The sequence below is a fragment of the Sphingobium sp. V4 genome, assembly GCF_029590555.1.
Classification (GTDB): Bacteria; Pseudomonadota; Alphaproteobacteria; order Sphingomonadales; family Sphingomonadaceae; genus Sphingobium.
Genome location: NZ_CP081001.1, coordinates 1165604 through 1280946 on the forward strand (window position 1 = coordinate 1165604; position 115343 = coordinate 1280946).

Sequence of the window (115343 nt, forward strand, 5' to 3'; positions counted from 1 at the left end):
CATCAACCGAAGCGCGAAAGCAGCAGGGGATCACGTTCCTGCTTGTGGATCGCGACACCCCGGGCATCACCGTCAGGCCAATTTTGAACCTGGCGGGAGAGCATGATTTCAATCAGGTGTTCTTCGATGATGTCAGGGTTCCCAAGTCGCGCCGGCTTGGGGAGGAGGGAGAAGGCTGGACTGTCGCGAGGCACCTTCTTAAATTTGAACATGGCGGCAATATGAACGTCGTGTTCGAGTTGGAGAGCCGGGTGGCGCGTCTTGAGGCCGTCGGACGCGCTGAAAGCGATGGACGTGGCGCTTCGCTGCTGGACGACTCGGATTTCGAACTTCGCTTTGCAGAAGTGGCCGTGGACGCAGAAGCTGTGCTTGCGGCCGCCAAGCGGACGATCGATACGGCTCGAAGCGGCGGCGCGCCCGGCGCTCTACCCGAACTGCGCAATATTCGCCTGCGAGAGGTAAGCATGCGTCTCACTGAAATGATACTGGATGCTGTCGGTCCCTATGGCTTGGCCGAGCAGGGCGAGGCCAGGAATGCGTTGTCATCGACTCCCGCGATCGGGGCCGAACACCACCGTATGCCGACCGGCTTCTACATGGCGCAGCGGGCGGCGACGATCGCGGGCGGAACGCCGGAAATTCATCGCAATAATCTGGCCAAGCATTTGCTCGGACTCTAGACGAGCCGCATGGTCGACGGATTGACATATCTGGTTGGCATCGTTTATCAAACAACCAGTTGGCTGATACATCCTCTGGGGAGAAGCAAGAATGAAACTGGTCTCAACATTTCCGAAAGATCCATACCCCACCGGGTGGTTCATTATTGGCCGTTCGCATGAACTTGTGGCCGGCAACGTTCAGGCCGTCGAGTATTTCGGCGAGAAACTGGTGATCTGGCGCGGCAAGAAGTCGGGAAAGGTCTATTGCCAGGATGCGTTCTGCCTCCATATGGGAGCCCATCGCGGCGTCCGCGGATGGGTCACGGGGGACGATCTGGCATGCCCATGGCATGGATGGGAATGGGACGGTGAGGGCCGGAACAGCTGCATTCCTTACGGCTCGAAGCAGGCCAAGAAGGGCGTCAAGATCCGCACCTATCCGGTGGTGGAATGGTGCGGCAATATCATGGTCTGGTATGCGCCCGAAGAGGGCGAACCGGCCTGGCAACTGCCCGAGGTTTCCGAATATGGCCGCGAAGGGTGGTATTCGCCCGAGATGCGGACATGGGATGTCAAGTGCCATCCGCAGCATCCTGTTGAGAATGCTTGTGATTTTGCGCACATTCATTATATCCATGGCTCCTCGGAACCGGCCCGCCAGGATTACTTCCGTACATTCAAGCACCTGTTCTTCTCCAAGATTGATGTACTTTACGGTGGGGGTAAGGACGCTAACTTCCTCACTCCGGCTGGAGGGAAGATCGCGAGTTTCCGGACAGTCCATGCCGGCCTTCCGATCGCTATCATCCGGTGGGACGACGGGCTGTGGCCGACCGCTCTGATCACTTGCTTCACGCCGATCGACGACAAGCGCATCCGCTATTTCTTCCAGCTCATGTCCAAGCGTGGCGAGGGCGAGGTTGGCGATGCATGGCAGGGACGTGCCGCGCGTATGTTGCAGCTTCAGCTGAAGGTGGCTGAGGAGGATTTCTTCATCTGGGAAAATATGAAGACCATGGATGCGCCGGCCTACGAGATGACGGAGACCGGGCCATATACCGATCTGCGGCATTGGGCGTCGCAATTCTATCCGTCGACCGCGGCGAGTTATGTGCCGGATCCGAACAACGCTCTCCAGGAAGGAGAGGGTGATGAGAATACCGGCAGGATCGCGCTCCGGGAAAAAAATGCAGCATAATAAAATTGCATGAACTTTTGAAGATCCCCATCGTCGCGCCCAGCGGCGATGCGGACTGCTAGCTCGCAATTTTCACATGCCGCCAGCCTGGCGGCATGTTGCTTGGACATGTTGCTTGGATAAGATGAGGATGCCCTATGACTACGGCCGCCGAATGGAAACCGGAAACCTATACCACGTTCGATTTGAAGATTGACGGCCACGTTGCGGAGATCGTCCTCAACCGGCCTGAACTGCTTAATCGTGCCGACGATCCGCAACTCAAAGAACTCTCCGGCGTATTCCGCTCGCTTGCCACCAACCGTGAGATCCGCGCGGTGGTCCTTGCCTCGACGGGGAAGGTTTTTTCGGCGGGCGGCGATTTCGAGTTGATGAAGAAATCTCACGAGGACTTCATTGCGCGCATGGACTCTTTCGCGCGCGGGAAGGAGCTCGTCAACAGCATCCTCGATCTGCCGGCGCCGATCGTCGTTGCCCTGCATGCGGATGTTATCGGAGTCGGTTCGACGATTGTCCTGTGCTGCGATCTTGTTGTTGCTTCGAAGAACGCGCGTATTTCCGATCCGCATGTGAAGATCGGCCATGTGGCGGGAGATGGCGGCTGTGTGGCTTGGCCGGCGGCCGCGGGTATTCTCAAGGCGAGGCGCTATCTTCTGACGGGTGATCCTGTACCCGCGGAAGATGCCTACACGTTCGGGCTGGTGACGGATCTGGTCGAGGCGCCAGAAGATACGCTGCCGGCGGCAAGGGCTCTTGCCCAAAAGATTGCGAAACTCGCGCCTCTTGCCGTGCAAGGCACGAAGCGATCCCTCAGCCGCCTGATGCGGGCGCGGGTTTATGAGGTACTAGATTATTCATTTGAGATGGAAGGCATTACGTCACAAAGCGAAGATCTTATCGAGGCGATTAATGCGTTTAAAGAAAAGCGGGAGCCTGTGTTCAAGGGGCGCTGAAAGCGACGGTCATATCATCGATTATGGCAAACATCACCTTTGTGGACGCCGCTGGCGAAAGTAGGACCGTCTCGATTGCCGAAGAGACGACCCTCATGGAGGGGGCCGTCCTTGCCGGGATAAACGGCATTGATGCCGATTGCGGTGGCGCAGGAATTTGCGCCACATGCCAGGTTGTGGTCGATAATCGCTGTGCGTCGCTCTTGCCGCCTCCAACAGCGGCGGAAGTGGACTTGCTGGATATGGCCAAGGACCCTCAGGTCAACTCGCGTCTAGCCTGCTTTATAAAGGTTGCGCCGAGTTACGATGGGCTTGTGGTGCATATTCCTTCTTCGCAACGATAGGCGTCCATCGAATTGCGTAATAGATGAGGATTTTACGATGAGAATTATGGTGCCCGTCAAGCGGGTGATCGACTATAATGTCAAGCCGCGGGTGAAGTCGGACGGCACGGGCGTGGACTTGGCCAACGTCAAGATGAGCATGAACCCTTTCGACGAAATTGCCGTCGAAGAAGCGATCCGGCTCAAGGAAAAGGGCGTCGCGACTGAAATCGTCGCGGTCTCCGTTGGTCCTGCCAAGGCCCAGGAAACACTGCGCACCGCGCTCGCCATGGGCGCCGACCGCGCGATCCTTGTCACCGTTGAGGAAGACATCGAGCCGCTGGCCGTCGCCAAGATTCTTAAGGCCATCATGGCCGAAGAGACCCCCGGTCTCGTCATTCTCGGTAAGCAGGCGATCGACGACGACTGCAACCAGACTGGCCAGATGCTCGCCGCGCTGACGGGACGTCCGCAGGGCACTTTCGCTTCGGAAGTCGCCCTCGACGGCGCGACGGTCACGGTCAAGCGCGAAGTCGACGGCGGTCTCGAAACCGTGAAGTTGGCCCTGCCTGCGATCATCACCACCGACCTCAGACTCAACGAGCCGCGCTATGCTTCGCTGCCCAACATCATGAAGGCGAAGTCCAAGCCGCTCGCGTCCAAGACGCCGACCGACTACGGCGTCGATACAGCCCCGCGCCTCAAGACGCTCAAGGTTTCCGAACCGCCCGTGCGAAGTGCCGGCATCAAGGTAGCCGATGTCGACGCGCTGGTCGGCAAACTCAAGGAAATGGGAATCGCCGCATGACCGTTCTCGTCTACGCAGAGCATGACAACGCTTCACTGAAGGACGCCACGCTTGCCGTCGTCACCGCCGCCGCCCAGCTGGGCGACGTGCATGTCCTCGTCGCGGGCAGCGGCGCTGCCGCCGTGGCCGACCCGGCGGCCAAGATCGCCGGCGTCGCCAAGGTGCTGCTGGCCGATGACGCCGCCTATGCCAACCAGCTGGCCGAGAACGTCGCGCCGCTGGTGGCCGGGCTGATGGTCGGCTACGACGCCTTCCTCGCGCCCGCCACGGCGCACGGCAAGAACATTGCCCCACGCGTCGCCGCGACGCTCGACGTGATGCAGATCAGCGACATCCTCTCGGTCGAGAGCGCCGATACCTTTACGCGCCCGATCTATGCGGGCAATGCCATCGCCACAGTCCAGTCGGTCGATGCCAAGAAAGTCATCACCGTGCGCGGCACGGCCTTCGCCAAGGCAGACGCCAATGGCGGTTCGGCCACCGTCGAGACGGTTTCGGGTGTGGGTGACGCCGGCATCTCGAGCTTCGCCGGCGCCGAGATCGCCAAGCTGGATCGCCCCGAGCTGACCAGCGCGAAGATCATCATCTCAGGCGGTCGCGCGCTCAAGGATGGCTCGACTTTCGAGCAGGTCATCTTCCCGCTCGCCGACAAACTTGGCGCTGCCGTAGGTGCCAGCCGCGCCGCGGTCGACGCCGGCTATGTGCCCAACGACTATCAGGTCGGCCAGACCGGCAAGATCGTCGCTCCCGAAGTCTACATCGCGGTCGGCATCTCGGGCGCGATCCAGCATCTCGCCGGCATGAAGGATTCGAAGACCATCATCGCCATCAACAAGGACGAGGACGCGCCGATCTTTCAGGTTGCGGACATCGGCCTCGTCGCCGACCTGTTCACGGCGGTCCCCGAGCTGACTGGCAAACTCTGATGAACATTCATGAATACCAGGCGAAGGAACTGCTTGCCAAATTCGGCGTCGCTGTGCCGGCGGGGTATCCCGCTCTGTCCGTCGAGCAGGCGATTGCTGCCGCCGGCAAGCTCCCTGGACCGCTCTATGTCGTGAAGGCCCAGATTCACGCGGGCGGCCGCGGCAAGGGCAAATTCAAGGAACTCGGGCCCGACGCCAAGGGCGGCGTCCGCCTGTCGAAGACGCTCAACGAAGTCCGCGCGAACGCCAGCGACATGCTCGGCAACATCTTGGTGACGGTCCAGACCGGCGAAGCCGGCAAGCAGGTCAACCGCCTCTACATCACCGATGGCGCCGACATCGCCAAGGAATACTATCTATCGATGCTGGTCGATCGTGCCACGGGCCGTATCGCCATGATTGTCTCGACCGAAGGCGGCATGGACATCGAGGAGGTTGCCCACTCGACCCCCGAGAAGATCCAGACCATCGTCATCGATCCTGCCGAAGGCTTCCAGCCGCACCATGGGCGCGCGGTTGCCTATGCTCTGAAGCTGTCGGGCGACACCAACAAGCAGGCGCAGAAAGTCGCGGCCCAACTCTACCAAGCCTTTGTGGCCACCGATATGGCGATGCTTGAAATTAACCCGCTGATCGAAACCACCGCCGGTGACATTCAGGTGCTCGACGCCAAGGTGAGCTTCGATTCGAATGCGCTGTTCCGCCACCCGGATATCGCCGCGCTGCGTGACGAGAGCGAGGAAGATTCGGCCGAGGTCGAGGCGAGCAAGTACGACCTCGCGTACATCAAGCTGGACGGCGACATCGGCTGCATGGTCAACGGCGCCGGCCTCGCCATGGCGACGATGGACATCATCAACCTCAATGGCATGTTCCCCGCCAACTTCCTCGATGTGGGCGGCGGCGCCTCGAAGGAGAAGGTGACAGCGGCGTTCAAGATCATCCTCGCCGATCCCGGGGTGAAGGGCATCCTCGTCAATATCTTCGGCGGCATCATGAAGTGCGACACGATTGCTGAGGGGGTGGTCGCGGCCGCGAGGGAAGTGAACCAGCAGGTGCCGCTGGTCGTCCGCCTGGAAGGCACTAACGTTGATCAGGGAAAGGCGATCCTCGCCGGCTCGGGGCTCGCCATCGTTCCCGCCGATGATCTCGGCGACGCCGCTCAGAAAATTGTCGCCGAAGTCCAGAAGGTCGCGTGACTGGGGCTATTCCCCACTGGATATAAATTCAGCAAGGCTAATCTAATGTCCATTCTCGTCGATAAAAGCACCAAGGTCATCACCCAGGGGATGACTGGCGCGACCGGCAGCTTTCATACGCAGGCCGCGCTCGATTATGGCACGCAGATGGTTGCAGGTGTCACTCCCGGCAAGGGCGGCAGCGACCATCTGGGCCTGCCCCAGTTCAACACTGTGCATGAAGCCAAGGCTACAACAGGCGCGACGGCTTCCTGTATCTATGTCCCGCCGGCGGGTGCCGCAGATGCTATCCTCGAGGCGATCGACGCCGAGATCCAGCTTATCATCTGCATCACCGAAGGGATCCCGGTGCTCGACATGGTTCGCGTGAAACGCGCTCTGCAAGGCTCGAAGTCGCGTCTGATCGGACCGAACTGCCCCGGCGTGCTGACGCCCGGCGAATGCAAGATCGGCATCATGCCCGGCAACATCTTCTCCAACGGTTCCGTCGGCGTCGTCAGCCGTTCGGGCACGCTCACTTATGAGGCGGTGTTCCAGACGACCAACGCCGGCCTCGGTCAGACCACTGCGGTCGGCATCGGTGGCGATCCAGTGAACGGCACCAATTTCATCGATGTGCTGGAACTGTTCCTGGCGGACGATGCCACCAAGTCGATCATCATGATCGGCGAAATCGGCGGCTCCGCCGAGGAAGAAGCCGCCCAGTTCCTGAAGGACGAGGCCAAGCGCGGGCGCAAGAAGCCGATGGCCGGCTTCATTGCCGGGCGCACGGCCCCGCCGGGACGTCGTATGGGGCACGCCGGTGCGATCGTCTCGGGCGGCCAGGGAGGTGCCGAGGGCAAGATCGCGGCGATGGAAGAAGCCGGCATCCGTGTCTCGCCTTCCCCCTCGCTGCTCGGCGAAACGCTCGTCGAGTTGCTGAAATAAGTCGCAACACCGAATCCATCTTTGTGGCACTGCCAGCGAGGGGAGGGTATCCGTACCGCTCGCTGATCACTGTTGCAGATATCGATCCCGCAGCAGACGTTTGTGCAGCTTACCCGTCGGTTGGCGAGGCATTTCGGTTACAAAATCAACGGATCGCGGTGCCTTGATGGGGCTGATACGTTCGCGCGTCCACGCGATCAACTCTTCGGCAAACTCCGATGTTGCTATCGCAGGATCGACCGGCAGCACAACTGCCTTGACCTCCTCGCCCAGATCAGTGTTCGGCACCCCTATGACCGCCACGTCCGCCACGCTAGGGTGGGTGGCCAGAACGTTTTCCGTCTCCTGCGGATAGACATTCACGCCACCCGTGACGATCATGAAGCTGCGGCGATCGGTCAGGTAAAGAAAGCCCTCTTCATCGGTCCAACCGACGTCACCGTAGGTCCGCCAGCCGTGGGTGTTGGTAACTTCCGCGTCCTTTTCGGGCGCATTGTGATACACCGTGGCTGGTCCGCCTTCGAAATAAACGACGCCCTCGGATCCCGACGGCAGGGGATTGTCATTTTCATCGCAAATCCGAATCTCCCCGAGGATGCTCCTGCCGACGCTCCCCGGTTTCGCCAGCCACTCTTCCGGGCTGATCGCTGTCATGCCGAACGCCTCCGTGCCCGAATAATATTCGTGTATGATGGGTCCCCACCAGTCGAGCATTTGCCGCTTTATCTCGACCGGGCAGGGAGCTGCCGCATGAAATACCGCACGCAGGGAATCGTGCGCGTAGCGCGACCTCGTCGCTTCTGGCAGACGCAATAGCCGGACGAAATGGGTCGGAACCCATTGTGCATGGGTGACGCGATGCCGATCGATCAAGCCAAGCGCCAATTCGGCGTCGAAATGCTCCATCGCAATGCAGGTTCCACCAATTCGCATAACCCCCATGCACCAACGCAGTGGCGCTGCATGGTAAAGTGGCGCGGGACTGAGGAAAACGGTGGCTTCGTTCATTCCATACAAACTGCCGCCGAGTTCGCTATGACGTGTCGGTGCAAATATCGAGGCATAATCAAGAGGGGGCTTGACCCCCTTTGGCCTGCCCGTCGTACCTGACGAATAGAGTAGGTCCGAGCCCGCGCATTCGTTCGCAGGCCGGCCTTCAGGCATGTCATCAAGTTTGGGCATGTAAGGAGGAACGCCATGAGCATTCGGCCCCGTCGACCATAATGCTAAGGAGGGAAGGGGGGTGATGGCGGATACCGCCACTTCGCAAAGGGACGAAGATGCGAACAGCAGGACGGCGCCGCTGTCCGCGAGCATATAGGTGATCTCTGACGATGTGAGGCGTGTTGGTACGCAGACATAATAAACGCCGATGCGTTGCGCTGCCCATGTCAGTTCGAAAAGAGCGGGTTCATTTTCAAGCAGCAATGCAACGACATCCCCTTTTCCCAGCCCGAGGCTACGAAAAAAATGCGCAAGCTGGGCCGACCTGCTGTCCAGGTCGCGATAGGTCAGCGATCTGCCAGAAGGTTCAAACCTGACGGCAATCGCATCAGGTCGAGTCTCGGCATGGCAACTGGGATGCATTGAAAACAACTCCGGTGAATTTGGCTGTTGCCGGCAAAATCCGACAGTATCGGATTAGATGCCTGATCCTGAAGTGGAATAATGTGGTTGACGTCAATATTGATGCTTCCCATGTTCATCCTAAGAGTTGAACCTTTAAAGTGTTCGCGATCACAGGTCTTGACATGTCCCACAGCAAGTTCGAAAAGATTCGCCGGCAGGTGCGAAACCGTCGGCGAGGAAGTCCCTGATCGCCGGATCAACCGGCTATATCTCTCTATCTACTGCCGAATCGAAAGCGTCAGGCCATAGGTTGCGGGCAGACCGGTCCAGGCGACAACAGTGTCATTTGCCGCTTGGATGGACTGCCGGTAATATTTATTGGTGACATTTCGTCCCCAAATGTCAACGCGCCACTGCCCCGATGGCGCTTGAATGCCTAGGCGCAGATCCAAAGTCGCGTAGCCATCAATCCGGTATATTCTGTTTGGATCGTTGGTTCCCAGTGCTGGCCGGGAGCCCAATTGCGATGGCGTAGAGGAGCGTGCGTTGACGGTACCGCCCCAAAAGACCTCCAGCCGGTCCGATAGAGGAAGTGTGTAGAGAGCGTCGACGACCCCTGACCATTGAGGGGCATTGGGAAACACGTCTCCCGTCAGTCGCACAACCTGCCCAAAGCTGTCGAAATTATAGAATCCGTCCGGCAAACAGCCTACAGTGGCTCCCTGGAGAGGGTTGGAACACTCATCGATTCTCGTTTTGAGATAGGTGACTCCGCCGTTGATCACCATACGCTCGGTCGGGCGCCAATTCATTTGTAGTTCAGCTCCAAGAACGTGCGATTTCGGAATATTTAGCGTCTTCTGAAGCGCTCCGTAAATGGGATCTTGGAAATAACCAGTAATCTGCTTGTCCTTATAATCATAATAAAACACAGCACCGTTCAGCTGCAATGATCGGTTGAACAACCCGGTCTTGAAGCCACCTTCATAAGCAAGCAATTCTTCCTGTTTTGCCGCCTCGGTCTGGAGCATCGTCGATGAATTTATGACAGGGAAGCTGCCGCCCTTGAAGCCTCGGCTGATATTTGCGTATAGCAACGTATTGGGTGTTACCTCCCAGTCGAGACCGACGCGGAATGGCACTCCCTTCTCCTTGAAACTATTTCGGGCAATCCCGGGTTCGAACAGCGCATTGACGTTGATGCAGCCGCCCGGCGGGATCGTGACCGGACCGAGGCCCAGGACCAGGCCGCGCAGGTAGGAATTGAGCGCTCCGAAACCTGCGGCGCCGTTGCCTCCTGGAATGTCATAGCTGCAGCCTTCGTCATGCGCTTTCGTCCGGGAATAGCGGATGCCGGCATGCGCCGTCAGGGTGTCGGTCAGCTCATAGTCAATATTCGCGAATGCGGAGATCGTCCGATACCGGGCATTATAGAAAAGGCCGTTTCCTTCATAGCCAGCCCCTATGAACGGCAGAGTGATGCTGGCAGCGGTGCCGTAGGGAAACGTGCTAATCTGCCTTTCATCGGCGCGATACCATGCGTAAGATCCGCCAAGGATATAAGATAGGCGATTTGCCAATTTGCCGCTAAGGCGCATCTCCTGAGATATATTTTCCTGGAAAACCATCACGTCCGCGTCGGTGTTGCGAAGAACGGTGCCGTCGGGATCGATCGTGGAGCTCCCCCGCAGCCTGGTATACGCCGTGAGAGATGTAAGGGTAGTGTTGGCCCCTACATCGAAATCCAGCCGAAGAGACGCTTGGCGGAATCGCAGATCGGCTCGGTAGTCGTGACGCGGCGAAGCGGGTGCGCTTGGGGTGGTAGAAAACTGGGACGGGATCGGTGTCCAATCCGCTAAGCGGTTGTTCCTCGATGTCGGCGTCAATGCGCTCAGAAGGGGGAACAGGGGCGCCCCGTCGGGAATCCGGGGCACAACAGCTACGATCTGCGCCATTTGCGCTTCGGACCTGTCGTTCCAGCCGTTAAGATTGAGTTCTACCTTAAATCCTGGCGCCGGATTCCAGTCCGTAATCAAACGCAGACTTGTCCGGTTCGTCTCCCCAATCTCATCGTCCCGCGAGGTGCTCTTCTGCCAGTCCCCGCCGAACTGATGGCGCCCCGCCAGGCGAATGCGCAGCGTATCGGATAACGGACCGCCGACATAGGCTTCGGCCTCGCCCTGCGCGAAACGTCCGAAGGTCATATGACCGCCCCATTGCAGTTGATCGGTCGGCTTGGCGGCAATGTAGTTGACAAGGCCTCCAGTGGCGTTTTGGCCAAACAGTGTCCCCTGCGGCCCTTTCAACACCTCCACTCGTTCAAGATCGAATGCGATGCCGCGCGCCATGATCGCGAACGGCAATTCGACCTGGTCCTGGTAAATTCCAATTGTTGGCCGTGCGCCCATCGCACCATCGAAGAATCCGATGCCCCGAAGAGTGTAGACCGGCGCGCCGGTGAAATTCTGCGACACCGAGAAACTGGGAACGATCTTTCCGAGCTCAGCCGTGCTCGATATTCCGGCTGCTTGAAGTTGATCGCCGGTCGCGGCCGTAATCGACATCGGAACCTTATTGATATTTTCCGATCGCTTCTGGGCGGTGACGATGATTTCGTCGACCGCTTGGCTCGCGGCGTTCGGTGCCTGTTCGGCTGCAAGGGCCGGTGAGATACCGGTCGTGACGGAGAGAACAGCTGCGCATGACAATGTATATCTTATTCTTTTATCCATTTCAGACCTCCACTCTCCAAATCAAGTGATATTTTATCTATAGATTGCAGGCAATTAATGTTGATATGCTAGGAATAGGTACTCTGTAGTAAATGTGTTCTAGAAATTCGTTATTACGGATCGCGCAATGGCACCGCTTTCTATCAATTCATAAGCGTCGTTGATCTCATCCAGGGAGATGGTCTGGGACACAAGGTCATCCAGGTTGAACCGGCCTTGCAGGTAGAGATCGGCGTAGGCGGGTATATCGCGCTTGATGTTCGCCCCTCCCATGAATACGCCTTTGATCGTGCGTTGGGGACCGATGATGTCGGTTAAGACATCGATGTTCACGGTGCTGCCGGGCCTATGCGCGCCGATCAGGTAGACCGAACCGCCAACCCGGGAAATGCGGACCGCCTGGAGCGTGGTGTCCGCTTGTCCGACCATCTCGAAGGCATGGTCTACGCCGCCGGGAACGATGTCGGATATTGAGTCCATTAAATCCGGCGTGGCGCCATCGATGAAATGCGTGGCGCCGAACTTGCGCGAAAGCGCTTCCTTGGAGGGGTGGATGTCGATCGCGATGATCACCCGTGCGCCCGACAGACGCGCGCCTGTGATGGCATTGAGTCCCACGCCGCCAACCCCTATGATTGCGACCGTGTCACCTGGACGAACGCGGGCGCTGTTAATGACAGCGCCCGCGCCGGTTATGCATCCGCAGCCGAGGATAGCGGCCTGGGGGAAGGGGAGTTCACTGGGAATTGCGGCCAGTTGATGCTCATGGATGAGCACCTTTTCGGCGAACCCGCCCATCCCGAAAGCTTGCGTCAAGGGAGAGCCATTTCGGCTGAGGCGCGGCGCGTCGGCCGGGTCGCGCAAAGTCGCTTCGGGATGACCGCAGCGAAATGTCTGCCCGCTCCGGCAGGTATCGCAAACCCCGCAGAACTGGACCAACGATCCCACAACATGATCGCCGACCCCGAACTCTGTCACCAACGGTCCTACGGCTCGCACAACGCCGGCCACTTCGTGTCCCAACACAGCGGGAAGTGGGACACCGAAGTCATGATTGGCGAGATGTAGGTCCGAGTGGCACAGTCCGGAGGCTCTGACGTCCACGAGCACTTCATGACCGATCGGCTCGTCTATCTCGACTTCCTCGATGGCGAAACGGCCGGTAAGGGCGTTGACAACCGCTGCTTTCATTGACTTTTAACCTCTTGAGTTATGGCCTTCTTTTAGATTGCGAAGTCGATCTCGATGGTATCGAGGAGCAGATCGACATTGCGTGGAGCGGGAGTACGCAGCCAGGCTTCGATGGCGGCGGCCACGCCATGGCCGCGGAAGGCGGCATAGATCGGGATGATCGCTTCGTTCTCGAACTGCAGGTTCAGGACACCCATGCGGATCAACCAGAGAGTCGACTGCTCGATATGTTCGGCAACGATGCGCAGGGCTAGACGCGAGGATGCTTGCCCATTTTTGTATACCCGCTCGTAGCGAAGAACATGCTCGATCACCTCGCTCATGCCCGCACGGCGTACATCGTGGAATCGGTCAGGGTTCTTCTCGATTTCCCGCAATTTGTTGATGCGGGCGGTATCGAGTTCGACGCACAATATCCTGGTCAGCAAATCGACGGGCGACTGGGCATATTGGTAGAAAGTGGAGCGGCTGATCCCTGCACGCCGCGCGATCTCCGCTACCGATGCCTTGCCGATGTCATGTTCGGCGGCGAACGCCAGAACACTTTGCTTCAGGTTGGCAAGTGTCCGCTTCACGCGGACGTCTTGATCATCCGCATCGGCGAACAAGGTGTCAGAAATCTTCATGGTAATCCTTTGGCGATTTGGCCTTCGGTGATTTGGAAGCCGCTTGCATTGCAGTCGCAGGACGCCTCAGTCGGGCAAAGGCCGCAGCCTTTCGCCGGCGAGAGGCAGGATCCAGTGCTGTCATATCGGTCACGCCACCGCGTCGAAGGCAATTTCGAGCTTTTGCAATCGGTAGATAAAATAATGTTCCGCCCGCGATGCGGAGGACGGTCCGTTCGCCAGGCGAAAATTGCAATATTTGCGCAGAAGTTGCTCGAAGGCGATCCGCAACTCGGCACGTCCAAGCTGGTTGCCGATGCAAAAGTGGATGCCGGTGCCGAAAGCCAGATGGTTTCTGATATTGGGACGATGGAGATCAACCTCGGCGGGGAAGGCGAAGCGCTTTGCGTCCCGATTGCCCGCCCCCCAGCGCAGGACAACCACGGAACGCGCGGGAATGGGCACACCACTCAGCGTCACGTCCTTGGTCGTCATCCGGAACATGCCCTGAAGGGGCGAATCGAGCCGCAATACCTCCTCGATATAAGAACTGATCAGGCCGGGCTCCTCCCGGAGTTGGCCTTCAAGGCCCGGCGTCTGAATCAGGCGGAGCATTGCGTGCGCCATCGTGTTCGTTGTCGTCTCATGCCCGGCAACGAATATCTGCTCCATCAGGGAGACAAGTTCGGGGTCGCTGAGCCTCAAGCCGTTGACCTCGGCATTTGCCACATCGCTCAGCAAATTGTCGGCCGGCTCGATCCGGAAGCGCCGGGCTTGCTCGAGAATGAACTGCTGGAGCTGGCAAGCCTCCGTCACAGCATCGAGGATTGTATTCTGGTCCAGACTGGGGTCGACGCCGGCCGCCGAAGCATCGGACCAGCGCTTGATATCCTGCACCATGTCCCTGCTAGCGCCGATTAAGTCGGCGACAACGAATACTGGAACCATGACAGCGAATTGGGATACGAACTCCACGCTGGGCTGGTCCGCCAGGCTCGTCGCAAGATCGGCGACCACCTCCGTCAGATAGCCTTCGAGCTTTCGTACACGCGAGGGGGAGAAGGCTTTCTCCACGAACCTGCGATGAAATGTATGCCGGGGAGGGTCGGTGACGAGCAGAGCTGGCTCCAGATGGATGCCGTGATCGGCTTGAATGCGCCTGATCTCTTCCCCAATTTCTCCGGATCTGACCTGAAGCACGCCGGTATCGCTGGAATAGGTCAACGAATCACCAGCGACTTCGCGCAAGAGATCGTAATCAAGCACCACGTAGAAGCCGGTGGTTGGGTCTTTGTATACGGGATGCGCGTCGCGCAGTTTTTCATAAGCTTCGAACGGATTCGCCTGAACAGCGGGATCAGCAAAATCGGGCAGAACGCTTTGGTTCATTTATCTCTCTCCCCGGATATGGCCGTTCTGACAGGCCTGTTTACACGAATCCGACACCTGTTCGATAACCTCATCCCGTTCGCCATGCAAGTCAGTCAAACATATGGTTGAAATGGAAGTCCTTAAGCCGCTCGATAGGCCCCGCCGGCTATCGTTCAAGCTCCACCATATGGTCGGGTCAGGCTTGACAGCTCAACTTTCATGCAGGATTTATCGTACACCTGTCGTCAAACGGCGAAAGACAGAGTTGATAGCAGGGGAAGAGATGTCACCAGGACCGAGTCCGCGGAACTGATGGAGCCGGGTCATGACGTCTGTGGAACAATGAGAACAATCGTCAGGAGCGAATGGATGGGCTATGATTTGCTGATCGACGGCATGAGAGTGAATGGCTCGGCGACCCTCGATGTCATCAATCCCGCGACAGGCAAGGTTTTCGCGACTTGCGCGCGGGCCGACGCGCATCAAGTCGACCAAGCTGTCGCGGCCGCCAAGCGCGCCGGCTCTGCCTGGGCTGGGCTGCATAGCATTGAACGAGGCGCCTATCTCATTCGACTCGCCGAGGGGATCGAGCGCCATGCAAGCGACATGGCGCATCTGCTGACGAGAGAGCAGGGCAAGCCGCTCGCCGAGGCGACGATGGAGGTCCAGGGCGCGGCCATGCTGCTGCGCTATTACGCCTCGCTCGATCTTCCCATGACATGCATAAGGGAAACCGAGAGTGACAGGGTCTATGAGCAGCGCCGTCCGCTCGGCGTCGTCGCCGCAATTGCCCCCTGGAACTATCCGTTGATGATCACCATGTCCAAGATCGCATCGGCTTTGTGCGTGGGCAATACCGTGGTCGCCAAGCCTGCCCCCTCAACTCCTTTGACAGTCCTGTTCTTCGGCGGCATTGCGGCGGACGTGCTGCCGCCCGGCGTCCTCAACATCATTGTCGATGCGAACGACCTGGGCCAGCGGCTGAGTTCCCATCCTGACGTCGCAAAAATCAGCTTCACCGGCTCCACAGGCACCGGCAAGCGCGTGATGGAGAGCGCCGCGCCAACGCTCAAGCGTCTTACCCTTGAGTTGGGAGGCAACGACGCGGCGATCATTCTGGACGACATGGATGTCGAAGACGCGGCTGCGAAGGTCTTTGCTGCGGCGATGGTCAATGCCGGTCAGGTGTGCGTTGCCACCAAGCGCATTTATGCACCCCGCGCCATGTATGATTCCCTTTGCGAGGCCCTGGGGCACCTTGCAGTCGGCGTGATCGTCGACGACGGGCTCAAGCAGGGCACGCAGATGGGGCCGCTTCAGAATACGCAGCAATATTCGCGTGTCCTTGGCCTGATCGACGACGCGGCGCGAGAGGGGACAGTCGTAGCCGGGGGGAGAGCCTTGGATAGGGAAGGCTATTTCGTCGCGCCGACGATCATCCGTAATCTTCCTGATCATGCCCGACTGGTTCGGGAAGAGCAGTTCGGACCTGTGGTTCCGGTGCTTGCCTATGACAGCATCGACGAAGTGCTGGAGCGGGTCAACGACAGCGAATTCGGGCTTGCCGGCACCGTGTGGACGGCCGATCCCGAACGGGGCATCGATGTCGCGCGCCGTGTCGACAGTGGCGTGGTCTGGGTCAATAAGCATCTGGACCTTTCCTTCGACCTCCCGTTCGGCGGAACCAAGCAGTCGGGCATTGGCCGCGAGAACGGGATAGAGGGCCTGAAGGAACTCACGCAGGGCAAGATCATCAACGTCGCCCTCTGAGATCCTGGGGCGTGCGGCCCGGTATTCGTTCCAGGAGACCGTACTTTCTAACAGATCTGCCCGGACAAGGGACGACAGCGAAGGAGAATGAATCGTGCCTCATCCCCTCCTGCCAGGCGAGGATGGTAATCATCCGACATTCTGTAGATTGTGCGAGGCATTCTGCGGCCTCATCGGCCAAGTGAAGGATGGGCGAGTGGTTTCCGTCAAGCCCGATCCCGAAAATCCCTCGTCGCAGGGTCATATGTGCGTCAAAGCGCCCGCGATCATGGACATCACCTATAGTGAATCCCGGGTTACCAAGCCACTCAAGCGGACGGGAAAGCCGGGAGAGTTTAGCCCGGTGAGCTGGGACGAGGCGCTGGATGATATAGCCCGGCGTCTTCGCGCGATCATCACCGAAGGGGGCGGCGATGCGTTTGCGTCCTACGTGGGCAATCCCGCTGTCTTTTCGGCCAGGGGATGGCTCGCTGCGGAAAATTTCACAGGCGCGCTGGGAAGCGGCAAGCGTTACTCGCCCTGCTCTCAGGACACGGCACCGCGCCATGTCGCGAGCCGATGGGTTTTCGGGTCCGATTTCCTGTCGCCGATCCCAGACCTTGAAGCAACGGACTTCCTCATCATCCTTGGGTCCAATCCGCTGATTTCCCATGGCGGTCTGCTGACGGCCCCTAGAATGCGGCATCACCTTAACGAAATCTCCAGCCGCGGAAAGGTCGTCGTCATCGATCCGCGGCGCACCGAGACCGCCCGCGTTTTCGAGCATGTGCCCGTCAAAGCCGGTACTGACGCCTGGCTCCTGGCCGCGATGCTCCGCCTGATCCTTGAGGCGGGGCTGGCCGACACAGATTTTTTGGCCCACTATGTCAAAGGCTGGGATTCCCTGACTGAAGCGCTGGGCGATTTCAATGTCGAGCGGGCGGCGGCGATATGCGGCATTGACGCGTTGAAGATCACCGAAATGGCGCTCGCCTTCGGCCGGACGGAACGGGCGGCGATCTACAGCCGCGTCGGCATCTGCCGCACGACCTTCGGTACGATCACCAATCTCTTGATTGACGCGCTCAACATCGCGTGCGGCAAGCTCGGGCGCCGGGGTGGGGTGATGTTCGGCTTCAATCCGCTCTCCGGGGGGAGGGCGCCGACGACCGGCATTCCCCGATCGCGTATCGGCGACCTCCCGGGCGCGGCGGGTTTCCTTCCCTGCATCGCGCTGCCAGACGACATTCTGGAAAAGGGCAGGGGGCGCGTACGGGCCTTGATGGTCACGGCCGGCAACCCCGTGCTTTCAGCGCCGGCTGCCCCTCGGCTGGTTGAGGCCGTGCGTGACCTCGAACTGTTTTTCTCGCTCGACCTGTTTGTCAACGAAACCAATCGCTTTGCTCATTATATTCTCCCGACGACGACCTTCATCGAACGCGAAGATATTCCCATGCTGGGCTTCAGTCACATGGTACGCGCATATGCGCAATATACGCCGGCTCTTGTCCGCCCTCAGGGCGAGGCCAGGGAAGAACATGAGATCTACCGCGACATAGCAGCCCGGATGGGCATAAGCGCCCCTTATCCCAGTCGCATTTTGAGGATGATGGGCTGGCTAGGCGTCAACGTCGATCCCATGGCCTTGTTCGATCTGGCGCTTCGCACCGGTCCGGCCGGTGACCGTTTCGGGCTGACGAAGCGAGGCCTCTCCATCTCGGCGCTCAAGAAGCATCCCCACGGAATCCTTCTGGACGACACCGCGGTCCAGGAGAATTGGCGGAAAAAAATCGCACATCGCGATGGCTTCATCCGGTTGTGGAACGCGGAGATCGCGCAAGAGATGGAGCGGCTGCGCAACCATAAATACGACGCTGGCCTGAAGCTCATCGGAAGGCGGCACCTGAAGTCTCTGAACAGTTGGATGCACCGCGTCGATAAGCTTGTTCGATCCCAGACGCCGACCCTGCTCGTTCATCCGGAAGACGCGGCGGAACGCGGTCTCTCCACCGGAGACCGCGTCCGTCTATCATCGCGAACTGGATCGGTGGAGGTTCTCGTCGAATGTTCCGACGAGATGATCCGCGGTACGCTCTCCTACCCCCATGGATGGGGGCACCTGGACGATGAAACCATGGTCAACATCAATCTCCTGGTGCCCGACCGGCCCGAGCAAATCGAGCAGGTTTCGGGCGCCAGTATCCTTGACGCCATTCCCGTTACACTGGAGCGAATGGCATAGGAATGCTTCCGTCGCTCAGAGCGTTACCCAACAAACGCCCGTTCAATAACGAAATCGGCTGGCCTGGCGTTCGATCCCTCCTCAAAACCTTGCGATAGTAGCATCTGAGAGAGGTCCCGGATCATTGCCATGCTCCCGCAAAGCATGATGCGATCCAGAGCGGGATCAAGTGATCTTGCTCCGGGGATCAAATCAAACAGCACGCCTTTTTCGACAAGGGTACCGATTCGTCCCATGGTGTGGAATGCCTCCCTCGTAACGGTCGGGACATAATGGAGTTGGACGTTCGCTTGCCCGTGCACCAAGGGGTCGTCGAGCAGGCGATTTTCCAAGTCTGCCCGGTAGGCGAGGTCGCTAATATTCCGTACGCAATGAACCAGGACTATCTGTTCAAACCGATCATAGATGTCAGGATCGCGGACTAGCGACATGAACGGCGCCAGCCCGGTTCCCGAGCCGAACAGAAATAGCCGCTTTCCCGGACGCAGCGCATCCGCTACGAGAGTTCCCGTCGGCTTTCGACCCAAGTAGAGGGAATCGCCGGGCCCAATATTTTGAAGCCTCGATGTCAATGGGCCATCATCGATCTTAATCGACAGGAACTCCAGTTCTTCGGCCCATGCGGGACTCGCGATCGAGTAAGCACGCAGCAAGGGGCGATCCTCTTCTGAAAGACCGACCATGACGAACTCGCCAGATCTGAAACGGAAGCTTGGCGGGCGTGTGATGGTGAAGCTGAAAAGGCGATCGTTCCAATGCCGAACTGCCCTAACCTCCTCGACAGAGAGGCTAGAAGTCGGCGCATAGTTCGTGATAATTTCGGCAGATTGATACATGGGCGAGTCTCGTTTGCTCTAGATTTTACTCTGACTCGTTCGGTTCGAACTTGTCCTTTTCCGCGCCGCATTGTGGACAACGCCAATCGTCGGGAACATCGACCCATCTGGTGTGCGGGGGTATGTCGGAATCGGCCCATCCCTCGCTTTCCTGATATTCGAACCCGCAAACACCGCACATCCAGGATTCCGTCGGATCAGACATGATCGAATTCCATGACCAGTCTGCTCATCCCGCTGGCAAAGGCATGAACAATCCAACGCTCGCTGTCAGGCTCTGCTGCGACGCGGAAATTTTTAAGGCGTGACAAGAGGTTGGTAAAGACGATCTTGAGTTCGCTGCGCGCAAGTGCGTTCCCGAGACAATAGTGAATCCCGCTGCCAAATGTCAGGTGCTGATTGGCGTTTTTCCTGTCGAGACGCAGGACATCGGGGTCGGCAAATTTTCGTTCGTCACGGTTCGCCGCTGCCCAACGCAGCATCACAGTTGCACCCTCAGGAATAGTGACCCCGCGTATTGCCACCTCTCGAGTGGCCTTGCGATAAAGGCCCTGTAGAACCGAAGTGAGCCGAAGAACCTCCTCGACAAAAACAGGGATTTTCGAGAAATCCTCACGAAGTTCCTGTTCAAGGCCCTGATCACACATCAAACGCAAGCCCAAGGCTATCGTATTTGTCGTGGTTTCATTACCTGCCACTATAAGTTGCGTGGCGATACCGAGCATTTCCTCATCGTTCAGTAAGCGCCCGTCGATTTCACTGTTAACGATATCAGTGAGAATATTATCGCCGGGATTCTGTCGATATTGCGCAGCCACATTCTTGAGATAAGCCTGCATTTCCAGGGTGGCCTTGGCGCAATCGACGCGGACGTCGATGGGTAGCCGCAGGTCGCTGAGCAGCACCCGTGAATCCGACCATCTTTTAAACATCTTATAATCTTGGCGGGGCACGCCAAGTTGGTCACTAATAATGTACATCGGAAGAGGAATTGCCAGATCAGCTAATATCTCACACTTTCCGTTATTTTCAAACTTCTCGATCAATTCCGCGCAAATCGCATTCATGTACTCGCTCATTTTGTTGATCCGGCGAGGATGAAATGCACCTTGAACGATGGACCGGTACTTGGTGTGCGCCGGCGGATCCGCAGATTGCAGTGTGTCAACATGAGGGGCGGCATGCTCACGCAAAATCCGTCCAGCTTCGTCATCCGCCAGGAAAGCCCCGTCGACCTGCATCTGGGCGCTGCTTGAAAAGGTTTCAGGGTCGCCCGCGATCGCCTCAATGTCATCATAACGGGTGATCACGTAGACCCCGGAAACAGGATCCTTGTAAACGGGAGCCTCGTCGCGAAGCCATTTATATGCAGGAAACGGGTTCCGCAAAACGGCGTCGGCGGTAAGCGTCAAATCCTCTGCCATCACAAACTTCCTTTTTTGCTTGTCAAGGCGAGAGGCTAGGGGATGGCTTGGCGGGCATCCATAACGAACATTGGACATCATATATGAATTTCCTTATAGGTTGACGAACGGGAGAGGCCGCGAAAAATGCACATCACCGATAGCAAGGTTCTCAGACAATGTTTGAAGATCGGTGAGCTACAGTCGGTTAGCCGGGCTGCTGAGGCTCTCAATGTCGCGCAGCCTTGGCTGTCGACCCGGCTGCGCGACTACGAACGTGAACTTGGGTTCGACCTGTTCGATCGTTCGCGACGACGGATTTCGTTGACTGCAGAGGGCACCCAATTCGTGGAAGCCGCGAGGGTATTCCTGAACGCGGCCGACCGCCTCACCGCGGCCGTCCATGCGATTCGAGCCACGTCCCATCAAACGACGATCGAAATCGGCTGCTTGCCTTCGGCTTCGGGCGTAGTCGAACGCGACCAGCTAATAGAAGCATTCCAGCGACGATTCCCTGACGTAACCGCGCGAATTCATTTGCTTACGGCGCCGGAGATTCTGGAAAGTCTTGCGACAGGAAGACTGGACATTGCGTTCATGCATTCGCCATTCCCCAAGGCAATGCATGTGTCTGCTTCAGTCCCCGTCAAGACCCAATATGCGGCACTTTTCATGCCGAAAGAGTGGGGATATCGCGAAGGAACTCTAGTCGGTTTGCCGGAACTGAGCGGACGCGAATTTGCAGCGATGCCCGCTGGGCTTCATCCTGAATTATGCGGCCCGGTCTATGAAAAGCTGCGTCAATCCGGGATCGTGTTACATGAAATGCCGGACAATAGTCCCCTGGCCCTGCAGAATTTTGCGATGAGCCAGGGCATCGGAGCAATCACGTCGAACAGCTTTGCAGATTATCTAAATAAAATTTCCGGCTATGGGATCTGGAGAATCAAAAACGATCCTTTCCGTTCGGACTTGTGCGTGATCGAACCACTTCCAGCGAGCAAGCGCGTGGCCGGTGAGTTTTGGGAGTTTGCTCAGCAAAAGCTCGGTGAGGCGATACCGGGAAATCCGGCTTGAAAGAGAGACGGCTACCGGTGGCATCGAAAGGCGACAACACTGGTACCGGATAAGTCTTCCCTCTGGCAGGTGACAGGTGGGGAACCCTGTATGGACACCCTACCTCCGCTTTATTGATCGATGAGATCATATGCCAGATGAAGCTCCTTCACGCCGTGAATAAAGTAATGCTGGACCCGTTTGACAGGCTCTTCGACATCGGCAAATCTAAAGTTTTTCAGGCGGCTAAGGAGGTGAGTGAAAGCGATGCGGAGTTCCGCCCGCGCCAGCTGGTTGCCGATACAGAAGTGAGGGCCCGCACCAAAAGCCAAGTGGGTCCGCAGATTACCCCGCTTTAAATCCAGCTCGCGAGGATTCGGGAACTGCTCAGGGTCGCAGTTGCCCGCGCCAAACCGCACGTCCAACACCGCTCCCTTGGGGATGGGAACCCCGCCCAGAACAACATCATCCATGGTCTTGCGGAATTGGGCTTGCAAGGGTGACTCAAGTCGCAAGAGCTCTTCAATGAATGTCGTCATAAGCGACGGATCAGCGCGCAATTGGTCCTGGAGTTCAGGGCGCTCGATCAGCCACAGCATTCCGGAAGCCATCGTGTTCGTGGTGGTTTCATGACCTGCGGTCATGATCTGACGTGACAGGGCGACAAGCTCGTTCCGGGTAAGCTGCCGGCCATTGACATCTGCGTTCGTGATGGCGCTCAACAGGCTGTCGTTTGGCTCGCTCCGGTACCGGTCAGTCTGCTCTGCAATGAACCGCTGATAGTCGCAAGCAATGCGGGTCAACTCAAGAATTCTCTCTTCCGGGAGGGTCGGATCGCCGGTGGCCGCGGCGGTGTCCGACCATGTCTTGATCTGTTGAGCGTAGGAGCGATCTACCCCCAGCAGCTCGAGGAGGACAAAAACGGGGATCATGACGCAAATTTCGCTGACGAATTCGATCGGACTACGAACGGTCACGCTATCGATATGCTCTGAAACTGTCTTCGTCAGGAACTCCTCGAGCTTCTTGACGCGGTTCGGGGAAAACGCCTGCCCGACCAGCGAACGATAGAATGTATGTTCCGGCGGATCGGTGGTGAGCAGAACCGGAACCGCCGGAACGCCGAACTCCTTTTGTATCGCCTGCATTTTCCTGCCGAGCTCGCCAGGGCGAACCTGTATGATCCCCACATTGCTCGAAAAACGATCCGTGTCCATCAGGACTTCTCGAAGAAGATCGTAGCCGAGAACGACATAATATCCCGTCTTGGGATCTTTATAGACTGGTCCTGTTTCACGCAATTGGGCATATGCGTCAAAGGGGCAGCGCTGGACGGTAGGATCGGCAAACGTCACCGAACTCTGGGTTATTACTTCTTCAGGCACCGATACTCTCCACCGACAAATCTCGATCTGACTGGTTGGTTATTTTCGGTGCGGACGGTGACCGAGTCAACCCTGAAGGCAATCTTATTTTGGCTATGTGAAGGCGTAAAAAGCGCTGGAAATAGCTAGGGTCGAAACCCAATCAGCCTCTTGAAAATGCGCGCGTAGCTTGATTCAAAGGGTCTCCAAGGTGGATGGAGGCTCTGCTCGATGTCGCGCTCGTTGTTCTGGTTATCGGATGCTGCGTGGCAGGCGATCGAACCCCACCTGCCGAAGAACCAGCCTGGAGCGCGGCGGGTCGACGATCGCCGGGTGATCTCGGGCATCCTGCATGTGCTCAAGTCCGGCTGCCGCTGGTGCGACTGCCCGGCGGATTACGGGCCCTCCACGACGATCTACAACCGCTTCAATCGCTGGTCGCGGCGGGGGGTGTGGACGAAGATGCTCGATGCCTTGGCGGAAGCAGGCGCAGTCACGAAGAGCACCGCGATCGACAGCACCTACATCAAAGCCCAGCGCTCGGCGTTTGGCGGAAAAGGGGGCGCCAGACGCAGGCGATCGGCCGTTCTCGCGGCGGCTGGACAACCAAGGTCCATGCCCTGACCGATGTGCTGGGTCGCCCCTACGCGCTGATGCTGACCGCCGGTAATGTCAGCGACGTGAGGGCTGCACCGGCGCTGCTCGAACGTGCGGGCCACATGCGCTACCTGCTTGGCGACAAAGGCTACGATGCCAACAGCTTGCGCAAAACCCTGCGCGAGAACGGCACCAGCCCCGTCATACCCGGCAGGCGCAACCGAAAGCGGGCCATCCGCTATGATCAGCAGCGTTACCGAGGGCGCCACCTCATCGAGAACGTCTTCTGCCGCATCAAGGACTTCCGCCGCGTCGCCACCCGTTACGACAAGCTGGCTGCCAACTTCCTGTCAGGCGTGGCGCTCGTCACAGCCCTCGCGTTCTGGCTGTGATTGAGTCTCGGCCCTAGTGCTCGACATTCTCGCGAGGATGATAGGTTGCAGCGCGAAGCGTGTTCAACCGACTAGATGGTTGCCCTTTTTGGCCGGCTGACTTAAACGCTGCCTTAGTAAAGACAGAACCGGAACGAAAGCTATGCCTGAAGCCCTCATCATTGACGCCGTTCGTACGCCTCGCGGAATTGGAAAACCCGGTAAGGGGGCACTTTCGCACCTCCACCCTCAGGTGTTGGGTGCAACTGTCCTCAAGGAATTGGTCGCGCGCAACCCTGTCGATCCAGCAAAGATCGACGACGTCATCTTCGGGACTGCAATCCAGAAGTGGAAGCAGGGCAGTGACATCGCCCGAATGTCGGCACTTTTCGCCGGCTTGCCCGATACGGTGAGCGGAGTCACGCTTGACCGGTTCTGCGGAGCCGGGATTACGTCTACCGCGCTCGCCTCAGCGTCGATCATGTCGGGGATGGAAGATTGCCTGATCGCGGGTGGCGTGGAGATGATGTCCTACCACCTTGAAATCGGGGCGATCGAGGCGGAGAAGGGGATTCCGCGACTGGGTATGAGCGCGGGCAACGCGGCACTACAGGCCCTGCGGCCCCAGGCTCAGCAGGGCGTTTGCGCCGATGCGATCGCCGCGATCGAAGGCATTACGCGCGAGGATGCCGACGCCGTTGGTCTGGAAAGCCAAAAGCGCGCGGACATTGCCATCCGTGAAGGCCGTTTCGACAAGAGTTTGGTCACGGTTTACAATGAAGATGGCTCTGTTGCGCTGGCGCGCGATGAGTTTCCACGGCCGCAAACGACCGCCGAAGGGCTCGCCGCGCTCAAGCCGAGCTTCCAAGAATGGGCCGACCGCGTCGCAGGACCGGACGGACAGACTTATCGTCAGATCATCCAAAGTAAATATCCCGGGCTCGCGTTCGAGGCTATCCATCACGCCGGCAATTCGTCCGGTGTGGTCGATGGCGCCGCTGCTATCCTCCTTGCTTCGCCCGAGTTCGCGCAAAGCAATGGCCTCAAGCCCCGAGCCAAGATCGTTGCCTATGCGAATATCGGTGATTGTCCCACGCTCATGCTCAACGCACCCGTTCCCGCAGCAAGAAAAGTGCTCGCCAAGGCGGGGCTTACGGTCGATGATATTGACCTGTTCGAGATCAATGAGGCTTTCGCCGTCGTGGCCGAGAAGTTCGTTCGCGATCTCAAGCTGGATCGTGACAAGGTCAACGTGAACGGCGGCGCGTGCGCCCTGGGGCACCCTATTGGTGCGACTGGAGCGATCCTGATCGGCACCGTTCTCGATGAACTGGAACGTCGTGATCTGCGCCGCGGACTCGTCACGATGTGCGCTGCCGGTGGGATGGCTCCTGCGATCATCATCGAACGGGTCTGATAGGTACAAATCGAGCGGAAAGCCGGGGCCGGTCTTGTCTGGAATGGCGGCCCACGCCCTGGCGCCGCATTTCCGCCGATGATTGCGTGGTGCTATCAGCTCTCGCAATGAAGGCTTTGTTCCATACCGCTTCTGCGGCCTAATTGGGTGCCATTTGCGATCTGTGACGCCAAAGAGCGGTGCTGAATGTTTCGCTCCGGCAAGGGCAGATCGCTCGCCCATTGGCGCGCCAGCCAGCGTGCATTCTCTTTAAAATGGCGCGTAGCTGACATACGTCGCCTACGCGCCATCCAATGCAAATCAATGGCCTCCCAAAAGCCTAGCTGGCCGTGCGTAAACAGGACTATTTGTAAGACCACTGCAAAGTGATTCCAAACGTTCGCGGTGCAGCTGGGGCCGCCCGATCACCATAGCTGCTCGCGGTCACATAGCTATAATATTTCGTGCTCCCAAGGTTCCTGCCCCACAGGCGGAAGGAAACTCCATTCTCGAAGTCGTATCCGATGTCCCCATTTAAGATGCCATAGGACTCCTGACGCAGACGATTGGCAACCTCCCAAAAGAAACCGCTATTGTGATAATAGCTTATATTGGCTCGGACCGTGCCTGGGCCGGCGGGCACTGACAGATTGGCTGCAATGTTCCCAGTGAATTTAGGCGCCCGGATCAGCCGGTTGCCTTTTGCATTGGGGATGATCAGCGTCGCCCCTCCGTAAGGCGAAGTAGTTCGCGGGGTGGAGGTCGAGGCGTTGATAAAGTCGCCATATTCTGCGTGTAGCCATTCGAAGCCGCCACTCAAAGTCAGGAATGGAATTGGGCGGGCTTCGAAATCGACATCAACACCGTACATCCTCGCTTGGGCGGCATTTTGGAGGAGGGATACTGGTGGTGTCCCCGTGATTGTCTGGACCTGAAGATTAGAATAGTCATAGTAAAAACCAGATGCATTCAACCGAAGTTTCCGGTCAAAGAGGTCAGACTTAAAGCCAGCCTCGTAAGCCTTCAGTATTTCAGGTTCTACCGGCGGTGCAATGTTCGCGGCGGGGCACAAGCCGACAACCGTGGCGGTACATAGGGAGCCGCCATTGTAGGTGCCGCTCTTATACCCACGGTTGAAACTTGCATAGATCATCACGTCATCATTGAAATGATGATCTATGGCGATCCGATAAGAGGGACTGCGGAAATGTGCGCGCTGTTCCGGCACGACATTGGACTGCACACCATAGACGTTTACGGCAGCCGGGGACGGCAGGGTCGTCAGCGACTGGCCGGTGAACACCTGACTTGCGATCGATTCATCGAAATTATAGCGCAAGCCGGCGGTGATGCGCGTTTTGGCTCCAAGATTCACGGTTCCTTGGCCATATACGGAATAGGAGATGGCCCTTATCGGGGCTTGCCGCTGCACGCCGTAATCTATCTCGTTGCCTCGTACAAAAAGCAAAGGAAGGTACCCCGTCTTCCAGTTCAGATAATATGCACCCACAATCCAGTCGAACGGGCTCCCAGCCTTGGACAGGAGCTGTAATTCCTGCGTGAAGCTCTCATTGGGGACAGATGAAACCGCATTTTGAGGTGTGGGCTCGACCATAGGCTGGGCCGCGGATTGAAAGCGACTGTTATTCTTACTGTCGGTATAGGCGCTGATGGATCGTAAAGTAGCGAAGTTCGTCTCGTACGCTACCTCCGCGCTAAATGAGAGTTGACGACTGCGAACGACCGATTGAAAATTCTGATTGACGTCGTAAAAGCCAGTGGTCTTTGTGTATGGTTCCGTGATTCCTGGCTGGGTGATCAAGGCCTTGTCGCCATATAAATGGTCAAGGTAGAATCCCTGGTCGCTATTGACGTATGAGTAGTTACCTACCAGCTTTATCGTCAGATTGTCGTCAGGTCGAACGATGATCTTGGACCGGATTGCGAATTCCTTTGCCGTGCCGACATCGCTCGGTACGGGCGCCGTCGCGACAGGACGGCCGTTCACGAGCACGCTCCCGGCTTGATCCGGTGTAAAATAGTTTCGGCCCCAGCCCTCGGTCTGTCGGCTGTACAGAACCGCGACATCAGCTGCGACGATCCCCGCACCGCCGGCAATGTAGCCGGTCGTGCGAAGGGTATCGAAGTTTGCATAGCTCACGGAAAAGTCGGCGCGCGGGTGATTTGTGGGGTCGCGCGTGATGATTTGGATCGCCCCGCCGGTCGCATTTCTTCCAAAGAGCGTGCCCTGCGGGCCCTTTAGCACTTCGATCCGCTCGATGTTGTTCAGGCCGAAAATGAGTCCCGTCGGAACCTGCTGCAGAACGCCATCGACATAAGTGGAAATTGCCGGATCGCTGCCAGGGGAGACGTTGGAGTTACCAATTCCGCGCATAAACGGCGTGACCGAGACATTCGACTTTGCAAGGAGCAATCCAGGGACCGCTTGACCGAGATCCGCGGTTGCCAGGATTCCCTTCTTTTCGAGTGCGCCCGCGGATAATGCGGTCACCGCGACGGGAACATCCTGCAAGCGTTCCTCGCGGCGCTGGGCAGTAACGACAATATCTTCAACGCCAGTATCGACAGCTTGGCCGTCACCGCCGGTGGATTGCGCCCAAGCGGTTGTGCTCAGGCAAGTTCCGGCGAGTGTTATGCAGATCGTTGAAAGTTTCATATGCCCCTCCTGTGTCGTTGATCTCATCCCAGTTGATCCCCATCGCGTCGTCTTTTCATTTCACCGTAATATCTGTCCTCGGCCTGTGGGGTCCCGCTCCGGCGGCCCTTCCAAGGAAAGGCGGCTTTGATCATTTACTTGGTGGGATGGATGACCGCCGGTCGCCCCTCGCGGATCAGATTCACAACGAAAATCGAGGGCGCGACCTGCACACGTGGTCGTTCAATCGGCCCATCTCCTCGACACCCCCCAAGTTGCGGTTCCCCACCACCGCCGACGATTCAGTCAACTGGTCAGTAAATAGGTAGGGCGGTGGGCCTGGTCGGTCAAGCGGGGCAATCACCCCAACGGGTGAGCCGATACGGCCTCTCGCTGTCGGCCGGCACCTGGTTCCAATCGTTCCTCGCTGACGGCGTACAGGTTTTGCGCGTTGAGCGGTTGACGAACTCGCGCGTCGATCTGACACGCGAGCAAACCGGTTGCTCGTATTCCCTCGATTCAGGCCGCACATGCCGATCAGCGCTGGCACCACGTTGCAAAGGCCTGGCGATCTCCAAACAGCCGATCATTGAAAAGCTGGCGCCCCGGTACTTCCTCGCGTCACTACAGGAAGGATAACAAAAGGCGACCAGGTCGATAACGCGAATGCTGCCCCTATGAGCCACCCCGTCTTTGGGCCACCAGCTGCGGGAATCGCGACTTGCCCTTAGTCATCACTTTCGAGCGGACGTAGCTCCTTGATGAGATCAATGAGGAGACGCAAGGCCGTCGGAACCTGCCGACGGCCCGAATAATAGGCGTGGAACCCGCCTCCCATCGAGGCCCAGTCGCTCAGAACAATTTGCAGGCTGCCACGATCCAGATGAGGCCGAAGCAACGGTTCGGCGCCATATATTATGCCTACGCCGCTAAGCCCGAAGCCGACGGCCGCATGGCTTTCATCCACGGTTAGCGGTCCTGGCGTGGCGATAGCGATAGACTCGTCACCTTGCTCAAACTCCCACTCGTACATCTGATCATTACCGAGTCGGATGCGCACGCAGCGATGGTCCCGCAAATCATGCGGAGTTGCAGGCATGCCATAGCGTGCGAGATAGACGGGCGACGCGGCTGCGACCCACCGCACATCCGGCGAGAGTCGCTGCGCGATCATGTCTTCAGGGACTGTGCCGCCATAGCGGATACCGGCGTCGAATCCGCCGGCGATGACATCAATCAGGCGATTGCTGACGCTGATATCGACCTCGACGTCGGGATAGCGTTCGACAAAAGTCGGCATGACAGGGTCGAGCAAAAGGGGAACCGCATCCTCGAGCACGTTGATCCTGACTCGCCCCGTCGGTGCATCGCGATATCTGTTGAGGTTCTCTGCCGCCTCGGCGACGGTCTGTAAGGGGCCCTCGATCGACGTCCGAAGCTCTTCTCCTGCGGCGGTAAGCGTGACGCTTCTCGTGGTTCTGTTCAATAATCGGACCCCGCGTCGTGCTTCCAGCGCGGTGATGGCATGGCTGAGGGCCGAGGTCGTAACGCCCATCTCCAGCGCCGCGCGCCGAAAGTTGGAGTGCCTGGCGATAGCGAGGAAATAAAGAAAATCGGCGATGTCGCTTCGACTCAATTGCATAGAGTCACCCTAGCATGGTGTTGAGCTATGCTCATCAGTTCATTGCGTGCGAGAGCGCTAATCCAGATCGCTCGAAGCGAGTAAATGAATGTTGCCCCCATCGCTCGATCGGGCAATCTCGAATTGGAACCCACTCATCATGATCAAGGTCGCAATCGCAGCTGCCGCTCTCATTTCGACCCCAGGCGGCGCCGCCGCGCAGAAAGGAACAACGACCATGGATATCACCCGCAAGGCGGATCTGGCGACCGTCGACGGACCCGCCGAATATTTCACCGGCAAGGTCACCATTACTGGCCAGTTTCAGCGCCCCAAACCATCACGCGTGGGCGGCGCGATCGTTCATTTCGAGCCGGGCGCGCGTACCGCTTGGCACACACATCCCGCTGGCCAGACACTGATCGTGACGGAGGGGGTTGGCTGGACCCAGATCGAGGGCGGACCCAAGCTGGAGTTCCACGCGGGCGACATCTTGTGGTGCCCGGCTGATCACAAGCACTGGCATGGAGCCACGCCGCATGATGGTATGACTCACATCGCTATCCAGGATTCGGTCGACGGAAAAAATGTCGTCTGGATGGAGAAGGTTACCGACGAGCAATATCATGCACCACTGGGCGAAGACTGAGACATGCCGCATGTCATCGTAAAACTCTGGCCTGGTAATTCCGAAGCGCGGAAAGGCGAGCTGACCGACGTCATCGTTCGCGAAATGAGCCGCATCCTGAACTGTGGCGATGAGGCGGTGTCGGTCGGTTTCGAGGAAGTGCAGCCCGAAGACTGGAGCGCCCAGGTCTATGAGCCCGATATCCAGGCAAAATGGAGCATGCTCACCAAGTCACCGGGCTACGGCCCGGGCCCGAAACCAGCAATTTGAAGGTCGATGCCATGATGGTGGAAGAGAAGTTCACACTCGCTAACGGCGTGCAAATCCCAAAGTTGGGGTTAGGCACGTGGCGGATTCCCGATGCCGATACGGCAAGCGTGGTGCGCGACGCCATCAGGGTCGGATATCGCCACATCGATACGGCGCAGGCTTATGAGAATGAGCATGGCGTCGGTGAAGGCGTTCGCGCAAGCGGCGTATCCCGGGACGAGATTTTTATAACGACCAAGCTTGCGGCCGAGTGCAAGACGTTTGCCGCGGCGGGAGATAGCATTGAGTGGTCACTTAGGGCGCTCGGTATGGATCATATCGACCTGATGCTGATCCACAGCCCACAGCCGTGGGCGGAGTTCCGGGAGGGCAAGCATTTCTTTGAAGGCAACCTCGAAGCTTGGCGCGCGCTTGAAGAAGCCCTCGCAACCGGCAAGGTTCGAGCGATCGGCGTCTCGAATTTCGAGCGAGCGGATATAGAGAACCTGTTCGACAATGGCAGCGTCGCGCCGATGGTCAACCAGGTCCTGGCTCATGTCGGCAACACGCCATTCGATCTCATCGACTATTCACGATCGATTGGCATGCTGGTCGAAGCGTACTCCCCCGTAGCCCATGGCGCTGCATTAAAGGATGCTCGACTCGGCGCGATGGCCGAAAGCTATGGGGTCAGCATCGCACAGCTCTGCATCCGTTACTGTCTCCAACTGGGTGTGCTCCCGCTGCCAAAAACGGCCAATGCGACACATATGCGTGACAATGCCTCAGTCGATTTCGTCATCTCCGATGCCGACATGAGCACCCTCAAGCGTGCGGAAAGCAGCACGGATTATGGAGAAGCTAACGCCTTCCCGGTTTTCGGCAAGAAGCGTCAGGTGACCGATCCGGAGCCGGGGGGATAAGGCATAAGTCGGTCTTCGGCTCCAGTGGGATGAGTAGAGCTAAGGGCATGTGACTGCGACTGCGCAGCCGGTCGTGGGGAGGGGGAGCGCACCGCAGCTGTGCTATGCCGGTATGTCCGACGGCACACCTCGTGGTCGGCGTAGTCATACCTGCCGATGATGTCACTACTGCACGTTGACGCCCTTCGGGCTGTTCTTCCATCCGAAGCCCAATCCAATTACCTTGGCGGCCACCGCATCGTGGCCCGCCAACGCAACAATATTGGCAACGGGTATCTGACCGACCAACGCCTTGGCGATATCATCGCAAGGCGTTGGCGGTGACTGATAGCAAAAGCTCACGCTCCGATAACAAACCGTTGCGATGACCGGCGCCTACCTATCTTCGTAGATCATCTCGCGGGCCTATGGCCGAGGATCACCTCGGCCACACGCCCTTCTCGGCGGCCTCCTTCAGGAGCAGCGAAGGCCGCCAGGAGCCATTGAAGCGAGCGTCGAAGGCAGAGATACGGTCATAAACGGACTGGAGGCCTTCGCTTTGCGCCCAATGTAGCGGGCCGCCCCGCCAGGCAGGGAAACCGTATCCGTAGACATAGGCGAGGTCGACGTCTCCAGCCCTCAGGGCTATGCCTTCCTCAAGGATTTTTGCAGCTTCGTTGACCAGTGCGCACATCAAACGGTCGCGGATTTCGTCATCGCTGACCGGCTTGCGGGCGACGCCCATGTCCAACGCGATGTCGGCAATCATTTTTTCCACGGCCGGATCGGAAAGAGCCTTTCGTCCCTCATAACGATAGTATCCCTCTCCTGTTTTCTGACCCATGCGCCCAGCGGCATAGATGCGATCGAGGAGGGGCGTCGGCGGCTGCGATCCGGGACGCAGTTGCCGTCGCTGGTCGCGGATGCGCCAGCTGGTGTCGATCCCCACGAGATCCCTGACCGCCACAGGTCCCATGGCGAAACCAAAGGAGGTCATCACGCGATCTATCTGCTCGAGCGAAGCTCCCTCTTCGATCAGCCTGTCGGTCTCGTTGCCATAAGGAGCCTGCATACGGTTGGCGATGAAGCCATCGCAGTTGCCCGCCAGTACCGTGACCTTCCCCAGTCGTCTGCCTAAATCCATAGCCGTAGCCAACGTCTCGGGAGAAGACTTGGCGCCGCGGACGTTTTCGAGCAGCCGCATGACGTTGGCCGGACTGAAGAAATGTGTCCCACACACCGCTTCCGGTCTGCTCGTGGCGGCCGCAATCTCGTCAATGTCGAGCGTCGATGTGTTGGTCGCCAAAATGGCGCCGGACTTCATTGTGGCATCGAGCTTTGCGAAGAGGTTGCGCTTGATATCCAGATCTTCGAAGACGGCTTCAATCACGATGTCGCAGTCGGCAATATCCGCATATTCGGTTGAGTAGCTTATGCGCGAGAGCGAAGAAGCCGCAGCTTCTTCGCTGAAGCTGCCGCGTTTGACCGATACCGCATAGTTTTTCTCGATTACGCTGCGCCCGCGATCGAGGGCATCCATGCTGACATCAAGAACCGTGACTGGAATTCCGGCATTGGCAAAACACATGGCGATGCCGCCGCCCATGGTTCCTGCGCCGACGATCGCACCTGACCGAATGTCCCGCGGCTTCGCCATGCCCAGCTCCGGAATCTTCCTGGCTGCCCGCTCGGCGAAAAACAGATGCACGAGGGCCGCGCGCTGGGGACTCTCCATGCATTCTTGCAACGCGGCAGCTTCAGCCTTCATGCCTTCATCGAACGGCAAGCTGCATGCCGCTTCGACGCATTCGATGATCTTCACTGGAGCGAGAACCCCGCGGGCCGACTTCGCCACCTTGGCGCGCGCGTCGGCGAAAAGCTGGGGATCGGCCTGTGCGATTTTGTCGCCACGGTCCTTTACCCGGGAAATCGGCTGGCCAACGGCGCGGCGCGCAAAGGCAATGGCCGCGTCCTGCAGATCGCCCGAAACGATTTCATCGACTAGGCCCACATCCTGAGCGGTTTTCGCATCGATCGGATCGCCGGAGAGGATCATGTCGAGCGCACGTTCGGGGCCTACCACGCGGGGCAGGCGCTGCGTACCGCCAGCGCCCGGGAGAATTCCGAGCTTGACTTCGGGAAGCGCAAATTTGGTACCGGGAAGGGCGACGCGTCCGGTGCAGGCGAGGGCTGTTTCGAGTCCCCCGCCATATACGGTGCCGTGCATCGCCGCGATGATCGGCTTTGTTGAAGCGTCCATCGCTTGATGTACTTCTGCCAATCTCGGCGATTTCGCCGGCTTGCCAAATTCGCTGATATCGGCCCCCGCGATGAAGGTGTCGCCGGCGCAGATCAGGACGAGGGCGGCAATGGACGGATCAGCCACCGCCTCTTCAATGGCATTCAAAATACCCCCACGAACCTCGCCACTCAGAGCGTTGACCGGCGGATTGTCGACGGTGATGATTGCGATATCATCGATAGCATGACGGCTTACGGCTGGCACGTCTGGACCCTTCCCTGTTCAACCAAATGGATGGTTGCGGGTAATCTATCCCTATCCACTCCGTCAACCAGTTCGCGCTATAGCCGCATCGTAGTGCTCATTTAACCTCGCATGCCATGAAGTTTACGAGCGAACACTTGACTTGCGCATGCTCCGTAATCTACCGGCCATTTAGTTGATGATTGAACCGGGCCTGGAGAGGGAAGTGACGGACGAAACCGGAATTCTGGCATTTGGAGGCTATGTGCCGCGCCTTCGGCTGCAGCGATCCAGCGTTTTCGCCAGCGTCGGCTGGTTCAACCCTGGTCTCAAGGGGCTCGCACGGGGAGAGCGCGCGGCCAGTAGCTGGGATGAAGATCCGATCACTATGGCGGTTGAGGCGGCACGGGATTGCCTCGGTGATCGCGATCGGTCGGAGATCGCCCGCCTTTCCCTGGCATCGACCACTCTGCCCAATGCCGATCGCTTGAATGCCGGTATCGTGAAGGAAGCGCTGAACCTGGGCGATGATGTTGCAGCCTCGGATGCGGCAGGCAGTCTGCGCGCAGGGACCTCTGCTCTGATGTTGGCGCTCGATGCTGTCGGGGGCAGTGCCGGCAACGTCCTTTGTCTATCGGCTGAGCGGCGCAAGGCAGCGCCCGGAAGCGAAAGTGAATTGCTGCATGGTGACGCTTCGGCGGCAATTCTGGTTGGGCGGGGTGAACCGGTCGCCCGCTACCTTGGCGGAACGAGCCTAACTGCCGATTTCGTAGATCATTTCCGCGAGAACGGCCGGGACTTCGACTATTTCTGGGAAGCGCGCTGGATCCGCGATGAGGGATATTCCAAGCTCGTCGTCGCGGCGATAGGGGCTGCGCTCGACAAGCTTTCACTCAAAGCGGACCGGATTGACAGGGCCATCTTGCCCTTCGTGGAAAAGGGAGTCGCCGACCAGCTGGCCAAGCGCGCGGGTATTCGCCCCGAGGCGCTGGTCGACCCGATGCAGGCCACTGTTGGTAGCGCCGGCGCAGCGCATCCCATGTTGCTGCTCGCCTACGCGTTGGAGCAAGCACAGCCTGGTGAGATTCTTCTTGTCGCGGGCTTCGGACAAGGCTGCGATGTGTTGTTGTTCGAAGTGACCGACGCCATTCTCGCCCGACGGAAGGAGGGGGGCGTCTCGGCATGGCTCGCCCGACGGAAGGAAGAGAGCAATTATATCAAGTTCCTCTTCTTCCGTGATCTGATCGGGCTCGATACCGGCGCGCGCGCCGAGTTCGACCAGAAGGTCCCGCTTACGGCGCTGTATCGCAGCCGCAAAGCGGTATTGGGACTGGTTGGCGGGCGTTGCACCAAGACGGGCACCGTTCAATATCCCAAATCTGACATCTCGGTGAATCCCAATGATCATTCCGTCGGAACGCAGGAAGACTATCCCTTCGCCGAGCGACGCGCCAAGGTGTTGACCTACACCGCGGACAGCCTGACATTTTCTCCCGATCCGCCGCAATATTACGGCATGATCGAATTCGAGGGAGGCGGCCGTATGATGGCCGAGATCGTCGACTGTGACGAGGGGGACGTCGCGGTCGGCGCACCGCTGCGCATGATGTTCCGGATCAAGGCGCGCGACGAAATGCGGGGTTTCACCAAATATTTCTGGAAAGCGGTTCCGGCCGCCTGACGGATCGAAAGGTTGCATCATGCCAAGTGGTATCAAGGATAAAGTCGCCATCCTCGGAATGGGCTGCGCCAAATTCGGCGAGCGCTGGAACGACAGTGCCGACACGCTGATGGTCGAGGCTTATCAAGAGGCTCTGGCCGATGCTGGCATCGACACAAGCCAGATCGATTCGGCATGGCTCGCGGTCGCTTATGACGCGGTCAACGTCGGACCTTCCGGTATTCCCCTGTCGATGGCTCTGCGGCTCAACGATGTGGGCGTTACCAAGGTGGAAAATTACTGTGCTAGTGGGACGGACGCCCTGCGTGGCGCGGTTTATGCCGTCGCTTCGGGTGCCGCCGACATTGCGCTGGCGCTCGGGTGCGAAAAGCTCAAGGATACGGGCTATGGTGGCCTGCCCGTCCGCACCCGCGGAACCACCTTCGACATGATCGGGATCGTGGGCTCCGCGCCGGGAAACTTCGCGCAGCTGGCATCGGCCTATAGCGCTACGCACGGTGTTGATCCCCAGGATCTGAAACGAGCCATGGCGCATGTTTCGGTGAAGAGTCATGCCAATGGGGTGAAAAACCCTAAGGCGCACCTGCGCAAGGCGATCGACATGGACACCGTGCTCAACGCCCCGATGATCGCTGAACCGCTTGGCCTGTTCGATTGCTGCGGGGTTTCCGACGGTGCCGCCTGTGCAATCGTCACCACACCGGAGATCGCTCGCGCACTCGGCAAGAAGGACCTGGTGACGGTCAAGGCCCTGCAGATCTCATCCTCAAATGGGTGGGAGCTTCAGGGAGCGGGATGGGATGGAAGCTATTTTCACACCACGCGGGTCGCCGCGACCAAGGCCTATGACGAGGCCGGAATCACCAATCCGCGCGACCAGATCAGCCTGATGGAAGTTCATGATTGCTTCTCGATCACGGAACTGGTCACGATGGAGGATCTGCACATCAGCAAGCCTGGCACTGCCGTCAGGGACGTGATGGAAGGTTTCTTCGACGCCGACGGGAAAATCCCGTGCCAGATCGACGGTGGCTTGAAGTGCTTCGGGCATCCGATCGGCGCGTCGGGATTGCGGATGGTATACGAGAACTATCTTCAACTCCTGGGTCGCGCCGGCGAGCGCCAGCGGCAAGACAATCCCGTGTTCGGCCTTTCGCACAACCTAGGCGGAATGCCGAATCAGAATGTCAGCGCGATTGCGATTGTCGGGCTGCACGACGCTTGATTGAGGCTACCTGCACGGGCGCGCCAAGAATCGACAAGGCTAAAGTCTGGAGGGATTGACGTTCAAGGACGCTCGAGGCCGGGCCACGTGGCAAGCACGCTCGCCAGATGGTGCAAAGCAGATCATCGGGAGCGAATATTCGGATGTTTGCGAGGACGGCCGCCAGAAACGCACACTGTTATGTGGCGGCACCGAACGAATCCGACAAGCACTGCGGTTGCAGCACGATCGGTTCGCGATAGAAGTGGACCAGGATATCGGGGCGCCGTGCCATGCCCCGCGATACCAATGCGCGGGTCTGGTGCCAATTATTCCTGCTCGGGGAAGTGATGGCCGCCTCAATAGCCGTCGCTGCCCATTGTCACGCGCCTTGAGGTTCATCAGCGGCCGGTTCCAGTTTCGAACGCTCGATGGAATTCCGATCAGGGGACCGGGCAACTGAGACTATCATCTAAATGGGAGGGTCAACATACCAGGATGGGCTTCCGCGAGCCCTCCGACGGCGCCTCGCATGATGGTACGGACGGCAATGCGTCCCATTGAGCTTGCTGGTCTACGCCGTAAAAAGGATCGGCATCGTCGAGCTGGATCCAGTTTGCAATTGCCCCGGTCGGACAAGTGCGAAGGCACTGTTGAGAATTGTTGCACAGGTCCGGATCGATCGTAAAGCGATCATGCAAGTAAACCACTGCTGAGGCGGGGCAGACCTGGTAACAAATCTCACAGCGGATGCAGGCGTCCGGATCTATAAGGTGCTGGATTTTCATTGCTGCCAATCTGAAAACGAGGGTGCCGCGGGCAGGCATTTTATGCCTGCCCGCGTTGGTCCATTAAGCGGTTACCGGCTCAGGATCGTCCAGGCTGAGAAGTGTGCTCATATCGTCGCTCGGGTCGACATAAGCATCAGCGGTTTCCGGATAGAATTGCGAAGCCCAATGCCGCAGCTTTCCATACAGTGGCGCTTCAGACGCTGCGTAAAGCGCGTTGGGTAGAAATTCCATGTGATCCCAAATGAAGAAGTCCTGTTCGATGACATGCGTCTGCATCTTGAAGATACGGGCCGCTTTGCCCTGGAGTTCTTCGCCGACCTCTCCAGGACCCCGTTTCGAAACGAAATGGTAGCTCACTTCGTAGTTGTTTTCATCGATAGGCGTAAATCCCGTCACCAGGCAGGTGGGCCACATTTGGGTACCCCAACGGTGAACGGAAATGCCAATGCCATAGTGATCGAGCCGCACGATGGCCTTTTTCCCACCCTTCGGGGTGATGGACGTCGCCTTATCAGGCCGCCCGTAGAGAACCTCGACTTGCGCGACCATCCTGTGCTTTTCGCACGTCATGGCCAAGGGTTCGGCCATGCCGCCCGAGCCATGCACGAAATGGATATGGGAAAAATCGGCCGAATTTTCCATAGGCTGCTGGCAATGACCCGGGCGCGTCCAGCGGCAGATGCCCGACGAAGTGAGCGGGTAGAAGCTGGGATCATTGAATTCGTCGAATTCTGGTACTTCCCATTCGGGCTCGCTCTCGTCCCACGCATACCAGAGGAGAATCATTCCATGCCATTCGCGCGTCGGATATGTGCGGATGCGCGCAGCGGCCTTGGGTTTCTCATTCTTGTATGGGATGCACGTGTTGCGACCTTCGCTGTTCCAGCGCCAACCATGCCAGGGACAGGCAATATCTTCACCGACCACTGCGGGGACCAATTTGCGCTGTTCCTCGTCGCCCCGGTACCCCATGTGTGCTCCAAGGTGGCGGCAATGGGCGTCCATCACATAGGCCGCGCCTGACTCACCACGCCATGCCACCAGATTCCTCCCGAAATACTTCAATGGCTTAACATCTCCCGAGTCGATGTCAGCCGAATCAGCGACTATGAACCACCCCTTGGGATAAGGGGATTGAGGGAACGCAGCCGTAATGAGATTAGCCATCTTCACTTTATCCTTTCCTTCAACCGACCAGTCAGTTGAACGGTGCCTTTAGCGCTATCTGCGCAAATTTTCTTTGATGCAAATCAAATTTCGCTCGCTGCCCAGTTATCGGCCGTCGGCTGGAGACATGGATCCGAATGCCTGCTCCTCGCCCCCGCAGGCATGGTAGCAAGCCGCTACGTCATAGGTGATACCGACTGGTTGATTGACACCGTCGGACGACACAGCGTAGGAGGCAGTTATCGAGCCACGATGGCATACTGCAAGCATTGCGCCGCATTGCCACGGGATCTCAGAGGTAATCGCCTACGGTCGGGCGGGAATTTCGTTGTTTGAGTTGGGAGTAGGCAATTTGAAAATTAGCAAGGATACGGCTGCGGTCGTGACAGGCGGCGCATCTGGTCTTGGGCAGGCCACGGCCGAGGCGCTCGCGGAGGCTGGCGCGCGCGTTGCTATTTTCGATCTTAACAGAGACGCTGGCGAGCAAGTTGCCAAAGCGATCGGCGGCACGTTCTGCCACGTGGACATAACAAGCGAGGAATCCGTCGTTGCCGGATTCGAGCAGGCCCGAGCCGCGAACGGGCAGGAGCGCATTCTCGTCCATTGTGCGATGGCCAACCGCAAGGGCAAAACGGTCTCGATTGACCGCGAAACCGGCGAGCCAACGCGTTTCTCGACCGACGATTTCGCTTTCGCCATACAGGGCATCCTGATCGCCAGCTATCGGGTCGCGTCGCTGTCCGCTCAGGGAATGGCGGGCCTGGAGCCGGTCGAGGATAACGAACGCGGCACAATCGTACTGACCGCGTCGGTCGCGGCTCAGGATGCGCAGATAGGGCAAGTTGCCTATGGGGCCGGGAAGGCAGGCGTGAACGGCCTCGTCCTGCCGATGGCGCGGGATATGATGAACCTGGGCATCCGCGTCAACGCGATCATGCCGGGCATCTTCAATACGCCGCTCCTCGCGCGCAATTCGCAACAGGTGCTCGACGGGCTCAACGCTTCCGTGCCCTTCCCGAAGCGACTGGGAAAGCCTGAGGAGTTTGCGTCGCTGGCGATGGAGCTTGTGCGCAACACCTACTTCAACGGGCAATCCATTCGTCTCGACGGAGCGATCCGTATGCCCCCTCGTTAAACTATCGCCTTGTCAGGAGAAGTGCCGGTGAGCAATGCCTGGATCGTGGATGCTGTGCGCACACCACGCGGAATTGGAAAAATGGGAAAGGGCGCGCTTGCACATCTGCATCCGCAACATCTGGGCGCGACGGTCCTGAATGCGCTGAGAGATCGCAATGCCATCGAGACGAGCAGGGTGGACGACATCATTTGGTCGACCAGCCAGCAGCGCGGCAAGCAGGGCGGTGATTTGGGGCGACTTTCCGCGCTTTATGCCGGCTGGGACGTCAAGGCGTCAGGTGTGACGATGGACCGCTATTGCGGAGGCGGCATTTCAAGCGTTGCCTTCGCGGCGGGCCAGATTATCGCCGGGTTTGAAGACGTCCTTGTCGCCGGCGGGACCGAGATGATGAGTCATCACGCCGAGGCGGATGCCTGGGAAATCGGTACGCCCTATCAGCCGCTGGGCCGCGCCAAGGGGAATTACAAGCTCTATGACGCCAACCCGATCGGACATGTCGGTGTGGCCGCCGACGCGATAGCCGCGCTGGAGGGTATTTCTCGTGCAGAACTCGAAGCGTTCGGCGTCGAGAGTCAGCGCAAGGCGCAGGCTGCGATCGCAGCAGGCCGTTTCGACAAGAGTCTGATTCCGGTGCTCAACGACGATGGAAGCGTGGCGCTCAACCATGAGGAATATCCGCGTCCGGAGACGACGCTGGAGGGTCTTGCCGCGCTCAAGCCGGCCTTTACCGCGATCGAGAATGTCACGGCCGCGCCCGATGGGACGACGATGCGGCAAATGGTCGAACGCAAATATCCTGCTCTTGTCTGGGAAGCGGTCCACCATGCCGGCACATCTTCAGGCGTGGTCGACGGCTCAGCGGCATTGTTGCTGGCATCCGACGCGGGCCTCAAGGCCAATGGCTGGAAACCGCGCGCTCGGGTCGTGACTGCGGTCAACATGGGCGATTGCCCCACGCTGATCCTCAATGCGCCGGCTCCAGCGGCAAGGAAAGCACTCGACCGCGCAGGATTGTCGGTCGCCGACATAGATGTGTGGGAGATTAACGAGGCTTTCGCCGTGGTGACGGAAAAAGTCATTCGGGACCTCGGTATCGAGCGGAGCAAAGTCAACATCAATGGCGGGTCGATAGCATTGGGCCACCCGATTGGCGCGACGGGGTCGATTCTCATCGGCACGGCCCTCGATGAACTGGAGCGCTCGGGCGGCCGGTACGCGCTGATCACGATGTGCGCATTCGGCGGGATGGCGCCGGCGATCATCATCGAACGCGTCAGCAACCCCTCTTGAATATCGAGGCCCCCGTCATCGGAGACGTATTGTGAATGAGCCTATTGATAGCTGTGTTCTAACCGAAGTGCGGGGCAAGGTTCTCGTCATTACGATCAATCGCCCGGAATCGCGCAACGCCGTCACGCAGGCTGTCGCTCAAGATGTCGCAAAAGCTCTGGATCGCCTGGACAGCGATTCGTCCCTCTTCGTCGGGATCATCACCGGTGCGGGCGGATCGTTTTGCGCCGGCATGGATCTTAAGGGTTTTCTGCGTGGTGAATCTCCGTCGATTCCCGGACGAGGGTTTGCCGGCCTGACAATGGCCCCTCCAAACAAGCCGCTCATCGCGGCGGTTGAAGGCTATGCCCTGGCAGGAGGAATGGAAATCGCTCTTTCATGCGACCTGATCGTGGCCGCGAAGAACGCCCAGTTTGGAATCCCGGAGGTAAAACGAGGACTCGCTGCGCGCGCTGGCGGTTTGATGCGGCTGCCGCGCCAACTCCCGCAACGAGTCGCGATGGAGTTGGCACTGACTGGCAATTTCCTTTCCGCCGGACGGGCTTATGACCTTGGTCTGATCAATGTGCTTGCCGATGGGCCAGCGATCGATTCCGCCTTGACGCTGGCCGAAGCGATCGCCGCCAATGGCCCGCTTGCTGTGATGGCTTCAAAGCGTGTCGTCCTGGAATCACGCTTGTGGAATAATTCGGACATGTGGGAACGCCAGGCAGAGATTGTCGATCCGGTGTTCGCCTCGGAAGACGCCAGGGAAGGAGCCACTGCCTTCGCTGAAAAGCGTCCGCCAAACTGGGCTGGACGCTGAGCAGGTCATCTGTGCAGCCGCCCGAGCAGTCTGCATTATTGCCAATGGGCTTGAACGACTGAAACAACCAAGGAAACAAATCATGGGTGATATTGTGGCGCATGGCGATGGGCTCGTTACCTCCGAGCGCCGCGATGGCATCAACATCATAACGTTAAATCGGCCAGAGAGCCGCAATACGATCAACCACGCCTTGCGTGTGGCGATGGTCGAAGCCTTCTCCGCCGCAAATGCCGATCGCGACAGCCGGGCGGTCGTCGTCACCGGCGCAGAAGGCCACTTTAGCGGTGGTGGCGACCTGAAAGGCATGACTGACCGGGATATCCGCTCGGTCCATGAGCGGATGAACATGGCCGCACAAGTCACACGCCTTATCCGGCGATCTCCCAAACCGTATATCGCGGCAATCGAGGGCAGTGCGTTCGGGGCAGGTCTGTCTATCCCCTTGGCATGCGATCAGATCGTTGCATCGCAGTCTGCCAAGTTCTGCTCCGTCTTTGTCCGCGCGGGCCTGGTTCCGGATTACGGTATGATGCACACTCTTCCCAGGCGGGTCGGCGACGGTATTGCCCGCCGAATGATGATGACTGCGTGTGTTGTTAGCGCTGAGGAGGCATTACAAGCTGGTCTGATCGACCAGTTGGTTCCGGTAACCGAAGCGCTTGAAACTGCTTTGCAGACTGCGGCTGAGTTTAGCGCCCATGCTCCTCTTGCCGTCCATTTGATTAAAGCTGCGATGGCGGATGGCCGGAGCGACCGTCTGGATTCGTGCCTGGATGCCGAGGCTGACTTGCAAGGGCAGTTGTTTCAAACGGATGATTTCACCGAAGCTCTTAATGCTTTTGGAGAAAAGCGCACACCACTGTTTCGTGGGACATGATGGAAATATGACTTGTATCTAAGCCACCAGTATAAATCGCGATAGCACAGCCGAAAGAAAGAACTCAGATTTTTTCGGAAAATTTGTTGATAATTGAATTTAATTAATTTGGTGGCGATAAGACCGTTCGGTCCTTTTATTAGAAGGACTTATATTTATGATCGCTTACCAGAACTTGGAAATTCTCCTGCAAGGCTTTCGAGCGGCAGATACAGAGAGTAAACTTCACGAAGCATTGGCGAGAGCTACTGCCATGCTAGGATTTAAGCAATTCGCGCTAGGGCATCATGTCGATCTGAGCTGCCCGCCGCAAGGTGCGATACGGCTAGACACCTACGATCGCAGTTGGGTCAGCTATGGTCTGGAGCGCGGCTATTTTGCTGAAGATCCGATCCATCTCGCGAGCATGAAGACAGTCCGGGGATTTGCTTGGCACGAGCTCGGCGAAATCATCCAGCTGACTTCTCGCCACAAGCAGATTCTCGCCGAAGCCGGTGCCTTTGGCTTAGGGGCGGGTTTTACGGTCCCTGTGCACCTGCCGGGTGAGTACCACGGGACATGCTCATTTGCCGCCCGATCGATGGATGACCTCCGCACGAATGCACTTCCAATCGCTCAACTATGCGGGACGTTCGCTTTCGAAGCGGCTCGCCGGATCATGCGTCGTACCCTCAAACTTGGAGAAATGGACATGCCCAATCTACGGCCGCGCGAATTGGAGGCTCTGATCCTTGTCGGCCGGGGGAAGACCGATAGCGAGATCGGTCAAATACTTCGCATATCGCGAGCAACAGCGCATGAACATGTCGAAGGAGCGAGACGGGCCTATGGTAATGCGCAGCGTGCCTTTATGATAGTGCGCGCGCTGTTCGATGGACAGATCACATTTGCCGATCTCTTGAGACGGTAAAGCAGGGTGATGCCAAGCGATCCTGATTTTTTCGTCGAACTCCAAACCAATCCGAAAAAACGATTCGTGCAGCTGCAATCCCCGCAGCAATCCTGTCACCTTTGATGAGGCAGAACGGCATTGAGCCTGCCCGGGAACTAAAGGTGTCGATATTCGAGAGCCGCTTGGCCAAGCGCATCGAGAATCGGCTCTCCCAAAATGGAAATCATCGCGGATTCCCTTTTTTGAGCGCCAATGATATGATTGCCGCTGGAAAGGAGCCGGCGATGGATCCGGAAAGCACTACACCTGAGACGGACGATTGGTCCACCGACGAACAGCCCGAGGCGCCGCGCCTGTCGCATTGGCTGTGGCGCCCTTGGTACGCCAAGCTGTGGTGGAAGGCTGCGGCTCTCTTTTGGGTGGCTTTCATCCTTGAAGAGGTTTTCGTGCCACGTTCCTTGTCTCAGGCACTTTTCGAGCAATTTGAAGGCTGGCTTGTCACGGTACTGATCCTTTTCCACCCGTTCCTGATCCTGCCGGTCCTCAGCATCGGCTGGCTCTGGGCAATGTCCGGGCAACCGCGTGGTGAGTCGGGAGGCCATATTTATGATCGGACGACCGAATTTGGGTTTAATGGGCGAAATACGGATCCCACGAATCCAGCTGATCCTCGGTATATCTGGCACCCTGCAAATCCCCAGAGCCAAGCTTGGCGTGACACGCATGTGTTTGGCCGTCACTAACGTTTCTTGAACGCCGGATCACCGTCCTCCCAACCCTGTTCACGATCGCCAGTGAACCGACCGCTCCGGAGGATTTTGCTTTGCTCGATTGACGTGAAGGGTGCGCTGGCGTCCCAGGGACCACGACCTGCATCAGCTTGTTCAAGGTAGCGGTTACGCAACCCGGCAGGGCCGAGCACCTCATTTCTCAATGCGTCGGTAAACGATCGTTCGGGCGATGACGACTTAGACGCAGCGCGCTCGGCGTTGGCAAGTGCGTTGCGCACATCGTAATTGACGATGTCGATCGTCGATTGCGCGGTTGAGTTAACGGTTCCGACATCTGACGTCTGCAAGCCGATACTGCCAGTAGCGCCGCTTCCTCCTGAGGCGGAAGTATTCTTTCCTCCCTTCTTGCCGACGCCGCCTCCGCCGACGTCTCCGCTGATCCCCAGCGTTTCGACATCACCATTCGACACTTGGTGAGCTGCGCTGCGACCAAGTGTTCGCTGCCACCCTGTTTGAACCATGATAGCCGTTACGTCGCGTTCCAACGTGTCCGCGACCTGTGGCTTGAGGCGCCAGTTGCCGCTGCGATCCATTTCGAATCCGCCCTTGAGCCAACTAGCCATTGCCGCCTGGCCCTCCGCGCCACTGCCCAGAAAATGCTCGATAGTGTCTGGGCCGGCTTGCTTGCCGGCCTCGAACCGTGTGCTGGTGTCGCTCCGCGCCGACCGCTGGAACCCCGTGCTGCTCGATACCAGCAGATCATTATGCGCAAAGTTGAACCGCGCGGTGCCGCCATTGGCTACCGCGCCGAGCTGGTCCTGGTTGATGAGCCCGGCCCGCCACATCTGTGCGGCTGTTTCGGGCGTTAGGTTGAGGCTGAAGTCTCCGTTCTGATCCATGGCGATCTGCCGCTTCGTCAGATCGATACCATGGCTTCGCAGCAGTCCTTGAGCCCTTGTTAGGCGTTCGTTGTCAACGATACGCGTGAGCCGCTCGTTGCGTGCCCGATCTGCTACCCCGGCAGATCCGCCCTCGGCCATATCGACCTGATTGCCCGCAGTTCTCGATAGCGCCTGGATGAAGCTATCGAGGCGGGCGGCTTCTCTTGTGGAAACACCGGCGGCTTCAGCACCTTCCGCGAAACCGAAATTCTCCGACTGGCGACGTTGCTCGCCAATGCGTGCAGCGCCGCGCGTTCCATCATGACCAACCTCACGTTGAGCATCGAGTTTGCCGGCGCGCTCCGCAAAATCATAGCCCGCGGCTTCTCGGGTCCGACCATAAACACTCGTCCCTTCACGCGCCGCTTCAGCCGTGGAGCCGTCAGCTGTGCCGACCTGGACCGCAGCATTGTAGCTTTCCAATGCATGCATGACCTGGGCCTCGTTCCGGCCTGTAGCGCGGGAGAGTTGGCTGATGGCAGAGGAGCGCGCTTCACCCGACAGCGCATTGATGAAGGAGATGCGACGGCTGGTTTCGTCGACCGAGAGCCCGAGCATAGCGGCAGCGTTGCGCTGGCCCTCATTGCTGCCGGTCCGGTGCGCTTGCTCGGTCGCCACATTGCCGCGCTCGACTTGCGCAACCCGGTCGCCCGCATAGTCCCGACGACCCTCCATTGCTCCAACCTGCACTTGCGCAGAGGTGAGATCATTTTGCAGCATCGCCTCTTGATCGAAGGTGTTGGCGATGAGCTTGGCGAAGGTTGGGTCCGCAGATGCCTCGCCGATGACGCTCGCCGCCTTCAACTGCGCATCATCAGGGCCGTAGCCGCTGCGCGCAAAGTGCCGCGTCGCGCCTTGCAGCATCATGTCATACGCGCGTTGGTCGCCGAAAGCCCGCCATTGCACCATGTTCTGCGCGAATGATGCAAAGGCGCGCTCCCCTGTTTGACCCTGCCCAAAATAGCGATTTCCAAGCGATCTGAGCGCATCCTTTTCGGCGAACTGATGGATTGCCGCAGTCGTCGCGTTTGCGCGCACCGCGCGTTGAACCGCTGGATTCGACAGGTTGCCATTGACGAGGGCAGGGGCCAAGCCACCCAGTTCCCGCGCAGCGTCGATACCGCCCATGCCGAACGCCGGAACGCCAGGTACACCTGATGCCCGCTCTCCGAGGAAACCACCGGCAGCGCCGAAGCTCCGGTTCGCGCCGAACGTCGAGCGTTCGCCGAAATCACCAAAGTTCGAAGAGGCGTTTCGGCGCGCCATCGTGCCCGCAGCTGACGCTTGCGCCTCGAGCGCCGAGGCATAGCCTTCGCCGGTGGCCAGAGGTGCAGCTGCGGCGCTTGCCTGGCCGTGAACGCCGAGCGTCCCACTGGTAAATGACGTGAACACGTTGCCTGAGAAGCGGAATACCGTGAAGACAAATGCGCCAGCGAGGCCGGCCGCAGCCGTTCGGAAGCTGCCGAAGATGGCGAGCGCCTTCTGAGCCGAGGATGGCGCCAAGAGCCAGGCATTGGTGGCTACGGCATTAGATCGCATCTCGGCGAGCGCATCCATGGCGCGTCCCAATGTCAGCTGATAGATGCCAGCGTCGATCACGCCCCAGAGCGCCACGAACACGAAGAGACCGAGCGCAAAGCTCGCCACGCGAAGGTTGATCGGCGTCAGGATGAACAGGAGCGCGATCGGGATCATGAACAGCATGATGCCGAACACGACGGCGCGGATGGTCGGCATCCATTCGTTAGCCACCGACATGGTCGCGAGGCCGTTCGATATCACGGCACGATTGGCCATGACTCTCGCGGCCGAAGCCGGACTGTCTTCGAAAAGCACGTCTCCGACACTGTTTCCCAGTAGAATATTGGTCATGAACGCCTGCAGTGACAGAGGCGTCCCCATCATCATGTCGCCCATCTCGCCCAGCTGGCTGCGGCATCGGTTGAGCTGGTCGGGCTTTGTCACATCGAAGCCGGTCCGTGTGCAGACTTGCTTGCTATAATCCTCGAACAGTGCCGGATCAGAGAGAGCGGTCGAAATATGCTGCCAGGCCTCGTCGCAACTCACGGTCGTGCCGCCTTTGTCGGCGGCGGTGTAGACGGTAGAGAATGTCGCCGGACCTGCCATCGCCGCGAACGCCGCGGGCAGATCGGTCGCGGTTCGGAACAGCCGATCATCGTCGATACCATAGGCGGCAGAGACCCGCGCGACGGGATAACATTGGCGGACATAATCTTTGATCGTCGCGTCGAGGAAGGTGTCGGTCATTGGGCCACGCGGCGATACAGCATTGAAGAAGAGGTCGAATGTGTGCCCGCCGGCGCCGAACTCGATCTTGCTGTTGGGATCGAGTGTATTGTCGTCGATCGTCTCGACCAGCGCGCGTTCGATGAGATTGGTGGTGCCCGCAACGAGGACCAGGAGATTGGGCACGTCGCCGACGGGCTGATAGGCGTTGCGTACCTTGTCATAGATGTGGACCGTCCCGGTAGTGGCGATCATGCCCACAAACAGACCGATGCCGATCAGCATCTGGAAGCCAAAGGCTACGAGACTCATCCCTTGTCCGCGAACGCTTGCCAGCAGCGCGCCAAGCGAAATGCCGACGGTTGCGATCACGATCACAAGCGTTTCGTATCGCGGATCAGCGAAAATCATTGCGACTAGGCGGAAGGCATCCACCGTCTCGGCAAAGCCGTCATAGGTGTAGAAGCTGGCGTCAATCGCGAACGCAGGTGTCGCGGCGCCAAGCGTTGCGAGGGCAAGTGTCAGGCGGATCAGGTGGCGGAACGTCATTTTACTGCTCCCGAGCGGCGGCGGCGCCCGCAGCGTCGCGCGCATCGCGATCGCGCTGTCGCATCAATCCGGCATAGTTGGCCGACAGGTTCGCGGCGCCCAACGCGGCCAGATAGGATTGCCGCATTTGCGCGCGCTGCCGCAGGACCTCTTCCCGAAGATCGCGCAACTGCTCGATCCCCTTGGTAAGGATGCGCGTCTGGCAAATACTGGTATTGGCCGCGTCGGCCGCACCTGCAGCCGTCGTGCCGCGTTCAGCATTGCTGAGAGCAAAGTCGATCGAACGGGTGAGATCGTTCAGCATCTGGTAGGCGAGCGTCAGGGCGACCAGTTCGTCGGTGTCGCCGATCACGGAACCTGCCACTCCTTGACGCACACCCCATTCGAGCATGCGGTAAACCGGCAGAGTGCTGACATTGGCGACGAACTGCCTTTCCTCGGCCGTCAGCGCCGCGCGCGTGCGGATTTTGGTGGCGATGGAATCCATGCGGGTGCGCGCCAGTTCCAACGCACCCTTGCCACCATCATTCGAGCAGTCGGCGGCCGTCGCGGGGATGTTGAGCGCGCGGCGCTGGACGCGGCCGCTCAGGAAATCATCCGGGGACTCGGTATCCTGACGCGGACAGGCGGGGATCGCTGAGAACAGCGGAACCTTGTCGTTCGGATCCCAGCGCATGTAGACATCGCCCACACGTGCCCGCATCACCTCCGCCCAGTCGCCGGCGCCAACGCGCGAGGCCGCATGGGCGAGCAGCGATCCGGTTCGGAAGATGTCGGTGACCTCTGCCGGGCAGTTTTCCAGCGCATCCTTCAGATCTTCGGTCGGATTGTTGTTGTTCGCCTGGATCTTCTCGCGGCTCTGCTGGTAGCTTTTGGCAAAGCCCTGCTTGACGGAGCGATAGCCGGTCATCTCCTCGATGATGCCGCTCATGTTATCGTCGCCCTTGGCGATCTGGACCATGCGATTGGCGAGGCGGCAATCATTGACCTGGATGGAGTTTAGGAAGTTGGTGGCAGCTTCCATCTTCGAAATGATGTTCCCCATCTTCTCGTCGAGGGTCTCGAGCAGATACTGGAACGCGACCGCAGGCGCGGCCTGGAGGATGCTTTCGAGCTTCTGGACAAGGTAGTCCGGGTCCAGAAAGCTCATGCCGCCAAGGAACATGTCGATGCCGCCACAGCCGGCCTTCACCTTGGGCAGACTCAGCGACATGAGATAATCATTGTGCACGTCGACGCGGCCCGACATTCCGCCGGCGGTCAGATATCCCCGCGTCTGATCCTCGAAGCTCCCCGGGCTGGTATAGGTCACATTATCGAACCAGCTCTCGGCCCAACTCTGGGCATGCGCGGGAGCGGTTGCGCCGCAGGCGGTCACAACGGCGATCAGGGAAACACTCAGACGCGACAAGAAGCGAGACATGGCGGATGTCCTCGGATTGGAGCTGTGACCGGGAGGAATGAGCCCGCCATGCTCAGTTCCTCTTCGAATGGAGCGGCGGTGATGCTGCGACACCGACGATGCCGGTGAACTTGGCCATCGCCCGCACGCCGACGTCCGGCCTCACACCGGTCATCATCTTGAAAGCCAGGTAGATGTTTCGGGCGAGGTTCACGCTATGATCGGTCCCAATCGCGATCGGGATAACGCGATTGGGATCGTTCGTGGCCCGCGCCCACGCCACTGGATGTCCGACCCAAGGCAGCCCCAGCCTGCCCGATCGTACCATCGCCTCCTCACGCGAGAGGACATCGACATTCACGTCATACTGACGGCGCAAGGTCTGGAGCTTGGTCCACAGATCCGCGCACGGCGCACATCCCGGCGCTGTCGTCATCTCCACGACGAAGGCGGGCGCATCGCCTTTCAGCGTCGCACCGAAATCCGGAGGGAAATCGCGGGTGAGGGGGACGCGCGACAGCCAGGCTTGCATAGTGGATGGATCGGCTACCGGATGGATCGCGGCACGCCGGGCCGCATCCTGGGAAATAGGTTGAGCGGTCGCCATTTCGGCAGTCATCCCGCCAATCACGATGCCCGGTATGCCGAGAAGAAAAATGAGCGGTGCTCTCATGGCCGTGGCCCCCGAGGATCGACGAGATTGCCACCGACCATGTCTCCCGCGGCGGCACGCGGATCACTGGCCGAGACTGGCCCCAGACCCAGTGCGTCGAAGAAGCCGCCTTCCTCTCCTGCGCCGGTCATGAACTGCTCCGGCCGGATGTCACCAGTCAAAAGGCGCACGGCCTGATAGGCCATCTGCGCAAGGTTCGGATAAGCTTCCACCCCGCTCGCGATGATCATGCGCTGTTGGCTGTTACGGCGAATGATCATCGTGGTTGGGGTCACCTCAACCCCAAAGCGCTGCCCGAGCTCCGGGCGGCGATCGATGTCCATGAGCGTCACCTGCCAGCCCATTTCATCCTGGAAACGTTGAACAATGGGCCACTGAACACGGCAATAGCCACACGAGGTTCGGCTGAACATGACCAGCGCGAACTCTCCAGCATGTGCACGCAGATATTGGCGACGCGTGTCATCTTTGTAGGCGAGCAGCTCATCGCGTGCATCACCGACCATCGGATTGGCGGACTTGGAGTTCAATTCGGGATGCTGGAGCATCGCAAGCTGCGTCACGCCGGCGAACGCGCGAGCCTTGCGCCGCGCGAAATCCTCGAGCCGCCAGAAGTCGGCTACGGCATCCACTGTGAGCACGGTTGCGGCATAGTCGCGCTGCTGCTCGATGAGCTTTCGGATTTTGGGCGGCGTCCAAGTCGCGAGCTCCGCCATCGGGGGGATGGCGGGCTTGACCAGAGCATCCTCGTCGGCAGGCTTCGGCTTGGCCGGCTCGGGTTTTGGAGCGTACCACCAGTAGCCCTGCCGCGCCGGTTCGGTCCGCATTTGCGCGGATGCCGATAGTGGCGCAAGTCCGACCGCTGCGGCGGAGATGAAGGTGATCCCCTTCATAGCACGCGCTCCATCCTGGTCAGCCGTCCGATCGAGACCGGGCCATAATAGCGGCTGTCGAAGCCATTCGGATGCCGTGAGCCGACGAATATGAACCCGGCCGGGATCAGCCGCTCAGTGGGTCGATAATGCTCGATGCGCTGTCCGTTGCGGCCTATAGGCTTGCTCACGCCCAGCAGGCGATCGTTGCAGTAATACCAGCCATCCCATTGCCCATGCGTCATCGAAGGCTTCTCGATCATGTCGAGCCGATCGCCGGGCATGCAGAGCGCATACTTAGTGACGGCAACGGGCTTCGGACCGGCGAGCGGATGCGAGAGGACGAAAGAGACGAGGTCGCCTTTGTGGATCGAGCCCGGCTCGGCGCGCACAGCCCAGGCATCGATGGAAGGGCTCATCACCCAGGTGACCTGGGGAATGGCCCACCAAGTGAGCAGTCCGATGGGCAGGACGATGCAATAGACCTTGAACAGCTGCTCGGGGCGTGGCGGCTGTCCAAGACCGGAGGCTCCCAGCGTCACTGCTGCACGCAGCGGCAGGAGCTTGATCTCCTGCCAGGCCCTCTTACCGAGATTCCAGGCGAGCCTGAGCATCGCGCACCTCCTCTTTGCCGCCAAGGCGGCCATATTCTTCCAGCAGTCCCGAGAGCGCGGCATCGCCGTAGACGATGTGCGCGGCGCGCGGGCTATCGTCTTCGCGTTCGCAATATGGCTGTGTGGGATCGCCCGGGATCATCGCCAGCGCCGGGACGCGCACGATGCCATGTTGCCGAAATACTATCGGATCCACGATCAGCTGGACGTTGCGCATCGCACAGGCAGGGCCTTGGCATCCGGGATCGAGCCGCAGGATCTCGGCGGACAGCTTCGCCATCGGCGCGACCTTGGTTAGGCCGCCGGGCATGCCCCGAAACGCTAGCACGCCGTGGGCTTTCTCAAGCTGCCCTGCGTAGGTCCGCAAGGTCGCTACCGGCATCGAAGACGACACGAATAGGACCGGAACCCAGCTTGCTTTAGCAGGTGGCGCCGTCGCTTTCGCTAGTGCGGCCGTGTCCGGGGCGTCGAGTCCCAGCGCCTGGTCGAGGCGTTTCGCCATCGCCTCGCGTTCACGCGCGATGTCCGCGCGGCCGGCTTCCAGCGCCGCGCGAGCGCGCGCGTCCATTGCCGGCGCCGGGGCAGGGCGTCGCATCGCTTCAAAGGCTCGCCTGCGGATTTCCGGGCTGGCCTCGCTGGGAGTACCTGGCGTAGGGGCGCCGACATGGGGCTTCTGTTTCGCGATCGCACCCTTCAACCGATCGACAGCTGCGTCCCCCTGTTCTTCGATCTTCGCTTTTGCGCCATCAGGCCGCGTTTGGGCCTGAACCATTACGGGAACCGCCAGACCCCAAAAGGTCATGATGACCATGGGTCTGAGGCGCACGTCAGTGCCCGACCGTCTGCATATAGGCATCGATCTTGTCCTTCATGTCGACTTGGATTTCGCCCTGAGTCCGGGCCTCGATGTCGGAATAATATTCGGAGAGGTCCATCTTGCTGAAATCCAGCGCCTGGAACTCCTCCGGCGTGAAGCCGCGGCACATCGGGTTCTTCGGCGTGCCCCAGCCAATGCCGTTGAAGCTCTTGAGCTGTGGCCGGCCCTGTTCCTGGATGATGCGGCCCAGCTTCGTGTTGAAGCAGCAGTGACCACGCGACTTCTGGATGCAAATGCCGAGGATCTTGGAGCTGCAATAGCTGCCGACTTCGTGGCACATACCCGACCCGCGCAGCATGCCCACTTCCATGTCCTGCTGATCGCAACCCGAAAGCAGGAAATCCACCATGAAGTTTATAGCAAGACTGATCGCGATGGACGTCGGATCGATGCCGACGATGATGGCGTTGGCCCCGGCGCTCGCGGCTTGGCTTGCCGTCGCGCCAGCCTTGAACGCTGTGTAGGCAGCCTTCATCCCGGTGAACACGCCCTTCGCGACAGCGATCTTGGTCCCGATCGAAGAAATCGACCCGCCCATGCCATCCTTGACGATCTTTCCCTTATCCTTGCAGCAATTGGAAAAGGTCGTCTTGAGCCCGGGCGGCCGACAGCGCATCGCGCGCCCAGAGAAGATTTCGATATTGCCGAGGCACGCGCCCGTGGCATCTAGCTCGCCATCAGCGGGTACCCCGGGATCATCCGTGACCGGTTCATCGGCGATGGGCGCCGACACAGGATCGGTGCACGCATTGGGGGAGCAGGTCGGCGTACCGCCGATCGCCGGAGCCTTGCAGGCATAGGATGGCCCGAGCGGACATGCATAGCCCGCGGTCGCGTCGCCGGTGCAGGTGACGGATTGCAGCGGGCATTGCCAGGTCGCGTCGACCGCCAGCGTGCAACTCGCAACCTCGCCGGGATCCGAGGCATCGCCATTGCCATTGAGATCGGCCGCACACATCGACTGCGCATGGACGGGCGCATTGAACGCAGCCCAGGCGAACGCGGCGATCGCAAAGTTGCGGACTCCGCGCGGCAGAATGGAATTGGCGGACATCAGCGCGCCTCCGAGGTGCAGATCATGTCGGCGCCACCGAGTCGCACGGTCTGCATCATCACCACCGCCTCGGGAAAATCGTCGAGGCAGCCGCAATCCGAGACCATTTCCTCACCGGCACCCAGTGGACATTGGCTGACGCCCGCGCTGGTGGTGCAGCTATGATAGAAGGTGTCGTAACCGACGGGGGCGTTCTGCTTGGCGCCTACGACGCCATCCACGGCGACATCGCTGTTAGCCTTGGGCGCGCGGGTCTTGCAGATGGCTTCGCATGCCGGAACCGAACCGCGATCGGGTAGCCCAAACGCACTGCTCGAGGTCGAATAGCTGCCGTCCTTGGCCTTCACCCGGTCGGCAAGCAGCGTCTCGGTTGAATGGTCGATGATATAGGCGCCGCGGCTCAGATCGGGCTGCGGCAGCGAACCATTGTCGAACGTGCAACGATAGCGGCGTTTCCGTTCGAACCAGGGCCGAGTCAGGCTGAGCGAACAGGCGCCGCTTTCGAACAGCCGCGTCTGCGCGAGCGGCGTGAGCCCTGTCGCCACGCCCGATTTGACGGTGTCGACGCCGTCGACGGTTTCGTCAAAGAGTTGGCACTTACTATCGGTGGCGTTGCCGGCGCAGAGGTCGACCAGCTTCTCTGTAGGCTGGCAAGAGAGATCGACGTTGGCGTGCACCATCGCGAAGGCCTCGCCGCCGCCCGAAACCGCGACGCGTAGCCAAATCTCATGGTCACCTTTGCCGAGCCATGGCTTGAGGTCGAGGTTCGGATAGGAATAGAAAGTGCTCTTGCGCTCGCACTTTCCCGGGGGATAGCCCATGTCGGTCCACGCCGACGGACCAGAGAAGACGAGCTGGCCGTCAACGCGCACCTGCCCCCAGTCGTCGGCGAACCAGTAAAGCAGGCGCACATCCTGAAGCCGGTCGGGGTCGGCAACATGGAGGGTCATGCGAAAATCGTAAAAGCTGCAACTGCCGCTGAGGCTATTGTCGGACGGTGAGCCCATGACGAAAGCCAGGGAGCCGTCGCCATAATCGTAGGTGTCGTAGCCGCCGGCCGTTCGGGCGATGATATCCTCGGCCTTGACCGCATTGAGCGACACTTCGCGTGTTATCGTGCATGCTCGGTCCTGAACCGCCTGACCAATGCCGGCGGTGGACCCCTTGAGGGTTTGGAACATGCTGTTCGACGATGAAGCGACGGCAGCGTCGTTCTGGAGTGCGGTAGGGTTGGAGCGATAGGCGGTCTGCGGCAGCGACGGGTTAGTGGTGCAGGCCGTACTCTGCGCGCCGATGTAGCGGATGACCGGGCCGTCGATCAGGGCCTGCGCAACCCCGATGCGTGGATCGGCAGTGGTGAGCGCGCCGATTACACCGCCGCCAAGGTCCTTGAGCACCGATGCGAGATTGCCCCAGATAAGGTTCGCGCCGCAGCTGTTATTGACGCAGTAGCAGCCGGCAAGCTCGGTGAGGTCGACCTCCGACAGCTTGAGATCGCCCGAGGCGTTCGTGTCCCATTTGTAGGAGTGGCACTGGTTCCACGTGCCTGGCTGACAGCCGATCACACCATTGGCACAGATACCCGAGACGGGCATGGGCAACGTCAGCGTCTGGTCGACTGTGCCATCGAGATCCTTGTCGCGCGAGACGCGCAACGTGCCGATATCGCCGCTGCTTGCCGGCTGCGCGAGCAACTCGAGCAACGTCGCGGTTTTCTGGCAGGCGATGCTGGGGTTGAACGTCTTGCTGTTGTCGATGGTCGCGATCGGCTGTCCGGCAAGACCTGGGGTCAGATAATTCTGTTGCAGCGTGTCGCTATCAGAGGTTTTGGCGCGAGAGGCTTCGGCCGCGGCGCGCGCGCGGTCCTCAACGCTCTGCGCAATGGCGGGCGTCGTCAGAAACATCGCCGATGCCAGAAGGAGGAGTTCGCCCTTCATGGTTCGCGAACCTCGACGATACGCGAGCGGCGGCGAAGGCGGAACAGTGTTCCGACGCGACAAGCCGTTGCTCCGGGCGATATCAAACGGAACACGGCCTGTCCGTCCAGGGTGGTCAGCGCGGCCGCCGCCACGACGCGGGCGAGGGGGGCGTGCCCTTGCCGCGGCGGGAGAGGATCGACCGCGCTGACCGGGGGCGGGACAGTGTCCAGGGGGCCTGGGGACACCATCCCGATCCCACGCCGCTCGCGGCTGCCATCCTGGCTGTGGCGGACAGACCGGGCACAGGGCCGCGCTGGCGTGGAACGGGGGGAAGGCGACCTGCTCATGGCGTGGAAACCCCCGCGCAGCAGATGACCTTTTCGAAGACCATGAATTGGGCATTGTCCTTGCCGGGGGCATGCTTGGCCGACGACCAGAGCGCGCCGGGACGACCGACATTGACGCAGGAACCGCCTTTGACGGGCTCCATGAGCTGATATTTGTAGCGCGATTTCGTCCAGATCGGCGCTGCCTTGAATGAGCAGCCGTCGGAGGAACTGATTGTGGCCGCACCAAGCCGCCCCATCATGAAGGTGCCGCGTGCGGCGAGCCCGGCCCAGGCCTCGACGGAGTCATCGAAATGGATGTCGCCGGCGATCGGGTAGGTCGCTCCCCACGACCCCATGCACCAGAAGAGCGGATCGATGACCTTGCCGGCCGCAGCCGCTGCGCTATCGGCCATGCAAGCGAGGCCCGCAGCAGGATTGCCGAACAAGATGCCTTCGGGTTGGATGATCGCGCCGAGCGTTCCCGACTGCCAGGTTGGTAAAACTTCGGTGATGAGGGCGACGTCGAACCCGTTGTCTTCCAGGCACGGGAGATCGTTGAACATGTCGAGCATCGCCCAGACCGGCGAGATGTAATAGTGCATCTGAGCGAACATCTTCCGCGTGTTCGTCCCATCCGAGATCGACGACTGGCTGCCCTGCAGCTTGCCGTGTGTCGGCATCAGATCGGCGCCGAGCGCCATCATGCAGCCGGGCTCGGTCACCACATCGATCATGCGGTTCGGCGACCAGAAGCTGACCTTCACGCCGAACCAGAAGGTCGCGCCCTTTCGGCAGGCGCAGAGCGGCTTTGAGGAGGATTGCGCGTCCAGCTCCTTCGAGAGCTTGTCGAACGTGCCGATCCGGACGCCGCCGATCGTGATCGGGAAGATGCAGGTCCAGCGCACCTTCGTGATGGGGTTGAACACGGCGCCCGCAGGGCAGGAAGAGGCGTGCGCGGGCGCGGACGGCAACAATCCGGCCAGCAGCATCGCGGCGCCGGCGGCGAGGAGACGTTTGTAGCGGCTCATCGCGATGCACTCCCTGGCGTGGACAGGCGGATTTCGGTCAACTCGAGCTTCTGGCCCACCTGCCTCACGATCACCGGGGCGACCGTCAGACCGAGCCTCTCTTTCACGCGCCCCTCGAGGATGAAGAGCGGGCGACCGACCTTTTCGCCCAGCGCGATCGGATCCGCCGCCGCGCCAGAGCCCGCAGCTAAGAGAATCCAGTCGGTTGGGGTCGCGGTCTTCAACGCCCACTCGAGCTCGCCGGCATGCACGATCACGAGCCGCTGCGGCAGCGACACATAGGTGAGCGGATTGAAAGTGAAGCCCTTCGGGTAAAGCACCCGGCCGTCGGGCAGTGTCACGTCCATGTCGAGCGTGTAGAAGGGAACCACCGAACGTCGTCGGGTCGCCATCGCGGGCGCGAGGCTCGCCGACTTCATCGCCGTCCAGCGCGAGCGCGGTCCAAATTTGGGTCCGAGATCCTTGGAAAGCGTCGCGGCCTTGGCCTCAATCTCTGCCAACGCATCGGTCTCGACGATCGGAAAGGTGCGTCCAATCGTCGACGTCTCGCCATGGGCGGCGCCAGCGACGAGTAGAGACGCGATCAGGAGGGCTGCGACGGTGCTCGCCTGAAACCACGCGACGCGTGCGGATAGCATCCGGGAATCAGCGGGCATGGCGATATCTCCGATGCGGATTACCGATCCGCTCGCGGGGCTCGCCAATGATGGCGGCGATCAGCGCGGCCGCACCGATGATGGCGAGCATGAATACGAGAGCCGCGAGCATCGTATCGAGTGGCTGCCGGCTCCGCAGGACCAGCCCGGCCTGGATCAGCAGTAGTAGATGGCTGCCGACGAGCAGGCGGATTGCAGAAGGCGCCGGGCTAGCGGAAAGGATGCCTCTCATCTCCCCCTCCATCGCCGATAGACCGACAGCAGGTGACCGGTGAGGCATGACAACCCGATCAGCATCACGCCGCTTGCGAAACAGCCGGCGCCGACGATGAGTGATCCACGGACCACAAGCGCCGTCGGTTGCTTGAGCGCGAGTCCCGCGATCAGCACCAGGCTAGCAATCATGCAAGTCTCAATGAGGACCAGCCGAAAACGCCAGCGGATGGCGTCATTCTCGCACCGGATCGCCACACGCGCCTCGATCATTCGCTCCAGCGCAGCGTCCTTCGACAGGTCGAAGGCAAATTGGTCGGGATGGGGCTTGCGTTTCAGCATCGATCTCACTCCGCTGCCTCGGCACGCGGCCCGAGAATCTCTGCCGCATCGACGCCCGCGAGTTCGCACACGGCCTCGAGCGGCGACTTGCCCAAGCGCAGCTTCGCCTCGAAGGCGGCGACTTCCTGGGGTGCGGAGGTGTTGATCCAATACGAAAATGGATCCACGACCAGCCGCGCGATCCCAAGCCCCAGCGGCGAGTCAATGAAGACTTCCGAATAGTGCGGCTTGGAATTGCGGACCGATTTCAGAAGTTCGAGAACGAAGCCTGAATAATCGAGGATCTTGTTTTCGACCGCCTTGTCGTAGGTCGATCCCTGCAGCAGGAAGCGCGTAGCAGCGTTTTCCAGGATGACCTGACCGGTTCCGCCGAACAGCAACAGGTCGTTCATCGACTGCAGAACGATGCCAAAGCTGCCTTGATATTTGCGCGCGCGCCTGTAACCCTGACCGAACGCCTCGGCGAGGCGGGAAAGGTCTTGTCCCTCGGTCTTGGTCATGAATTGTGCGGCTTCGTCGCACAGCACGAAGCGCGGACGGTCGCGCGCCGACAGATAGAGTTCCTGGGTGACGGCGTTCACCACCACCATGACGATGACATTGAACAGGTCCGGCATCGCCTTCAGGCGCTCGAGCTCGAGAACGACGAACTCGTCACTGGCGATATCGAAGGTCGATGGGCCGTTGAAGAAATGGCCGTAAGCGCCTTCGCTCGCGAAATCGCGCAGGTTGAAGGCGAGCTCGCGCGCGACGGGAACCAGATGATCGACCCGGTCGAGATCCGACGCGGCAAATTCCGGATAGGCGCCAAGCCAGGCGCGAACGGCATCGATCCCTTCCTCGGCATGGCCTTCGTCGATCGTCCACTGGACGGCCGATTTCAAGAGGTTCCACTCCGATGTTGTGACGCCCTTTCGGGTCGCGGCGTTCGCCATTTCGGCCACGATCGCGACCGCCATCGAGATCGCGGACTGCTTGTCTTCCCCGTCGAGGGCAAAACCCATATCGAACGGATTAAGAACGAGCTGCTCCTCGCCGATGTCGATGTAGCGTCCCGAGCAGAGCGTGCAGAGCTTCCGATAGCTGCCGCCGATGTCGATGATGCGGATGAGCGCGCCTTGCGCATAATATTGCTGGCAGAGATTGTTCAGCAGGAAGCTCTTGCCCGCGCCGGATTCAGCACTGACGATGAAATTGTAATTGTTGATGCGCGGGTCGAAGAGATCGAGCGTGATGAGCTGACCCTTGCGGCCCGTGTAGAGCAGGGCAGGGCGTCCACCACCGCGGAAATCGGTCTGGATCGGCGAGAGCAGCACCGCCGCCTTCACCGGCATGCGGAAATCGCGTTCCAGCATCCGCATCGTACGGTTGTCCGGATAGAGCCCGAACGGCAGGCTCAGTGGCAACAGGACGGGATTAAGATAGCTCTCCTCCTGCATCATGAAGGGAAGGGGTTCGCTCTCCCACAGCCGCTTGGCGCGCGCGGCCATTTCGCGGGCATGGGCGCTGTCGCGGCCGAACACCCAGACGGTCGGGATGACGCGGACGAATTTCGAATTGCCGGCCTCGTCCAGAACCCAGCCGATCTCCTCGATCTGCTTACCGACCTCGACCGCGAAACTGCCCGCTGCCTTTTGCGCGGAAAGGACCTGAGCGCGCTTGTGGATCTCGAACGCTGAGTGATCGAACAGAACGTTGAGCGTGTAGAGGAAGGGGCCGCCGATCTGGTCGCTGTCTTCCGCCGACCCGCGCATGCCGCCGGTCAATCGGTTGGCGCGTTCGGCGGAAATCCGCCGCGCCGGCGATTTGGGCGTCAGGCATCGCGCGACCTGGTTCCCGAGGAAGACCTCGGGACCATCGAACAGCAAATCGGGACCCGCATCGATGATCTGCTTGCGGATCGGTGGGGCCGACCCTTGCGCGTTGGCCTCGCTCGTGAAGACGCCTGGAGCGCCAGTGTAGACGCCGTTGAATATCCGGCGATAAAAAGACACGGTCTCTTCCGGCGCAAGGCGCGTTATGCCAAGCTTGTCGAGCTGCTCCTCGATCTGGCGCTTCATATCGCTCGCCATCGGCCGACGCGTCTTCACAGACAGAATGGTGCGGAAATCGCGCAGAGGAATGCCGTGCAGCGCGCGAAGGCCGTGGCGACCCATCCCGAGGTAGTCAGCCGTTCGCCGGGCGGACGCCTGGATCAGCGGATCAGGCCGGGTCTTGAGATCAAGGAAACCGTCCAGTGCACTGTCAATCAGTGGATCCGCAAAGCTGTGCAGCTGGAGTACCGTGCCCGGGTCGAAATGAATATTGAGCAACCCGAGCAGCGCCTGGTGAACGTGGGCGAACATATAAGCTGAAGGCACCAACTCCCACGCGTAGCCAAAGCCGTCATCGATGCAGAGGAACGCTTCCTCGCTCTCATCCCAGGCGACCAGCGGCAAGAAATCGGAGAACCGATCCCGCGCAACGCTTTGACGCAAGCGGGTGAAGGTCAGCCCGCCGCCATGTCGGGTTCCCGGCGCCCTCACGGGCGCGGCTCCGGAGCGGATGCAGGAGCGCCATCGTCCGAGGGTTTGTCGCGGACCTGGCCGAGCACCGGGGCCTGCGCTGCGGGCGACACGGGGTTCACCAGATAATCACCGACGACCCAGCTCGGCGCCTCGAGGATCGAATAGACGTAGCGCGGCATGTACAGCCTGTCGGGCCGCTGGCGGTCGGCATAGGGCAGGATCAGCGTCCGCACCGTCCGCGGCGATTTGAGCATTGGTGTCACCGGATCATCGATCAGGCCCTGAAGCTCGCGATAGACGCTGTCCCGGTAGCCCGCGAAGGCGCCTGGTGCGGGCGCCTGTTGACGACCTGCGCGCCCACTGGCCGGCGCAGGGGGAGCTCCATTATCCGCTGGGACGCCCTTCAGCAGCTTGCGATCGGCCGTGACAGTGGGATCTGAGCGCGAGGCGCGTCCCGCGACGGCATCTTCATACGCCTTCTCGGGATGGATGCATTGGCCATGATCGCTGTTCTTGCAGCTGAACTTTTCGGAATAGGGCGACATCACCGAACCGACGGTCGCGCAGGACGAGAGAAGCGCGAGGGCAGGGAGGAGGGCCAGGCGAACGCGCGCGGACGTCGGCCGACAGATGAAAGGTTGGGCATGCATCAGAATTTGCTCCCCGCTGTTGGCTTGATTTCGAGGGACACACCCTCTTGGATGACGACGACCACGTCCTTCGCCGCGCCGACCTCGACGATGGGTCCGGCCTGACGCGCGAGGTCGAGATAGAAGTCGGTGAGCTTGTCCGAGGACTTAGAAAGTCCGCCGGCGATGCCGGACTTGGCGGCATCGCCGGCGTCGAGCGTGCGAACCGTACCAAGCGCCGAGGTCGATGTTTCGCCGAACGTGTTCTCGACGGTCTGGGCGATGCCGCTGATGGTGCCGGCGATGAAGGTGCGCGCCAAAGCTGCCCCTGCGCGCGTCACCACCTTGCCAGAAAGACCTTTCTTCCCATCCGCGTCGACGAAAAAGCCCTTCACAGGCTGGTCGACCACTGAATGCTCATCGAAGTCGACACAGGAGAGTGAGACGAGCTGGATCTCGACGCGTTCTTTGGCGAGGCTGCCGGTGGCGTTGCCGATGACAAAGCAGCCTGACAGGTTGGCTTTGACGTCATTGGGAAGCACGGCGGGTGCCTGAACGCGCGCGATGATCGGTTCCGGGTTGGAAGTCGCGTCGCGGCTCGCCAACGCGTCGATCCCCGTCAGCAGCCTCGCCTTCATGAAACCAGGCGGCAAATAGATCGTCCGATTCTTTTTTTTCGAATCCCCCGCGCCGCCGCTCGCGGAGGCGTCCTTGGGGACGACGGGTGTCGTGGCCTGGCCAATGGCACCCACGACTTTTTCGACCGGTGGCGCGGGTGGCGCTGAGGGCGCCGACGGTGGCACCGGAGGGGCGGGAAGGCGACCGTCCGCGCTGCCGATTTCGGATGGGGAGGGCGGTGAAGGCAAATCGGGGGCGCTGCCAGGAAGCGCGGGTGGCAATGGCCCGCCATCTGCGTCACTGCCCGGAGCAGCATGAGGCGCGATCGGTGTCTTTCCCTCCTCGATCGCTGTGATCCGGTCGCCAAGGAGACTTTGGCCGTCGAGCACCTTCTTCAGATCCCCGCGCAGCTTGACCTCAAGGCTGTCTCCGCGCAGGCCAGCGCCCATGTCGAGCTTGGATGCCACCGGCGCGGTCGCGACGGGCTCATTCGAACCGCTCGCCGAATAAAGACCATAGCCCAGCACGCCGATGGCAGCAGCGACACCCAGCTGCTTGGCACGCAGTTTCTGCTGCGAGCTGAGATTGTCCCAACGTGCCCGCATGCCATCCCAGCTGGAACCGGGCGGCGGCACTTCGAGATCGATGGCGGCCTGCTCTGCAAGGCGCTGCTGATATGGGCTCTGCCCGCTCTGTTCGATCGGCGCGCCATCTTCAGGCGCGATTTCCTCGCGTTCGCCGCTCATTGGACGGCTCCCCGGCGCACCACGATCAGCCGGGCGGTGTCACCAGCGCGGAGATCCGTACGATCGAGCGTGACCGCGAAGATGTTGGCGCCCAGCGTCGAGATGAGGAAGGCTCGCTCATCGATACGCTGGGCGGTCGAGACGCGGACGAGATATTCGCTCGCGGAAAGGCCGACCCCGTCGATCGATAACCGACGCCGCTCGTGCAGAGACGCCGCCGGCAAGGAGGGCAGGGCGAAATCCTGGGCAGCGGGCGCAACCTCCGAGAAGCTTGCCGGCACGCGATCCTGCAGCAGCGAGAGCGTGATCGAAACCGCGCGCTCTTCCTCGACCAGAGGCCCGAGCAAGTCGGCATTGGCACGCGCGCGCTGGGCGGCGCCAGGCGTGAGGATCACTGTCTGCGCGGGGATTTCAGAAGGCTCAGCATAAAGCGGATAGACCGCGCCATTGCAGGTGATGAAGAATTCGGAAGCGGCCGTCGCATAGGTGCGGGTCGGCGCACCCTCGCTCTCGACCTCCTTCACCAGGAACTTGATCCAGGCGTCTGAACCCGCGCGCTCGACGGCGATGCCCTTCTCCTGCGAGAATTTGACGTCTTCGATCTCGCCGCCTTCGCAGACGACATGGTTGATATCGTGGTTCGAGAGGCGGATGCTGCTCGTCTGATCAGGCAGCGCCGTGATGGATTGCGCCTCGGCCGGGCCGGCCATCGCGGCAGCAAAGGCGAGGAGGGCGGCAGCCTGCGCGCAGGGGCGCGAAGAGCCGACCCGATCAGCGATCGGCATCGAAGTTCTCCTCGTGAAGGGACGTTAGCCAGAAGCGGCCATTCTCAAGCGCGTAGCCGATCCGTAGATTGCCGCGGAACTTGCGGATCACGCCGCCGATCACGCGCACCTTCTCGACCGGCACCAATATCTCGGTGTTGGTCGTCAGGACGGGCTGGTCAGGCCGGATGTAGGTTGCGATCGAGAGCGTCGGATTGTCGGAAAGCTCGTCGAGGATGCCGTTCAGGCTATCGCGCAGGCCATTATAAGCCGAGGGGTGCGCGATCCCGAGCAGTTCCTGGAACTGGCGATCCGCCGAATAGGCTGAATAGGTCCCCGACAGGGTGACGATGTTGCGGGTCATCATCCGCAGATATCCGGGCGATGGCGTGTTCCCGGTGACGTAAAGATCCCCACCCGCGCCGAATGGCACGACCACGGTCCGCTGGTTCTGGTTCGAGGTATAAATGAGCGCGCCCAGCACCGCCGTCACGCCGAAAAGGCCGACGATCGCGAACTTCAGGAGGCGGTTCTCCTCGAACAGGTTGGATGAGCCCTGCAGGTAGCGATGGATGCCCCAGCTCGCCGGCTTGCCGAGCAGCGGATCGGCCTGCGATCTGGCCCATGACTTGAGAAATGGCATGGCTCGCCTCACTCGTAGAAGCGGGTCTGGGTCGGACCCGGATAATGGCGGAAACGGAGCAGGCCCCAGCGCCAGGCGAGATGCGGGATGAACCCCCTCGGCTTGGTGCGTTTCCAGGGAATGAAAAGGAGAAGAGCGCCGATCAGCGTCCAGCCGATCACTCCGCCGACGATGACGGCGACGAAGATGGTCGACAAGACCAATATGAACTCGTCCGAACCAAACCAGAGGATCTGGACGGGCCGATGGAGATATTGGGGCAGACGTTCGTCCAACGCTCTTCTCCTCCTGCTTCAAGACAAACCGGCCAAGCCGGTTGTCCTCGTTCGGGCCCGGAACGGACCCAACTTGGTGGCGGCGGCGCCTTCGATGCGGCGCAGCCACGGATCGTTCAGATCACCATTCCGAAGGTCTGGAGGATCGTGTCCGATTTGATCAGGCAGACCGCGGCGACGATCGTCGGGATGCCGACCATTACGTTCGAGAACAGCCGCGACACGCCGAAGAGGAAGGCTGCGACGCCGCCGACGAAACCCAGCGGCCCCTTCACGCCTTTGTTTACGACGATGTCGTAGATGTCGTAACCGAGGTCGCCGGCAGCGGGCGCCGTGAAGGCGTGCGCGCCACCGCTCATCGCCGCGAACAGCGCCAAAGGGACGCCGACATTCGCGAACGACACCGCATGCTTGCCGATTTTCTTGATCATTCCACTTACTCCGCTTCTCGGGGAGCCGTCCGGACATTTGCCGCTCGAGCCAAATCTCGGTGGCGCCGATGGCGGCGTTGGACGGCCCCCCCGGGGAGCTCGCTGCCCTCGGCATTCCGGTCCGTTGGAGCGCCGCTTACTACGAGCATCCCGTCCAACGGCCGCCAGAAACTGCTTCCTTGCCCGGCCACCCGCTCAAGGCGACGGCTTGGCCGGTACCTTCTGCTGCTGCAGAAATTCCTCGAGCTCGCCCTGCTGGAACCCGGAAATCACGCGCCCGTCGACGATCAGCGTGGGCGTCCCACTAATCCCGATCTGGCGGACGATTTCGGCGTCAGCTTCGACCTTCGACCGTCCCGGGAGACACTTGTGGAGCTCCTTGGGCGTGGCACCAGCATAGATGGCCTTGAACTCGGCTGCCTTGTCCGGGGAGCATAGGATATGCTCGGCTTTGCCCGCGGCCTCCGGGTGGATGCCGCTCACGAAATAGACCAGGCGCCGGACGGGCTTGCCTTCCGCTTCCTTGACCGCCCAGAATTTCTCGAGCGCGCGGCAATAGGGACAATCCGGGTCGGTGAACTCGATGACCGTCGGCGCGCCCGGGGGGCCGATGACCAACGCCTTTGCGGGGTCGACCGCGCCCAGCTTGCGCCTGGTGCTCGCATCCTGCGCGAGCGCCGTCACATTGACCCCGTTCTTGTCATAGACTGCGGCAAACAGGATGTGTTCGCTTTCGGGCGCGTAGTAGATGATCTTGCCGCCAGCGATCGCCTGATAGATCGGACCTTTGACAGGCGCGGGACCAAAGTCATCGAACTTGAGGTTCGTGAAGGTTTGATGCAGTTGCTGCTCAGCCTCCGCTTCAGCTTTTGCGAGATCCTTATCCGCCGCCGATGCGGACTGCGCGAAAGTGGGACCAGCGGAAAGGCTGATGAGCGCGAGCGCAGCGCCCGCCCCCAGAGCCGCTCGCCTGGCGGCCGTCACTGCCCTGCGTTCCTGACAGGCAGCTGCGGTCGCATGAGGAGCGCCTTGTCGATCCTGACCGAGCTTCCGACCGAGACCGCCATCGGAGGGGGCAGGACGTCTGGAGACCGGGACAGTGTATAGATTTTGAACCCGGTTTCGGTTGAGCGGATCTCCGCTCGGTTCCCGATCACCGACGTGGCCGTGATCGGGCGCGGCTCCCGAGCTTCGACGAATGAACTGAACGCCGCGGCGCAGATCAGCGCTGCCATTCGAAGCGAATGTTGGTACATTGGACACAGCACCTCCTGTTCGGAAAATCGGGCATTCCGATCTTCCGTCTTCATGTTCTCCGGGTTCTGGCTGGGAGCTTGGGCTTCTCGGATTGCGCTCGCCGTTCCCCTGTCGGGATGGCGAACTCATGATCGAACGACCAAACGGTGCGCAAGAGCGAGGGCATTCCAGCAGCCGGTCAAGGCACTCGGAGCGCCGGAACCGGCTCTACTGGAGCCGCAACCGGCACTGTAATGCCGGTTTAGCAAGTGTCTTGTGCTTCATGCGCTGGCCATTTGGGCGCAATCTTCGTCTAGCGAAGGAGAAGGACGACGAGTCGGAGACTCGAAGGAAGGGCAGCCATGGCGCAGTCGCGGACCTACAAATTACGACTTTCGAGAGAGGGCATCGACCTTTTCCTTCAATGCCACTGCCGCCTCGCGCATTTGCTGCAGGACTTTATTCCTTACGGCGTGACCCTGATGGTGGCTGTTGCGTTACTGGAGTGCCAAGAGGTCTGTGAGGTCGCTGCGGAATTGGATGCTCAGCGTTTGCACCATTGTGTGGGCGATAATATCCGGTTCGTCGGATCGTCGACCGCACTTATCGATGCTGCGAGGCGCGTGTCCGATAAGCTATTGATGCAACAAGAAACTTCGACCACCCCACAAACGGGGCATCTCTATATCGTTGCACTCTTCACGCTAGCATCCGCAGACGATCGACAGCTTGTCGAGGCGTTTGAGCGTGTAGCGCCGCCGCGGCGGCGGAGCCGACAAGGCTAACAGCCTGTTTACTCCGCAAGATAAGATTTTCAAGGAAGTTCAGTAACTTCCTCTTCCAAATTGGGAAAGAAACCGTTTGACGCGGGGCGTGAATAACACCCATCGTCAAATCTCGGACTGCGCATGGGATCATCGGGCAAGTTTCAGGGAGTACCTGGACATGCCGCTTCGAAGTTCAATCCATGTAGCAGAGTCCGAACGTCTCGGCCAGATCAAGCTGATATCCGGCAAGATCATCGAGGAGCGGCGTAAACATGTACGGATGACGCAAGGTCAACTCGCGGCAAAGGTCGGCATCGGTGTGCGCTGGCTTCGTGAGATTGAGTCAGGAAACCCCAAATCAACGATCGAAAACCACTTTCGCTGCGCTTTCGCGCTCGGGATGGGCTCTTCGCATCTCGTCCTTCCGGTGATCTTTATGGAGAAAGGTATGAAATTCCCTCTTGAACTCCTTCTCGACGATCCAGCCGGAGTCGAACGGCGATGCATCGAGTGCATCGGCGACTACTATATGGAGGTCGTGGCGCGGCAGTTTAAGCCCGCCAACGAGTCTGGCCATCCTACCGCCACCTCGTGAAGACCAACCATGTCGCCCGAACCCATCACCGCGGAACGCACATACCAGCAGCTCAAGCAAGAGATCGTCGTTGGCGATCACAAGCCGGGCATCCAATTGAATCTCCAACGCCTTGCGGATCGCTTCGGCACCAGCGTCACGCCCGTGCGCGATGCCGTCCATCGCATGGTCGGAGAACGATTTCTCGAACTCCACCCGGGGGGTGGTTTCCACCTTCCCGTTCCCACGGCCGAATGGCTTCACGACCTGTATGAATGGAACGATCAGCTTGTTCGTCAGGCACTTCGCCGGCCGCTACCTGAAGAGGCGATCGTGACGCTGGCTGAATTCAAAGTCGAGCACAACGACCCCAGGCAGCTTGCTTGCTGGGCTTCGACCTTCTTTTCGCTGGTCGCCTTCCACTCCTGCAACGCTGAATTCGTTCATGCCATCGAGAACGTTTCGGACCGGCTGCTTCTTGCTCGATTAAAGGAACCGGCACTTCTCAAATCAATGTCCGGCGAAGCCGAGTCAATGGTTGCTGTGGCCAAAGACGGCTCTGCCAGCGCCATTCGGCGCGCAGTTTGGGAATATCATCGGCGCCGCCTGCGCCGGACTGATCGAATAGCCGCGGCTCTGATATCAGGGTAAGCCCAGCAGAAATATCCATATATCGAGCACTTGAACTATTAATCAGTCACAAACGCTGGTTCAGAGCACTCGGCGTTCAAATATCCTGCCAATCTGGGAGAATATAAGCTCAGATATATGCTCTTTCAGCGATAGTCTCCGCCCGCCGCAATGCTGTGGCGATTGAAGGAGATGCGAGATGGAACGAGAAAATGAACAGCGCGATGAGCTGATCGACCTCGGTTCGGTGGTCGAAGAGACGAAGGGTGCCGTCCGCGGCGGCCCCGACTTCATCGGTCTGCCGCTGAATCAGACGGGAATCATGGACGACTGAATGCCGTGCGGCGCGCACCGTGCTGCGGTGCGCGCCGGTTGCCCCTCCCGAATGAGGCTTCGAACATGCTTTCTAGCGCTGCCGGTAGCTATCGCGTTCGTGAGGGCCTCGCCTATTGCGTATCCAACGATCGAACGATCTTCCTCGACATTCTTGCTAACCGATATTTCAGTTTATCCCCAGCGCTCGACGAGATTTTCCGGCGCGTTATCTTTGAGGAACCTTCCGAGCAGGTCAAGCCGGCTGAACTGGCACGATTGGTTCGCGCGAACATCGTGGACAGCCAGGATCATCAGCTTTTCAATCATTCGTCTCGAGCGATAGAGCCGCCGCTGAGGGAACTTCGACACATTGACACGGCAACGAGCACGATATTGCTCGCGAACTGCGTTTTTGCGCAGGCGCGAGCCTCGATCAGATTGCGCAGGAGATCTCTTGCATGGCTTCCACAGTGGGTAAGAGAGCGGAGGCGCATATCGAGCGAAAGGCGATCACCTGAAACTGCCTGGCAGGTTGTGACCGACGCCTTCGCCGCGACCGTTTCTATCCGGCCGCGGTCGGACCGTTGTCTGAGCAGTTCGATCGCTTTCCTTGATGTTGGCTTCTCTCGCGATCTCGATGCGCAGCTCGTTTTCGGCGTCTATTCATGCCCCTTCTCTGCGCATTGTTGGGTACAGGCAGGCGACACCGTTCTTAATGATCGCATCGAGAATGTGAGGACTTTTACACCGATTCTGGCGATCTGATGATCACCCGCTATCTGCTCCTGATCGGCGAGACCGACGAGGCGATTGACGCAGTGGCCCAGCGGACGACGCAATTGACGGGACTTCAGATAGGCTATCGCAGTGCGAGGATACGTGTCCTTGTCGGATGCGAGGGCTCCGCTACAGCTTTGCCGGGTAACCGGGGCGTTGTCATTGGGACCCTGTTCGCCCGCTTTGGCCCGAACCGGTCCATCGCTCAAAATGATCTGGCTGAACTTGAACGGCTCGGAGCCGCCGACTTACGATGCCTACTTGAGCGCTATTGGGGATCTTACATCTACTGCGGCTCTCACGATTCCACTCTGACGATCATGCGCGATCCTGGCGCATCGCTGCCATGCTATTATGTCTCGATTGCGGGCGGCTATGCTCTCGCGTCGGACATAGAATTATTCGTTCGGTCGGGGCTGTTAAAACCCGCGATCGCGTGGGATCACATACCACGTTATCTGTGCGCCAAAGACCTTCCCTACACGGATACCGCCCTGCAGGGCGTTCGGGAAATTCTCGCCGGTGAAGCGCTCACCTATCGCGAGGGCCATTTGGAGCCAGCCAAGGCCTGGTCGCCGTGGGACCACATTGGCAACGATATCGGATCGACGGCCGAGGAGCTCTCCGAGAGACTTCGCCGAACAGTAGAGAATTGCGTTGGCGCTTGGGCGTCGCAGGCCGAGGCGAGTCTCCTCATGCTGTCAGGAGGTCTCGATTCCTCCGTGGTCGCTTCCTGTCTCGCGCGAACCAGCACTCGCCTCCGTTGCATGACGATGATCAGTGGCGACGGATACGGCGACGAGCGTGAATATGCGCAGACAATGGCGAGTTCGATTAAGGCGGACTTGGCGGAAGATCGCTATGTCATGACCGACATCGATCTTTCACGCTCTGTGGCCGGACACGTTCCGAAGCCGATTGGCTCCGCTCACGAGCGCGCGCTCTTTGCGGCGGTTGTCAGGCAATGCGCCGTGACGGGCGCCGGCGCCGTGTTCACTGGAAATGGCGGGGACAATGTATTCTATAACAGTAGCTCGGTGCGACCGTTTTTCGACCGGGCAAGATACGGTGACGGTTGGTTCGGCGCTGTCCGCACGGCTCGGGATATCAGCCGGGTTACCGGCGTGAGGCCGGCGGCCGCTGCACGGGCCATTGTTCGATTTTGGCCGAAGTTGCACCGGCGTTACGAGTGGCCGAGAGAAGTTGATTTCCTCACTCGCGAGACTGCGGAGATCGCGCGCAACTTGCCGCTCGACCATCCCTGGCTCCGTAGCCCTCGTGGCTCCGCGAGCGGCAAACAAGGTCACATCGCCCTGTTACTTCGAATGCAGAACCATATCGAGGGATATCTAAGGCCGGCCGGATTGGCGATGATCAATCCGCTCACTTCCCAGCCTGTTCTCGAACTAGCCTTGCATATTCCGACATGGCGACAGCTCGAAGGTGGCGTCAATCGCTCGATTGTTCGCCGCGCTTTCGCTGGTCGGCTCCCGGAATCCATATTAGCGCGACGTCACAAGGGCAGCCCGGGCGGATTTGCGATGGCAATCCTGGAGAAAAAGGCCAGCGAAGTAGCAGAAAGGCTTATGGAGGGGCAGTTGGCAACACGCGGCTTTATTGACAGGGACGCCGTCCGAGATGCGCTGGCAAAGGGGCCTGGCATGGGGTTTGGCTACATGCGGCTGCTCGCATTCCTCGATCTTCAGGCCTGGATAGAGCAATGGCAGGGAGTTGCATCCCGAGGATATGCGGACCTGCGAGATCCCGGCACCTTAGAGGCCGATCCGAAATTAAGGTGAGTGATATCAGCGCCTTAGCTTGACGTCTAAGGCGGTCGCTGATTCTGGAGTTTTGCGAAGAACTTCCGAGGAACAGCGATGTGGACCGATATCACTCGCGCGCAGCATGCGCGAAGCGAGTTGGCTTTGCCAACGGATTTGACGAATGCGGAGTGGCGGGTGCTGGAACCGTTCTTCCCTCCGCCTTCGCTGGTGGGCCGCCCCCGTAAATGGCCGATGCGCCGGATCGTCGAGGCGATCCTTTATCTGCTGCGGGGCGGGCTTCCATGGCGGATGCTACCACCCTGCTTCCCTCCGGTGTCCACCGTTCGGCGCTGGTTCTATCTGTGGCGCGACAACGGCCTGTGGCTGACGATCAACCACATGCTGCTCATGATCGCGCGCGAACTCCAGGGTCGCGAGCCCTCGCCCAGCGCGGGTGTCATCGATAGTCAAAGCGTGAAAACCACGGAATCCGGCGGTCCACGCGGCTACGATGCGGGCAAGAAGATCAAGGGACGCAAGCGCCACATCCTCACCGATACCCAAGGTTACCTCGTCCATGCCGTCATCCACGGGGCCGATATTCAGGACCGCGACGGTGCTCCGCTGGTGCTATCAGCCATCATCCAGCGCTTCCCCTGGCTCCGGCACGTCTTCGCCGATGGCGGCTACGCAGGCGACAAGCTCAAGGATGCACTGCGCGCCATGAGCAGATGGACCATCGAGATCGTCAAGCGATCCGACATCGCCAAAGGCTTCGAGATCCTACCACGCCGGTGGGTCGTCGAACGAACACTCGCATGGCTCAACCGCAATCGCCGTCTCGCCAAAGACTTTGAAAACACTATTGCTTCGGCCACCGCCTGGCTGTTCATCGCCTCAGTCCAGCTGCTCACGCGGCGTATCGCAAAACTCTGATATCGCGGCCGATAATTTCGAATCGGGCTCTTAGGGTGATGGCGTCGCACACGGCTTTGGCCCGGAAGAAACCAATGAGCGGCACAAAGCCTGCCAACGCTCGCCGGCTGCGACATCGTCGGGCGCGAGCGTCGGAGCATGGCCGCGAAGCCAAAAATCAAACCAATCAATGTTCCGCAAGTAGATGGCGAGACGATGCGCGGGCTCTCGCTTCACATGATGTTCCTCGGGGAAAACATAGAGATCCACCGGCTTATTCCTCTCGCGCAAGGCGGTGACGCTCTCCAGGGTCGCGAGATATTCGTCATCCGAAACCTGGAGCAGCAAGGGGGTATCGATATGGTGGGCGGCGCGAGCCAGCGAGATCGGACGCCAGAACTCGGGGCGATCCTCCGTGAGCGCTGGCCAGCCGATGTCTCGATAATAGGCTTGTATTGCGGGCCCTAGCGTCCAAGCTTGCGACGGCTCCCAGCAGCAGCTACTGACGGCAGCGGCGCTGAATAGCTTGCTGTTCACAAGCGCAAACTGGACGGTCGTCGCACCGTCGCTGAGTCCCGTAATCCCAATCCGGTTCGGATCTGCCACACCGTCGGCAACGAGTTGGCTCACCTCTGTCTCTATCGCCGAGAGGATGCTGCGACGTTCGCGAAACCCCTCCATTTCCGCTTTCAACCTAGCATTGGACGGCAAATACTCCTGGCCGGCGAGAGGTGACTGCGGCCGCTGGACACTGAGCACGAGGTAGCCGCGGTTCGCAAAAAGCTGGATAGGGTATTCGTCACCTGTTCCCCCGCGGAGAAACCCACGGCTGGTATATTGGACGACGATCAGCGGGTAGCGTTTGCCCTTGCTGTATCCGACAGGATAAATAAGATCTCCGAAGCAGGCGATGCCTTCGGCATTGTGCCACCAGACGCGCTCAGTGCGTCCGAGGGAAAGTTTCCCAAAGCCGATATTCGGATCGAACAAGACCGTAACGCTTCCATTTCGCGGATCGATCCGGATGAGATGGCGCGGTTCTTTGGAAGTCTCGCGGGCACATATTAAGCTTCCATCGGACGAGGTGCAGTCTAGAAGCAAATCCTCCGTCGAATAAAGTTTGCGCGGTGCGCCCGTTCCGACTTGCCAATCGAAAATTGCGGTTTTGCTGTCGGCCAAACCTTCGCGCCGCAGAAAGCCAATATGGTTTGGTCCGCTACTCCAGGGGAGGCCGACGACACGCGTGCAAAGTGGGCTTGAGCAGCCGCTCTCCTTACCGTGGCGCGTAGCGACAATATAGCGAACACCTTGAGCATTCTCCTTGGTCCCCGCCACCCAAGACGGGGCCGAGCCAGATTCCCGGAACAAGGCAATCTCAGCCTCAGTCGCCACTCGCTCAGCTCCGTTGTCGATGTCCCAAGTGCGAAAGATCGAGGGCAGGGGGCCACGCAGGAAAGGCTTGTTGGTCGCGACCGGCGAAAAGCGGTCGTCATAGTGGTAGCCAGCAAGCCCTTCGGTAGCGCGTTGCTCCAGCGCTGCGGCATCATCTGTCAACTTCACTACGACTGCCTGTCCATTCGCGGTCAGCCGAAAGTCATCCACATCCCGTATGCTCCGTGTGAGCGCGTTCCCGTTTGATCCATCGATATCGACCCTCCAGACCTGGGCCACGCCGTTGATCAGCTTCAAATAAGCCACCGACTTCCCATCCGGCGCCCAACGCGGTGTAATCACTAAAGGGAAACCGGTTGGGAAGTTCGCTTTTCCCAGCACATTTGGAAACTTCCAGAAGATCGTGCCCTCGCCGCTATCGACCAATCGCGGGGCGGAATTGCGCCCAACTACATACATTCCCGTGCAATAGGAATTGGTCGCAGTCATGGCGCGGCGAACACCGACCGCTATAAGCCCCCCTTTGGGAGAGACGGTAAACATCCGATCATCGTACAAATCGGCTAGCGAGCCAATGTCAATTAACCCAACGAGATCCTCAGCTTGGAGAGGTCGGGCGTCGGCGTGTTGATTTATCGCCAGCGTCGAAGCGCAATCGACACGTGCCGAGGCCGGGGAGGGGATCGCCCAAACAAGCAAGGCCCAGGCGAAGACGAAGAACGCCACCACTTTGGCCATTGTCAGAAGCGCTTGATCAGAGTGAGACTGAGGACCCGACCAACGCTCGAGTAGTTCGTCGCATCATAAGGCGGGCTATTTCCGCCCGATGTCCGGATCAGCGATGGCTTTTCATCAAAGATATTGGACGCCGACGCCAACAGCTCAAATCCATTCAGGGCACCGGACGCCTTTGGGCGTATCCTGATCGTTGCATCGAAGGATACGAAGTCTCCAACCTTTACCGTAGGTGTGGTTCGGCTATCCTGTGTTCCCCCAATATAGTTCGCCCCCGCCGTGAGCTCGATGATATCGCGCGTCCATCCAGCGCTTGCCCGCGCGCGCCAGTGCGGGGGATTGAATATTAGGCCAGCACTTTGCTGGATTGGCTGGTCGGCGCTCAACTTCTGATTGCTCTGGAGATAGCTCGCATTGGCGTTAAGATTGAACTGGTCGCGTCCAATCGTGAAGTCATATGCTGCGACAACATCAAAGCCTTTGATGTGCTGTTGTGCGGCATTCTGATACTGGTTGCCGATGATCGCTCCGACGAGTGCAGGATCATAGGGATCGCTCGTCTGATTATCGACGCCGAGCGGCAAGTTTGATGTGGCCTGCAGCACCTGAGAGACGGTAGGATTGATGGCGATGAGATTACGATAAATAGAGCCGCTGAAAGCTTGGGTGTAGTTCAGAATCGGCACGACAACGCGGTCTCGGTAGTGGACATCGAAACGGCTGATGCCCAGCGATAGGCCGGGGACTGCTTTCGGCTTGAACTCAGCCGATATTGTCCAAGCAGAGGCTTTTTCCGGCTTCAGTCGGCCACCACCACCGGTCAACAGAAGGATATTTCGACTATCAGGCGGAAGTGGAAAGAAATCGGTTGAGGGAACGAGGGTTCCGCTCTGGGCCTGGTTAATCTGGGCAAGCGTCGGTGCCTTAAAGGAGCGACCCCAACTCGCCTTCAGCGTCAGATCCTCAACCGGGGCATAGATGATCCCCATTTTTGGCGTCGCAAGCCCGCCGATCTGGCTATAGTGCTCATATCTCACGGCCGCCGAAAGGATAAGGCGCCGGACCAGAGACATGGCATTGGCCGATCCGACCACAGGAACCGATAGCTCGCCATAACCGAAACTGACAGTGCGGCGATCGTGATAATCGACCAGTGCGGTAGTCGCAGCAGACGTCACCTGCTGGATCGATGCATCCAGCTGGATGACGCGGACGCCAACGCCGAGCGCAAGTCGAGCGACTCCGCCGGGCAAGGAGATCAAGGGCCCCTCGACATTGCCTTCACCTGACCAGAAGCCGTTGTCGTACCGAACCTTGTTCCGCGCGAAGAGTGCACCGCCGAAATAAATGGCGGCTTGCACCTTACTGTCGCTGCTTGCGCGTGTTCCACGGACGGTGAGTTGCCAATCTGAAGGCAGATTTATTTTGATAGTTGGGCTAACTGAGTAGCTGAAAACTTTGGGCGTCGTGATTACTCCCGATTGATCCGCATCGAGAGTCGTCGTGAAGGGAAGCGCAGCGCGCGACCGGTGATCGTTGAGATGCGCGTCAAGGGACAGCTCAACTCCATCCTTGATTGTCTGATGCGCGGATAGGACTCCACTGAACGACCGTTGCCAAGGGAAGATCGTCATGTTGGGCTGGAGATTTTTCGTATAGGATCGTTGCCCAGCCGTGATGTCACTACTCTTGCTGTATTCCGCCGAAAGGGCGAAACCTCCCGAATCCCATCGCCGTCCGGCAATCGCGCTATACTGTTGCTGCATATTGCCACCTTCGGTAGCCCCGCCGACGCGTGCACTCGCGAGAATTCCCTGATAGTCCTTTCGAAGAATGATGTTCGCAACGCCTCCGACCGCGTCTGAACCGTAGAGCGCCGACGCGCCGTCCGTCACAATTTCAATGCGGTCAACGGCAATCAAGGGAATGGCGGAAATATCGATGCCTTGATGGGCGGCGTCATAGGCAAGCCTGTGGCCGTTGAGCAGCGTCAGCGTAGCGTCTGCTCCCAAGCCGCGCAGATTTAGCGTGGAGGACGCGTTGACGTTCTCCGAGCCGGCCTGCACGCTTGAGATGACCCCGGGATTCTGTCCGCCCGCGTAGTTCTGCGCGACACTTCGGGCATAGGAGCCCAAATCGGTATAGCCTGCTCGCTCAATCGCTTCCCGGGAATCCCGCCTCACAGGCGAGCCTGGCTCAAGACCCCGGATTTGGGAACCGGTCACGATGATGTCTGTGGAGCTATCCGACGCCGCATCTGCCGCCCTTGGCGGCTCCGATCGCCCCCGGATGAAGATCGTTCCATCGCTGATTTCGGCTGTCAGACCGGTGCCTTCGAGGAGCAGATTCAGTGCTTGTATCGTGGAATAGTGCCCCCGCAGCGCCGGCGCCTTCCTGCCCACAAGTGCGTCACTTTGCGCCACCAGTTCGAGCCCGGATTGGCGTGCTAAATCACGCAGCGCATATTTGAGATCTTGCGCCGCGACGTTGTAATCGCGCTCGCCAGGCTCCTGAGCGCAGCTCGCATTGCTGATCGCCAATGCAAGGGCGGCGGCGCCGCACAGAATGAAGCTTCGATAGTGTCTCATTTCGTGCCCCCATTTGAGGCCAGCCCTTTCGTGGGGCGGCTGTATTGGGGGAGACGGAATGTGCTCGAAAGCGGTTAGTGACTTTTCAAAAGCCTAATCAAACCAGGGGTGTTACGGTCGATCGCCAATCCGAGCCCGGTCGCGATTTTCCGGGCTACGGCATCGGCATCATCAAGGTTCAGCTCAGCAAAAATTCTTTGCTGGCCGGCGGTCTCATCGACCAACTCGATCTTTATCGCGGAACGCCTGTTGACCTCTGCGACGATGACCGCGACGGGAACGTCATCGAATGTGGTCAGGTTTCGCGGTGCTGATTGCCTCTCACTGACAGACGGCTGTGGCGCGGGCGCCTGTTCTTGCGAAAAGACTGCTTTCTCTCCAGGGGAGAGGAGAATTTGCCGTCCTTTCGGCTCATCCTTCCTGGGTGGCATCGCAACCCGTACATGCCCCTCGATCAGCTGCACCCGGACGTCTCGTACGACGCTTACCTCGAAGATCGTGCCGACAGCGGTAACGCTGCCACCTTTCGCGTACACGACAAAGGGACGCGCCAAGTCATGCTTCACGTTAAAGCGCGCACGGCCGCTCAAAAGGTCGATGGCGCGTTCTGTGGAGCCGAAGCGGACGTGGATTGTGGTTGCGCCACGCATGAGAACGGTCGAGCCGTCGGCGAGCCTTATTTCCTTTTCACCGTCGGCTATCGACACCGTTTGAACCTGGCTGGCTATCCCGGGAAGGTTCGTCCTGCTGGGAGAATAGAAATGCCAACCAACGGCGACGAGAACACCGCCGGCGACCGCAGCGGCTGCGGCGAAATAGGTCGGCCTTTGCCAGTTCCATTGGCTAGATGCAGAGCTTGCGCTGACGCGAAGAGACGGTAGGAGCGTGGCGGCATCGCTGGCGTAGCCCACCTCGGTCACGACCCTTTTGTAGGCGGCCTGATGATCCGGGCTGATAGCCATCCAACGCTGTAGTTTCTCGGTATGAGATTGCGGATCATCGAGCATCCGCATTACCCATTTGTGGGCTTGGCGGTCGATGCGGCGCGTCTTCGAGAAGTAAGACAGATCGATCACCGGCCCCTCCGATGACGATCGATATGCTCGATTGCTTTCAGCATGTGCCACTTAATGCCAAAAAGGGTCATTCCCAATTTCTTTGCTGCTTCTTTATATGTGTAGCCATCGACGCGGCACATCAAAAAGATCTCCAACGTACGCGGCTTCAATTGCTGAAGGACTACATTGAAATGTTCAAGCTCCTCGCGGCCGACAAGTTCGCGATGCTGATCATAGGGCGTTTGCGGCTCCATACTCTCGTCCAAAGGAACTGACAAATCCGCTAAACGGCTCGATGCACTTTCGGCCCGATCGCGTAGAAGGTTGCCAGCGATGCGCTTGAGATAGGCTTGCGGCGTGAGGATCTGGGTCACAGGGGAGGCCCGCAGGAAGCGAGTGAGCGTCTCCTGCGCAAGATCCTCAGCTTCGTCAGGCGACCGCAGCCGCTTGCGGAAGAAGCGCACCAAGGCAGGCGATTCCTCCCTATAAATTTCGCGGAAATCGGCGGAAATTGGGTCGGTGTCGGTCTGTTCAGAGGCGATGCCGTTCGGCGGCGGGTGCCCGTTCAACCGGGACGCCATCACGCACGAGCCCTCGGCCAGTGCCGATGTCTGCGCTGATTTAACGATGTTCGTTCCGTGCTTTGGCCCATTTTCGTCGCGCCCTATGTCCACTCGGGGCGACGGCCAAAGCCGGATGTGGAAAACCCTGGCAAGCGCAGAGCGCATGCGCCTTTACCGGCAAGCCGGCTGGACATGCGCGCATGCCACCCGGCCGCATTGCTGTGACCGAGCCGCTTGCATTTTTGGGGTTTTCCAGGCCCCATTCCCGTCATGTTCACGGGAACGGTCTCTAGTTGGCGCGATCGGCTTGGCGACGCAAGCCGAATGTGGATCACACCGTCAAGCTTTTGGTGTATTTAACACCTGCACGCCGACTTCCTCGTGCCGTGACTTCGTGGAGCGTCTCTTCCGGTGGGCAGGTGTCAGGCACAGGCGACGGAAGGTCGCAGGCATTGATGAGGATGGGCCAGCAGCCTGGAAGCCCTGCCGATCGCGAAATCAGTCGAGCGTGCGCCGTCGTTTCATTCGATCGGATGCCGTCCGCGGGCCAACGCGAGGTCAGGACGTGCGTCGGACCTGGGCGACTTTCCCGGCGTCGTAGGCGGCTAGCCATTTGACGCGAATGGTCTCGTACAGACTCGCAGGCAGCAGCCCATAGGCGACATCTCCCGTCCGATCGCCAGTTGCAGGTCGCAAATCGGGCCCGGGCCACTGGAAATGGTTGAGTTCGGCGAGGATCACCCAGGATCGTTCATCGTCAAGACCGAGGCGCGCCTTGGTACCGGTCGGGATCTCAACCGCCAGCTTCTCGTCCGAGGGCGGGGTGTGGGTCACAGGGAGGACCGTCACCATCTTGGCCCCGGATTTCGTCGTCGTGGTCAGCAGGATGGCGCATGGACGATCCTTGCTGCCCTCTTCGTGGCCAGCCTTCGCTTCATGGCTCCAGAGATATGCATAGCGGATGACGAGGCCTGGAACCGGATCAGGAATGTTCACGGGTCAGGACTCGACCTCATTGTCGAACGCCGCCGCTTCGGCGGGCGCCCGTGCGGCGCGCACGCCCTCGGCAATCTCGTCGGGAACCTCGTCGATCGCGTAGACTTGGCGATCGCGACTCTTGAGCCGCAGATACTCGGCGTGGGACAAGAGCACGAGGCTCTCATGCCCATGATGGGTGATGGTGAGTGGGCTTTCCAGGGCCTGGCGGCTAAAGCGGCCGAAGGACTTCGACACTTCGACGGAACTGGCGGTCTGCGGCATGGCTATTCTCCTCTCCGGAATATACGGAGTTTCGGGGGATATATCAAGGGCGGCGACCGACGATCATCGTGCCGGCCTCGTCCAGAGCGAGAGTTTGCCTCTGGCCCCTTCCCACTCATGGCCTTGGCGTGAGAAGCCGGCGCGGGTCAGCTTTCCGTGCATTCTGGGGTCGTCGGTCGTAGCGAAGCAACTTTCGGTGAGCGGGTCGGCGACAGCGCGAACGAGGCGCTCCCCGAGGCCTTGGCCCCTCATGTCGTTCGCCACGACAACATAGCCGAGCTCCGACGCATTCTCATAGCCATCGATCGTCACGCCGGCTTCGGTGAACTTGTTATAGCGGTAATTTGCCGAAGGGGCCTTGAGCATACCAGCGCCGACGATGCGGTTGGTCCCGGGTTCACGAAGCAGCTCCACGCGGTGGCTCCTGCCGAGCCGCGGCAGGATCTGTTCGGTGCTGTCCGGGATAGCCCCGCCCTCCTTAACGAGCGTTGCGACCGCCCGCTGGTCCTTCGGTTCGAGGTCCGTGAAGCGGCCGGTCCAAGAATATGGCAGATCATCGGCCATCGGCACTCCGTTCAACGCTGCGCAGGCGTCCGATCTCGACGTCCTGTTCGTTCGGGGTCGATAATCGCGGTCTTTTGGGGCACTGCTAACCTTGGATCAACCCAGGCAGGAGGCGATAATGGCCGACGGGCAGGACGAAACCCTATTGGCGCTGACGACCGACATCGTGACGGCTCACGTCTCAAACAATGTTGTGCCGGTAGGCGAGATATCAGGCCTTATCGTGCGCGTGCATGGTGCATTGGCGAGCCTCGGCTAGGAAGCACCGGTGGAGGAACCGCTCCAAAAGCCCGCCGTCTCCGTGCGCGCTTCGGTGAAGGCGGACCACATCGTCTGCCTCGAGGATGGGAAGAAGCTGAAAATGATGAAGCGCCATCTGATGACCCATTATCAGCTCACTCCCGATCAATATCGCGCCAAGTGGAATCTGCCCGCCGATTATCCGATGGTCGCGCCCGATTATGCCGAAAGGCGCAAGGCGTTGGCCCTCAAGATCGGGCTGGGCCGTAAGCGCAGCGGCGAGAGACCTCCAACGGCATCGGTTCCGGCCGCTTCCGATGCGGGGTGAGAAGATCAAAACCACGGCCTAGAGGCGGCCGCCCGCGGAAGGGGGCAGCTGCTATGAAATGCGTAACAACGATCGAGTGATGGCGTCTCAGCCGTACAGGAGACGCCATCAATTATTAGATCATCCGTTAAGCTTGTCCTTGATATTCTTGGCAGGGGTAAATCCAAGCTTCTTGGACGCCTTGATAGTGATCGTCTCGCCCGTCGCGGGATTGCGACCTTGGCGTTCGGAAGAAGTTTTTACCTTGAATTTTCCGAACCCATTGAGCGATACTTCATCGCCTTTCGCGGCAGCCTCGCCGATTGCCGAGAAGACAGTGTCCACCACCTTTTTGGCGTCTGCCTTGCTTAAGCCATGCGCGTTCGCAACGGCCTCGGCCAGATCGCTATTGTTCATCCGTCTATATTCCTTTTAACACGTCAATGTGGTCTCGGAAGGCGGGCGCCTGACGCGAGCCTTGGCGCCATTGCTATCGGAATCCGCAGGAAGAGATCAAGTGCTGTAAGCGCCATATAGACTATCTGGGTCGATGCTGACATCGGCGCGGCAATCGACCCGGAAGACATTGATACTGTGCATCATTCATCTAACTGCGCCTCACATGCTATCCTGGTTATCGTGCGAGGACTTGCCCTCGAGAACTTCACCCGGCAGGGTCTGTAAGTGCGTCCCCTCGGCGAACACTGCCCTGATCAAATCGTCGAAAAGGCGGTCAAGCTTTTTCATATATTCTCCAGTAAGGTCAACGGTCACCCGCCCGCCGGCAAAGCCGCGCTGCAAGATGCCATTATCCACCATCTCGCCGATTTTTCGGTGCGCCGTCGACAAAGGGATATTAGCCGCCAGGCAGAGAGAAGAGATGTGCGTCTCCCGGCCTTCATGAAAGGCGATGTACAGGTCCAGCAATATATCCCACGCCGGAACAGGGCAGAGATCGAAACCCAGATAAGATCCGATCTGATTGCGCTCGGCAACGAGCAGGCGGCAGGCCTCGACCCGCGAAAGCGCGGGGTAACCCCCGCTTCTTGTTGCTATGTTCATGATTCAAACTCGCTGCTTACGCGCTCAAGGAGCCGCGTGGCCGCCGGACGGCAACAAGTTGCCCGAACGATACAACGCGATGAGGTCCTCTTGCTCCGGTAGCAAAGCGTCGATCGCTCCGAGGTCTGCACGTGTGCAGGACAGCAGGTGGGATGGGCAGCGCCCCTCGTGGGTTCCCAGATTAGGCCTATGCGCCCGATAGCCGGCCAGTTCAGCCAACTGCCGAGGCAAGGTGCGGGCGATCTCGGGTGGATAGGCCAGCCATGGCAATTCATACGGTTTGAGCCAACCCAGGCTGTAACTCACTATCATACCGCGCCTTGGAGCGGAGGTTGTGTTGGCACCGCCTGCATGCAGCGTCGATCCAAGGAACAGTAGGGCCGAACCAGGCGCCATTTCGATCGAGATCGCCTCGCTTTCGTCGATGACGATTTCGTCCTGCCGACGATGGCTTCCTGGCCATATGACCGTAGCGCCATTTTCAGCCGAGTACGGCGTGAAGGGCCACATCACATTGACCAGATATTCGACACCTGGCGCGCGAAGAGGCCACATCTCCTGATCCCGATGGGGTGGTTGCATCTCACCCCCTGGCAGGATTTCGATTGCTTGGGTGAGATTGAGCTGGATCGAGTCGCAATGGCTTCCCAGGACCAATTCGATAGCGCGGAGGATATCGTGCTGAAGCACGAATGCCTCCATGTGCCGGCTGCGGCTAAGCAGCCCATGGAACCGTCTCGTGGCATCGCCGTAGAACGGCCCCACCGAACGCTGTGTCTGTTCGAACAATGGCTCGAGGTCGCGACGTAGGGCACCAACATCGTCCTGTCCGACAGCGTCCTCGACGACGCAATATCCGTGAGATAGCAGCCGGGTGACGATATCCGTGTCACTATGCTCGCGGCGACGCCCGGCATCGAATGACATGATGTTCATGCCGCAACTCCCTCGGCCTGCGCTCCGAACATGAGCTGAGCTGGCACATAGGTGCCCGCCTCGCGCAGCTTCCGCAGCGTGTCTGCATCGATGTCGATCTTGAGAGCGCCGGTCAGAGCCCGGCCTATCTTCTGCGGCAAGCCAAGGGGCCAGCAGTCCCATCCCAGCGAAAGGATCTGGCTCAACCAGCCCGAATCGGCGATGCAGGTGAAGCTTTCGATGTCGTAGAGCAGGGCATATTCCACGGCGGCGGTCGTAAGCGCGTTTCGGACTTGCAGTCGCTCCGCGGCTCTCAATCGGGGCGACAGACATCCGCGGCTAATCTCGAACACGTGCCGCGATCGGGGCACATCGCCTTCGCAAAGCCTGGGGAAAACGGAGCCGAGAATGTGCGGGCCGTCGCTAGGCAGCAACCTGATTGATCCTCGATGGCCACCGTGGGCGTCGGTCGCGACCAAATAGACCGCCCGCTCGTCATCGAATTGGTCAACCTCGTATCGCCCCTCGACAACGGGCACGTCCCACTTTAGCAAATCAACAAATATACGCTTGCGGTCGCTATGCATGGCGTCGAGCAGCGCGTTGGTCCCCAGCGCGAGCGAACCTTGGAAAATCTGGATCATGCTTTGGCACTCCCTGTTCAGAGGACAGGGACCGTCGCCGGGAAATCGTCGCCGAGCATCCCGCTACAAAGAGGGTTTCGTGAGCATTTGGCCGAGTCGAATCGAGATTTTCAGCTGAAGTGAATGCCAGCCTGAGGATGATCGGGAAGAACAGCGGGTTGAGAGAGAAGAGGGTGGGGGAGGAATGGTTTCCCCATTCGAACATTCTGCGCCGACCGCCGGCTGTTCGACTTCGCTTAGGAAAAGCTCATGTCATGGCTCACAACCGCGACCTTGGTCCGCGCCATCATCCAGCGTTTTCGCCGCTCTCCTAGAAATAGCCTGTCTCGACAGACGATCGATCCCGTCCGACGCTCGGCGCCGCCCGTTATCGCCTTCGCGCGCGCCCACTTCGGCGAGCGTCCGGATATCGAAATCGATGCCCTCGAAACCGAATTCGATGTGCGGCCTTCGGGGCTTGCGATCCGAGCCTGGCTCATTATCGACCGCGAAGAAGTGCCAGTCGACATTTTGACCGCCGCGATACACGCCGGCCGAAAGCTCGGCATGGTACCACCTCCAGCCCGGCAAATCTTTTACCTCGCGACAGGCTACGGGCTGACCGTAGCCGATATCGGCCGCCTGCTCGGCATCAGCCGCCGCAAGACGCGCCGGTACCTGCTGCAGGCAATCGCGTCTCTGGACACGCAACCGCGCCATGAAAACGCTAGGTCGACCGCTTAGTGAAGGCTCTCGCTCTCCAACAGCCCTTTATCGCTTTTCAATAACCTGAGTAGGCTCGCCGCTGCATCATCGAACGATGACTGAGCACAATCTATGGCCATCGACAGGTGGCAGGCAAACGCGGTCGTTCCTAAGCCCGCCCGATCGAACATATCGAGCGCCTTCTCCATGGAACGGATCGCTTCGGCGACCATAGGATCGTCCCCTTTCACCCCATGGCGCGTTTTCGGGCAGGACAGATGGGGCATTATCGACACCTTCCACTCTCGTTCACGGATTCTCTCAATGGGAACCCGTTCACTTTTATCATGCGCTGTCGAATCCCCGTATCGTCATACGGCGGCTTTCATTGCCGGAACATCCATTTCGGAGGAAGATTCTTTTCCGATTTGGGAGGCTGGAAGCTGATAGAGAGGTTGGACCCCTCTGTCGCAAAGCGCTGCTCTGGAATTGCGGCATATACGAGCGTCCTTCAAAGACGCCTCGGTCGTCGAACCGTTTCGATATCAGTCTGCCGTAACGCATCAAGCCATTTCGGAGGATAGGCAAATGGATTTCAACACTAAGCGCCTCGACGAGGCAGTCCTTGCGTTGCTCTGGTTCAACCTTGATACGGCAGGCACCGCATGGAAAGGTTTCGACTGGTCTGCCATGGAGCGGCTTCATGGTCGCGACTTGATCACGGACCCGGTCCGAAAATCCAAGTCCGTCTTTCTTACCCCGGAGGGAATCACCGAGGGTGAACGCCTATTTCGCGAACTATTTACACGCCACCACGACGAATGGCGCTGATGGGCGCGCGTCGAATGACTGATTTTCCTGTTTACTCTTTTTGATGTGGACATAACCGCGCAACTGAAGCTGATTGCCGAATGACATGTCGCGTCAACGCGTCTTACCCCTGGCTTTCCTCGACAGCCGCAATGGTCTTACCGGCATACCGTTCGTCGGTCGGATCGAACAACGCACTCCGCAAGAAAGGCTCCAGGGTCACCGCGCCGCCGCTAAGGCCGGTCAATCGGAACCAACCCAGCTTGGCTTCCGCGGGTGCGACGCCGTCGCGCTTCGTCACAACGGCATCAACGAAACAGCATCATGGCGCTTATACAGAATGGCGGTGCCATTCGTACGAGCCGGCGATTATATGTAGCCCTGATACAGAGTTGCTCGCGGATCGTCTGAATGATCAAATCCGCTAGCAGTGGATCCTTTCCCTTCTCGGGAAGCTTAAGTCGCAGGGTTGGTCTCGCGCCGCTCATGGGCCAGCTTTAGAAACCGCGATGCCAAAGAACAATCAGGTCGTTGGCACCGCAGAACTCGTGGTTCCTCTTTGCCGCGGAATGCGAGGGGGCGCCCGAAGGCGACCCCCCGTTCAGTCGATCTCAACCCGCCTCAACGACAGGCTGTGCAGGCGCCTTCCGGCGCCGCGGAGTCTTGGCTTCGACCGGGGATGCCGCTTCGCTCGGCTTGCTCCGACGTCCGCGGGCCGGCCTCGTCTCGCCCTCATCGGGGGATTTCTTCGCCGGACCGGCGTCCTTCGGCGCGGCGCTTGCGCTATTCCCAGCCTTCCGAGCCGGCTTTGCGGGGGTTTCGGCAACGACAGGTGCGGCCTCCGGCACGGTAACATCATCCGCTGCGACCGCTTCCGATGTCGCCAGTTCGGGGTCAGATGTCGCTGACTTCTTCGCGGTACGCGCCTTCTTGACTGGAGCGTTCGCGGTTTTCCTGGGCTTGCGCGCCGGTTTGGCAGGCGCCTCGCTCGGGGCAGGCGCTGCTATCGAGGCGGCGACATTGTTCGGTGCGGGCGCTTCCGCCGAAGTCGCGGGAGCGGCATCCATAGCCTCGCTTGCACCATCCTGCTTCGCGACCGCCGGCTTCCTGCCAAGCCCCAGTCGTTGTGCAACTTCGCGCCGTTGTTCCGAATAGCCAGGGGCGACCATTGGATAATCGCGCGGCAGACCATAACGTTCACGATATTCCGATGGTGTCAGGCCATTCGTCGAGAGATGGCGCTTGAGCGTCTTATACGGTTTTCCATCGATCATGCTGATGATGTGATCGCGCGAAGCGAGGCTTTTGCGCGCCGTAGTTGCTGGGACAAACTCGGGCGCCGCAGGAGCGTCAGGCGCCTTTTCCTCCGACAACGCGGCGCGTGTCGACTGTATCAGCCCGGCCAACTCACTGCTTTCAACCATATTGTTTGAAACATAAGCGCTCAGCAATTGAACCGTCAGGGAGGTGAGATCGGGCTTTTCCGCCTCGGACATGAAAAAATCTCCTGGATTGCGCGACGAGTGCGCGGGCTCAAATCGATACGCGGCTCAGTTTTCGAACAGGTAAACTTCCTGCCGTGTTACGAAACAGATGTCAAAGCCCGCCCAAGCTCGTGGCCATGTGGCAAGCCGCGTCGCACCGAAGGTCCGCATGATCACGACGTAGCCGTAGCAAATGCGCACCACCTCTTGCACGCACTTCGAAGTGTCGGATCCAGATTGCAGATATTCAACCACGATTAAGCTGTACGAACTCATGATGAGGTCGTTGGGCACTCGAACATTGCGGGTGCGATCTCGCTCATCGCATCTGCCTGGCTCATTTTGAGAGGTACGATCCAGTGTTCAGCGTTCAACTTGGCGGAGGCCTATCGTCTTTCTGATGCGCCGCCGGCGATGCGGCTAATCTGTTCGGAATGACTGATACACCGGCTAATCTGCGACACCAAAAGCCAGGAGAGGGGGAAGGGGTCGATCGTATCTTCAGGCTGGATCTACCCCCATGACACCCACCGTAAAACTCCAGACCGCGGGCCGCCGTATCGTCGAAGCCTTAAAAGGGCATTGGCGAAAGAGCGGCGGCATGTGTCGATGCCCCGCGCACGCCGATCACGATCCCAGCCTATCTGTCCGCGTCGGGCGAACGAGCCTCCTGTTCACCTGCTTCGCCGGCTGTGACCGCGTCGATATTCTCAGAGCGATCCGCAACGCGCGCATCCTCGATACCGACTATGTGCCGACTGTCGAAGCGAGAGGGACCGATGATTATGTGCCCGATAGCTCTGCACTCTGGCGACGCCAGCGGGCGCAAGAGATTTGGGATCGGGCGCGGCCGCTCCCAGGGACGCCCGCACAGCACTATCTGCAGACGCGAGGCCTGCCCGGCTATAATCCCGAGCTTCGCTATCTTGCCCGCACGCCAATCGGGACCGAGCGAGGATTGCGCTACCGGCCGGCCTTGATCGCTGCGGTTCGGGACGACCGCGAACTCGTCGCTATCCAGCGCAATTTTCTCGACATCACGATCCCCGCGAAGGCACGCGATCTCGAAAATCCTAAGATGGCGCTCGGAATGCCGGGCGCCGGCGCGGTGCGGCTCATGCCAGTGCGCGATACGCTCGGGATTGCTGAAGGCATCGAAACCAGTTGGTCGGCGTCGCTCTTGCTCGGCATACCCGTCTGGGCCGCACTCGGCAGCGAGCGGTTCGGGCACGTCGCCGTCCCCGACCACATCACGCAGTTGATCCTGCTGCCTGATCCAGGAAAGGCCGGACGACGCGCCGAGGCACTTGCACGCGAAGCCCATGCAAGGCCGGGGCGCGTCATCGAGACTCTTTGGCCACCGCGAGGGCGGGGCGACTGGAATGATGTCTGGTTAAGCCACCTTGCGGTGGAAGGCCTTTGAAAGCCGCCGCTCCCGAGCGGAGACGAAAAGCACAGCCTCCACCGCGTGGCTGTATGGCTTTGCCCCGCGATGCGGGGGCGGCCAGCAGGTCACTGCCGTCGCTGGCTCGCTTATTCAAAAAAGCCGCACAACTAACCTCCTTTCCGATCGGCAGAAGCCGCCGCATGACAGTCTGCGATTTATGAGCACAATGAGGGAATGTGGCGCATGGAGAAGATTTGCCCTATATGGCTTTCAAGGCAATGATGCCGGAAGGATCTGCAATGGCTGCACGACGCAAGCGGGCACATGATGCGACCACCAATCCGCCCGCGAGTTTGCGGGGGCACGTCAGCGAGGCCGGCCGATTGAGCCTGCCGGTCGAACTCCGACGCGCGGTCGGACTTGAGCGTGGCGGTCCGGTGCGGATCGAACTTGTCGATGGCGCAATCCGGATCAGGACCATGAAGGAGGTCAAGGACCGCATCCGCGCCCTGGCTCGCGAGAGCGGCCTTACCGACAAGGCGAGTGTGGCCGATTTTCTAGGCTGGCGAGAAACCGAGCGTTCCAGCGAAGCGAAAGCGGCTGGCAAGCGGTGAGCGCAATCATCATCGACAGGTCGCCCATCCTCGCGGCTATCCTGGATGAGAAGGGTGGCGATGCGGTCTTCGATATGCTTGACGATGCGGCGGTCAGCGCGGTCAACGTGGCGGAGGTCTATACCTACGCTGCGCTCAACGGCTTGCCCACCGACGCGATCGACGCATTCTTTGCGGACACCGGCATCGAAGTGGCACCGTTCGACCAGCGGCAGGCGGTGACGGCTGGGCAGCTTGCGAGCGTCACGCGTAAGGCTGGCCTTTCGCTTGGCGATCGATCCTGCCTTGCACTGGCGAAGATGCGCGGCTCTGGAGTGCTGACCGCCGACCGCCCCTGGCAGCAGATTGCTGACGCGGCCGGACTGAAAATTACGCTGCTACGCTGACTGTGATGGCGAAGAACTATTCGGAAGTTCCGGTCGGAGGCCGGATTCGCGTGCAGGGAAGGCTTGGGCAATCAACGCGCGGCCCGGTCGTGATGGACGCAGCAGGCGTGCCGTTATGGACCCTGAATTTTGACGAAGATTGCCCTACGGCTCCGGGGAAGATTATCATCGTCGAAGGCGTTCGAGTGGGTTTCGATCGCATCGACGTAGAGTGGATCGGCGAGCCGCCTTCCCCCTGATTTGAAGAAACGACGACGGCGCAGCCGAGGGACGGGATGCTGGAGGCGTCCTGTTTCAGCGTTTCATCGTCCGCGCCGATGTGTCCTACCCGCACCGATGATGAGGTGCGAGAGCTGAGCGAGGCGGCCAGCGAACAAGTGCGCAATCTCCGTAGCCTGCCGACGAAGCCGAGTGAGTACCGAGCACGGCCTGTGCGTCTGCCCCTTCAGTGGTTCGGTATTCGGAGAGCGAGACAAACCGGCGGCAAGCGTGATGTCAGCGAACTAGGCCCGGCCGAAGACGTCCGCGGCCAGGAGATGAGAGGGGGAGCGACGGCTGATCTTGAAGGAGACACCCGATGCAGCCGCAACTCCAGCCCGCCCCCGCCCAAGACCTCCGCGCGCTCCTCGACCGCAACCCGGTCATTGGCGAGGCCCGACGAGGCTCCCGCCGCTTCTGGACGACCCGCGAGGAGAAGCTTCTCAATCAGCATTATCCGAGCGGCGGCGTCGAAGCATGCCTTGCCCTTTTGCCGGGGCGCAGCGCGGTAGCCATTTACAACCATGCCAGTTCGCTCGGCATTCAGGCGCCCGCCACGCAGAAGCATGACTTCCGCCGCCAGCGCTGGACCAGCTCCGATCATATCGATTCCGTGATCCGGCGGACATATCAGCGCACGCCCGCCAAAGGCGAGATCGATGCCCTCGCGGTCGCGGTCAATCGGCCGCGCTGGTGGGTGACCAAACGCGCTAGCAAGCTCGGACTGGTTACGCCGCGCTTTAAGGAGCCCGCCTGGACCGAGGCCGAACGCGATATCCTTCACGATAATTTCCACCGTTCTGCGAAAACTGTTCAGCGGATCCTCAAGCGCGCCGGATTTGTCCGCACCGAAACCGCTATCACCGTCATGGGCAAACGTCTGGGCGCGACCCGCGAGGATCCCCATCACGTGACGGCGCACGGCCTTGCGACGCTGATGGGTGTCGGTGCAAAAACCGTCACGGGCTGGATCACACGAGGGCTCCTCAGGGCGCGCCGCCGTGGCACCGAACGCACCGTGGCACAGGGCGGCGACCAGCACTGGATACATTTGCGCGACGTCCGCAGCTTCATCATCGACAATGCAGCCGTCGTCGACATCCGCAAGGTCGATAAATTCTGGTTCATCGACCTCGTTGCCCACAATCACGATTGATCGACCGATGACCGGGCGACCGACGTCTGTTCCGGCGATCAGCGCGGGAAAGAGGCCCGAGCTGGAGATTTCCGGTCTTTCACGAACACTCGACGGCCGAAGGCCGGCCGTTGCAAATGCGGGAGATACGCTATGCGCGTTCACTAACAGCATTCACGGAACCTTTTCCGTACCCGACGGCTCCGCCTTCCTTCCCGATTCCGAGAATCTGATCCGTCTGCCTGGCGGCCAGATCATCTCGATCCATCCGATCATCGAGATGGCGGGCGGCCCTGACAGCGACGACCACCGCAACCTCAGCTACGACCAAGCTGCGGCGTTGGATGTCCTACTAGAGGACTATGACCGCTCCTCCGTACCGTGGTGACCGTATTCCAATGCGCGTCGGCTTCGGCATGGCCCTGTGCGTCGAGCTTTCCGATCGAGACAGGACAATATTGCGTACTCGGCATCGAACACCTGTCCATGGAAACAGCGGATCTGCTCGATCAATGGTGTTCCGAAAAGTCGAACGATCGTCCGCTGCCGCTGGCAGATACGCCCTATGGGTGGTTCATTCCCACGCGCGAGGTCGATGAAGTGTACCGCGCCGAAATACCGGCGGACCTGTTGGGAGTGATGCAATTCGGCCTTGAACGCGGCTTCGAGCACGTCCTGGTCGACCGCGATGCCGGCACCACCGATGACCTTCCACGGTTCGCCTGGTAGAAGAACCTCAGCGCTCTTCCGGCCTCGCCATCAGGCCCGAATGCCCGTGCTCAACAGGCTCAGCCGATCCGCCGCTATCTCGGCGACGCTGGCTTGAACCACATGGCCACGACCGCGCAATATCTCGGCGAGATCGCGAACCATGACGATAAGATCGGGAGTTGAGACCCCGGCATCGAGATCACGAAGTACCTGACGCTCTTCCTCGTCGAGTTCGCGCATCATCACACCACCTGGTTGTTCGGGCACGGAAGCCACGCGCCGCACGTGGCCGCGCACGAGCCGAGTCGGCCTCGCGCCACCATAGCATCACAACTGCCTCAAGCTGGGAGAAACGTCATGGACGCCCGCCAAATCGAGACCCGCCTCGACATCTTCGCCAAGGATGCCGGCATCGTTCCAGTCCCTCCCTATTATATCTGGGGGGAATTCAGAATCGAGTTGAATGGCAAGAGCCTCTACAGCGACGAGGCCCACGAATATTGCAGAGCTTGCGCAGACGCCCTGCTGGCAAAGGTACTTCCGCTTCTTCCGGAAGACGAAAGAGACGATCACCGCGTCTCAGCGACCGAACTCAACCATGAGGACACGCCTAAAAACTGCATGATTTGCGGCGCGCTCCTCGACTATGCGCTGAACGAATACGGTGTTGCCACCGAGTTGAACCACTACCGCGCCTATCCGCTGACCGGCGATCTCCATCCAGGCGACGCATTCCATATCGCCCGGATGCTCGAGGCCGCTCCCAACGATCGGGCTGTTCTGCGCTTCGGCAGAAATGCGATCAAAAGTCTCCCGGTGACAGCCGGCGCTCCGCAGGCGAGCTAGTTTGAGGCCATCCTGTCAGGGCGGCGACGAGCCTTTTGGGCTTCGGCTGCTCTCGCAATCTAGAGCTGCATGACATCGGATATCCCGGAGTGAATCCGCCAGCATATCCGACCAGCTTCAGGCCATCGAAGAGTGAGGGGGGAGCGGAAAGTGCGTCTGCATCGACGCAGTCTCTGCGGAGCATGACATGTGCCATGTCCTCAATCGCCACCAAGTTGGGCTGCCGCGCGATGCGGTGTACATCGGCCGCGGTTCGAAATGGGGCAACCCGTTCGTCATTGGACGCGACGGCGACCGGGCAACGGTGATCGCGAAATATGAACGGTGGCTGCGAACGCAGCATCATCTTCTCCGCGCGCTGGACGAACTGCGCGGGCGCGATCTGGTCTGCTTCTGCGCGCCGCGGGCGTGTCACGGCGATCTCCTCCTGCGGCTCGCGAATGCGACACGCGCAGAGCGCATCGCGTGGTGGCGCACGGCCGCCTGACGGCACTGCTCCTGGCCACGCCGATCATGGCGCTTCCGGCCTTGGCAACTACTTTTGGATCGGTCCCTTCTTCAGGAGAAGCTCGGCATGTACCGACACGGCGAGACGATGAAACGCCTTTTCCCCGGCCTCTATTCCGGCGAACAAGTCCGCGCCGAGCGTACGAAAGGTCTCTGGGCTTTTCAGATGAAAGCCAATCGTCTCGGGCATCGCCTTTGGTTCGAATTTTCGCACGGGCTTTGGACCGCGATCGGTGACTGGCGCACTCTCGATACGGGCCTGTGGGTCGCCAGCCGCCTGCGCGCCGGCACACATTTCTGGGATGCCGAAACAGCGGTTGCACGCATTTTCGATGAGGCTGTCTACGCCGTCATCCGTGGCGAGGCATGAGCGCTACCCCTCTCGATCTATGTTGGTGACAAGAAGCCGGAGCCTGGTTTGCCCGGCGGACAGCTCGATATAAGCGACCCGCCCCCCGCGCTGGCGTGAGCACTCCGCTACGCCGTCAATTCCCCAACCGCCATCTTCACGCGCGACGTCCGCATCGACACGCGCGACGTCCGCATCGACGCCGCCCGCCGCCGGGCGCGCGCACCCGTCGCTGGAAGCCCATCAGCCTATCCCTCAATTTTCATGGGTCCGACGCGGCCGGTGCTGGCGGCAAGCCGCCCTGGAGATGAGGGGGAAGGGAAGGGTGAGCAACGGGCTCAATCATGCATGCGGCCTCGTAGGCGAGCGTGCCATCTTCCACGAGGAGATCAGCCTTGGTCATTCCACAACAGAGCTATCCCCCCACACTCGCCCTCTCCAGAATGGTGAAAGGCGATAATCCTCGCCGATATTTCGACCGGAAAAAGCATGACGAAATGGTGGCCTCGATCAGGCTGCGCGGCATAATCCAGCCCATATTGCTGCGTCCCAAGGGCGATGTTTTCGCCATCGTCGCGGGTGAGCGCCGCTACCGCGCAGGGCTGGAAGTCTATGGCCCCGATGGCGAAGTGCCCGTCCTCATCCGCGAGATGACCGACCAGGAAGCGCTCGAAGCCGCGATCGCGGAAAATGACGACCGCGACGACCCATCGGAGACCGAGCAGGCGGACGCTGCCGTGCGCTACCTCGCGGCCTGCCAAGGCGACCGGGCCGAAGCCATAAGGCGGCTCGCCTAGTCCCGTGACAAGTTCGATCGTCGCCTGGCGCTCGCCAATCTCTCCGAGATGGTCAAGACCGCGCTCGACGAGCGCCGGATCAAGCTCGGGCACGCTGAACTGCTGGCGGCGGTTCCCCCCGACAAGCAGGAAAAGGCGCTCGAGACGATCCTGAACGCCACTCTCGACGTCAACAAGACGCGCGAACTGCTGATGCGGGTTACGCAGCATCTTGGCGGCGCCTGTTTCGACAAGAGCGAATGCACCATCTGCCCGTTCAACTCCGGCACCCAACGCGCCCTTTTCGAAACCCATGTCGAGGATGGCTACTGTACCAACGCAGCGTGCTTCCAGCTCAAGACTGAAGCCGCTGAAGTGATCCGTTTCGAAGCGGAGGAGCGCGCCGCGAAGGCCGCCAGAGCCGCGGTGCCACCGGCGCTCGATGATGCCGACGTAGATGGGCGCAATGATCTCGCCGAGGCACCCGCGTCTTCAACTGACACGGAGTCTCGGTCGGAAGACGACGACGCCGTCTCAGGCAGCGTCGCAGCGCACACGCCGACGCCCGCAGTTCCGGTCAAGACCGCAGTCAGCGCCCATGCCGCGCACAAACCGGCCGTCACCAGCAAATCGATCGCGACACGCACCACCGAGCTTCGCGAGGCGTCATGGCGAACCGCACTTGCCCGAGCCCTTGCCGCCAATGCCGAGCACGCCCGTACGACAATTCTTGTAGCCGCGATGTCCGGGACGCTCTCCCAGATCAAGGCCGATACGCTTACGTCGCGCGCCGGTTTGCTGGTCGGCGCCGCGTTTCCGGCTCTCGATTACGGTGCGAAGATCGCTGCGATCCGCGCGCTGCCCGATCCGCAAGCTGGCAATGTGCTCTCCGTCATCGGCGCCGCCTACGCGAAGGACGTGCTCAGCTTCGGCCATGTCGCCGACCTTGCGCAGGTATTCGGAGTCGACCTCCGCGACAGCTGGAAAGTCGATCAACCCTTCCTTGAGCGTTACACCAAGGACGAGCTGAAGTTCATCGCCCAGGAATGCGGCCTGATCGCCCATGTCGGCGAGAAGCGATTCGCCAAGATGCTCGCATCGAAGAAGTCCGAACTGATCGCAGGCATGCTTAATCGACCTGGCTTCGACTGGGCTGGGCGATTGCCGAGCGCAATGACGCTCGATGGATCATATGCCGCGCCCCCGGATCGCTCTGCTTCCAGAGTCGAAGCTCCGCTTGTCGAACTCGCTGCCTGACCACTTTCCCCGCTTATCCAGAGAAGGATCGACATCATGTTGATTACCAGCCTGCTTCCGCTACTCGCCCGCTATTCGCTCGGGTTCGATCTGGTAGCCGGACCCGACGAGACCGTCACCCTGACCATCATTCCGCGGAAGGCGGACCCCAAGTCGCCCGCGCTCGATTCCGGCGAGGCCCGGCCGATCTCGATCACGGCCAGCGCCGCGGAGATCGATGCGGAACTCGGCAGGGGTGTCGAGGGCGCGCTGGGCCAGCTCATCGCCACGCGCAAGACGCTGGCCGACCAGATCGCGGCGCAGCGGCAGGCGGACGAGGACGCCAAGGTGGCCGCGGCGGAGGCTGCGAAGGCAAAAGCCGCCAAGACCACAGCGGCCAAACCACCAGCGCCAACCATCCCCCCGAAGATCCAGACGCCGACGAGGCCGCCTGCCGACGCCAGGCCCGAAGAACCAGCCACCCTATTCTGACGGCGGTCAGGATCTTCTCTGTTTGCCTATTAGCCCGGAGTCACCCCATGCAGATCAATCACCTAACCCCCGCGTATCGATACGACGGCATCGACCTGCCGGTTCCACCGCATCTCGCGGGCAACCCGGAAGCCCTGCGCGCCTACCACGCCACGCTGTATCCGGCGATTCTCAATGCCGAGATGGTCGATGCCGGTGTGTCGGGCACCGCTCATGTCACCGAATATCGCCGCGCCGTCGGCACCAAGGGCTGACAGTGCCGGCCCCGACGAGCGCGGCCATTCCGGCCGCTCCGCGCAAGACCCTCCTTCAATGGATCGAGCCCGACGATGGCGACACGACCAGCTTCACCCCGCCTGCCTGCGGCGCCCAAGCACAGGCTCTCCATGCGCGGATCGCGTTCGACCCGCACGACAGCGAGGCCGAAGCCCGCGAGCCGCTACAGCCCCCCGCAGGACTGCGGCTTCCGCCCCTCGGCTGACCTTGCGGGACGCGCCGTCGCGCTCTCGCCCGATATCCCCGCCGTCTTCGACGCCCCGCTGGCCGCGCACCATAAACTGGTCGGCCACTGGGTGCTATCGCAGGAGAACCCGACCCGAGCCTGCACTCGCTTTGCGGCTCGCCGACACGTCGAACGCACCTTCGAGGCGGCGGTGCTCGATGTGCTGGCGCCGCTCGAGCTTGTCGATCTGCGCGTCGCCGTTCTTCTCAGCGAGGAAGACGGACCTCCGGCGATTGCCATCGTCTGCGAAAGCATGGGCCAGCTCGATCTTGGCTGGATCGAGACCAGCGATGCCCCCATCGCCTGGCGTGCCGCAGCCTACCATGCGCTCGAACATACCCTCGGCCGAGCACTTCCCGTCTTCGGCTACCAGGATCTCTTCGATGAAATCTCGATGTATTATTGGGAAGGCGCCACCGACGATGAAGCCGCCCGGGAGTGCCTGATCGCGTATCATGGGGTGGACGAAGAGACTCTCGACGGGATGACGTTGCCTTCCGAGATGAATGAGCGTCGGCCGGAATGGATGATCGCGGCAAATGCGGCGCCATCAGCACGGCTGCCCAAGCGGCTCCGCAGAAAGCTTGCCGATCTTCGAAAGGCGTACAAGGCCCTCGGATCCCTGACGCCGGAGCGCAATGCGTGGCACTTGGACTTCCAGGTTGCCTACGAATATCTCCCCGGCATCGAGGAATGCGCCTCACTGCCGCCGTTGACGCTCGTGCCCTTTGAGCAATTCACGCGCGAACTAGATACCGCCGCACAATCCGGCATGGAAATGGGCTTCATGGACATCGCCGGCATCTGCCCTCTGCCGGAAGCAAATCGCATCGACGAGTGGTTCGCTTCGCTGCGCTGTGGCGCCGCCTTCCTGAAAGCCGCTCAGGACATTGTCCAGTTCGTCCCACCAAAACCCCGAGGCTCACATGACTGACCATAGCGTTCAATTCGAAGCCAGCGGCGGCGGTCTTATACTGAGCAACGCCATCCTGCTCTACAGGAGCCAGGCGCCCCGCAATCTCAAGCCTTATGGTTCCTCGTGCAGAGAGGGGCCGGCATTTGCCAGCATGCACGCAGTCGAACTCGATGACGAGGGCCAGCCGACGATCGCTGCGGGCGCGCCGCTGTCTCGCGCGCACCTGCGTCAATGGACCGAGAGGCTTGGCCGCACCGTCGCCCCGGAGATCCTTCCCGATAACATTCTGGTCGCCCATCCTGACATGCTGGCCTGGTGGGTTCCGGCACAAGTGCGCCCAGCCTATTTCGCTCTGTCTGCTCCTCCTGCCAATCTCCGGGCGCTTTCCGAACGAACGACGGTGCCGGTGCCTTATCCCGCGCATCTGTTCATCGCTACCAGGTCAGGTCTCGGGGTCTATGCGCTGCCGGCAAGCGAGCGTCCCACCGTCGCAACCGAAGTCCTGTACTCGCCGGTCCTCAACGTCTTCGTCAACGGGCGACTTTGCTGGGGCAACATCCCGAAGCCGAAAACGCTCAGCGTTGCTTCCATCCCGGCCTTTGAGAGCGCCGTGTTCGACTCCTGGTCGACCCACCCCAATCCGGGACAGGAGCTGACGGTCGACGGGAAGGGCGGCCTCGTCCGTCTATGGGACGATCTTGCGGCGCGCCGGGCGACCCAATTCCCGGTCAGCCGTCTCAAGCCCTTCGGTTCGCGCGGTGGACGGCAGAAGCGGCAAGGAGCGGGAGTGACGGCCTCCGACAACGTCACGGTGGGTAGCCTCATCTCTATGAGCGCAGGCGCATGACGACGCTCGCCCAAGACCCGACCGCGGCTGCCGTGCTTGCCGCCGTGCCCTGCTATCCGGTCCCGCCGAACGGCCGATCACCCGTCCTCGACGCCCTTCGTGAAGCGCGCTCGGGGCACGGACTGGCGGTGGGCGCCGACGGGGTAATGCTTATCCTGCGTCGACCGTGGCTTGCTCTCGATGTGCCCATCACGTCGCCGATGGAAGCTTATATTCCTTATGGTAATGCCGGCTCGCGAAGCGCTGAGCTTCGGTGTGGCCTAATACCCAGGGTTCACATCGAGGAGATACTGGCCTCGTTTCGCGCCGCGCTTCCGAACGAGGCAGCCGCGTTCATTCTATGGAACGAGGCCACCGGGCAATTCTCGGTGGACTTCCCCGTCATCGACGAGGCCACGCCCTCGCGCCTCGTCTACCGGCCGCCGGCCCTGCCGCCCGAATGGCACATGATCTGTGACATTCACAGCCATGGACGCGGGACGGCCTTTTTCAGCGCCACCGACGATGCCGACGATGCCCATTCGACCAAGATATCGATCGTTTTCGGCCGTTTGGATCAGCCGGATGGTCCCGCGATAGCTTCACGCCTGTGCGCCGGTGGCATGTTTCTGCCCCTGCCGCGCCTTCCCTTCGCAGGAGGTATCGATGCAGACTGACACCCGAGAGCGCCACTATCTTCCCGCTGATTTCGACAACCGCCCGATTACCATCATGCTTGTCGGATGTGGAGGAAATGGCGCGCAGATGCTGATGGGCCTTGCCTCGCTCGACACGGCGCTCCGCGCGATATCCTCCCGCTCACTCGACGTAACCGTCGTCGACGACGATATCGTCACCGAGGCGAATCTCGGTCGCCAGCCATTCTATCGGTGCGACATCGGCCATTCGAAAGCCCGCACGCTGACGGAACGGATCAATCTCGCGCACGGCCTGTCCTGGACGGCAGTCCACGGCCGCGCGCCCGGCGCGATCGGGCTCAAAGGCGCAGATATCCTCATCAGCTGCGTCGACACGGCCTCGGCCCGCCGAGCGCTAGGCATAGAGCTGGCCAACGCAAATGCCCCGGCCGCATACTGGATGGACCTGGGCAATCGCGCCACCGACGGACAATATCTGATCGGCTGTCCGGCGCGTGCCGGAGATGAGCGTCAGGGACGCCTTCCAACCGTCCTCGAAGCCTTCCCGGAACTGGCCGACGAGAGCTTGGCCGATAACGACGCTCCATCCTGTTCGGTCGCCGAGGCGCTCGAGCGCCAATCGCTGTTCGTCAATCGCGTGATGGCGAGCCATGCGCTGGCGCTGTTGTTCGATCTGCTGGGACGCGGCTCCATCGGCTATGCTGGCGCCTTCATCAATCTGTTCAACGGCCAGGCCGTTCCGATCCCGCTGCCGCGAAATCCGGGCATCCCGCATTGATTGCTGAGACCTTTGGACATGTGTTCCCCGCCGTCCTCGTTACGGGAAATGCCGCCGAATTCAGCAGAGTCGCGGCCTCAAGCTCGAAAACGGGCGAGCCTGATCGCCTGACCGGCGAGCCATCCGTAGATCACCGGGCGCTCTCATATCGAGCGGCGGTCCCGCCATCAGGTGCAGCCTTCCGCTTCGGGCAGCCATCGTTCCCCTGCCGTTCGAAGGAGAGGGGGTAGGGAGACGCGCGGACATCATGTCCGCCGAGCCGCCCTCGGCGCGCACGGAAGCTCCTGCTTTGTGAACCGGTCGCGTCTTCTGGCCTGCAAAGCGGCGCAACCTCTCACGGGACATTCTCCATGACGCCCATTACCGACAATCAGTGGACGCTCCATTATACGATCGGCCGGGAACTCGCTGCCACAGTCAGCTCTGGCGACCTTGTTCATATGCCGGGCGGCGGCGACGACTTGATCGTCGTGGGCGGGCGAGCCCCGCGGCGCATCAACGACCTCGGCAGCGTAATCGTTCGGGATCCGAGCACACCAGGGCTCGATGAATCTACGGCACGCCCCGGCGCGCTGGGGATGGTCTGGATCAGCACCGCCGGCGGATGGTCCGAGGTCCCCACATAAGCCGAGCCGTGCCGCGCAAGGCACTCCTCGAAGATCTCCCGCCATCCCTAGCAGAGGACGCAATATGCGACTGTATCGGACCCCTGCCGGTGAATGGGCCGGCACGCAGGAGGACGCCAGGGCCCTCGCGAAGGCCACGAGCACCACATGGCTCCTCGTCGAGGTTCCGGTTTGCAAGCCCGGGTTGCTTGCCTTCCTCAACGAGCATCGTGTCGGCGCCGCGCCGGTCAGCGCGAGAAGCTGCGAGCCTTCACGCTTGGCTGCGATCGGCGTCGAGCGCGACATGAGCGCCAGCGCGACGCTGGCCCGCATGGACAATCCCGGCATCGACGTTGACGGGATTTGCGAAGCGATCGGCAGGGCGAGAGGCTACGCCCTCAAGCGCTACGCCGCTGCGGTCGCGATTGCCTTCCAAGTCCTCGCCGCATGAGCGGACACGTTCTCCAGCCGTGAAGCTGGCAATGCTCGGGAACGTCCGAACACCTGCCGCCTCATAGTGAAATACAGCCCACATCCGTCAGCCTATCCCGGCTCGGCAATTTGGTTCTCGGACGGCGCCTATCCCGCAATCCGATCGCGGGTCAGCTCGCCATCCTGTGGGGCGACCAACCAACCCGGTCGGCAATGCCCCACAGATCCCAAGCGCTGATTCTGCCTCGAATGCTGGAGGTGAGGGGGGAAGGGGGCAGGCGTGGCCTTGGTGCTGATCGCGCCTCGCCCACGCTGTCTGCTCTGGGGAGATCCGATGACCGAACCCGACGATGCCGTCTGGCGCGCCTTGCTCGACTTCCGTGCGCGGCACGGAAAGGACTGGCGGGAGAAGCTTTCGATCGCCTGGATGAATGGTAGCGATGCTTCCGAGCCCCGCGGCTCCGAACTACGCCATATTCGAAACCGGTTCGGGCCGTCCTGGGTGTGCGACCTCGCCGAAGCCGAACTTGACGCCCATACGATGCGACTGCGGCTCGAGGCCACCCTGCCTGCCATGTGCGCGACATTGCTACCAAGCACGCTCGAGCCCGTCGTGATCAAGCGTGGCGAGCGCGCCTATTGGCCACTCCCGGAAGGCGCCACCGCCGAGCGGATCAACGAGATCTTCGCCGCATCACCCGCCCACATAGCGGCGAGGGAGATCGGTTGCCTTTTCGGCTGGGACGTACCGGGTGCCGATCCGGCGCATTACGATTCCTTCGGCAGGCCCTTGCGCGCTGCAGGCGGATAGCCCGCCTGATCCTCAAACCTTACCGGCCGACATCCGGGCATCGTCCACCAAATCTTCATGGCACGTGCCATCCGCCGGTCTGTCTCTTCGGCGCCGCTATCCCCAGCTGCTGCCCGCGCCGCCTTCTCACGAAAGGGAATCCGCATGCCCACGACCCGCGACCAGATGGTCGACTGGCTGGTCGACGACACGGCTGATACATGCAGCACCGATCCCGGATATCTCCGCTCCATTCTTCGCGAATATTGGAGCGCTATGAGCGACGAGGATCTTCGACGCTCCTACGATGAACTCTCCCCCGACGAAGCCGGCGCCGACTGTATAGACAGCGGCCCCACCGTCACGCTCCGGTTCAGGCCGCAGGCATGGATCCGTGACAACGCATTCGATGTCGATCCCGAACAGCCCGACACCTGGGATATCCCCGTCGCGATCCTGCTGAACCGGTTCCCAACCGAAGACGACTGGCATGAGGATTATGGCGCCCGCGACGACATGCGGTTCGAGGGGCGGGCGCCGCGATGGATCCGCGAATGGTCCGGACCGTTCGAAGTGGAGCTGGCTCCCGACGCCGCCAGCCCGTGGGAACTTTCCGCGACCGGGTGATCGCGCGACGCAGCTGTTCCACGCCTGCCGCGGCCCGACAATCACAGATCCGACATGACGTGGCCGATCGAGTCCGCATCGTTTTCGGAATCACCCGCGAGCCGCACCAAACGACGGGCCATCTGTCTAACCTCCAGCCCACGAGAGAGGGGGGCGTCTGTAGGCAGTTTCAGGCGATCGCCGCTCTGGCCACCGAGAGATTTCCCATATGACCGACGCTTTCGATCCCGCCGATGCGGGCTGCTGGATGGCGCATGGCCGTCCAGCCCATCACGCCCAGGCGCTAGCCGAGGCCTGGCGCCGCTTCCCCGATCTACCCAACGGCGCCCCGCTGGACGCCCGCATGGCGCGAAGCCGAGAACGCATCCAGGTGCTTCGCCCGCTCAACGAGGCGATGCGCCTGGAAACCGAGCTGCAGCGCAGGGCCGCGAACTTCGCTTCGATTGAGCGCCAGATCGCACAGGGCAGCACCGACAGCCGTCATGCCGCGATCCTGCGAGCCCGAGATGTCCACGGCTACGATTGGGATGCCGCCTTCTCCTATGCCGACGGGTTTTACGCCGCACGCGCCGGATGGGTAGCGCGCCCGCCATCATCGTCCCATCGCGATCAAGCTGATGAACGACGGCTTGGCTATGATCGGGGATTTCTCGACGGCGGCGGCCAACCGGACGACATTTTCGATGTCGCTCGCCGGTCCTTCGCGGCTACCTCGCCGCAGCCCGCGGTTGACATGGCGCGGCCAGCCACGCGGCCCCGACCCAGCCAGTGGCCAAGCCCGACCGACGCGCCGGCGCCCGCATCATGGCATCGGCGGCTCCTCCTCTTCGGCTCCTCCGAATTTGCAACTGGCACGATCGGCATTCTCGCGATGTTCGGCGAGCGACCCGGGCACGAAGCCGCCACGCTTCTTCTCATCGATGCGGAATCAGGCATTCGCGCGCTGTCGACCGGGGCGGGCTCGGCGCCCGCCGATGACGGCAACCTTCGCCATCTGCTGCATCAGCGCGATTATGCCGACATTCTGATCGTTGCCGACGACGCCGAACTGAGCCGGATCGATGCGGATGCGGATGTGCTGCCGCTTACCCGAACGATGGAGCGGACCCGCAATTCCGTGATCCAGCAACGAGCGCAATTCCGCCATTGGCTCGCACGCGGCCGCGCGCCGGGCGTTCAATTCGCCGGAGGCCACATTCGCTGGAGCAAGATGGCAGCCGGGCTGTCGGGACGGCTCGGCGATTTCACCGCGCGCCATGCGGGGCGAGCGGAGCCACGCGGCCACCGCATCGTGGTTGAGGATGCAAGCGGCGATCTGGCACGGGGCTACCGCACCGCGCACGGACAGGAACTCCATCCCGAGATAGTGATCGGGAACAAGAGCCATGCCCGAAGCACAATGGCCAGCCTGCTGCGCCAATATGCGGCCGCGCTCCGCTTCGAATGACCCGATCACATCAGGCATCCATCCGGTCCCTGACAATCAATCCCGCCTGTCCTCGCCGCGATTGGGCACTGCGCTCGAAATATCCCGATCCGCAGCTGCCCGATCCATTCCTGTCCGAGGCGAGCGGACCTGCAATTACGGAGGTTTTCGTGGCTAATCGTGTCTCCGCGTCCATCCAGGTGGGTGGAACGCTCTCCGCTGTCGCCTATGAGGAACTAGCGGATATTATTCTCGCCGAACGGCTGTCCATCGAGTGGGACGGCGAAGCCTTCGACCCTTCACATCGGCCGCTCGGCAAGCCGCTCGCGCTGTGTGCCCATGAGGTCGTGGGCGGGCAGTTCGATGAACTCGAAGAGCGGTGCGTTGCATTGAATCTGCCCTTCGTGCGCCTGTGCGATGGCTATCCCGGCGAGTGGAGCCCGGAACGCGTCGTCTTCACCGGCGAGGGCGAACCGACTTCTTATCCCGCTGACGAAGCTGGCTCCGTGGTCATCGGCCGGGAAGCCGCCGAGAAGCTCGGCTCCTTCGAAGCGATCATCGCCTGGTTCGATGCGGCGGATTTCCGCGTGCCGCCGCTGATCGTCGACGGTGACCCCGTCGACGCCTTACCTTCGGGAGAGAAAACATCATGACAATCCAACGCAAGGTGCTGGTCGTGATGCGCTCGAGCCATCTCCACACCGAATTGGTCGAGGTCACTGCGACGGTGAACGTCATCGGCGATGCGATGAACCCCAGGGTCGAAGCCGACCTCGCCCAGATCGAAACCCAGGCGCGCGAGACGCTGCGACGCCAGCAGCCGCTACCCGGAGAGACCGAGCCCGGCTTCGGCCCCTGGCAAGATCGGGAGCCCGCCTTCGAGATCGATTTCGTGCTCTGTGCGCCCGTCGATGCCGCGATGAACCGCGGCCGGATCGTGCAGGTCGAACAGGTCGCGACCGTGGCAGTACAGCGCTGGGGCAAGGCGACAAGCAATGGCTAGATATCAGGTCGATCCGGAGGCTCCGTCATGATGACCCGCTGGCAGGAGGAGTGGCTCATCGCCCGCATCCGCGAGATCAGGGCAAGAACCGCCACCGAAGCGGCGAGCCAAGCCACCGTGCTCACAACGGTCCGGCTGGAGGGAGAGAGGGAGGGGACAGGCGCTCCGCTTGCTGGAGCAGACAGGAGCGCTTGCCATGAAAATCGAACTACGCCGCATCTCCCATAGTGCCGCGCTATCCCAGGAAACTGCCGCCTTCACGGCCGAAATCTGGATAAATGGCGAACTGGCCTTCCACGCACGCAACCAAGGAACGGGCGGGGCGGACTTCTATCATCAGGTCGGACGATGGACCCAGCGGCAAGTCGACGCCTGGCTCAAGGCCAACCGGCCACCACGCTGCCTTGGCGACATCTCGTGCGATCATGATCTCGAGATCGAGGTGAGCGATCTTCTCACGCGCGCTGTCGAAGGCCGTCGCCTGAGGCGCCTGCTGCGTACCAATCTGATCACGATCGAAAATGATCAGATCCTGCAATATCCCCTGCGCAAGCGACCGCTCGCGATCGTCGCACGGGCCGTGCGCGCGACCAATCCATTGGCCGTAATTGTCAACGACGCTGGCGACAAACTGTTCGTGCGCGCCCTCGATGTGCTTCTCGCCAGCCGCTGAGCCGAGACGTCGGAGACGGCGACAATCGCCACGTTCGATCTCGCCAATGAGCGACGCTGAATAGCGCGCGCCCACCATCGTCCGGCGCCTTGCCAACGCCCTGAACATCCAACCGGGTCGCCCTGCTGCGCCCTTGAGACCGCCCAAAAAGGAAGCCCTCATGCGAAACAGTGCGTCCGCGCTGGCTCTCCAGCTGTGCCTCGACTTCCATCAGCCGCTCGCGCCCGTCGAAGTCCGTTCGTCTCCCGACACCCTGGAATTGCCGCTCCTCTCGCCACAGACGAGGGTCGTCGCTTCATCACCGCCCGTCGATCTCATTGATTTCTCCTTCGCCGCGGGGCGAAACCTCGGACCTTCGTGGAGAAGCCGCGCCCATGACAATGTCGAAGCGATCAGGCTGCTGAACCTTCTCGATCGCGACGGGCGACCCGCCTCGCCGGCCGAACAGGAAGCCATCGCCAAATTCGTCGGCTTCGGCGCGTCGGAACTTGCCAACAACATCTTCGCCCGTCGCGAGCAACGGTTCCGCGACGGCTGGGAGGAGCTGGGCCAAGCCCTGGTGGCCGAGACGACCGATGTCGAACTCCAGTCGCTCAAGCGCGCGACGCAATATGCCCATTATACGCCCGAATACATCGTCCGCGCGATGTGGGACGCCGCCCGGATCCTCGGCTTCGCCGGGGGGCAGATTCTCGAACCGGGCTGCGGTAGCGGCCTCTTCATCGGGCTCCGGCCGGATGGGCTATCCCAGGACACGCTGTTCGTCGGCATCGAGAATGATCCCGTCACCGCGCGGGTCGCAACCGCGCTTTATCCCAATCAGGTCATCCGTTGCGTCGATTTCGACAAGGCGTCACTGCCCGGCGACTTCGATCTCGCGATCGGCAACCCGCCCTTCTCGAACCTCACCATCCAGAACAAGACCGAGATCGGCCGGCTCGGCCTGTCGCTGCACGATTTCTTCATCGCCAAATCGATTGAGCACCTTCGCCCGGGCGGCATCGCCCTGTTCGTCACCTCTCGCTATTCGCTGGACAAGAGCGACCCCAGGGCCCGCCGCCATATCGACGGCATCGCCGATTTCCTCGGCGCGGTGCGCCTTCCGGGCAAGGCCATGCGGCAAGAGGCCGGCACCGATGTCGTCGTCGACATCCTGCTCTTCCAGAAGCACGCGGCCGAGACGCCCTATCGCCCGTCGAACTGGATCGACCTCGGCGAAGTTCCGGACAGCGACGAAGGTGACGGACCGCTCCGCATCAACCGCTATTTCCTCGACCATCCCGATCATGTGCTGGGGCGCCATGAATGGCGAAGTGGCCAGTTCGGCATGGACTATCATTGCTCGGCCGAGCCCGGCGTGGAGCTGCCGATCGCGCTTGCCGCCAAGCTGTCGGCAATCGCAACGGAGCACGCAAACGCCTACCGCGCCACCGAACGCACGGCATCTTTGCGCGACACGCTCACCGTCACTCTGGACGTCGAAACCGGCACAGCCGCCGACGAAGCCGAGTTCAAGGAAGGCAGCTATCTAGTCTCGGGCGGCGTCCTGCACCAGATCATCGATGGCATCCCGACCGTCGTTGGCGTGAAGTCCGGACGCGGCGGCAGCGGCCTGTTCCCCAAGCACGCCGCGATCATCAAGGCCCTCATCCCGATCCGCGACACGGTTCGCACGATCCTGCGCGCGCAGCTCAATGACCGGCCCTATGCCGACCTCCAGGACAGGCTGCTCGGCCACTACCGCCAGTTCACCAAGAAATATGGGCCGATCAACCACACGATCACCAGCATCCGCAGCGATCCGGATACCGGCGCCGAGAAGGAATATCAGCGGCGTCCCAATCTGCAGCCCTTCCTCGACGACCCAGACGTTTGGCTGGTCGCTTCGATCGAGGCCTATGCCGAAGCGAGCGACACCGGCACGCCTGGCCCCATCTTTACCGAGCGTGTCGTCAAGCCGCCGGTCACCCATGACATCCACTCGGCGCAGGACGCCCTGGCGGTGTCACTCCACGAGCGCGGTCGCGTCGACGTGTCCCTGATCGCCGGTCTGCTCGGCGTCGGCGAAGCCGAGGTTCTCGCCGATCTCGCCGGCGACATCTACCTCGATCCCCTCCGTACCACCGCTCATTTCGACCACTGGGTCACGGCCGACGAAGCTCTCTCGGGGCCGGTCCGCACCAAGCTCGCCCTTGCGCGCGAGAAGGCGGATGCCGATCCACGCTTCCTTGCCGTTGTCACCGCGCTGGAAGCGGTCCAGCCGATCGATCTCAAGCCCAGTGAGATCACTGCGCGCCTCGGCGCACCGTGGATCCCGGTGGACGTCATCGAGGTGTTCGTCGCCGAGATCATGGAGGTCGAGACGCGGATCCATCATACCGTCGAACTTGCCAGCTGGACGATCGACAAGGCCCCGTTTCTTGGCCACGTCAGCTCGACCTCTACATGGGGAACGGCACGCCGCGGTGCCGCCGACCTGCTCGAAGACGCGCTCAATTCCCATGTCCCCAAGATCTACGATACGTATCGGGACGAGAACGGCTCCGAGCGCCGCGAACTCAACGTCACCGACACCGAGGCCGCAAAAGAGAAGCTGGCGGCGATCAAGTCGACTTTCGAGACCTGGGTCTGGCAGGACAGCGAACGCGCCGACCGGCTGGTCCGCATCTACAACGACGCCTATAACAACCTCGTCCCTCGGAGCTTCAATGGCCAGCATCTGAAGCTGCCGGGCGCATCGACCACGATCCGGATGCGCGATCACCAGAAGCGCGTCGTCTGGCGGATCATCGCCTCCGGTTCGACTTACGTTGCCCATAGTGTCGGCGCGGGCAAAACATTCAGTCTGTGCGCTGCGGTGATGGAGCAGCGCCGCCTCGGCCTTGCCAACAAGCCGATGATCACGGTGCCCAACCACTGCCTGGCGCAGATCGCGCGTGAGTTCCTGATGCTCTATCCCACGGCGCAGATCCTTGTCGCTGACGATGCGAACTTCGTGAAGGAAAAGCGCCAGCGGTTCCTCGCACGCGCGACCACCGGCAACTGGGACGCGATCATCATCACCCATGATGCCTTCAAGTTCATACCCACGCCGTCGGCGTTCGAGAAGCGTCTGATCGAAGATCAGCTCGACAGCTACGAAGTGCTGATCACGGGCATCGACAGCGAAGACCGTGTCTCGCGCAAGCGGGTCGAACGCCTCAAGGAGGGGCTGAAACAAAGACTGGAGAATCTGCAGGCCCGCAAGGACGACCTCGTCCATATCGGCGAGATCGGCATCGACCAGATCGTCGTCGACGAGGCCCAGCAGTTCCGTAAGCTCACCTTCGCTACCAATCTCGGCGACTTGAAGGGCGTCGACCCGGTCGGATCGCAGCGCGCCTGGGACCTCTTCGTGAAGGGCCGATACCTCGCCGGCACCAATCCTGGGCGCGAACTGATCCTGTCGTCGGGCACGCCGATCACCAACACGCTGGGCGAGATGTATACGCTGCAACGCTTCATGCAGCCCGACGAACTCCATGCCAAAGGCCTGCACGAGTTCGACGCCTGGGCAGCGAATTTCGGGGATACGCGCACCGAACTCGAGCTTCAGCCCAGCGGCAGCTACAAGCCCGTCACCCGCTTCTGCGAGTTCGTCAACGTCGCCGACCTGATGGCGATGTATCGAAGCGTCGCGGATGTCGTTCTGAAGGACGATCTGCGCCAATATGTCCAACTGCCCACCATCAGGGGCGGCAAGCGGCAGATCATCGTCGCCAAGTCCGGCGCGCCCTTCAAAGCCTATCAGCGCGTGCTGGCCCAGCGCATCAAGGCGATCGAGAACCGCGGCGGGCGTCCCCAGAAGGGCGACGACATCCTCCTGTCGGTCATCACAGACGGGCGCCATTCCGCGATCGACCTCCGTTTCGTCGATACCGGCGTCGGCAACGAGGAGGGCAACAAGCTCAATCTCCTTATCGAGAATGCCTTCCGTATCTGGCAGCAGACGGCCGAGCATTGCTATATCGATCCGGAGACCGGGAAGCCCTATCCGCTGCCGGGCGCGGTGCAGATGATCTTCTCCGATCTCGGCACTGAAGCCGCGCTGGAGACACGGGGCTTCTCCGCCTATGTCTGGATCCGCGACCGGCTTGTCGCGATGGGCGTACCGCCCGACCAGATCGCCTTCATGCAGCACTACAAGAAGAACAGCGCGAAGCAGCGGCTGTTCAACGATCTCAACCAGGGGCGCAAGCGATTCGTCCTCGGATCGACGGCCACCATGGGCACCGGGGTCAACGCGCAGCAGCGCCTCAAAGCGCTCCATCATCTCGACGTTCCCTGGTTGCCGTCCGATATCGAACAGCGGGAAGGCCGGATCGAGCGGCAGGGCAACCAGAATGACGAGATCGAACTCTACGGCTACGCCACGAGCGGCTCGATGGACGCCACCAACTGGCAGATGCTTGAGCGCAAGGCTCGCTTCATCAACATGGCGATGTCGGGCGATCGTTCGATCCGCCGGATCGAGGATGTCGGGTCGAACGTCAACCAGTTCGCCCTCGCGAAGGCGCTCGCGTCCGGCGACGACCGCCTGATGAAGAAGGCAGGCCTCGACGCCGAGGTTGCACGGCTCCTGCGCCTGCGCGATGCCCATACCGACGACCAGTATAACATCCGCAGGACGATCAGACGAACGACCGACAGCATCGAGGATTGTCGCAGGAAGATCGCCAGGCTGGAGGCCGACCTTGCCCGACGCATTTCGACCGACGGCGATGACATTCTCTTCGACTGCGACGGCACGCTGATCACCGATCGAAAGGCAGCTGGCGAACGGATCCTTGGCTACGCGCATCGGATGCGGGTGGACGACACGGAGGCGCGCTGGATGCTGGGCGCCTTCAACGGCATCGATCTCGAAATCTCGAGTTATGAGGCCCTGAATACCGATGGGAGGCCCTATCTCTGCACCGTGATCGCGATGCAGCACCATGGCGAGAACCGCAGGTTCGAAATCTCGGAGAAGACGCGCCCGAGCACCGTGGTTGGCCGGATCGAGTCATCCATCCGCAATCTCGATACCGATCTCGCCGACGCCAGGGCCAGTCTCGAAGCCAATGAGCGGCGGCTGCCAGCCTTCGAGGCCCGCCTGGGCCAGGAATTCGCAGACGCGGAAATTCTTGAGGACAAGCTGCGCGAACTCGCCGACCTCGAGGCTGAGTTGGCGAACACAAAAGGCGAATTCGAACCGGGTAATGAAAGCGAGCCGCCTTTGGACATGCCCGAAGACGTCGATGGCGACCCATTGTCGGAAGCTGCTTAACGCATAGAGCTACGCTGCACTCGCCGGGCGCGCAGCGCACCTTCATTCCTCACCCCGATCGAATGTCCGCTCGCGCGCCAAAGGAGGAAGCGCGATGCTCACCTTGTTGGCGAAGCCGATCTCGCGCGCCGATGGTCTCGATGCCGAGCCGCGCCAATGGCGCCCCCGGTTCCTCAGCGATTGGAGAAAAGGGGGAGGGAGGGGGACGGCTGGATGGTGCGGAAGGGCACGAACCGGCCAATCCTGTCATCCAACTATTGCGGAGAAATCCCATGGCATCCCTAGCTCCCGCGCCCGCGCATTCCCCGCGCCCCGTTTCCAGCCCCTATCGCGTCGACGTCTCGCGCGGCACGTCGAACAGTCGCGTCTCCTCCGAATGGTTCTCCCGGCCGGACGACGAGCGCTTCCTCTCGCTGGGCGATCTTTACGACAGCGTGCGGAATCGCGCTGAGCATTCGCATACGCGCATCATCGAGAGCCGCGCGATCAGGGTCGAGGCCCGCCGCGACGAGCCCGAACGTCTCGCGCTGATCCTGCCCGAAAACGACACGCCCGTCGCGCCCACCAACTGGTCCTTCGGCCAATTGTGCAGCCTGGTCGGTGCGCCCGCGTTTTGCCCGCGCCACTCGCCGGCATCAATCTCCAATATGGCCTGCAGAATCATCGGGGCGAACATGTGAAGCTTCTGCAGTCCGACACCGGGCGTACGGAACTGCGCTCCGTCACCAGTGAATCCTACGGGCGCATCTGGGATCACCAGCTCGTCGAGGCGATCATGCGCTTCGCCGGCAACGGCACCGGCGACACCCGCTGGAAGATACCGGGCGTGCTGGACTGGCGGACGATGCACTATAACCCTCATGTCGACGTCACCAAGGACACGACGACCTTCTATGCGTCCGATCGCGACGTGTTCGTATTCTTGGTCGACGACACCCACCCGATCGAGGCGGGCAAATTGCCCAACGGCGAACCGGATCTGTTCTTCCGCGGTTTCTACGCGTGGAACAGCGAGGTCGGCGCCAAAACCCTCGGCATCGCGACCTTCTACTTGCGCGCCGTCTGCGCCAACCGGATACTGTGGGGGGTCGAGAATTTCGAGGAAATCAAGATCCGGCATTCGAAATTCGCCGCCGGTCGTTTCGCCCATCAGGCCGAACCAGCGCTCGCACATTATGCCGACGCTTCGCCGCGAACCTTCATCGACGGGATCAGGACCGCCCGCGAACGGATCGTCGCGCGCAAGGACGAGGACCGCACGGAGTTCCTGCGGAGGCGCGGCTTCTCCAAGGCGGATACCTCCAAGGTGATCGAAGCGGTCCTGGCCGAAGAAGGAAGGCCGCCCGAGAGCGTCTTCGACTTCGTGAATGGCATCACCGCGCTCGCACGGGCCAGGCCGCACCAGGATGCGCGTCTCGATCTCGAAGGCAAGGCGCGCCTGCTGCTCGAGCAGGTCCGCTAATCGCCGCCGCCGGCTACCCGCCGTCACACCTTTCCCTCCTTCAAAGAGATGTTCGATGGACCAGCCATCTTCACGACAGGCATTTGCCAACTGCCCGTCATGACCAGCGCGGATGCCGCGAGTATCGGCTTTGCGATCTTCAATCATGTGCCGACGCTGCCGATCGAGATTCCAGACGGCGGCTTCACAATCACCGCGAAGACCAGCGAGGGGCGGCGCGTCACCTTCTATTTCGGGCCTTATCTGACCGGAGGACCGCCGCGCTTCATCGATATACAGTACCACGACGCGACCATAACCGTGCCGGATGCCGGCGGTTCGCCGACACCGGTGTTTGACATGCTCACCATCGCCGAAGGTGGTCGCCATCCCTATGACAGCCGCAAGGTCGACGTCTCACAGAAGCCCTCGATCGTCGTGCTGCTGCTCGACAACCCCGCTGACACCGCCTGACGCGTCCCTTTCACCTCACATTCTATTTCCTCGAGACCCGGCCGTCGCGCCGGGTTTCGTGCATCTGGGAGGATCACTCCATGCATTCCGACGACAGCAAGCCCAGCACTGCAGCGCTTCTCTACAGCCAGGTCCCATTCGACGACCGCGGCAATTTCCACTACACGGGCGATCTCCACAATGCGGGCGAGAACCTGTCCACGGTCGCCGGGCGTATCGAGCGCCACCTGCGCGACCGCTTCCCGGACATGCGGTTCACCATGATCACCCAGAAATTCACCGGCGGCCGCAAGATCATCGCCGAGCTTCTTGATGCGCCCGAGGATCTCACCGGCAGAGATGCGCAGGACGCGTTCACCGTCAAGGTCAAGGATCAGATCGAGCGGTTCGGTTTCTCGCGCTCCAACATCTATCAGGACTATCACAGCTGCGCCTTCTTCTGCGAGGTGCGGATCGGGCCGCCCTATTGGACGGCGCTGGCGGCACGGCGCGGTCTCGCTAACACTGTCGACGCCCTGGTCCCGCTCTCGGCGTTCAAAAAGCGAGTCAAGCCGGGCGACCGTCTGAAGCTGATCAGCGCGCCTAGCTGGCATCGTTCGATCGGAACGGTCCGGATGGTGAAGGCCGTGCGCTCCAAGGATATCATCCTTGAGGGCCCGAGCTATCTCACGCTCCCGCGCGCCGCGCAATTCGCCTGCGACGGCAAGATGGTGCGCATCGCGATCGGCACCGAACACGAGCCCGGCGCTCACCTGCTTTATCAGTGGCTACCTGCCGAGGCGGCGTGAAGTCCCGTTTTGTATGAATTCCGGCGCGACTGGTCGAACGCGCCGGAGTGCAAAGCCTGCCCTGCGGGCTGCTTCCCGACCGACATCCTCGACAATCAGGAGCACCCTTATGACCACTGCCGACATCGACAATGCGACGCCCGAGCAGCTCGCTCCGGTTCTCTATGCCGCCGTCCAGCGCCTCGGCCAGTTGGGCCGCGAAGGCGCGGTCGCGGTCGCCCCACTGGTCGGCGACGACGACGCCGACTTCGACGAGGGCGCTTCGTGGATCGAAGATATAGCCGCCGGAGGTCTCCGCGACTGATCTTCTCTCACCCGTTCCATCCCCTCACGAGGCCCGGCCGCAACGCCGGGCTTCGTGCATTTTGAGGACATATTTCATGCACACCGCCCGTCACATCTATGAGAATGCGCCCCTCGGATCGCGCATCGCGTACAGCAGCGGGGAACCCCGGCCGCCGGAAAGGTTCACGAGAAAGCTCCGCAGGTGGGAGAATGAAAACGGCACCGGCCGCCTGGTCGAGCGCCAGCCGGGGTCGGGCAGTCATCCCGCGACGTTCACCCTGCATCTCGGTGACTTCGGGAGCGAGGGCACCATCGTTCTGGTGGTCCGCCGCCTGTTCAGCGCCGAGAGCACCAAGCCGTTCGAGATCATCGAGGTGCCGAAACCCGGCATGGTCCGGGTGCTGACCGGCCATGGCAACCGCGAGGAGCTGCGTTTCCTCGCTCCCGATAAAGCGAGCGCCGAACGCTGGATGGCGGAAAATCATTACTCCGACATGCGGGTGGAGGTCGTGACCGATGCAGATTCGGTCGCGTTGCCTGACGCCCAGGCGGCGTGACCGCGATCGCTCCCGATGGGCAGGCATCCGATGCGGTAGCGGACGGCGCGAGCCGCCGCCACTTCGTCCATGTCTATGCCGTCATCCGCGTCAAGGTGGCGGTCGACGCCCGGGACCATCATTCGGCGATGAAGACGGCGGATGACCTTCTGTTCGCAAACGGGCTCGCCGTTCGCCTCGTGCCCGCGGCGCAGACCGTTCTCGAGGCTGAATATGCCGAGGAGGTCACCGGGTATCTGGTCGACGAAGCCGGCGACGACGAGTTCGTTCGATCCCGCTCATACGGCCCGGACCACGAACCGGAAGGAGATGGGGCATGACCGCGTACAGCCTCCAGATCGTTCAGGTGTTTCGCGTCGAGCGCACCATCGTAGTTACGGTCGAAGCGCCGGACGAGCAGACGGCGATCGACTGGCAGAGCGAGGGCGATGCACCCGCCTTCGACGATCCCCGCTGGCGAGCCAGCTGGACCCTCGAAAACGAACTGGTCGAGCCCGCGCCGAACGACTGACGGCCCTGTGGCGACATGGGAGGGAGATGGGGGGGCACCCGAATTTGGTGGAGCAGCCCTGGGCTGTCCCTTGCCAGACCCACCACCGGTTCGACCCTTCCTCCCAAGGAAACGCGCCATGGAAATCATCGTAACCCGTTCCCGCATCGCGGGGACGCTGCCCCATTATGAGTATCGTGCGCTCATCTCCGCCGATGCTGTCGCTGAAACGCGGCGTCGGCGCGCTTGTCTCGTCAAGGCTCCGAAGGTTGCCGGGTTCGTTCGATGCCTGCGCACGGGGCCGGTCATCGCGCCAGAACGCTATTTCGAGCTGGATGCGGCAGCACGCGAAATCCTTGGATCGCGCATCAGCGCGCTGGCACGGCAGATAGATGCGCTGATTGTGCGGTTCCTCTTCCCGGAAGTGACCGCTCAGCAGCTCCGCCCCATCATCACGATCGACGATGATCCAGGCGATGCCTGCGTCCGGACGGACATCGCCGATTTGACCGGTGCCTATGACCGCCTCGCGGCCCGCCACGATGTCCTCACCACCAGCGATCTCGGCCTTCGCGAGGATTGTGCGCGCCGCGCCGCCTGACATCGCCCGACAGACGAAAAGGACCGCATCATGCAGGAACCCCTCTCCGCGCTCGAAACCGCCGCCTGCCTCTGGGAAGCCGTGCTGAGCCTGCGCGATCGCCCCGTCTCCCATCCTGATGCTATCGAGCTTGCCTTGCAGATCCGATCCTCCTTCGAAGCGATCGGCACTTCCGTCCTGCGCATGACCGTCATCGGTTGGGCGCCTGCCGTCGAGCAGGCCTGGGGCAAAGTCGCCGATGACTACGCTCTGAGCTTCGACTGGGATTTCGTGCCCGCCTGGATCGACGCCCACATCGACTGGTCCGAGCCCGGTAATCCCGTGATCAGATCCAAGGCGGTTCGCGAGCCGAACGATCCGGGCGGACATGGAGTGGAGGAGGCGAACGGTGGGGGCGACGATGAGGTCGCAATAATGCCGGAGGCTCCTATGCCCTTTCCCACCACGATCCACACCTCGGTCAGCCCGTCGCTGATCACCAGAATCGGACGCTTCCATAATGGCGGCCCCCTGGATGTGCTCGGCGAGCTTCTGCAAAACGGACGCCGAGCTGGCGCGACCCGGATCGATATCGGACTACGGGAGACGGATCGTGGCCCTGTCCTGCATGTCCACGACGACGGTTGCGGCATCGCCGATCCGGCCAAGTTTCTGGCGCTCGGCGACTCCGGATGGGATGAGCACATTGCCCGATCGGAGGATCCCGCCGGCATGGGCGTGTTCAGCCTCGCCGGTCGCCATGTGACCGTACGCTCCTACTCCGCCGAACTCGACGCGGCCTGGCAGGTGACCATCACGCCCGATGCCTGGGAAACCGGCAAGCCGCTCGACGTCATCCCGTCCACCCTGGAAAAGGGCACCGACCTCGAAATATCGCTTCCCGAAAACTGGGCGAATGGCATCGAACAGGCCGTAAAGGATGCCGCACGCTTCTTGCCCGTACCGGTCTGGTTCAACGAGAAAAGGCTGCCTCAGGAGAGTTTCCTCCGCGAAGCAAGTCGCATCGAGACATGGAACGGCTGCCGGATCGGCATCTTCGCAGACACATCGCATCTTCCGCGTGCGCTGGTCCGCATCAACTTTCACGGTCTCACCGTTCCGTGCCAACTACCGCACATCCACGATGCCGATGGCGGCCGTGGCTGGTATGCCAAGGTGGACATCGATGATTTCCCCGACCTCGAGCTCGTGTTGCCTGCCCGCAAGGAGGTTGTGCTGGGCACCGCGCTCGATGCGCTGCGCGAAGCCTGCGAGG

The 115343-nt window shown here is 60.6% G+C and carries 114 protein-coding genes and 4 pseudogenes (2 of these 118 running past the window's edge); 69 read left to right on the forward strand and 49 right to left on the reverse strand.

Features of this window, described 5'->3' with window-relative positions:
* From K3M67_RS06000 to sucD, 8 genes are all read left to right on the forward strand, one after another.
* A protein-coding gene (locus tag K3M67_RS06000; protein ID WP_285832601.1) for an acyl-CoA dehydrogenase family protein crosses the window boundary here: on the forward strand, positions 1-680 show its 3' portion. 1690 nt of this gene lie to the left of the window's left edge; the window shows 680 of its 2370 coding nt (coding positions 1691-2370); its start codon lies beyond the left edge, outside the window; its stop codon occupies positions 678-680.
* A 91-nt stretch (positions 681-771) separates the two neighbouring features.
* A complete protein-coding gene (locus tag K3M67_RS06005; protein ID WP_285832602.1) occupies positions 772-1860 on the forward strand; it encodes an aromatic ring-hydroxylating oxygenase subunit alpha in 1089 nt (362 codons plus the stop codon).
* Positions 1861-1997: 137 nt separating this feature from the next.
* Positions 1998-2813, forward strand: coding sequence for an enoyl-CoA hydratase/isomerase family protein (locus tag K3M67_RS06010; RefSeq protein ID WP_285832603.1), 816 nt, complete (start codon positions 1998-2000; stop codon positions 2811-2813).
* A 23-nt stretch (positions 2814-2836) separates the two neighbouring features.
* A complete protein-coding gene (locus K3M67_RS06015) occupies positions 2837-3157 on the forward strand; it encodes a 2Fe-2S iron-sulfur cluster-binding protein (RefSeq protein ID WP_285832604.1) in 321 nt (106 codons plus the stop codon).
* Between the two features lie 37 nt (positions 3158-3194).
* Positions 3195-3944 (forward strand): electron transfer flavoprotein subunit beta/FixA family protein, encoded by a 750-nt coding sequence (locus K3M67_RS06020; RefSeq protein WP_285832605.1) that lies wholly within the window; start codon positions 3195-3197, stop codon positions 3942-3944.
* Positions 3941-4870 (forward strand): electron transfer flavoprotein subunit alpha/FixB family protein, encoded by a 930-nt coding sequence (locus K3M67_RS06025; protein ID WP_285832606.1) that lies wholly within the window; start codon positions 3941-3943, stop codon positions 4868-4870. The genes K3M67_RS06020 and K3M67_RS06025 overlap by 4 nt, the downstream gene beginning before the upstream one ends.
* Positions 4870-6069: an ADP-forming succinate--CoA ligase subunit beta gene (sucC, locus tag K3M67_RS06030; RefSeq protein WP_285832607.1), complete on the forward strand. Its 1200-nt coding sequence runs from the start codon at positions 4870-4872 to the stop codon at positions 6067-6069. Before K3M67_RS06025 ends, sucC begins: the two co-directional genes overlap by 1 nt.
* A 45-nt stretch (positions 6070-6114) precedes the next feature.
* A complete protein-coding gene (sucD, locus tag K3M67_RS06035; protein WP_285832608.1) occupies positions 6115-6996 on the forward strand; it encodes a succinate--CoA ligase subunit alpha in 882 nt (293 codons plus the stop codon).
* A gap of 66 nt (positions 6997-7062) precedes the next feature.
* Here the strand turns inward: sucD and K3M67_RS06040 are convergent, their stop codons facing one another.
* From K3M67_RS06040 to K3M67_RS06060, 5 genes are all read right to left on the reverse strand, one after another.
* Positions 7063-8583, reverse strand: a complete 1521-nt coding sequence (locus tag K3M67_RS06040) for an acyl-CoA synthetase (protein ID WP_285832609.1) — start codon at positions 8581-8583, stop codon at positions 7063-7065.
* Between the two features lie 260 nt (positions 8584-8843).
* The gene (locus tag K3M67_RS06045; protein WP_285832610.1) at positions 8844-11297 is read right to left on the reverse strand and encodes a TonB-dependent receptor; all 2454 of its coding nucleotides are present in this window, start codon (positions 11295-11297) and stop codon (positions 8844-8846) included.
* A gap of 99 nt (positions 11298-11396) precedes the next feature.
* Positions 11397-12488: an alcohol dehydrogenase catalytic domain-containing protein gene (locus tag K3M67_RS06050; protein WP_285832611.1), complete on the reverse strand. Its 1092-nt coding sequence runs from the start codon at positions 12486-12488 to the stop codon at positions 11397-11399.
* 32 nt (positions 12489-12520) lie between these two features.
* Positions 12521-13114 (reverse strand): TetR/AcrR family transcriptional regulator, encoded by a 594-nt coding sequence (locus tag K3M67_RS06055; RefSeq protein WP_285832612.1) that lies wholly within the window; start codon positions 13112-13114, stop codon positions 12521-12523.
* 129 nt (positions 13115-13243) lie between these two features.
* Complete coding sequence (locus K3M67_RS06060) at positions 13244-14482, reverse strand: cytochrome P450 (RefSeq protein ID WP_285832613.1); 1239 nt, start codon at positions 14480-14482, stop codon at positions 13244-13246.
* 351 nt (positions 14483-14833) lie between these two features.
* Here K3M67_RS06060 and K3M67_RS06065 point away from each other — a divergent pair, with 351 nt between their 5' ends.
* Entirely contained in the window at positions 14834-16234 is a 1401-nt protein-coding gene (locus K3M67_RS06065) for an aldehyde dehydrogenase family protein (protein WP_285832614.1), read from the forward strand.
* A gap of 94 nt (positions 16235-16328) precedes the next feature.
* A complete protein-coding gene (locus K3M67_RS06070) occupies positions 16329-18455 on the forward strand; it encodes a molybdopterin-containing oxidoreductase family protein (RefSeq protein ID WP_285832615.1) in 2127 nt (708 codons plus the stop codon).
* A 23-nt stretch (positions 18456-18478) separates the two neighbouring features.
* Here K3M67_RS06070 and K3M67_RS06075 read toward each other — a convergent pair whose 3' ends face one another.
* Genes K3M67_RS06075 through K3M67_RS06085 form a run of 3 tightly spaced genes read right to left on the reverse strand, consistent with a single transcriptional unit; the run spans position 18479 to position 20715 of the window.
* Positions 18479-19291, reverse strand: a complete 813-nt coding sequence (locus K3M67_RS06075; protein ID WP_285832616.1) for a ferredoxin--NADP reductase — start codon at positions 19289-19291, stop codon at positions 18479-18481.
* A gap of 25 nt (positions 19292-19316) precedes the next feature.
* Entirely contained in the window at positions 19317-19496 is a 180-nt protein-coding gene (locus K3M67_RS06080; protein WP_353051167.1) for a rubredoxin, read from the reverse strand.
* A complete protein-coding gene (locus tag K3M67_RS06085; RefSeq protein ID WP_285832617.1) occupies positions 19489-20715 on the reverse strand; it encodes a cytochrome P450 in 1227 nt (408 codons plus the stop codon). The genes K3M67_RS06080 and K3M67_RS06085 overlap by 8 nt, the downstream gene beginning before the upstream one ends.
* A 126-nt stretch (positions 20716-20841) precedes the next feature.
* Between K3M67_RS06085 and K3M67_RS06090 the strand changes: the two genes are divergently transcribed.
* Entirely contained in the window at positions 20842-21771 is a 930-nt protein-coding gene (locus K3M67_RS06090; protein WP_285832618.1) for a LysR family transcriptional regulator, read from the forward strand.
* 110 nt (positions 21772-21881) lie between these two features.
* Here the strand turns inward: K3M67_RS06090 and K3M67_RS06095 are convergent, their stop codons facing one another.
* Positions 21882-23135, reverse strand: coding sequence for a cytochrome P450 (locus K3M67_RS06095; protein ID WP_285832619.1), 1254 nt, complete (start codon positions 23133-23135; stop codon positions 21882-21884).
* 210 nt (positions 23136-23345) lie between these two features.
* Here K3M67_RS06095 and K3M67_RS06100 point away from each other — a divergent pair.
* Positions 23346-24103: pseudogene (locus K3M67_RS06100) on the forward strand (IS5 family transposase).
* Between the two features lie 142 nt (positions 24104-24245).
* Positions 24246-25499 (forward strand): acetyl-CoA C-acetyltransferase, encoded by a 1254-nt coding sequence (locus K3M67_RS06105; RefSeq protein ID WP_285832620.1) that lies wholly within the window; start codon positions 24246-24248, stop codon positions 25497-25499.
* A gap of 343 nt (positions 25500-25842) precedes the next feature.
* Here K3M67_RS06105 and K3M67_RS06110 read toward each other — a convergent pair whose 3' ends face one another.
* A complete protein-coding gene (locus K3M67_RS06110) occupies positions 25843-28155 on the reverse strand; it encodes a TonB-dependent receptor (RefSeq protein ID WP_285832621.1) in 2313 nt (770 codons plus the stop codon).
* A gap of 706 nt (positions 28156-28861) precedes the next feature.
* On the reverse strand, positions 28862-29776 hold the full coding sequence (locus K3M67_RS06115) for a LysR family transcriptional regulator (RefSeq protein WP_285832622.1): 915 nt from the start codon (positions 29774-29776) through the stop codon (positions 28862-28864).
* 139 nt (positions 29777-29915) lie between these two features.
* Between K3M67_RS06115 and K3M67_RS06120 the strand changes: the two genes are divergently transcribed.
* The 3 genes from K3M67_RS06120 to K3M67_RS06130 are packed head-to-tail and all read left to right on the forward strand — an operon-like array spanning position 29916 to position 31555.
* A complete protein-coding gene (locus tag K3M67_RS06120) occupies positions 29916-30404 on the forward strand; it encodes a (R)-mandelonitrile lyase (RefSeq protein ID WP_353051168.1) in 489 nt (162 codons plus the stop codon).
* A gap of 3 nt (positions 30405-30407) precedes the next feature.
* Complete coding sequence (locus K3M67_RS06125) at positions 30408-30653, forward strand: tautomerase family protein (RefSeq protein ID WP_285832623.1); 246 nt, start codon at positions 30408-30410, stop codon at positions 30651-30653.
* An 11-nt stretch (positions 30654-30664) separates the two neighbouring features.
* The gene (locus K3M67_RS06130; RefSeq protein WP_285832624.1) at positions 30665-31555 is read left to right on the forward strand and encodes an aldo/keto reductase; all 891 of its coding nucleotides are present in this window, start codon (positions 30665-30667) and stop codon (positions 31553-31555) included.
* A gap of 418 nt (positions 31556-31973) precedes the next feature.
* Here the strand turns inward: K3M67_RS06130 and K3M67_RS06135 are convergent, their stop codons facing one another.
* Entirely contained in the window at positions 31974-34040 is a 2067-nt protein-coding gene (locus tag K3M67_RS06135; RefSeq protein WP_285832625.1) for a 3-hydroxyacyl-CoA dehydrogenase NAD-binding domain-containing protein, read from the reverse strand.
* A 205-nt stretch (positions 34041-34245) separates the two neighbouring features.
* Here K3M67_RS06135 and K3M67_RS06140 point away from each other — a divergent pair, with 205 nt between their 5' ends.
* Together K3M67_RS06140 and K3M67_RS06145 are read left to right on the forward strand one after the other, a co-directional pair.
* A complete protein-coding gene (locus tag K3M67_RS06140; protein ID WP_285832626.1) occupies positions 34246-35700 on the forward strand; it encodes a hydroxymethylglutaryl-CoA synthase family protein in 1455 nt (484 codons plus the stop codon).
* Positions 35701-35719: 19 nt separating this feature from the next.
* The gene (locus K3M67_RS06145) at positions 35720-36925 is read left to right on the forward strand and encodes an acetyl-CoA acetyltransferase (protein ID WP_285832627.1); all 1206 of its coding nucleotides are present in this window, start codon (positions 35720-35722) and stop codon (positions 36923-36925) included.
* Between the two features lie 464 nt (positions 36926-37389).
* On the opposite strand, the gene K3M67_RS21945 is transcribed toward K3M67_RS06145, so the two are convergent.
* Both K3M67_RS21945 and K3M67_RS06150 read right to left on the reverse strand, forming a co-directional pair.
* Entirely contained in the window at positions 37390-37731 is a 342-nt protein-coding gene (locus K3M67_RS21945; protein WP_353051169.1) for a 4Fe-4S binding protein, read from the reverse strand.
* 24 nt (positions 37732-37755) lie between these two features.
* On the reverse strand, positions 37756-38862 hold the full coding sequence (locus tag K3M67_RS06150; protein ID WP_285832628.1) for a Rieske 2Fe-2S domain-containing protein: 1107 nt from the start codon (positions 38860-38862) through the stop codon (positions 37756-37758).
* A 352-nt stretch (positions 38863-39214) separates the two neighbouring features.
* Here K3M67_RS06150 and K3M67_RS06155 point away from each other — a divergent pair, with 352 nt between their 5' ends.
* The 6 genes from K3M67_RS06155 (at position 39215) to K3M67_RS06180 (ending at position 44610) form a co-directional block, all read left to right on the forward strand.
* Positions 39215-39997, forward strand: a complete 783-nt coding sequence (locus tag K3M67_RS06155) for an SDR family oxidoreductase (protein WP_285832629.1) — start codon at positions 39215-39217, stop codon at positions 39995-39997.
* A 27-nt stretch (positions 39998-40024) separates the two neighbouring features.
* Positions 40025-41290, forward strand: a complete 1266-nt coding sequence (locus K3M67_RS06160; protein ID WP_285832630.1) for an acetyl-CoA C-acetyltransferase — start codon at positions 40025-40027, stop codon at positions 41288-41290.
* 31 nt (positions 41291-41321) lie between these two features.
* Positions 41322-42095 carry a crotonase/enoyl-CoA hydratase family protein gene (locus K3M67_RS06165; protein ID WP_285832631.1) on the forward strand — a complete coding sequence of 258 codons (774 nt, stop codon included), beginning with the start codon at positions 41322-41324 and terminating at the stop codon, positions 42093-42095.
* Between the two features lie 82 nt (positions 42096-42177).
* A complete protein-coding gene (locus K3M67_RS06170) occupies positions 42178-42975 on the forward strand; it encodes an enoyl-CoA hydratase/isomerase family protein (RefSeq protein ID WP_285832632.1) in 798 nt (265 codons plus the stop codon).
* Positions 42976-43132: 157 nt separating this feature from the next.
* The gene (locus K3M67_RS06175) at positions 43133-43885 is read left to right on the forward strand and encodes a helix-turn-helix transcriptional regulator (RefSeq protein WP_285832633.1); all 753 of its coding nucleotides are present in this window, start codon (positions 43133-43135) and stop codon (positions 43883-43885) included.
* Between the two features lie 143 nt (positions 43886-44028).
* Positions 44029-44610, forward strand: coding sequence for a hypothetical protein (locus K3M67_RS06180; protein WP_285832634.1), 582 nt, complete (start codon positions 44029-44031; stop codon positions 44608-44610).
* Here the strand turns inward: K3M67_RS06180 and K3M67_RS06185 are convergent.
* The 20 genes from K3M67_RS06185 to K3M67_RS06280 form a co-directional block, all read right to left on the reverse strand.
* Positions 44607-48335: a conjugal transfer protein TraG N-terminal domain-containing protein gene (locus K3M67_RS06185; protein WP_285832635.1), complete on the reverse strand. Its 3729-nt coding sequence runs from the start codon at positions 48333-48335 to the stop codon at positions 44607-44609. The genes K3M67_RS06180 and K3M67_RS06185 overlap by 4 nt on opposite strands.
* A gap of 1 nt (position 48336) precedes the next feature.
* Positions 48337-49758 carry a conjugal transfer protein TraH gene (locus K3M67_RS06190; protein WP_285832899.1) on the reverse strand — a complete coding sequence of 474 codons (1422 nt, stop codon included), beginning with the start codon at positions 49756-49758 and terminating at the stop codon, positions 48337-48339.
* Positions 49759-49810: 52 nt separating this feature from the next.
* A complete protein-coding gene (locus tag K3M67_RS06195; protein WP_285832636.1) occupies positions 49811-50410 on the reverse strand; it encodes a hypothetical protein in 600 nt (199 codons plus the stop codon).
* Positions 50407-51303: a conjugal transfer protein TraF gene (locus K3M67_RS06200; protein ID WP_502958894.1), complete on the reverse strand. Its 897-nt coding sequence runs from the start codon at positions 51301-51303 to the stop codon at positions 50407-50409. Before K3M67_RS06200 ends, K3M67_RS06195 begins: the two co-directional genes overlap by 4 nt.
* Complete coding sequence (locus tag K3M67_RS06205; RefSeq protein WP_285832637.1) at positions 51300-51896, reverse strand: S26 family signal peptidase; 597 nt, start codon at positions 51894-51896, stop codon at positions 51300-51302. The genes K3M67_RS06200 and K3M67_RS06205 overlap by 4 nt, the downstream gene beginning before the upstream one ends.
* A complete protein-coding gene (locus tag K3M67_RS06210; RefSeq protein ID WP_285832901.1) occupies positions 51868-52698 on the reverse strand; it encodes a type-F conjugative transfer system pilin assembly protein TrbC in 831 nt (276 codons plus the stop codon). The genes K3M67_RS06205 and K3M67_RS06210 overlap by 29 nt, the downstream gene beginning before the upstream one ends.
* Positions 52699-52723: 25 nt before the next feature.
* On the reverse strand, positions 52724-53827 hold the full coding sequence (gene traN / locus K3M67_RS06215; RefSeq protein WP_502958895.1) for a conjugal transfer protein TraN: 1104 nt from the start codon (positions 53825-53827) through the stop codon (positions 52724-52726).
* Entirely contained in the window at positions 53827-55764 is a 1938-nt protein-coding gene (locus tag K3M67_RS06220; protein WP_285832638.1) for a hypothetical protein, read from the reverse strand. Before K3M67_RS06220 ends, traN begins: the two co-directional genes overlap by 1 nt.
* 325 nt (positions 55765-56089) lie before the next feature.
* Positions 56090-57064, reverse strand: a complete 975-nt coding sequence (locus tag K3M67_RS06225; protein WP_285832639.1) for a TraU family protein — start codon at positions 57062-57064, stop codon at positions 56090-56092.
* Between the two features lie 35 nt (positions 57065-57099).
* Positions 57100-57759, reverse strand: coding sequence for a conjugal transfer protein TraW (locus K3M67_RS06230; protein ID WP_285832640.1), 660 nt, complete (start codon positions 57757-57759; stop codon positions 57100-57102).
* Positions 57749-57991: a hypothetical protein gene (locus K3M67_RS06235; protein WP_285832641.1), complete on the reverse strand. Its 243-nt coding sequence runs from the start codon at positions 57989-57991 to the stop codon at positions 57749-57751. The genes K3M67_RS06230 and K3M67_RS06235 overlap by 11 nt, the downstream gene beginning before the upstream one ends.
* Positions 57988-58314 (reverse strand): hypothetical protein, encoded by a 327-nt coding sequence (locus K3M67_RS06240; RefSeq protein ID WP_285832642.1) that lies wholly within the window; start codon positions 58312-58314, stop codon positions 57988-57990. The genes K3M67_RS06235 and K3M67_RS06240 overlap by 4 nt, the downstream gene beginning before the upstream one ends.
* A 5-nt stretch (positions 58315-58319) precedes the next feature.
* On the reverse strand, positions 58320-60839 hold the full coding sequence (locus K3M67_RS06245) for a TraC family protein (RefSeq protein WP_285832643.1): 2520 nt from the start codon (positions 60837-60839) through the stop codon (positions 58320-58322).
* Entirely contained in the window at positions 60836-61471 is a 636-nt protein-coding gene (locus K3M67_RS06250; protein WP_285832644.1) for a TraV family lipoprotein, read from the reverse strand. Before K3M67_RS06250 ends, K3M67_RS06245 begins: the two co-directional genes overlap by 4 nt.
* Positions 61471-62814 (reverse strand): TraB/VirB10 family protein, encoded by a 1344-nt coding sequence (locus tag K3M67_RS06255; protein ID WP_285832645.1) that lies wholly within the window; start codon positions 62812-62814, stop codon positions 61471-61473. The genes K3M67_RS06250 and K3M67_RS06255 overlap by 1 nt, the downstream gene beginning before the upstream one ends.
* Positions 62811-63524 (reverse strand): type-F conjugative transfer system secretin TraK, encoded by a 714-nt coding sequence (locus tag K3M67_RS06260; protein ID WP_502958896.1) that lies wholly within the window; start codon positions 63522-63524, stop codon positions 62811-62813. The genes K3M67_RS06255 and K3M67_RS06260 overlap by 4 nt, the downstream gene beginning before the upstream one ends.
* Positions 63525-63585: 61 nt before the next feature.
* Complete coding sequence (locus K3M67_RS06265; RefSeq protein ID WP_285832647.1) at positions 63586-64221, reverse strand: TraE/TraK family type IV conjugative transfer system protein; 636 nt, start codon at positions 64219-64221, stop codon at positions 63586-63588.
* 8 nt (positions 64222-64229) lie between these two features.
* Positions 64230-64496, reverse strand: coding sequence for a type IV conjugative transfer system protein TraL (locus K3M67_RS06270; protein ID WP_285832648.1), 267 nt, complete (start codon positions 64494-64496; stop codon positions 64230-64232).
* 116 nt (positions 64497-64612) lie between these two features.
* Entirely contained in the window at positions 64613-64927 is a 315-nt protein-coding gene (locus tag K3M67_RS06275) for a hypothetical protein (protein ID WP_285832649.1), read from the reverse strand.
* A 195-nt stretch (positions 64928-65122) separates the two neighbouring features.
* Complete coding sequence (locus tag K3M67_RS06280; RefSeq protein WP_285832650.1) at positions 65123-65911, reverse strand: DsbC family protein; 789 nt, start codon at positions 65909-65911, stop codon at positions 65123-65125.
* A gap of 614 nt (positions 65912-66525) precedes the next feature.
* Here K3M67_RS06280 and K3M67_RS06285 point away from each other — a divergent pair.
* The 7 genes from K3M67_RS06285 to K3M67_RS06315 all read left to right on the forward strand — a co-directional run bounded on the left by K3M67_RS06285 (position 66526) and on the right by K3M67_RS06315 (position 71925).
* The gene (locus tag K3M67_RS06285) at positions 66526-66948 is read left to right on the forward strand and encodes a hypothetical protein (RefSeq protein WP_285832651.1); all 423 of its coding nucleotides are present in this window, start codon (positions 66526-66528) and stop codon (positions 66946-66948) included.
* Between the two features lie 160 nt (positions 66949-67108).
* Complete coding sequence (locus tag K3M67_RS06290) at positions 67109-67525, forward strand: helix-turn-helix domain-containing protein (RefSeq protein ID WP_285832652.1); 417 nt, start codon at positions 67109-67111, stop codon at positions 67523-67525.
* A gap of 9 nt (positions 67526-67534) precedes the next feature.
* Positions 67535-68155, forward strand: a complete 621-nt coding sequence (locus K3M67_RS06295) for a GntR family transcriptional regulator (RefSeq protein ID WP_285832653.1) — start codon at positions 67535-67537, stop codon at positions 68153-68155.
* 178 nt (positions 68156-68333) lie between these two features.
* A complete protein-coding gene (locus K3M67_RS06300; RefSeq protein ID WP_285832654.1) occupies positions 68334-68468 on the forward strand; it encodes a benenodin family lasso peptide in 135 nt (44 codons plus the stop codon).
* Positions 68469-68533: 65 nt separating this feature from the next.
* Positions 68534-69214: a lasso peptide biosynthesis B2 protein gene (locus tag K3M67_RS06305; protein ID WP_285832655.1), complete on the forward strand. Its 681-nt coding sequence runs from the start codon at positions 68534-68536 to the stop codon at positions 69212-69214.
* On the forward strand, positions 69214-71025 hold the full coding sequence (locus K3M67_RS06310; RefSeq protein ID WP_285832656.1) for an asparagine synthase-related protein: 1812 nt from the start codon (positions 69214-69216) through the stop codon (positions 71023-71025). Before K3M67_RS06305 ends, K3M67_RS06310 begins: the two co-directional genes overlap by 1 nt.
* Before the next feature lie 78 nt (positions 71026-71103).
* Positions 71104-71925: an IS5 family transposase gene (locus tag K3M67_RS06315; protein ID WP_285832566.1), complete on the forward strand. Its 822-nt coding sequence runs from the start codon at positions 71104-71106 to the stop codon at positions 71923-71925.
* Between the two features lie 30 nt (positions 71926-71955).
* Here K3M67_RS06315 and K3M67_RS06320 read toward each other — a convergent pair whose 3' ends face one another.
* The 7 genes from K3M67_RS06320 to K3M67_RS06350 all read right to left on the reverse strand — a co-directional run bounded on the left by K3M67_RS06320 (position 71956) and on the right by K3M67_RS06350 (position 80064).
* Positions 71956-74034: an Atxe2 family lasso peptide isopeptidase gene (locus K3M67_RS06320; RefSeq protein ID WP_285832657.1), complete on the reverse strand. Its 2079-nt coding sequence runs from the start codon at positions 74032-74034 to the stop codon at positions 71956-71958.
* Positions 74035-74036: 2 nt separating this feature from the next.
* Positions 74037-76619, reverse strand: coding sequence for a TonB-dependent receptor (locus K3M67_RS06325; RefSeq protein WP_285832658.1), 2583 nt, complete (start codon positions 76617-76619; stop codon positions 74037-74039).
* A gap of 74 nt (positions 76620-76693) precedes the next feature.
* Complete coding sequence (locus K3M67_RS06330; RefSeq protein WP_285832659.1) at positions 76694-77695, reverse strand: FecR family protein; 1002 nt, start codon at positions 77693-77695, stop codon at positions 76694-76696.
* Entirely contained in the window at positions 77692-78246 is a 555-nt protein-coding gene (locus K3M67_RS06335; RefSeq protein ID WP_285832660.1) for an RNA polymerase sigma factor, read from the reverse strand. The genes K3M67_RS06330 and K3M67_RS06335 overlap by 4 nt, the downstream gene beginning before the upstream one ends.
* 552 nt (positions 78247-78798) lie before the next feature.
* Entirely contained in the window at positions 78799-79236 is a 438-nt protein-coding gene (locus tag K3M67_RS06340; protein WP_285832661.1) for a hypothetical protein, read from the reverse strand.
* A gap of 3 nt (positions 79237-79239) precedes the next feature.
* Positions 79240-79500, reverse strand: a complete 261-nt coding sequence (locus K3M67_RS06345; RefSeq protein WP_285832662.1) for a hypothetical protein — start codon at positions 79498-79500, stop codon at positions 79240-79242.
* 63 nt (positions 79501-79563) lie between these two features.
* Positions 79564-80064 (reverse strand): GNAT family N-acetyltransferase, encoded by a 501-nt coding sequence (locus K3M67_RS06350; RefSeq protein WP_285832663.1) that lies wholly within the window; start codon positions 80062-80064, stop codon positions 79564-79566.
* Between the two features lie 118 nt (positions 80065-80182).
* Here K3M67_RS06350 and K3M67_RS06355 point away from each other — a divergent pair.
* Positions 80183-80632 (forward strand): annotated as a pseudogene (locus K3M67_RS06355) (Ros/MucR family transcriptional regulator).
* A gap of 120 nt (positions 80633-80752) precedes the next feature.
* Here the strand turns inward: K3M67_RS06355 and K3M67_RS06360 are convergent.
* From K3M67_RS06360 to K3M67_RS06375, 4 genes are all read right to left on the reverse strand, one after another.
* Positions 80753-81028, reverse strand: coding sequence for an HU family DNA-binding protein (locus tag K3M67_RS06360; protein WP_285832664.1), 276 nt, complete (start codon positions 81026-81028; stop codon positions 80753-80755).
* Between the two features lie 201 nt (positions 81029-81229).
* Positions 81230-81673, reverse strand: coding sequence for a MarR family transcriptional regulator (locus tag K3M67_RS06365; protein ID WP_285832665.1), 444 nt, complete (start codon positions 81671-81673; stop codon positions 81230-81232).
* 24 nt (positions 81674-81697) lie between these two features.
* Positions 81698-82609: a phytanoyl-CoA dioxygenase family protein gene (locus tag K3M67_RS06370; RefSeq protein ID WP_285832666.1), complete on the reverse strand. Its 912-nt coding sequence runs from the start codon at positions 82607-82609 to the stop codon at positions 81698-81700.
* Positions 82606-83232, reverse strand: coding sequence for an acyl-homoserine-lactone synthase (locus K3M67_RS06375; protein ID WP_285832667.1), 627 nt, complete (start codon positions 83230-83232; stop codon positions 82606-82608). Before K3M67_RS06375 ends, K3M67_RS06370 begins: the two co-directional genes overlap by 4 nt.
* 249 nt (positions 83233-83481) lie before the next feature.
* On the opposite strand from K3M67_RS06375, the gene K3M67_RS06380 reads away from it, so the two are divergent.
* Positions 83482-83955: a sigma factor-like helix-turn-helix DNA-binding protein gene (locus K3M67_RS06380; RefSeq protein WP_285832668.1), complete on the forward strand. Its 474-nt coding sequence runs from the start codon at positions 83482-83484 to the stop codon at positions 83953-83955.
* Here K3M67_RS06380 and K3M67_RS06385 read toward each other — a convergent pair.
* Positions 83952-84203: a hypothetical protein gene (locus tag K3M67_RS06385; RefSeq protein WP_285832669.1), complete on the reverse strand. Its 252-nt coding sequence runs from the start codon at positions 84201-84203 to the stop codon at positions 83952-83954. The two genes, K3M67_RS06380 and K3M67_RS06385, sit on opposite strands and share 4 nt — an antisense overlap.
* A 301-nt stretch (positions 84204-84504) precedes the next feature.
* Here K3M67_RS06385 and K3M67_RS06390 point away from each other — a divergent pair, with 301 nt between their 5' ends.
* The gene (locus tag K3M67_RS06390) at positions 84505-84747 is read left to right on the forward strand and encodes a DUF6429 family protein (RefSeq protein ID WP_285832670.1); all 243 of its coding nucleotides are present in this window, start codon (positions 84505-84507) and stop codon (positions 84745-84747) included.
* 103 nt (positions 84748-84850) lie between these two features.
* On the opposite strand, the gene K3M67_RS06395 is transcribed toward K3M67_RS06390, so the two are convergent.
* Both K3M67_RS06395 and K3M67_RS06400 read right to left on the reverse strand, forming a co-directional pair.
* Positions 84851-85027 (reverse strand): hypothetical protein, encoded by a 177-nt coding sequence (locus tag K3M67_RS06395; RefSeq protein WP_285832671.1) that lies wholly within the window; start codon positions 85025-85027, stop codon positions 84851-84853.
* Positions 85028-85337: 310 nt separating this feature from the next.
* Positions 85338-86222 carry a MucR family transcriptional regulator gene (locus K3M67_RS06400; RefSeq protein ID WP_285832672.1) on the reverse strand — a complete coding sequence of 295 codons (885 nt, stop codon included), beginning with the start codon at positions 86220-86222 and terminating at the stop codon, positions 85338-85340.
* A 508-nt stretch (positions 86223-86730) separates the two neighbouring features.
* Here K3M67_RS06400 and K3M67_RS06405 point away from each other — a divergent pair.
* The 7 genes from K3M67_RS06405 (at position 86731) to K3M67_RS06435 (ending at position 90719) form a co-directional block, all read left to right on the forward strand.
* Positions 86731-87633, forward strand: coding sequence for a DUF7146 domain-containing protein (locus K3M67_RS06405; RefSeq protein WP_285832673.1), 903 nt, complete (start codon positions 86731-86733; stop codon positions 87631-87633).
* Between the two features lie 263 nt (positions 87634-87896).
* Entirely contained in the window at positions 87897-88211 is a 315-nt protein-coding gene (locus tag K3M67_RS06410) for an AbrB/MazE/SpoVT family DNA-binding domain-containing protein (protein ID WP_285832674.1), read from the forward strand.
* Complete coding sequence (locus K3M67_RS06415) at positions 88208-88597, forward strand: type II toxin-antitoxin system VapC family toxin (RefSeq protein WP_285832675.1); 390 nt, start codon at positions 88208-88210, stop codon at positions 88595-88597. The genes K3M67_RS06410 and K3M67_RS06415 overlap by 4 nt, the downstream gene beginning before the upstream one ends.
* Before the next feature lie 5 nt (positions 88598-88602).
* Positions 88603-88836, forward strand: coding sequence for a DUF5818 domain-containing protein (locus tag K3M67_RS06420; protein WP_285832676.1), 234 nt, complete (start codon positions 88603-88605; stop codon positions 88834-88836).
* A gap of 338 nt (positions 88837-89174) precedes the next feature.
* Positions 89175-90011, forward strand: a complete 837-nt coding sequence (locus K3M67_RS06425; protein WP_285832677.1) for a hypothetical protein — start codon at positions 89175-89177, stop codon at positions 90009-90011.
* Positions 90012-90018: 7 nt separating this feature from the next.
* The gene (locus K3M67_RS06430; RefSeq protein WP_285832678.1) at positions 90019-90378 is read left to right on the forward strand and encodes a hypothetical protein; all 360 of its coding nucleotides are present in this window, start codon (positions 90019-90021) and stop codon (positions 90376-90378) included.
* Positions 90375-90719 (forward strand): DUF5983 family protein, encoded by a 345-nt coding sequence (locus K3M67_RS06435; protein WP_502958900.1) that lies wholly within the window; start codon positions 90375-90377, stop codon positions 90717-90719. The genes K3M67_RS06430 and K3M67_RS06435 overlap by 4 nt, the downstream gene beginning before the upstream one ends.
* A 30-nt stretch (positions 90720-90749) precedes the next feature.
* Here K3M67_RS06435 and K3M67_RS06440 read toward each other — a convergent pair whose 3' ends face one another.
* The gene (locus tag K3M67_RS06440) at positions 90750-90944 is read right to left on the reverse strand and encodes a hypothetical protein (RefSeq protein ID WP_285832680.1); all 195 of its coding nucleotides are present in this window, start codon (positions 90942-90944) and stop codon (positions 90750-90752) included.
* A 114-nt stretch (positions 90945-91058) separates the two neighbouring features.
* Here K3M67_RS06440 and K3M67_RS06445 point away from each other — a divergent pair, with 114 nt between their 5' ends.
* The 28 genes and pseudogenes from K3M67_RS06445 to K3M67_RS06580 all read left to right on the forward strand — a co-directional run.
* On the forward strand, positions 91059-91547 hold the full coding sequence (locus tag K3M67_RS06445; protein WP_285832681.1) for a hypothetical protein: 489 nt from the start codon (positions 91059-91061) through the stop codon (positions 91545-91547).
* Positions 91548-91734: 187 nt separating this feature from the next.
* Positions 91735-92034: a DUF4326 domain-containing protein gene (locus tag K3M67_RS06450; protein ID WP_285832682.1), complete on the forward strand. Its 300-nt coding sequence runs from the start codon at positions 91735-91737 to the stop codon at positions 92032-92034.
* A gap of 108 nt (positions 92035-92142) precedes the next feature.
* Positions 92143-92424 carry a hypothetical protein gene (locus K3M67_RS06455; protein WP_285832683.1) on the forward strand — a complete coding sequence of 94 codons (282 nt, stop codon included), beginning with the start codon at positions 92143-92145 and terminating at the stop codon, positions 92422-92424.
* Between the two features lie 422 nt (positions 92425-92846).
* Positions 92847-94436: pseudogene (locus K3M67_RS06460) on the forward strand (PRTRC system ParB family protein).
* 36 nt (positions 94437-94472) lie between these two features.
* A complete protein-coding gene (locus tag K3M67_RS06465; protein WP_285832684.1) occupies positions 94473-94907 on the forward strand; it encodes a PRTRC system protein E in 435 nt (144 codons plus the stop codon).
* Between the two features lie 47 nt (positions 94908-94954).
* On the forward strand, positions 94955-95161 hold the full coding sequence (locus K3M67_RS06470; protein WP_285832685.1) for a PRTRC system protein C: 207 nt from the start codon (positions 94955-94957) through the stop codon (positions 95159-95161).
* A 132-nt stretch (positions 95162-95293) separates the two neighbouring features.
* Complete coding sequence (locus K3M67_RS06475) at positions 95294-96343, forward strand: hypothetical protein (RefSeq protein WP_285832686.1); 1050 nt, start codon at positions 95294-95296, stop codon at positions 96341-96343.
* Positions 96336-97172: a PRTRC system protein B gene (locus K3M67_RS06480; RefSeq protein ID WP_285832687.1), complete on the forward strand. Its 837-nt coding sequence runs from the start codon at positions 96336-96338 to the stop codon at positions 97170-97172. Before K3M67_RS06475 ends, K3M67_RS06480 begins: the two co-directional genes overlap by 8 nt.
* Positions 97169-97828 carry a PRTRC system protein A gene (locus K3M67_RS06485; protein WP_285832688.1) on the forward strand — a complete coding sequence of 220 codons (660 nt, stop codon included), beginning with the start codon at positions 97169-97171 and terminating at the stop codon, positions 97826-97828. The genes K3M67_RS06480 and K3M67_RS06485 overlap by 4 nt, the downstream gene beginning before the upstream one ends.
* Positions 97818-98588 (forward strand): PRTRC system ThiF family protein, encoded by a 771-nt coding sequence (locus K3M67_RS06490; protein WP_285832689.1) that lies wholly within the window; start codon positions 97818-97820, stop codon positions 98586-98588. Before K3M67_RS06485 ends, K3M67_RS06490 begins: the two co-directional genes overlap by 11 nt.
* 350 nt (positions 98589-98938) lie before the next feature.
* The gene (locus tag K3M67_RS06495) at positions 98939-99214 is read left to right on the forward strand and encodes a hypothetical protein (protein ID WP_285832690.1); all 276 of its coding nucleotides are present in this window, start codon (positions 98939-98941) and stop codon (positions 99212-99214) included.
* 64 nt (positions 99215-99278) lie between these two features.
* The gene (locus tag K3M67_RS06500) at positions 99279-99644 is read left to right on the forward strand and encodes a hypothetical protein (protein ID WP_285832691.1); all 366 of its coding nucleotides are present in this window, start codon (positions 99279-99281) and stop codon (positions 99642-99644) included.
* Positions 99645-99959: 315 nt separating this feature from the next.
* Positions 99960-100436, forward strand: coding sequence for a hypothetical protein (locus K3M67_RS06505; protein ID WP_285832692.1), 477 nt, complete (start codon positions 99960-99962; stop codon positions 100434-100436).
* A 144-nt stretch (positions 100437-100580) separates the two neighbouring features.
* Positions 100581-101042 (forward strand): hypothetical protein, encoded by a 462-nt coding sequence (locus K3M67_RS06510; protein ID WP_285832693.1) that lies wholly within the window; start codon positions 100581-100583, stop codon positions 101040-101042.
* Positions 101043-101250: 208 nt separating this feature from the next.
* Positions 101251-102489 carry a hypothetical protein gene (locus K3M67_RS06515; RefSeq protein ID WP_285832694.1) on the forward strand — a complete coding sequence of 413 codons (1239 nt, stop codon included), beginning with the start codon at positions 101251-101253 and terminating at the stop codon, positions 102487-102489.
* A gap of 149 nt (positions 102490-102638) precedes the next feature.
* Positions 102639-103121: a hypothetical protein gene (locus K3M67_RS06520; RefSeq protein ID WP_285832695.1), complete on the forward strand. Its 483-nt coding sequence runs from the start codon at positions 102639-102641 to the stop codon at positions 103119-103121.
* A complete protein-coding gene (locus K3M67_RS06525) occupies positions 103118-103471 on the forward strand; it encodes a hypothetical protein (RefSeq protein WP_285832696.1) in 354 nt (117 codons plus the stop codon). The genes K3M67_RS06520 and K3M67_RS06525 overlap by 4 nt, the downstream gene beginning before the upstream one ends.
* Positions 103472-103640: 169 nt before the next feature.
* Positions 103641-104144: a hypothetical protein gene (locus K3M67_RS06530; RefSeq protein ID WP_285832697.1), complete on the forward strand. Its 504-nt coding sequence runs from the start codon at positions 103641-103643 to the stop codon at positions 104142-104144.
* Between the two features lie 160 nt (positions 104145-104304).
* Positions 104305-109452, forward strand: a complete 5148-nt coding sequence (locus K3M67_RS06535; protein ID WP_285832698.1) for a helicase-like domain-containing protein — start codon at positions 104305-104307, stop codon at positions 109450-109452.
* A gap of 272 nt (positions 109453-109724) precedes the next feature.
* Positions 109725-110914 (forward strand): annotated as a pseudogene (locus K3M67_RS06540) (DUF932 domain-containing protein).
* 99 nt (positions 110915-111013) lie between these two features.
* Positions 111014-111367 (forward strand): hypothetical protein, encoded by a 354-nt coding sequence (locus K3M67_RS06545; protein WP_285832699.1) that lies wholly within the window; start codon positions 111014-111016, stop codon positions 111365-111367.
* Between the two features lie 80 nt (positions 111368-111447).
* A complete protein-coding gene (locus tag K3M67_RS06550; RefSeq protein ID WP_285832700.1) occupies positions 111448-112155 on the forward strand; it encodes a hypothetical protein in 708 nt (235 codons plus the stop codon).
* A 109-nt stretch (positions 112156-112264) separates the two neighbouring features.
* Positions 112265-112459, forward strand: a complete 195-nt coding sequence (locus K3M67_RS06555) for a hypothetical protein (protein WP_285832701.1) — start codon at positions 112265-112267, stop codon at positions 112457-112459.
* 76 nt (positions 112460-112535) lie between these two features.
* Entirely contained in the window at positions 112536-112997 is a 462-nt protein-coding gene (locus K3M67_RS06560; RefSeq protein ID WP_285832702.1) for a UCP036055 family protein, read from the forward strand.
* Entirely contained in the window at positions 112994-113317 is a 324-nt protein-coding gene (locus K3M67_RS06565) for a hypothetical protein (protein WP_353051170.1), read from the forward strand. The genes K3M67_RS06560 and K3M67_RS06565 overlap by 4 nt, the downstream gene beginning before the upstream one ends.
* Positions 113314-113508, forward strand: a complete 195-nt coding sequence (locus K3M67_RS06570; protein ID WP_285832703.1) for a hypothetical protein — start codon at positions 113314-113316, stop codon at positions 113506-113508. Before K3M67_RS06565 ends, K3M67_RS06570 begins: the two co-directional genes overlap by 4 nt.
* Positions 113509-113626: 118 nt before the next feature.
* Entirely contained in the window at positions 113627-114088 is a 462-nt protein-coding gene (locus K3M67_RS06575; RefSeq protein WP_285832704.1) for a hypothetical protein, read from the forward strand.
* Between the two features lie 30 nt (positions 114089-114118).
* Positions 114119-115343, forward strand: the 5' portion of a protein-coding gene (locus K3M67_RS06580) for an ATP-binding protein (protein WP_285832705.1). The gene runs 875 nt beyond the window's last position; the window shows 1225 of its 2100 coding nt (coding positions 1-1225); its start codon is at positions 114119-114121; its stop codon lies off the right edge, out of view.

Bases quoted from the DNA above. Each gene is read 5' to 3' on its own strand.
- K3M67_RS06005 (WP_285832602.1), top strand. From the start codon at position 772: ATGAAACTGGTCTCAACATTTCCGAAAGATCCATACCCCACCGGGTGG.
- K3M67_RS06010 (WP_285832603.1), top strand. From the start codon at position 1,998: ATGACTACGGCCGCCGAATGGAAACCGGAAACCTATACCACGTTCGAT.
- K3M67_RS06015 (WP_285832604.1), top strand. From the start codon at position 2,837: ATGGCAAACATCACCTTTGTGGACGCCGCTGGCGAAAGTAGGACCGTC.
- K3M67_RS06020 (WP_285832605.1), top strand. From the start codon at position 3,195: ATGAGAATTATGGTGCCCGTCAAGCGGGTGATCGACTATAATGTCAAG.
- K3M67_RS06025 (WP_285832606.1), top strand. From the start codon at position 3,941: ATGACCGTTCTCGTCTACGCAGAGCATGACAACGCTTCACTGAAGGAC.
- sucC (WP_285832607.1), top strand. From the start codon at position 4,870: ATGAACATTCATGAATACCAGGCGAAGGAACTGCTTGCCAAATTCGGC.
- sucD (WP_285832608.1), top strand. From the start codon at position 6,115: ATGTCCATTCTCGTCGATAAAAGCACCAAGGTCATCACCCAGGGGATG.
- K3M67_RS06040 (WP_285832609.1), bottom strand. From the start codon at position 8,583: ATGCATCCCAGTTGCCATGCCGAGACTCGACCTGATGCGATTGCCGTC.
- K3M67_RS06045 (WP_285832610.1), bottom strand. From the start codon at position 11,297: ATGGATAAAAGAATAAGATATACATTGTCATGCGCAGCTGTTCTCTCC.
- K3M67_RS06050 (WP_285832611.1), bottom strand. From the start codon at position 12,488: ATGAAAGCAGCGGTTGTCAACGCCCTTACCGGCCGTTTCGCCATCGAG.
- K3M67_RS06055 (WP_285832612.1), bottom strand. From the start codon at position 13,114: ATGAAGATTTCTGACACCTTGTTCGCCGATGCGGATGATCAAGACGTC.
- K3M67_RS06060 (WP_285832613.1), bottom strand. From the start codon at position 14,482: ATGAACCAAAGCGTTCTGCCCGATTTTGCTGATCCCGCTGTTCAGGCG.
- K3M67_RS06065 (WP_285832614.1), top strand. From the start codon at position 14,834: ATGGGCTATGATTTGCTGATCGACGGCATGAGAGTGAATGGCTCGGCG.
- K3M67_RS06075 (WP_285832616.1), bottom strand. From the start codon at position 19,291: ATGTATCAATCTGCCGAAATTATCACGAACTATGCGCCGACTTCTAGC.
- K3M67_RS06080 (WP_353051167.1), bottom strand. From the start codon at position 19,496: ATGTCTGATCCGACGGAATCCTGGATGTGCGGTGTTTGCGGGTTCGAA.
- K3M67_RS06085 (WP_285832617.1), bottom strand. From the start codon at position 20,715: ATGGCAGAGGATTTGACGCTTACCGCCGACGCCGTTTTGCGGAACCCG.
- K3M67_RS06090 (WP_285832618.1), top strand. From the start codon at position 20,842: ATGCACATCACCGATAGCAAGGTTCTCAGACAATGTTTGAAGATCGGT.
- K3M67_RS06105 (WP_285832620.1), top strand. From the start codon at position 24,246: ATGCCTGAAGCCCTCATCATTGACGCCGTTCGTACGCCTCGCGGAATT.
- K3M67_RS06110 (WP_285832621.1), bottom strand. From the start codon at position 28,155: ATGAAACTTTCAACGATCTGCATAACACTCGCCGGAACTTGCCTGAGC.
- K3M67_RS06115 (WP_285832622.1), bottom strand. From the start codon at position 29,776: ATGCAATTGAGTCGAAGCGACATCGCCGATTTTCTTTATTTCCTCGCT.
- K3M67_RS06120 (WP_353051168.1), top strand. From the start codon at position 29,916: ATGATCAAGGTCGCAATCGCAGCTGCCGCTCTCATTTCGACCCCAGGC.
- K3M67_RS06125 (WP_285832623.1), top strand. From the start codon at position 30,408: ATGCCGCATGTCATCGTAAAACTCTGGCCTGGTAATTCCGAAGCGCGG.
- K3M67_RS06130 (WP_285832624.1), top strand. From the start codon at position 30,665: ATGATGGTGGAAGAGAAGTTCACACTCGCTAACGGCGTGCAAATCCCA.
- K3M67_RS06145 (WP_285832627.1), top strand. From the start codon at position 35,720: ATGCCAAGTGGTATCAAGGATAAAGTCGCCATCCTCGGAATGGGCTGC.
- K3M67_RS21945 (WP_353051169.1), bottom strand. From the start codon at position 37,731: ATGCCTGCCCGCGGCACCCTCGTTTTCAGATTGGCAGCAATGAAAATC.
- K3M67_RS06150 (WP_285832628.1), bottom strand. From the start codon at position 38,862: ATGGCTAATCTCATTACGGCTGCGTTCCCTCAATCCCCTTATCCCAAG.
- K3M67_RS06170 (WP_285832632.1), top strand. From the start codon at position 42,178: ATGGGTGATATTGTGGCGCATGGCGATGGGCTCGTTACCTCCGAGCGC.
- K3M67_RS06175 (WP_285832633.1), top strand. From the start codon at position 43,133: ATGATCGCTTACCAGAACTTGGAAATTCTCCTGCAAGGCTTTCGAGCG.
- K3M67_RS06185 (WP_285832635.1), bottom strand. From the start codon at position 48,335: ATGACGTTCCGCCACCTGATCCGCCTGACACTTGCCCTCGCAACGCTT.
- K3M67_RS06190 (WP_285832899.1), bottom strand. From the start codon at position 49,758: ATGTCTCGCTTCTTGTCGCGTCTGAGTGTTTCCCTGATCGCCGTTGTG.
- K3M67_RS06195 (WP_285832636.1), bottom strand. From the start codon at position 50,410: ATGAGAGCACCGCTCATTTTTCTTCTCGGCATACCGGGCATCGTGATT.
- K3M67_RS06200 (WP_502958894.1), bottom strand. From the start codon at position 51,303: ATGAAGGGGATCACCTTCATCTCCGCCGCAGCGGTCGGACTTGCGCCA.
- K3M67_RS06205 (WP_285832637.1), bottom strand. From the start codon at position 51,896: ATGCTCAGGCTCGCCTGGAATCTCGGTAAGAGGGCCTGGCAGGAGATC.
- K3M67_RS06210 (WP_285832901.1), bottom strand. From the start codon at position 52,698: ATGACCTTTTGGGGTCTGGCGGTTCCCGTAATGGTTCAGGCCCAAACG.
- traN (WP_502958895.1), bottom strand. From the start codon at position 53,827: ATGTCCGCCAATTCCATTCTGCCGCGCGGAGTCCGCAACTTTGCGATC.
- K3M67_RS06220 (WP_285832638.1), bottom strand. From the start codon at position 55,764: ATGAAGGGCGAACTCCTCCTTCTGGCATCGGCGATGTTTCTGACGACG.
- K3M67_RS06225 (WP_285832639.1), bottom strand. From the start codon at position 57,064: ATGCTGCTGGCCGGATTGTTGCCGTCCGCGCCCGCGCACGCCTCTTCC.
- K3M67_RS06230 (WP_285832640.1), bottom strand. From the start codon at position 57,759: ATGCCCGCTGATTCCCGGATGCTATCCGCACGCGTCGCGTGGTTTCAG.
- K3M67_RS06235 (WP_285832641.1), bottom strand. From the start codon at position 57,991: ATGAGAGGCATCCTTTCCGCTAGCCCGGCGCCTTCTGCAATCCGCCTG.
- K3M67_RS06240 (WP_285832642.1), bottom strand. From the start codon at position 58,314: ATGCTGAAACGCAAGCCCCATCCCGACCAATTTGCCTTCGACCTGTCG.
- K3M67_RS06250 (WP_285832644.1), bottom strand. From the start codon at position 61,471: ATGCATGCCCAACCTTTCATCTGTCGGCCGACGTCCGCGCGCGTTCGC.
- K3M67_RS06255 (WP_285832645.1), bottom strand. From the start codon at position 62,814: ATGAGCGGCGAACGCGAGGAAATCGCGCCTGAAGATGGCGCGCCGATC.
- K3M67_RS06260 (WP_502958896.1), bottom strand. From the start codon at position 63,524: ATGGCCGGCCCGGCCGAGGCGCAATCCATCACGGCGCTGCCTGATCAG.
- K3M67_RS06265 (WP_285832647.1), bottom strand. From the start codon at position 64,221: ATGCCATTTCTCAAGTCATGGGCCAGATCGCAGGCCGATCCGCTGCTC.
- K3M67_RS06275 (WP_285832649.1), bottom strand. From the start codon at position 64,927: ATGATCAAGAAAATCGGCAAGCATGCGGTGTCGTTCGCGAATGTCGGC.
- K3M67_RS06285 (WP_285832651.1), top strand. From the start codon at position 66,526: ATGGCGCAGTCGCGGACCTACAAATTACGACTTTCGAGAGAGGGCATC.
- K3M67_RS06290 (WP_285832652.1), top strand. From the start codon at position 67,109: ATGCCGCTTCGAAGTTCAATCCATGTAGCAGAGTCCGAACGTCTCGGC.
- K3M67_RS06295 (WP_285832653.1), top strand. From the start codon at position 67,535: ATGTCGCCCGAACCCATCACCGCGGAACGCACATACCAGCAGCTCAAG.
- K3M67_RS06300 (WP_285832654.1), top strand. From the start codon at position 68,334: ATGGAACGAGAAAATGAACAGCGCGATGAGCTGATCGACCTCGGTTCG.
- K3M67_RS06305 (WP_285832655.1), top strand. From the start codon at position 68,534: ATGCTTTCTAGCGCTGCCGGTAGCTATCGCGTTCGTGAGGGCCTCGCC.
- K3M67_RS06310 (WP_285832656.1), top strand. From the start codon at position 69,214: ATGATCACCCGCTATCTGCTCCTGATCGGCGAGACCGACGAGGCGATT.
- K3M67_RS06315 (WP_285832566.1), top strand. From the start codon at position 71,104: ATGTGGACCGATATCACTCGCGCGCAGCATGCGCGAAGCGAGTTGGCT.
- K3M67_RS06320 (WP_285832657.1), bottom strand. From the start codon at position 74,034: ATGGCCAAAGTGGTGGCGTTCTTCGTCTTCGCCTGGGCCTTGCTTGTT.
- K3M67_RS06325 (WP_285832658.1), bottom strand. From the start codon at position 76,619: ATGAGACACTATCGAAGCTTCATTCTGTGCGGCGCCGCCGCCCTTGCA.
- K3M67_RS06345 (WP_285832662.1), bottom strand. From the start codon at position 79,500: ATGCCGCAGACCGCCAGTTCCGTCGAAGTGTCGAAGTCCTTCGGCCGC.
- K3M67_RS06350 (WP_285832663.1), bottom strand. From the start codon at position 80,064: ATGGCCGATGATCTGCCATATTCTTGGACCGGCCGCTTCACGGACCTC.
- K3M67_RS06360 (WP_285832664.1), bottom strand. From the start codon at position 81,028: ATGAACAATAGCGATCTGGCCGAGGCCGTTGCGAACGCGCATGGCTTA.
- K3M67_RS06365 (WP_285832665.1), bottom strand. From the start codon at position 81,673: ATGAACATAGCAACAAGAAGCGGGGGTTACCCCGCGCTTTCGCGGGTC.
- K3M67_RS06370 (WP_285832666.1), bottom strand. From the start codon at position 82,609: ATGAACATCATGTCATTCGATGCCGGGCGTCGCCGCGAGCATAGTGAC.
- K3M67_RS06375 (WP_285832667.1), bottom strand. From the start codon at position 83,232: ATGATCCAGATTTTCCAAGGTTCGCTCGCGCTGGGGACCAACGCGCTG.
- K3M67_RS06380 (WP_285832668.1), top strand. From the start codon at position 83,482: ATGTCATGGCTCACAACCGCGACCTTGGTCCGCGCCATCATCCAGCGT.
- K3M67_RS06385 (WP_285832669.1), bottom strand. From the start codon at position 84,203: ATGCCCCATCTGTCCTGCCCGAAAACGCGCCATGGGGTGAAAGGGGAC.
- K3M67_RS06390 (WP_285832670.1), top strand. From the start codon at position 84,505: ATGGATTTCAACACTAAGCGCCTCGACGAGGCAGTCCTTGCGTTGCTC.
- K3M67_RS06400 (WP_285832672.1), bottom strand. From the start codon at position 86,222: ATGTCCGAGGCGGAAAAGCCCGATCTCACCTCCCTGACGGTTCAATTG.
- K3M67_RS06405 (WP_285832673.1), top strand. From the start codon at position 86,731: ATGACACCCACCGTAAAACTCCAGACCGCGGGCCGCCGTATCGTCGAA.
- K3M67_RS06410 (WP_285832674.1), top strand. From the start codon at position 87,897: ATGGCTGCACGACGCAAGCGGGCACATGATGCGACCACCAATCCGCCC.
- K3M67_RS06420 (WP_285832676.1), top strand. From the start codon at position 88,603: ATGGCGAAGAACTATTCGGAAGTTCCGGTCGGAGGCCGGATTCGCGTG.
- K3M67_RS06425 (WP_285832677.1), top strand. From the start codon at position 89,175: ATGCAGCCGCAACTCCAGCCCGCCCCCGCCCAAGACCTCCGCGCGCTC.
- K3M67_RS06430 (WP_285832678.1), top strand. From the start codon at position 90,019: ATGACCGGGCGACCGACGTCTGTTCCGGCGATCAGCGCGGGAAAGAGG.
- K3M67_RS06440 (WP_285832680.1), bottom strand. From the start codon at position 90,944: ATGATGCGCGAACTCGACGAGGAAGAGCGTCAGGTACTTCGTGATCTC.
- K3M67_RS06445 (WP_285832681.1), top strand. From the start codon at position 91,059: ATGGACGCCCGCCAAATCGAGACCCGCCTCGACATCTTCGCCAAGGAT.
- K3M67_RS06450 (WP_285832682.1), top strand. From the start codon at position 91,735: ATGTGCCATGTCCTCAATCGCCACCAAGTTGGGCTGCCGCGCGATGCG.
- K3M67_RS06455 (WP_285832683.1), top strand. From the start codon at position 92,143: ATGAAACGCCTTTTCCCCGGCCTCTATTCCGGCGAACAAGTCCGCGCC.
- K3M67_RS06465 (WP_285832684.1), top strand. From the start codon at position 94,473: ATGTTGATTACCAGCCTGCTTCCGCTACTCGCCCGCTATTCGCTCGGG.
- K3M67_RS06470 (WP_285832685.1), top strand. From the start codon at position 94,955: ATGCAGATCAATCACCTAACCCCCGCGTATCGATACGACGGCATCGAC.
- K3M67_RS06475 (WP_285832686.1), top strand. From the start codon at position 95,294: ATGCGCGGATCGCGTTCGACCCGCACGACAGCGAGGCCGAAGCCCGCG.
- K3M67_RS06480 (WP_285832687.1), top strand. From the start codon at position 96,336: ATGACTGACCATAGCGTTCAATTCGAAGCCAGCGGCGGCGGTCTTATA.
- K3M67_RS06485 (WP_285832688.1), top strand. From the start codon at position 97,169: ATGACGACGCTCGCCCAAGACCCGACCGCGGCTGCCGTGCTTGCCGCC.
- K3M67_RS06490 (WP_285832689.1), top strand. From the start codon at position 97,818: ATGCAGACTGACACCCGAGAGCGCCACTATCTTCCCGCTGATTTCGAC.
- K3M67_RS06495 (WP_285832690.1), top strand. From the start codon at position 98,939: ATGACGCCCATTACCGACAATCAGTGGACGCTCCATTATACGATCGGC.
- K3M67_RS06500 (WP_285832691.1), top strand. From the start codon at position 99,279: ATGCGACTGTATCGGACCCCTGCCGGTGAATGGGCCGGCACGCAGGAG.
- K3M67_RS06505 (WP_285832692.1), top strand. From the start codon at position 99,960: ATGACCGAACCCGACGATGCCGTCTGGCGCGCCTTGCTCGACTTCCGT.
- K3M67_RS06510 (WP_285832693.1), top strand. From the start codon at position 100,581: ATGCCCACGACCCGCGACCAGATGGTCGACTGGCTGGTCGACGACACG.
- K3M67_RS06515 (WP_285832694.1), top strand. From the start codon at position 101,251: ATGACCGACGCTTTCGATCCCGCCGATGCGGGCTGCTGGATGGCGCAT.
- K3M67_RS06525 (WP_285832696.1), top strand. From the start codon at position 103,118: ATGACAATCCAACGCAAGGTGCTGGTCGTGATGCGCTCGAGCCATCTC.
- K3M67_RS06535 (WP_285832698.1), top strand. From the start codon at position 104,305: ATGCGAAACAGTGCGTCCGCGCTGGCTCTCCAGCTGTGCCTCGACTTC.
- K3M67_RS06545 (WP_285832699.1), top strand. From the start codon at position 111,014: ATGACCAGCGCGGATGCCGCGAGTATCGGCTTTGCGATCTTCAATCAT.
- K3M67_RS06550 (WP_285832700.1), top strand. From the start codon at position 111,448: ATGCATTCCGACGACAGCAAGCCCAGCACTGCAGCGCTTCTCTACAGC.
- K3M67_RS06555 (WP_285832701.1), top strand. From the start codon at position 112,265: ATGACCACTGCCGACATCGACAATGCGACGCCCGAGCAGCTCGCTCCG.
- K3M67_RS06560 (WP_285832702.1), top strand. From the start codon at position 112,536: ATGCACACCGCCCGTCACATCTATGAGAATGCGCCCCTCGGATCGCGC.
- K3M67_RS06570 (WP_285832703.1), top strand. From the start codon at position 113,314: ATGACCGCGTACAGCCTCCAGATCGTTCAGGTGTTTCGCGTCGAGCGC.
- K3M67_RS06575 (WP_285832704.1), top strand. From the start codon at position 113,627: ATGGAAATCATCGTAACCCGTTCCCGCATCGCGGGGACGCTGCCCCAT.